The sequence below is a fragment of the Mordavella massiliensis genome (assembly GCF_016902415.1).
GTDB classification, from domain to species: domain Bacteria; phylum Bacillota; class Clostridia; order Lachnospirales; family Lachnospiraceae; genus Merdimonas; species Merdimonas faecigallinarum.
The window spans coordinates 57,672-146,894 of record NZ_JACJLV010000001.1 but is presented as its reverse complement, the minus strand read 5'-3'; the positions used below and the strand labels follow the sequence as shown (position 1 = coordinate 146,894).

Below are 89,223 nucleotides of genomic sequence, written 5' to 3'. Positions count from 1 at the left end.
ATATCTAGTTATGTGAGAACGGAGGACGCAATATGAGCTATGCAGATAAAGTATTTATTGATATGTGTACCGACATTATAGAAAACGGGACAGACACCAGAGGGGAAAAGGTGCGCCCGGTCTGGGAGGACGGGACACCGGCCTATACCATCAAGAAGTTCGGAGTGGTGAACCGGTATGACCTTTCCAAAGAATTTCCGGCGCTTACCTTAAGGCGGACAGCGATCAAAAGCTGTACGGACGAGCTTCTCTGGATCTGGCAGAAGAAATCCAACAACATTCATGATCTGAACAGCCATATCTGGGACAGCTGGGCGGACGAAGATGGTTCCATCGGCAAAGCCTATGGCTATCAGATGCAGGTGAAGCACCAGTATAAAGAGGGAATGTTTGACCAGGTGGACCGGGTGATCTATGATCTGAAGCACAATCCTTACAGCCGGCGGATCATGACCAACATTTATGTGCATCAGGATCTTCATGAGATGAATCTGTACCCCTGCGCCTACAGCATGACCTTTAACGTGACAAAACGTCCGGACAGTGAGAAACTGGTGCTGAACGGGATCCTGAACCAGCGGTCTAACGATGTGCTGGCCGCAAATAATTGGAATGTGTGCCAGTATTCCGTGCTCTTACACATGCTGGCCCAGGTGTGCGACATGCAGGTGGGCGAATTCGTCCATGTGATCGCAGACGCCCACATCTATGACCGGCACGTTCCGATGATCCGGGAACTGATCAGCAGAGAGCCGCTGCCTGCGCCCACATTCTGGCTGAATCCGGAAGTAAAAGATTTCTATGAATTTACGCCGGATGACGTAAAGCTTTTGGATTATCAGACGCATGAGCAGATCCGGAACATTCCGGTGGCGGTATAGGAGGAGACAGGTATGAAATTGATCGTTGCAGTCGATAAGAACTGGGCAATCGGAAAAAATAACAAGCTGATGTGGAGCATTCCGGCGGACATGAAGTTTTTTCGGGAGACGACCAAAGGAAATGTGGTGATCATGGGGAGAAAGACGCTGGAAAGTTTTCCACAGGGGCAGCCTTTAAAGGGGCGCGTAAATATTGTGATCACCAAAAATCCTGCCTATCAGGTGAAAGGAGCCGTGGTGGTCCACAGCGTAGAAGAAGCGGTGGAAGAAAGCAAAAAGTACGAAAGGGACGTGTTCGTTATCGGTGGCGAGAGCATTTACCGCGCCATGCTGGATCAGTGCGACACCGCTCTGGTGACGAAGATCGATCATGCCTATGACGCTGATACGTATTTTCCTAATCTGGACGAGGACGAGGACTGGCAGATGACAAAGATCAGCGAAGAGCAGACCTGCTTTGATCTGGAATATTATTTTACCGTGTACGAGAGGATTAAGAAATAGATGAAAATACTAAGCATTTCCGCGCAGAAGCCAGACAGTACCGGAAGCGGGATCTATCTGACGGAGCTGGTGAAGGCGTTTTCAAAAAAAGGGCATGAGCAGGCGGTCATGGCGGGGATCGGACCGGAGGACCAGGTGGAACTGCCGTCAGGCGTCTCTTTTTATCCGGTCCGCTTTGAGACGGACGCGCTGCCATTTCCTGTGGCGGGGATGTCGGATGAAATGCCATATAAAAGCACCAGGTATCAGGATCTGACGCCGGAGATGGTCCGGCAGTTTCAGGAGTCCTTTTTAGGAACACTGGACAGGATCCTGGCAGAATTTGATCCAGACGTGATCTTATGCCATCATCTGTATCTTCTGACTGCCTTTGTAAGACGGCATTGTCCGGACCGGAAGATATACGGATTCTGTCATAATACGGACCTCCGGCAGATGGAAAAGACTGATCTGGAGCGGGCGTTTATCGCAGAAGAGATCCGGAAGCTGGATGGGATCTTTACTTTGCAGGAAGCACAGACAGAGAGGATCCGACAGATTTACCATGTGGACCGGAGCCGGATCCAAGTGGTGGGGATTGGGTACAATGATAAGATTTTTACCCAGAAGCAGTTTGTCAGGACCGATGAAAGGGTAACGATGGTTTATGCAGGAAAGATTGCGGAAAAAAAGGGTGTAAAAAGCCTGATCCGTGCCCTCGGAAAGCTGTGTCTTGAAAAAGATCCTTCTGCCGCGCAGAACGTCCGGGTGTTTCTGGCCGGAGGAGCAGGGAATCAGACAGAGTATGAAGAGATCCGCCGGATGGCCGGGGAGTGTCCCTGCCGGATAGAATTTGCAGGGAAGCTTGGCCAGCAGAAACTGGCAGAATTATACAACGCATGCGATCTATTTGTCCTGCCCTCGTTCTACGAAGGACTGCCGCTTACCCCGGTGGAGGCGCTGGCCTGTGGCGACCGGGTGGTGATGACGGATCTGCCTGGGATCAGGGACTGGATGAAGACGTATGCTCCGGACGCCGGGATCCGGTTTGTAACGCCGCCAAAGATGAAGGCTGTCGATGAGCCGGAGGAGAGCGGGCTTGCGGTTTTTGAAGAACAACTTGCGGAGGCGCTTGACGAAACGGCGGCAGAAGTGAAGGCCGGCGGAAGAAACCGCAGAAAAGCCGCGGATCTTAGCCGGATCCGGTGGGAACAGGTGGCCGCAAGAGTAGAGGCTGTAATCTTGATTTGATGGATAATTTTTGCAATATTCAGATAAAAAGATTGACAATAACTGGGAATATGAATATAATAGGGATAATTATCAGAGAAATGCTATGACAAGGAGGAGTACATAATCTTCGGATGCCAAGAGAGAAGGCGGCTGGTGGAAGCCTTCGTGAAGGGATTATGGAAGTAGCCTTCGAGCAGTGGACCGAAAGAGACGAGAGGAGCGCACAGAGGATCTGTTAGTGATTCTTCCGCGGCGTCTTGAGTAGACTTCAACGCGAGTCCCCGGCGTTAATGGGGAGCGGTATCGGAGAGAATTCTATTTCCCGTACCGGCCGGAGAGCAGAGAGAAATCTCTGAATTTAGGTGGTAACACGGATGTTCATTCGCCCTAAGCATTTTGGCTTAGGGCGTTTTTTTAAGGAGGTATGTATATGAAAAAGATCAGCGGAAACAAATTGTTGGTGAAAGCTTTAAAAGAAGAAGGCGTGGACACCTTATTTGGTTATCCGGGAGCCTGCACCATTGATATCAGTGATGAGCTTTATAAACAGGATTATACAAAGGTGATCCTTCCCAGACAGGAAATCGCGCTGGTGCATGAGGCTGATGCATATGCCCGCTCTACCGGAAAGGTGGGCGTCTGTCTGGTAACCAGCGGTCCCGGAGCCACGAACCTTGTAACAGGACTTGCCACGGCTTATTATGACAGTGTTCCGCTGGTATGCTTTTCCGGACAGGTGGCAAGGCATCTGATCGGCAACGATGCCTTCCAGGAAGTGGATATAGTAGGGATCACAAGAAGTATCACCAAGTACGGCATCACCGTCCGAAACCGGGAGGATCTGGGACGGATCATCAAGGAAGCCTTTTACATCGCAAGAACTGGAAGGCCAGGTCCCGTGCTGGTGGATCTGCCCAAAGATGTGATGGGCGAACTGGGAGATCCGGAGTATCCTTCAGAGGTCAATATCCGGGGATATAAGCCCAACACCCATGTCCATATCGGACAGCTTAAAAGAGCGATCAAGATGCTTGCAAAGGCAAAACGCCCGCTGTTCCTGGTGGGAGGCGGTGTCAACATATCCCATGCCAGTCAGGAATTTACCGAGCTGGTGAATAAAACCAATGTACCGGTGGTGACCACGGTCATGGGACGAGGAGCGGTTCCAACCAATCATCCGCTTTATATCGGAAATGTGGGAATGCATGGTGCTTACGCCTGCAATATGGCGGTCAATGAGTGTGACCTTCTGTTCTCTATCGGAACCCGGTTCAATGACAGGATTACGGGAAAACTTCACTCCTTCGCGCCAAAGGCACAGATCGTACATATCGACATTGATACGGCTGCGATATCCAAAAATGTACAGGTAGACGTGCCGATCGTGGCTGACGCAAAAGAGGCCATCACCAAAATGCTGGAATATGTGGAAGATTATGAGAATCCGGACTGGATGGAGCAGATCCAGAGCTGGAAAGCACAGCATCCGCTGGTTATGAAGCCAAGACCGATCATGACGCCGCAGGATATCATTGAGACTATAAACCGGATATTTGACGAAGCGATCATCGTAACAGACGTAGGACAGCATCAGATGTTTGTGTCCCAGTTTGCCGAGATCACAGAGAAGAAGCGGCTTCTTATGTCCGGAGGACTGGGGACCATGGGATACGGACTTCCGGGCGCCATCGGGGCAAAGATCGGCAATCCGGACATTCCGGTGATCTCGATTTCCGGAGACGGCGGCATCCAGATGAATATCCAGGAGATGGCGACTGCGGTGCTGGAAGAACTTCCCACCATCAACTGCATTTTCAATAATTATAATCTGGGTATGGTCCGCCAGTGGCAGAAGCTGTTTTATGGAAAACGCTATTCCATGACCTGCTTAAGGTCCGGCAAGGCCAGCAGAGAGCGGGGCGAGAATGTAGAAGAGATGGCTTATGTACCGGATTTTGTAAAACTGGCGGAAAGCTATGGCGCAAAAGGCATCCGGGTAACGAAGAAGGAAGAGATCGAGCCGGCGTTCAGAGAAGCCATGAGCAGTAAGAAAACCCCGTATCTCATCGAATTCCTGATCGATCCGGAGGATCTGGTCTATCCGATGATCCAGCCGGGCGGAACTTTGGAAGATATGATCATGGACTGTTAGAAGGAGGAGAAGAGAATGAATGGAAATGGAATGAAAAAAAGATGGATTTCATTATATGTAGAAAATCAGGTGGGTGTTCTTTCCAAGATTTCGGGACTGTTCTCCGGTAAATCCTACAATCTGGACAGTCTTACAGTTGGAAAAACAGAAGACCCCACTGTTTCCAGAATGACGATCGCAACGGTCAGCGACGACGAGACCTTTGAGCAGATCAAAAAGCAGTTGAACCGGCTGGTGGAGGTCATTAAAGTTATCGACTTTACCGATATTTTTGTCAGGATGAAAGAGATCTTATATGTAAAGGTGCGGAAATGTACCCCGGAAGATAAAGTGGAGCTTTTCCAGATTGCCGAGACATTTAAGGCAAAAGTGATCGATTACGGGCATGACAGCCTTCTGCTGGAATTTGTGCAGACCACGGCCAAAAACGACGCGGTGGTGAAATTAATGAAAGAAGAATTCCAGAGTATTGAAGTGGTCCGCGGAGGCTGCGTGGCCATCGAATCTATCAGTATGATGGACCGCTGATCCTGAAAAACAGAGGGTGAAACCGGCATTTTAGAAAAAAACAGAGCGCACTCTTGAATTTAATGATGGAGAGTATTATAATCTATCAGAGAGAGAAAATAGAACGGAGGAGATTTCCATGGAAAAGAAAAATCTGGACTGGTCAAATTTGGGTTTCAGTTATGTAGAAACTGACAAAAGATACGTTTCCAACTATAAAAACGGAACGTGGGACGAAGGTGTATTAACCTCCGATGCAAATGTAGTGATCAATGAATGTGCAGGAGTCCTGCAGTACGCGCAGACCTGTTTTGAAGGCCTGAAGGCATATACCACAGAGGACGGACACATCGTTATGTTCCGCCCGGACCTGAACGCTGCAAGAATGGTCGATTCCGCAAAGCGGCTGAAGATGCCGCCGTTTCCGGAAGAGCGGTTCATAGAAGCGGTACATAAGACCGTAGAAGCCAACGCGGCATATGTTCCGCCGTACGGATCCGGCGCGACCCTGTATGTACGTCCTTACATGTTCGGCTCTAACGCAGTGATCGGCGTAAAGCCGTCCGAAGAATATCAGTTCCGCGTATTTACAACGCCGGTAGGACCATATTTCAAAGGCGGGGCAAAACCCATCACGATCCGCGTCTGTGATTATGACCGCGCGGCGCCCCACGGCACCGGACACGTAAAAGCGGGTCTGAATTACGCCATGAGCCTGTATGCGATCGTAGACGCCCACGAAAAAGGATTCGATGAAAACATGTATCTGGATGCGGCCACCAGAACCAAGGTAGAAGAGACGGGTGGTGCAAACTTCCTGTTTGTCACCAAAGACAATAAAGTCGTAACACCTAAGTCCGACACCATCCTGCCCTCCATTACCAGACGCTCCCTCGTATATGTCGCAGAACATTACCTGGGACTTGAGGTAGAAGAACGGCCGGTATACTTTGACGAGGTCAAAGACTTCGCAGAATGCGGACTGTGCGGCACCGCAGCCGTGATCTCCCCGGTAGGAAAGATCAACGACCATGGAAAAGAAATCTGCTTCCCAAGCGGAATGGAAGAGATGGGACCGGTAACAAAGAAGCTGTACGAAACACTGACAGGCATCCAGATGGGACACATTGAGGCCCCAGAAGGATGGATCCACAGAGTGTGCTAAATGTGAACAAAATGTGAAAAGGGACGTAGACCTTTTGCAAAGGTCTACGTCCCTTTTTGCATTTTGCCCTGTACCCGTATATAAACAGTATATAACAGTTGACAACAGTTATATACTGTTATATACTGTTTATAGCGAAGGAGGGATAGGATGAATTTGATTGTCAATCATTCTTCGATGTGGCCGATTTACGATCAGATCGCAGATCAGGTGAAGGATCAGATCATGCATGGAAAGCTTGCGGCCGGGGAAGCGCTCCCGTCCGTGCGTACATTGGCCAAGGAGCTCAAAGTCAGTGCACTGACTGTGAAGAAGGCATATGATACTCTGGAGGCGGAAGGGTTTATTCATACGGTCCATGGCAAAGGAAGTTTTGTGGCGTTTGCCGACCAGAGCCTGATGCTGGAAGAGAAGAAGAAGGAAGTAGAAGCTGATTTGGAAATGGCCATCCGAAAAGGCAGAAGCTGTGGAATGAGTGATGAGGAGATCGCTCAGTTATTTCAGATTGTTTTGGAGGATTAGCAGTATGATAGAGAGTGCTTTGCTGGATTTTGAGAATGTAAGAAAGGTGTACAAAGATTTTGAACTGCATGTGAACCTTAAGGTTGAGCCGGGATACATTACCGGACTGATCGGTCCCAACGGCGCGGGCAAGACGACAGCTTTTAAGTCGGCTCTTGGTCTGATCCATACGGATGGCGGCAGGTTGAAAGTGTTTGGGAAACCGGCGGAGGAACTGGCTCCTTCGGACCGGGAGAACATCGGCGTGGTGCTGGCGGATTCCGGGTTTAGTTCCGCCCTGAAGGTAAAGGAGCTTCTTCCGGTGCTTTCGCATCTGTACCCGGCTTTTTCCAGGCAGGAATTTATCCGGCAGTGCGACCGGTTCGAGATTCCCATGGAGAAAAAGATCGGCCAGTTTTCTACAGGCATGAAGCGCAAACTTCAGGTTCTGGCAGCGGTGTCCCATGGGGCCAGCCTTCTGATCCTGGATGAACCTACGGCAGGCATGGATGTGATCGCAAGAGACCAGCTCCTTTCGCTTCTTCGGGAGTATATGGAGACGGACGGAAGATCCATCCTGATCAGCTCTCACATTTCCTCGGATCTGGAAGGATTCTGCGACGACATTTACCTGATCCATGAGGGAAAGATCCTGCTCCACGAGGAGACCGACCGGCTTTTGAACCAGTACGGGCTTTTGAAGGTGACGAAGGAACAGTATGCAGCCCTGGATCAGAGGTATATCCTGAAGACCAGGAAAGAAGGATTCGGTTACAGCTGCCTGACCGATCAAAAACAGTTTTATATGGAAAATTATCCGCAGATCATCATCGAGCGGGGCAGCATCGATGAACTGATCCTGATGATGAACAGGAGGGATGCGTAATGACAGGATGTCTGATCAAAGATCTGATGCTTATCAAGAACCAGAAACAGTTTTTAGTGATCATAGGGGTCATCGGCCTTATGATGCTGATCATCTATGACAACCCGTCGTTTGTCTTCGGATACCTGACGGTGATGCTTTCTTTTCTGCCGATTACCACGCTGGCCTACGATGACGCGGAAAATGGAGCGGCTTATCTTTTTTCCCTGCCGGTCACCCGCAGAGGATATGTGGCGGAAAAATATCTCTTTTCCATAGGATTTACGCTTGTGACAGGAGCCGTGGTATATGGAGTAGTCTGGGGTGGGTGTCTGCTGAAAAGATATTCCATCCAGGCAGAGGAGATGGGAATGCTGCTGCTGGCTTCCCTGTCGATCTCGGTGCTGTTCCTAGCCACCGCCATTCCTGTCCAGATCCGGTTTGGTTCCGAAAGAAGCCGGATCGCGGGCGCCATCGTGATGTGCAGCCTGTTTGTGATCTGTTACGGAGGGGCCAGGCTTCTTGGGGCTCTGTCCATTGACGAAGAAACGCTGGAAAGAGCTGCGGCCTCTATTGGAACCGCAGGCATTGCGGGGCTTGCAATTACGGCGTGGATCGTAATTTACGGGATCTCCTGTCTGGTCTCTTTTAGGCTGATCGCAAAGAGAGAATTCTGATTCCAGGGAAATTCCCGGAAAAACAGAAGAAAGTGTTGTTTCAGAAATAGAAAAATTATGGTAGAATAGTAGCGTCGGCAGACAGCCGGCGCTATCTGTTTTTTGCAAAGGGGACGGGGCGAAGAGACGTTTGCCTTGCAAAAGACCGGAAAGGAAAGAATCGAAAGCAATATGGAATCATACACAAGCTTTGCAGAGGTCTACGACCAGTTTATGGATAATGTACCCTATGAAGCCTGGGCGGATTTTCTGCAGGAAATCCTGCAAAAAGAAGGGATCAGAGATGGCCTGGTGTTGGATCTGGGATGCGGCACCGGAAGCATGACGGAAGCCCTTGCAGCCAGAGGCTACGATATGATCGGGGTTGACAATTCTGAGGAAATGCTGGAAATCGCCATGGAAAAACGGGTGGAAACCGGCCACGATATCCTTTATCTTCAGCAGGACATGCAGGCGTTTGAACTCTATGGCACGGTAAGAGCCGTGATCAGTGTCTGTGACTGTGTCAATTATCTGACAGATCCGGAGGAACTGGAAGAAGTCTTCCGGCTGGTCAACAACTATCTGGACCCGGAAGGCATTTTCATTTTTGATTTTAATACGCCGTACAAGTACCGGGAACTTCTGGGTGATACGACCATTGCAGAGAACCGGGAGAACGCAAGCTTTATCTGGGATAATTATTATTACGAAGAAGAAAAGATCAACGAGTATGAACTGACCCTTTTCATCCGGGAAGAAGGAGAAGAATATTACCGGAGATATCAGGAGACACATTTTCAGAGGGCATATACCCTGGAAGAGATCCGGGAACTTTTGACGCGGGCGGGGCTTTGCTATCTTGCGGCCTTTGATAATTATACTGGAAATGCTCCCTCCAAAGACAGCGAGCGGATCTGCGTCGTTGCGCGGGAGCAGGGAAAGACCTGGAAACCGGAAAAAGAAGAGAAAGAAACGCAGAAAGGAACCAAGCGAAATGAGTAGTGAAACAGCAAATCATAAGAACGATTATATTGTAAGGGCCACGGCGGCAAACGGCCAGGTGCGGGCGTTTGCGGCCACCACCAGGAATCTTGTGGAGACGGCAAAAGAGCGTCACGGCACCAGTCCTGTGGCAACAGCGGCGCTGGGACGGCTTCTGACAGCCGGAGCCATCATGGGCAGCATGATGAAAAATGATACGGACATGCTGACGCTGATGATCCGGGGGGACGGTCCCTTGGGCGGCATTACCGTGACGGCAGATAGCCATGCCAATGTGAAAGGCTATGTGGGCAATCCGGATGTGATGCTGCCGCCAAAGAACGGCAAGCTGGACGTAGGCGGAGCCGTGGGGATCGGACTCTTGCAGGTGATCAAAGACATGGGGCTCAAAGAACCTTACTCCGGCCAGACCATGCTGGTGACCAGCGAGATCGCGGAAGACCTGACCTATTATTTCGCAAATTCCGAGCAGGTGCCTTCTTCGGTTGGCCTGGGCGTTCTGATGGAAAAGGACAATACCGTCCGCAGGGCCGGGGGATTTATCATCCAGATGATGCCCTTTGCCACAGAAGAGACCATCAGCCAGATCGAGGAGAACTTAAAACAGGTGACCTCTGTCACCGCGCTTCTGGATCAGGGAAAATCACCGGAAGAACTGCTTACGATCCTTCTGGGAAATGTGGGGCTGGAGATCACAGATACGATTGACACACAGTTCTATTGCAATTGCTCCAAAGAACGGGTGGAGCAGGCGGTAGTGAGCGTGGGAAGAAAAGAGATCCAGGAAATGATCAACGAGGGCGAGACGATTGAGGTAAAATGCCAGTTCTGTAATACGGCCTATCATTATACCATAGAAGATCTGAAGCGGATCATTCAGAGAAGCAGATAAAGGGGGCGATTGTTGTGAAACATGGATTTATCAAGACCGCAGCTGTGACGCCGGATATCCGGGTGGCAGACGTGGCATATAATACGGAGAGCATCATCAAAAATATAGACGAGGCAAAAGAGGCAGGCGCAAGGATCATTGTATTTCCGGAGCTTTGTATCACCGGATATACCTGCGGGGATCTGTTTACCCAGGAAATTCTGCTTACAGACGCCAGAAAAGCCCTTCACCGGATCGCCGCTCATACAAAAGAAATGGACGCCCTGGTGTTTGTGGGCGTACCGCTTGCCATAGAAGGGGAACTTTACAATGTGGCGGCAGCCCTTCACAGGGGAGAGATCCTGGGGCTTATCACCAAGACATTTCTGCCCAATTACGGGGAGTTCTACGAGATGCGCCAGTTCCGGCAGGGACCGGAACAGGCAAGATTTCTGATGTTTGACGGACAATGGCTGCCATTTGGCCCCCAGCTTCTTTTTGCAGAAGAGCATCTGGATGCGCTGGTGGTCTCTGCAGAAATCTGCGAGGACGTCTGGTCTCCGATCCCGCCCAGTATCCAGGCGGCCAGAGAGGGGGCGGTGATCATAGTCAACTGTTCCGCCAGCGACGAGACTATCGGAAAGGCGGCATACCGCAAGAGTCTGATCGAAGGCCAGTCTGCAAGACTGATCTGCGGATATGTATATGCCAATGCCGGAGAGGGAGAGTCCACCACGGATGTGGTGTTTGGCGGCCATAACATGATCGCGGAAAACGGGACTACCCTTGCGGAAGGAACCCGGTTCCATAACAGCATGATCTGCACAGAGATCGATGTCAAACGTCTGGATGGCGAGCGGAGAAAAAATACCACCTTCCAGCCGTCCAAGGAGCGGACGCTGATCAGGATCCCGTTCTCTCTTGACCAGGAAGAGACCGTGCTGACCAGAAGTTTTTCATCCAGGCCCTTTGTGCCGGGAGATGAAAAAGAGCGAAGAGAACGCTGTGAAGAGATCCTGACGATCCAGGCCATGGGATTAAAGAAACGGCTTGCCCATACCCATGCGACACATGCAGTGGTGGGAATTTCCGGCGGACTGGATTCCACGCTGGCCCTTCTGGTGACTGCAAAAGCCTTTGACGCCCTGTCCCTGGACCGGAAAGGTATTACGGCAGTGACCATGCCTTGTTTTGGGACGACAGACCGGACCTATCAGAACGCCTGCAAGATGTCGGGAAAACTGGGAGCGACGCTTCGGGAAGTACCGATCGCGGCATCGGTAAGCCGGCATTTTCAGGATATCGGCCACGATCCCGAGGACCACAGCGTGACCTATGAAAATGCCCAGGCCAGGGAGCGTACCCAGGTGTTGATGGATATTGCCAATGAAAACGGAGGTCTGGTGATTGGCACCGGCGATATGTCCGAGCTGGCGCTTGGATGGGCGACCTATAACGGGGACCACATGTCGATGTACGGCGTCAATGCGTCTGTACCTAAGACGCTGGTACGTCATCTGGTTTCCTATTACGCAGACACCTGTGAGGATGAAGAATTAAGCGAGGTATTAAGGGACGTGCTGGATACCCCCGTCAGCCCGGAGCTTCTCCCGCCAAAGGACGGAGAGATCGCCCAGAAGACCGAAGACCTGGTAGGTCCTTATGAACTGCATGACTTTTATCTCTATTATTTCCTGCGGTTTGGCTGTGAGCCGGCAAAAATCTACCGGCTGGCAAAAAAAGCGTTTGCAGGAGAATATGACGACGAGACGATCTACCGCTGGCTTTCCACCTTCTGCCGGAGATTCTTCAGCCAGCAGTTTAAGCGTTCCTGTCTGCCGGACGGCCCGAAAGTAGGAACTGTAGCGCTTTCCCCGAGAGGGGACTGGAGAATGCCAAGCGACGCCTGTGCGGCAGCCTGGCTTGCAGATCTGGAACAGGTAAAACCAGAGGGAAAACAGGAGGGATCATTACGATGAAAGCAACAAAAAAAGATGCGGCAGAGCGGTTTGAAAAGATGTATAACTGCTGTCAGGCAGTGGTCTGCGCCTATTGCGAAGAGCTGGGCGTAAAAGAAGAAGATGTCTTCCGGATGACGGAAGGCTTCGGACTTGGCATGGGAGGGTTAAAAGATACCTGCGGCGCGGTCACCGGCATGTTTCTGACGATCGGCCTGAAAAACAGTGCAGGAGATAGGAACGATCCCTATGCAACAAAGAAAGACACCTATGAAAAGATCCTGAAAGCTGCAGAAGTCTTCCGCCAGAGAATGGGGTCCATCTACTGCAGGGACCTGAAGACAGAAGAAGGACCGCAGCCCCTCCCCTGTTGTAAAAAATGTGTGGAAGAAGCCGCGGCCATTATCGACGAGATGGATCTTTAATTAACCCAGATATCCAGTCAGGAGATCATTTACCAGTTTTCCGTCTGCTTTGCCTTTTACCTTAGGCATCAGATTCTTCATGATCTTGCCTTTGTCCTTAGCCGTCGGGGCGTCAAGTCCCATCTCGGCAAGGAGAGCTTCGATGACGGAACGGATCTCGGCTTCGTCCATCATCTTCGGAGCGTACTTTTCAAGAACAGAGAGACGCTTTTCGCATTCTGCAATGATGTCGGTGCGCTCCGCAGGTGTCATATCCAGAGTTTCTTTGGTCTGCTTGATCTCCTTTAAGACAACCTGAACCTCTTCCTCTTCGGTCAGATCCGCGCGTTTGTCAATGGCTTTATTTTTCAGAGCTGCCAGCAGCATGGATAAGGTTTCTTTTGTTTCTTTGTCGCCGGCCTTCATGGCTGCGACCATTGCACTTCTTACTTCATCGATCTTGCTCATGATGATATGTCCTCCCTATACATTTGATTGTTATTATTTTAGCAGATGAGATCTGTTTTTTCAACAAAGACCCGGGCGATGTGCGCGGTGAGATAAGAAAACAAGCAAAACCCTTAAATCATCGCGTTTATGGACAGTGGGCAAACAGGTTACAAGTGAATAACCAAGCAAAAGGGACGTTAGGGCATTAACATAAGGACATTCAGGAACACCTCACGAACAGCACCTTGGTGGTTTTTAATGATGTCAACAAACGGAATGAAGTTGACTGTTTGCAGATACAGGTTTCTTTTCCATCTTTTAAAGAAAAACAAAAAGTAAATAAGAACTTTTATTTTGAGAACCTTGACTTTTTCTTGACTATTGTTTGATAATTTGAGTACATCCCTAAAAACACATAATCAAAATCCACACTACAAGGAGGACTTTCATAATGAAAAACGTCAATGATATTTGGGAGAAGGATGGCTACATCCTTAGACCTGCCAAAAAAGAAGATGCGGAAAATTACTACCAACAAAATTATAATCCGCTTGACCCAGAGGTGGCACGACTCACCGGCTGCAAACCCTTGTTTACCCATGATGAAGTGGTAAACTTTTTCCTTTCTTGTATCGACGATGAAGATCGCTATGATTTCCTGATTATTTCTCCCAACGGAAGTATCATCGGTGAGAGCGTTATCAATGAAATTGATTGGGAACTACGCAGTGCAAACTTCCGTATTGGTATTTTTCACAGCGATATCTGTGGCAAGGGAATTGGTTCTTGGGCTACCCGCATGACCTGTGGCTTTGCCTTTGAAAAGCTGCATTTACATCGCCTGGAACTGGATGTTTTTTCTTTTAATCCGAGGGCAGAAAAAGCATATCTTAAAGCTGGATTTAAGCGTGAGGGTGTTCTGAGAGATGCCGTAAAAGATGGGGATAACTATGCAGATGATATTCTGATGGCAATTTTAGAGGACGAATGGAAAGCAATGCAGCAGTAATTTTTATAAAAGTTAGAACAAAAGTGGCAAGCAATGCCGGTGTTAATACACTCGGCCCGCAGAGGGAAAAATCCTGCCGTGATTTTCCCCTCCGCATTTCTTCACGGGAGCGCCGGTACTCGGCGTAGGTTTTTTTCTTTTCCTCCAGCAGCTTGGCATACTCGGCTTGCAGGTCTTTGACCTTGGGCAGCTTCTTTACACCTATCTCGTCAAAGGCATTTTTGGCTGCCTGATGGAGCCTCCTTTCTCATAAGCAGAGAAGATATTTTCTTGATTTTTCATGGGGATTGACATATTTTCTAAAGTTGCATATAATAATAGTACAAGGTAGGCAACGGCGTGTGTCTACCAAAGCGTTGAAGCATAATAGCGTACCGGAATGCCTTGTTATGCAGAGCTTTCAGTAGGGGTTGTGCAGTAACCTCAAACCGGAGTAGGCTGCAAGCCGAAAGAAAATGCTCAAAGCCGCCTTGCATTGCAGGGCGGCTTTCTTTATGCGGACAGAGAGGTTTTATGGATAAATTACAAAAGTGTGCAAAAGCATTTGAAAATTTGTTGGAGATACAATATCGGATCATTATTGGCCGAAAGGGAAAAACCGTAGAGTTGGTGATTGGCTTCTCCAAACTGGACTTTCATCATTTGATGGGTCTTGGAAAACTGAAAGATTTGCGGATTGCAAAACAAAATCGTGGTTCTGTATTTGATAAAATCATAACCGGAATCACTACCTATGAGACTTTAACAAAAAGTCGTTACTTGGCTCAAATTGAGAACCGGTTTGAGCCATTGGCGTTGATTGAACAGCTCTTGGACGATAATCGTCTGGTGTTCCGGTACAATACAAAATTGAATCAATTCTCTTTAATAGAAGCGGACTATTTGCTTTCAACCCCCTTTGAAAACAGCGACATTTATATTTTTATTGCCGAACACAAAGATACCGGAAAATATTTCTGTCGTTCTTTTTTCCCGAAAGAGATGAAGGATTACACAGAGGGACAGCCACGCTACACCATGCTTTATAAAGAAAAGAGAAACATGGCTACTGGAGAAATTGCTGTCCAATATGACAGGCTCACTCCAAAAAATCAACCGTAATTTCTAAAAAGTGGGTGTTAATTATGCAGCCAATCTCCGTAGAAAAATTTGCTGATATGGTAATGAAGAACAACAAGGGGTATCATAAAAAAGAACTTGTAAAAACATTGAGAGAAACGCTTGCTGCCAAAAAAACGGTGCAAGATGTATGGTCTGCGGCGCATCGATTTGGGCAGCAGGAAGTGCGATTACCTGCAGTAACCTTTGCAGATGCGGGACAAACTTTGATGCAGGGATTGTCAGAAGAAAGGATGTCATTTATAATAGAGAGAAGAACGAACAGGCAAACGGAGGTAAATAAGATGTATATCAGCGAGATTTCCACAGGGGCTCCGGAAAATGTTGCAGAACGGGTGCCGCTGGAGCAGAAAGTATATAAAGTGTTTGCAAAGCTTGGGATTCCCTATGAACGGGTGGACAATGATCCGGCCTCTTCGATGGAAGAGTGCGAGGCGATCGGCGTAGCCCTTGGCGCTCCGGTACGAAAGGACGTCTTCCTCTGCAATCAGAAGAAGACCAGCTTTTTCCTGCTGATCATGCCGGATTACAAGGCCTTTGATACTGCATCCTTCAGCAAGAAGCTGGGAGTATCCCACATGTCTTTTGCATCGCCGGAACTGATGATGGAGCATATCGGCTGTACGCCGGGATCCGCCAGTGTGGTAGGCGTGATGAACGATGAGGATGATTATGTGCAGGTGATCATTGACAAGGATGTGGCAGAGCATGAGTGGTTTGTCTGCAACACCGGGATCAATACCACCCACCTTAAATTTAAGACTCAGGACCTCTTAAAGAAGTTCCTGCCTTATACGCATCACAGACCCAGGATCGTGGATCTGTAAACTGCAAAAAGAATAGAAAAGGCATGGCCGGATGAAGTTTTCCAGCCATGCCATTTTTTCGTTATGCACATTCTCTTACGCGCGCTGTTTTCCGTAATATACCAGCCCGACAACGCCCGGTCCTGCATGGGTTCCGATGCTGGGGCTGACGTCATTGATGAGGACATGGGTAAACCCAAGTTCTTTTACCAGATCAGCCACATACTTTGCATCCTCCAGGCAGTCCCCGTGGATGACCGCAGCCAGCCGGTCTTTCCCGTAGGCGGGAAGATCCAGGGAAGCTTCCATCCGGGTTACCAGAGTTTTCAGGGATTTTTTGCGTCCTCGGACCGTGCCGTCGGATTTTAATTCGCCGGATGCGGTTACAGATAGAACCGGTTTGATATTGACCAGACTTCCCACAACAGCGGTGGTCCTGGATACCCGTCCGCCGCGTTGCAGATGATACAGGTCGTCGACTGTGAAGGAGACGTTGATATGATCCCGTTCCTCCATCAGGATATCATAAACTTCTTCCATGGTTTTGCCCTCTTTCCAGAGTTCAACGGCCCGGTAGACGGAAACGCCTTCTCCAAGAGAAGCATTCAGAGAATCAAAGACCAGGATCCTGCGGTCCGGATAATCCTCCAGAAGTTCCTGCACTGTCATTACGATATTATTATAGCTGCCGCTCAAAGCGCTGGAAAAAGCAATATGGAGAATATTTTTCCCTTCCTTCAGGATCTGCTCAAATTTATCGCGGATCACAGCCGGATTATTGGCCATGGATTTGGGGAGTTCTCCCTTCCGCATGGTCTCATAAAATTCATGGGGCTCCATGTTTTGCTCGTCCCCGTAAACAGTGTCGCCAAAGGCATAATACTGGGGGATGATGGTCAGGTGGTTTTCCTTCACAAAATCCGCCGGCACGTCCGAGTTGGAATCTGTCGTAATTACATAGTTTGTCATGCGTTCCTCCTTACAGGTCGATCTTTCCATTGACTTCGTCGTTGATCACGTAGTATGCGGCAAATTCCTCCGGCTTCAGGTAGACATTTACGCTCCGGAGTTCTTCCGGGCTTCTTTTTAATTCCTTGGTCCAGATCTGCCGGATCTGCTTCATCACATCCGCTGTACTGAATTCCTTTCCCATGTACTGCAGGTAGATATGTGCTTTCAGTTCAGGAGTTTCATTTTTCAGTACGCCGGCTCTGGTCTCAATCGCCATTGTTTTATCTTTTGTCGTTCCGATTGTTTTTACAGATTCTGCCATGATATATTCCTCCTTCAAGTCATTTCAGATCTATATTTATCTTATCACTTGTGGGGAAAAAATCAAGCAACACAGGAAATCCGGGATCATAATAGAAAGCGCCTATAAAAATATTATAAAAATCAATTAGTTCTTTTATGTGGCCCATGATAAAATTATGGCGTTATCGAAGGAATGGAGGCTGTTATGAAAAAAATACTGTTACTTTCTCATTGCATTTTAAACAAAGCATCTAAAGTAGAACAAGATGAAAAAGAGCTTCAGGAAGAATATCTGATTCGTTCGGAATTAATGAAATTGATCAATGAACAGGATATTCAGATGATCCAACTTCCGTGCCCGGAATTTCTGATGTATGGAGCAGACCGCTGGGGACATGTCGCAGATCAGTTTGATCATCCGTTCTTCAGAAAAACGTGTGAAGAGATTTTTCAGCCGTATCTTTTGCAAATCAAGGGATACCTAAAGCATCCAGACCGTTTCTGCATTTTAGGAATTGTTTCTGTAGAGGGAAGTCCAAGCTGTGGATGGAATCTTACCTGTACAGGGGAGTGGAGAGGCGAACTGTCAGATATTGATGCGGTAAAAAAGAAGGTGGCAACCCTGGAAATGAAGCAAAAGCCGGGAGTTTTTATGGAAGAAATTTCTTCTATGCTTGAAAAGGAAGGTATAAAAGTCCCTATTTATTCGATGCAAGAAGCCATAGATATCATAAAAGAACATGGAGGAAAATGATATGGGTACAAACAAAAAAGTATATGTAACTGCATTTTGCGGGATTGCGATCGCGGTAAATATTGTACTTGGAATCGTAACAAGTGCGCTTGGTATACCGCTTTATCTGGATACGCTGGGAACAGTGCTGGTAGCAGTGCTTGTTGGTCCGTTTCCAGGCGCGATTGTAGGAGCTCTGACTAATATTATTACAGGATTGATGTACAGTGTGACCGATATTCCGTTTTGCCTGGTCAGTGTAGCAGTCGCTCTGATTGTAGGATTTGCAGTTAAGAAATTTAAACTTACATTAGCCAGTGCAGTGATCCTTGGATTGATTCTTAGTGTTGTATGTCCGGTAATCGGAACCCCGATCGGAATCTTTGTATACGGTGGATTAAACGGTACATTCTCCGATATTCTTGTAATGGGATTGCAGCAGAGCGGACAATCTATTTTTGCAGCATCTTTCCTGCGCAATATTGCATCAAATCTTATTGACAAGGTGGGAACCATGATTATTGCATGGGCGATTGTCAGATGGCTTCCAATGTCGATTATGCAGAATTTTAATTATAAGAAAGTCAGTGAATAAATGATCAGAATAGCAGATGTTGTACATACTTATCAAAGATATGGAAAATCTGAAGAAGACACAATAACAATACAGGCACTTGACCATGTTGATATGGAAGTAAAAGCAGGGCAGTTTATTGCAATTATCGGACATAACGGGTCGGGAAAATCTACGCTGGCCAAGCATCTGAACGCTTTGCTTCTTCCGTCTGAAGGTACAGTATGGATCGATGATATGGCGACAAATGTTACGGAAAACGTGGGCGAGATCCGTAAGAGAGTCTGTATGGTTTTCCAAAATCCGGACAACCAGATTATTGGCGCTACAGTAGAGGAAGATATTGCTTTCGGTCTGGAAAATATGAAGATTCCAACGGAAAGAATGCAGGAAAAAATTGACGCCAGTCTGGAAGCAATCCATATGACAGAAAAAAGATCCGCGAACCCTGGCAATTTATCCGGCGGACAAAAGCAAAAGACGGCAATCGCAGGTGCGATTGCCGTCGAACCAAAGTGTCTGGTACTGGATGAAGCAACGGCAATGCTGGATCCACAGGCCAGAAAAGAAGTAATTGAAATTGCAGAAGAACTGAACAGGACAAAAGGCATCACGATTATTCTGATTACTCACCATATGGATGAAGTAATACATGCGGATAAAATATTTGTCATGAATCAGGGTAAGGTGGCTGCAAGCGGAACGCCGCAGGAAATATTTTTACAAACCGATATGCTGGAAAAATATCATTTAGAAGTTCCAGCGATTACCCGCATGGCTGTAGAAATGGTCCGTCAGGGAATTGATTTAAAATTGCCGGTATTGACTGTGGAACAGTTGACAAATCAAATTTGCCGTTATGGAGGAAACAGTAGTGCTAATTGAGGTTGAAAAATTAAATTATACGTATGCTTCCTCTGAGAAAGAAAAAGTACATGCCTTAAAGGATGTGTCATTAAACATCAGGCAGGGTGAATTTGTTGCATTAGTGGGCAGTTCCGGTTCCGGGAAAAGTACATTTGTCAGACATTTAAATGGATTGATAAAGGCAGATTCCGGAGACATTCGTTTCCAGGGAGAGTCTATTTATCAAAAAAAGTATCCGATCAGTAAACTTCGGCAAAAGGTAGGGCTTGTGTTCCAGTATCCGGAGCATCAGCTGTTTTCCAGAAGTGTCTTGGCTGATGTTGCATTTGGTCCCCGCAACATGGGGGATAGCAAAGAAGAGGCGGAAAACAAGGCAAAGGCCGCACTGGAAAAAGTAGGGATCGGAGAAGAGTTGTTTGAAGGTTCTCCGTATGAACTGTCCGGCGGACAGATGCGACGTGTGGCAATTGCCGGTATATTGGCGATGGAGCCGGAAGTACTGGTATTAGATGAACCAACGGCAGGCCTTGATCCTTATGTGAGGAATCAGCTTCTGAATCTCTTAAAAAAGATGCAGAAATCAGGTGTTACCATTCTGCTGGTATCTCATTCAATGGAAGAAGTCGCAAACTATGCAGATAGAGTTGTAGTTTTCAATTCTGGAAGAATCTGTATGGATGGATCGCCGGAAGAAGTGTTTGCGGACAAAGAAAAAATACGCAAAGCGGGACTGGAGATGCCTCAGGTAATGGAAGCTCTTTGGCAACTAAAAGAACAGGGTATTCCGGTGCATGAGTTTACCTGTAATGAGAAAACTGCAATATGCCAGATTGTAGATATTATAAAAAAGAAAGAGGCATAGGACATGATGAGAGATATAACGATAGGAAAGTATTATAATCAGGATTCATTGGTCCATCAGCTGGATTGCAGGACAAAACTTGCAGGTACGCTACTTTTTATTATTGCGATCTTTTTGGTCAACAGACCAGTTGTTTATATCCCGTGTCTGTTATACATCTTGATTTTATACAAAGTGGCAAGAATTCCGTGGAGTTATGCGCTGAAAGGACTTAAAGGGTTTGCGCTTCTGTTGCTTTTTACGTTTATTTTCAGGAGTATTATCACGGATGGAAGAGAAATTCTTACTGTCTGGATTTTTACAGTAACATATGAAGGGGTATTAAAGGCGATCAGTCTCATGGCCAGAATTATGCTGATGGTACTTTCTGCTTCGCTTCTGGCATATACTACGACCCCGACGCAGATGGCTTCCGGACTGGAAAAGAGCCTGTTTTTCCTGGAAAAAGTACACGTTCCGATCAGGGAAATGTCAATGATGGTATCCATTGCTTTCCGTTTTATTCCGGTGTTTATAGAAGAAGTTAATATTATTATGGATGCCCAAGCTTCACGAGGTGTTGATTTCCACAGCGGGTCGATATTTCGAAGAATGGGAAAGGTAATGCCTCTGGTCATTCCTTTATTTGTATCTGCAATCCGCAGATCAGCAGATCTTGCAATGGCGATGGAGGCAAGAGGGTATAGCGAGGCATCGGAAAGAACGAAGTACCGTCCGCTTAGATATACTTCAAAAGACAGGATTGCATATGTAATTGCTATTGTAGTATTTGTATTGCTGATTCTTACCAGAATTATTTTATAGTCATTTTTGATGATTTGCCAGGTATTCAACAAGGAAAGAGAACAGGTATTGACAGCAACAGAACGGCAGCAGTATACTATACAACAGAAGTGAATAAATAATCTTCAGGGCAGGGGTCGTTTCCCTACCGGCGGTAAAGCCCGCGAGCCGATAAGGCAGGATTCGGTGAAATTCCGAGGCCGACAGTTAAAGTCTGGATGGAAGAAGATGACATGCAAAAGTGATATGTCAGGATGACTGTAAGCTCTGGGATCATAGATTCCGGAGCTTTTCGTTTTTGATCATCTGTGGACTGGCAGAAATATTTTTGGTGATATCATATATGCCCCGGAGATTCTCCGGGGCTTTTGTTATAGGAAGAGGAAGGTGAGAATGTGAAGGATGAAGGATTAGCAGAGGATCGTAAGTATATGCGCCGGGCCATAGAACTGGCGAAAAAGGGGGAAGGCTTTACCTCTCCCAATCCCATGGTGGGAGCGGTGATTGTAAAAGACGGCCGCATCATCGGCGAGGGGTATCACGAGCGGTACGGCGGACTTCATGCAGAGAGAAATGCACTGGCATCTGTGACGGAGTCCCCGAAGGGAGCTGTGATTTATGTCACGCTGGAGCCCTGCTGCCATTATGGAAAGCAGCCGCCCTGTGTGGATGCGATCCTGGAGGCTGGCATTGCAAGGGTTGTAACAGGATCGGATGATCCCAATCCTCTGGTGGCAGGGAAGGGATTTAAGAAGCTGATCGAACACGGAGTGGAAGTGACGACGCATGTGGAGAAAGAGGCCTGCGACGCATTGAATCCGGTGTTTTTTCATTACATACAGACCGGGCTTCCCTATGTGGCGATGAAGTATGCCATGACCATGGACGGGAAGATCGCAGCCTACACCGGACAATCCAAATGGATCACAGGAGAAGAGGCCAGAGCCTTTGTACAGAAACTCCGGCACAGGTATACCGGTATTATGGCCGGGGCGGGGACCGTGCTTGCGGACGATCCCAGGCTGACCTGCAGGATTCCGGGAGCCAGGCAGCCGGTACGTATCATCTGTGACACCAGGCTTCGCATTCCCTCTGATGCAAATGTGGTGGAAACAGCAAAGGAGATCCCGACGATCCTGGCTACCTGTCAGGCAGATCCGGATCGCATCCGTCCGTTTGAAGAAAAGGGGTGTCAGGTTCTGACTCTGCCGGAAGAAGACGGACACGTGGATCTGAGAGCGCTGATGAGAGAACTGGGAAAGAGGCAGATCGACAGTATTCTGCTGGAAGGCGGAGGGACCTTAAACTGGTCGGCCTTAAAGAGCGGTATCGTTCAGAAGGTATACTGCTTTACGGCGCCTAAACTGTTTGGCGGAGCAGATGCGGGGACTCCGGTGGAAGGCCGGGGCGTGGCATCGCCGGGGGAGGCTTTTCCTCTGACACATCTCAAGGTAACACAGGTGGGAGAAGACCTGCTGATCGAAGGGGAGGTGGATACGGATGTTTACAGGAATTGTTGAAGAACTGGGGCAGATCCGGAAGATACAAAAAGGACGGAGCTCCGCCGTCATGGAGATCGAGGCGCGCAAGGTGCTGGAAGGGACCAGGGTAGGCGACAGCATCTGTGTCAGCGGCGTCTGCCTGACAGTAACGTCCCTGGAAGGGGGAAGGTTTACGGCAGACGTGATGCATGAGACGCTGAACCGGTCGGCGCTTCAGAATGCCCGCCCGGGAAGCCTTGTGAATCTGGAACGGGCCATGGCGGCAGACGGGCGCTTTGGCGGCCATATCGTGGCAGGACACGTAGACGGCACCGGAAGGATCCGGGGCATAGAGAGAGACGACAATGCGGTCTGGTACACGATCGGAGCAGGCGATGAGATCCTCCGGTACGTGGTGGAGAAGGGGTCTATCGCCATTGACGGCATCAGCCTGACGGTGGCCAAGGTGGGAGAAGGATGGTTCTCCATATCAGCTATTCCCCATACCATCCGGGAGACCACGCTCCAGGTAAAACACCAGGGAGATCTGGTGAACCTGGAAAATGATGTGATCGGGAAATACGTAGAGAAGCTGCTGGGGCTTGCGCCTGCAGGGGGACAGACCGGAGAAAAGAGCCGGATCACAAGAGAATTTTTATCCAGATATGGATTCTAAATATCTGTTTTTGGAAAAAGCAATAATAGAAAGAAGGGATCAAATGTTTCAGTTTCATACGATTGAAGAGGCGCTGGAGGATTTAAGGCAGGGAAAGATCATTCTGGTGACAGACGACCCGGAGAGGGAAAATGAAGGAGACTTTATCTGTGCGGCGCAGTTTGCCACTACGGAGAATATTAACTTTATGGCCATGCATGGGAAGGGACTGATCTGTATGCCCATGTCCGCAGAGTATATCCGGAAGCTAAAGCTGCCGCAGATGGTGGCCGATAACACAGATAACCACGAGACTGCCTTTACAGTCTCCATTGACAGCGTGGAAACCACTACCGGGATCTCGGCTGCAGAGCGGTCCATTACAGCAATGCGGTGCGTGGCAGAAGACGCGAAGCCGGAAGATTTCCGCAGACCCGGCCACATGTTTCCCCTGCTGGCGAAAAGGAATGGCGTGCTGGAGCGGGAAGGGCATACCGAAGCTACGGTAGACCTGTGCCGGCTGGCGGGATTGAAAGAATGCGGCCTTTGCTGTGAGATCATGCGGGAAGACGGAACCATGATGCGGACTGCCGAGCTGATCGGGCTGGCAGAAAAATGGGGGATCACCTTTATCACCATTCAGGATCTGAAGGAATACCGGAAATGCCATGAAAAGCTGGTGGATCAGGTGACAAAGAACAAGATGCCGACGAAATACGGCAATTTTACGGCTTACGGGTATGTGAACCGGTTAAATGGGGAACATCATATTGCGCTGGTAAAGGGAGAGATCGGCGATGGAAAAGACGTGCTCTGCCGGGTCCATTCCGAGTGCCTGACCGGAGACACCTTCGGGTCTTTGCGCTGCGACTGCGGCCAGCAGCTGGCAGCAGCCATGACCCAGATTGAAAAAGAGGGACGGGGCATTCTTCTGTATATGCGTCAGGAAGGCAGGGGCATCGGACTGATCAACAAACTGCGGGCCTATGAGCTGCAGGAGCAGGGAATGGACACCCTGGAAGCCAATCTGGCGCTTGGATTTGAGGGGGATGAGAGAGAATATTATATCGGCGCGCAGATTTTGAAGGATCTTGGAGTCAAAAGCTTACGGCTTCTGACCAATAATCCGGATAAGATCTACCAGCTGGAAGAATTTGGCATGGAGATCACGGAGAGGGTGCCGATCCAGATGCAGGCCACCGAGCATGATCTGTTCTATCTGGAAACCAAGCAGAGGCGGATGGGACATCTTTTGAAGTATGAATAAAAAGAATTTATTTTAAGAAAAGGAAGGGAAAGATGATGAGAACATTAGAAGGAAAGTTAGTGGCAGAAGACATGAAGGTGGGCATTGTGGCCGCCAGATTCAATGAGTTTATCACCAATAAGCTGCTGGGCGGCGCTCTGGACGGGCTGACTCGCCATGACGTGAGAGAAGAGGATATTGAAGTGGCCTGGGTGCCGGGGGCATTTGAGATTCCTCTGATCGCAGCCAGAATGGCAAAAAGCGGGAAGTATGACGCGGTGATCTGTCTGGGTGCAGTGATCCGGGGAAGCACCAGCCATTATGACTATGTGTGCAATGAGGTTTCCAAAGGGATTGCGTCCGTTTCCCTGGAGACAGGGGTACCGGTGCTCTTTGGCATACTGACAACGGAAAATATCGAGCAGGCCATTGAGCGGGCCGGTACAAAAGCCGGAAATAAAGGCTATGACTGTGCGCTTAGCGCAGTGGAAATGGTAAATCTGATCCGGGAAATGGAGAAATAGCGGGAAGGGCCTAGATCCCGCTTGCCCCGTAGTTGGACAGGACTCTTGCGGAGGGGTCGTCTACATCGCAGCCCTCCCATTCCCTGTTTGGCATCCAGAAGTCTTTGACCATGGGCGCCTGTCCGGGGTAGAAGGAATCAAAAAGTTCCCGGTAGAGAAGGGATTCTTTGGTAAATGGAGCGGCATAGCGGTAGCGTGCCGCTTTTTCCTTGAATACTTCGTCGGTGTAACAGCTTTCAGCATACTCCTTCAGGTCATCCACCATGGAATGACCCACCGCGTCGGAAAAGGCTGCCTTCTCCCGCATCAGGATGGAACGGGGGAGAAGCCCGTCCGCTTCAAAGGCGTGGCGGAGCAGATATTTTCCCTTGTGGTAGGTGTTCATTTTTCTGGCCGGATCAATGGCCATAACATATGAGACAAAGTCCAGATCGCCAAAAGGCACCCGGGCTTCCATGGAGTGGACGCTGATACAGCGGTCCGCCCGCAGGACATCGTACATATGCAGTTCTTTGACCCGCTTTACGGATTCCTTCTGGAATTCCTCCGGGGAGGGGGCGAAGTCTGTGTATTTGTAACCGAACAGTTCGTCGGAGATCTCCCCGGTGAGAAGGACCCGCACGTCTGTGGTCTCATGGATGGCCTGGCAGAGAAGATACATGCCCATGGAGGCCCGGATGGTGGTGATGTCATAGGTGCCAAGGGCTTTGATCACTTCCGGCAGGGCGGCGATCACCTGATCCCGTGTGATCAGGATCTCTGTGTGCCTGCTTCCGATATACTCGGCTGCTTCCCGGGCGTATTTCAGGTCGATGGCGTCGGTCTCCATGCCGATGGCGAAGGTGCGGATGGGCTTATTAAGCCGGGAGGCGGCGATGGCGCATACCAGGGAGGAATCCAGTCCTCCGCTTAAGAGAAAGCCCATGGGAGCGTCGGCGTCCAGCCGTTTTTCCACCCCTTTTACCAGCTTATCGTGGATCTTGCGGCAGATCTCCTCCAGGTCATCCTGGCAGACTTTTTCCACTTTGGTGATGTCCCGGTAGCAGATAAATTGGCCGTCCTTATAATAATGGCCGGGCGGGAAAGGCCGGATCTCGTCTGTCAGTCCTTCCAGGTTCTTGGCCTCACTGGCGAAAAGGATGGCTCCTTCCCGGTCATACCCGTAGAATAAGGGGCGGATCCCGATGGGATCCCGGGCGGCGATCCAAGAGTTTCTGGCGGCGTCGTAGAGCACTAGGGCGAATTCTGCGTCCAGATGAGAGAACATCTCTGTGCCCAGTTCCTCATAGAGGGGCAACAGGATTTCACAGTCGCTGTCGCTTGCGAAGGCATAGCCCTTTCGGATCAGTTCTTCTTTCACCGGGCGGAAGCCGTAGATCTCGCCGTTGCACACCAGATAATTTCCGTGGAGCAAAAAGGGCTGCATGCCTTCCGGGGTCAGTCCCATGATGGAGAGCCGCTGGAAGCCCATCAGTCCGTTCCCGGTGTCCAGGATCCTTTCATCGTCCGGTCCCCGGGAGTGAGTCCTGGAAAGACCGCCTGCGAACCGGCTGTAATCTGCTTTTGGGGTACAATAACACATAATGGTACACATAACTTCGTTTCCTACTTTCTGTTGGTTTCTATGTCCATGGGATACCGGCCGTCAAAGCAGGCCCGGCACAGGGGAAGGTCCCCGGCCATGGAGGGGAGATCTTCGATATCCAGATATCCCAGGGAATCCGCCCCGATCATGGAGCAGATCTCCTCTGCGGAATGGGAGGAGGCGATCAGCTGCCGGTTGGAGGGGATGTCCGTGCCAAAATAACAGGGGTATAAGAAGGGCGGGGAGCTGATCCGTACATGGACGCTTAACGCGCCGGCGGCTTTTAACATATGGATCAGGTTGGCGATCGTGGTGCCCCGGACGATGGAGTCGTCCACCAGGACCAGACGCTTTCCCTTCACCACGGACGCCAGCACGCTGAGCTTCAGGCGGACGCTGTTTTCCCGCTCCTTCTGGGTGGGCTTGATAAAGGTCCTGCCCACATAGCTGTTTTTATAAAAGGCGATGCCAAAGGGGATCCCGGAGGCCTGTGAAAAGCCCTTGGCCGCCGGTACGCCGGAATCCGGCACGCCGCAGACCAGATCCGCCTGGGCGGGCCAGGCTTTTGCCAGGGCGGCTCCTGCCCGGAGGCGGGCATCATAGACGGAGATGCCGTCCAGGGTGCTGTCCAGCCTGGCAAAATAAATGTATTCAAAGATACAGTGGGCGCGGTGTTCCTGACAGAGGCTGCAGTCGGAAGAAAGTCCCTTGTCCGTGATAGTCAGGATCTCCCCGGGGCGTACGTCCCGGATAAATGTGGCTCCCACGCTTGCCAGGGCGCAGCTTTCCGAGGCAAGGACATAGGCCTGGTCCCGTTTCCCCAGGCACAGCGGCTTTAATCCCAGAGGGTCCCGCACGCCGATCAGCTTCCGGGGACTGGCGATGACCAGTCCGTAAGCGCCCCGGATCCGGGATGCGGTTTTCCGGATCGCTTCTTCCACCGTACTGCTGGTCATCCGTTCCCTGGCGATACAGCAGGCGATCACTTCCGAGTCGGTGGTGGTGTGGAAGAGGGTGCCGGTCCGCTCCAGTTCTTCCCGCAGAGCGCCGGCGTTGACAAGATTTCCATTGTGGGCCAGGGCCAGGGTTCCTTTGGCATAGTTTAAGACCAGGGGCTGGGCGTTAGTCAGGGTGGGGGCTCCGGTGGTGGAGTACCGAACATGGCCGATCCCCAGATTGCCGGAGAGATCCTGGAGGGTGTTCTCTTTAAAAACTTCGCTCACCAGCCCCATGCCTTTGTGGAAGGTGATATTTCCTCTGGGACCTGTGGTATCGCATACCGCGATACCACAGGATTCCTGGCCCCGGTGCTGGAGGGCCAGAAGGCCGTAATAGACGGAGGGTGCAGTATTTTCTCCGGAAAGGTCATAGATCCCGAAGACCCCGCAGGCCTCTTTGATTTGGTATTGTGGATCCAGTTCCATGAAAGCCGCCCTCCTTTATACGGAGAAGAGGAGCGCGTCATAGGTGGGGTAGGGAAGCTCCTCCTCCGGGATCTTTGCCTCAGCCTGGTCGGCAGCGCTGCGCAGTTCTTCCATGGTGGCAAGGATGGTCTTACGGCAGTAATTGGCGGCTTCCAGAAGGGAGGTCTTCTCATCAAGGGCAAGGATCTCCTGATCCAGCAGATCTAAAGCGCCGGCAATGGTCTCATAGGAAGCTCCCAGGAAGGACACCAGCTTCCTGGCAGAATCTGTGGAGAGATCCGGGACAAATGTCTTCATGGACAGGGCCTCACCAGAGACGGAGGAAGCATAGCGGCTAACTGCCGGAAGGAAGTCTTTGGCCAGCATTTCCCGCAGCGTCTTTGCCTCGATGGCCACGGTTTTTACATAATTCTCCAGGAAGATCTCATACCGGGAAGCCAATTCTTCCCGGGTGAAAATGTGATGTCTGGTGAAAAGCTCCACATTTTTCTCCGCCAGGATCTGGGGCAGGCAGTCCGGGGTGGAGGCCAGGTTGTAGAGCCCCCGTTTCTCGGCTTCTGCCACCCATTCCTCGGTGTAGCCGTTTCCGTTGAAGATCACTTTTTTATGTTTTTTGATGGCCCGCTTGATCAGTTCATGGACCGCTTGCTCCATGTCTTTTGGAGCGGTTCCGGACAGTTCCCGGGAGAACTGGGCCAGGGCTTCCGCCACGGCGGTGTTCAGGATGATGTTAGGCGTGGCTACGGAAGCCGAGGAGCCAAGCATGCGGAATTCGAATTTATTTCCGGTAAAGGCAAAGGGCGAAGTCCGGTTCCGGTCTGTATTGTCCTTGACAAAGTGGGGCAGCACATGGGCGCCGGTCTCCAGCTGGACTCTCTGGTGCTTTCCAAAATAAGTGTCGTCCTCGATGGATTTCAGGATGGCGGTCAGTTCATCCCCCAGAAAGATGGAGACGATGGCCGGCGGGGCTTCGTTTCCTCCCAGCCGGTGGTCGTTGCCGGCGCTGGCGGCGGAGATCCGCATCAGATCCGCGTACTCATCCACAGCCTTGATCACAGCCATGAGAAATACCAGGAACTGGATGTTCTTGGCCGGTGTTTTGCCGGGATCCAGAAGGTTCTCCCCGGTGTTGGTGGAGATGGACCAGTTGTTGTGCTTGCCGCTTCCGTTGATCCCCTCAAAGGGTTTCTCATGGAGCAGGCAGACCAGCCCGTGTTTGTCCGCTACTTTCTTCATTACTTCCATGGTAAGCTGGTTGTGGTCCACCGCCACGTTGGCCGTGTCAAAGATGGGCGCCAGTTCGTGTTGGGAGGGGGCCACTTCGTTGTGTTTGGTCTTGGCCGGGATCCCCAGCTTCCACAGTTCCTCGTCAAGGTCGTGCATATAGGCGGCCACTCTTGGCTTTAACGCGCCGAAATAATGATCTTCCATTTCCTGGCCTCTGGGAGCGGGAGCGCCCAGAAGGGTTCTGCCGGTGAACACCAGGTCCCGGCGCTGTTCATACAGATCCTTATCCACCAGGAAATATTCCTGCTCCGGCCCGATGGTGGTGGATACATGGGTGACCTCTGTATTTCCCAGGATATGAAGGAGATGGACCGCTTCCTGGCTGAGGGCCTCCATGGAACGAAGAAGGGGCGTCTTTTTGTCCAGGGCTTCTCCGCCGTAGGAGCAGAAAGCCGTGGGGATATACAGGGTGCCGTCCTTGATAAAAGCAGGAGAGGTGGGATCCCAGGCAGTGTAGCCTCTGGCCTCAAAGGTGGCCCGCAGTCCGCCGGAGGGGAAGCTGGAGGCGTCCGGTTCCCCTTTCACCAGTTCCTTGCCGGAAAAGTCCATGATCACTTCCCCGTTTTCTGTGGGAGTGATGAAGCTGTCATGTTTCTCGGCAGTAAATCCGGTCATGGGCTGGAACCAGTGGGTGAAATGGGTGGCGCCGTTTTCCACCGCCCACTCCTTCATGGCAACGGCCACGGAATTTGCCACCTCAAGCTCCAGGTGGGTGCCGTTCTCAATGGTCTTTTTCAAAGCCTTATAAACATCCTTGGGAAGTTTATTGCGCATGACCTTGTCATTGAACACCAGACTTCCATATAAAGCGGGGATTTCTTTTTTCATAGTGGTAAGCTCCTTTCTTTTGGCAATAGAAAAGGCGCCCCGAACCCTGTGGTCCAAAGCGCCTTTGCTTTATGCCCTGTAGTATATACCTGCCAAAAATGAATTGTCAATCCTTTTTTCAAAAAATAAATTTGGGGATTTACAAAATTGCAAAAACCGATTATAGTAGAAAACAAGTTCAAAATGAAACATATGACAAAGGCGTCAGGATTTCTTATGGGAGATTCTGGCGCCTTTTTTATTTCATTCACTGGAGCAGGACAAGGAGGAAAGAAACAATGGTAAAGTATGTATTTGTGACAGGAGGCGTGGTGTCTGGCCTGGGAAAAGGGATCACGGCAGCGTCCCTGGGAAGACTTCTGAAGGCAAGAGGGTATCAGGTGACCATGCAGAAATTTGATCCCTATATCAATATGGACCCCGGCACCATGAACCCCATCCAGCACGGGGAAGTTTTTGTGACCGACGACGGCACGGAAACAGACCTGGACCTTGGGCATTATGAACGGTTTATTGATGAAAATCTGGACAGACATTCCAATGTGACCACCGGCAAGATCTACTGGACGGTGCTTCAGAAAGAGCGCCACGGGGATTACGGCGGGGGAACGGTGCAGGTGATCCCTCACATCACCAACGAGATCAAGAGCCGGTTCTACCGGGGGAAGACGCCGGAGGAAGACCGGATCGCCATCATAGAAGTGGGCGGAACGGTGGGGGATATTGAGAGCCAGCCCTTCCTGGAGGCCATCCGCCAGTTCCAGCACGATGTGGGAAAGGAAAACGCCATCCTGCTCCATGTGACCCTGGTGCCTTATCTGAAGGCTTCCGGGGAACTGAAGACCAAGCCCACCCAGGCCAGCGTCAAGGAGCTGCAGGGACTGGGGCTCCGGCCGGACGTCCTGGTGTGCCGGTCGGAATATCCGCTGACCGTGGAACTGAAAGACAAGATCGCCCTGTTCTGTAATGTTCCTTCCGATCATGTGCTCCAGAATCTGGATGTGGAGTATCTCTATGAAGCGCCCCTTTCTATGGAGAAGGAACATCTGGCCCAGGTGGTGTGCGATTGTCTCCACATTCCCTGTCCCGAAGCCGATCTTACAGACTGGCGGACCATGGTGGACAACTTAAGACACCCTCAGTCGGAGACGGAGATCGCCATCGTGGGGAAATACATCCAGCTCCACGACGCCTACTTAAGTGTGGTGGAAGCCCTGAAGCACGGCGGGATTGCCGGCCGGGTCAACATCCATATCCGCTGGGTGGACTCAGAAGAGATCGAAAGACAGGGCTGCGAAGCCCTGCTGCAAGGCGTGGACGGGATCCTGATCCCGGGAGGCTTTGGCCTGCGGGGAACGGAAGGGAAGATCCAGGCGGCAGGGTACGCCAGAGAAAAGAAGATCCCCTTCCTTGGGATCTGTCTGGGCATGCAGATGGCCATCGTGGAATTTGCAAGAAATGTGGCGGGGCTTCTGGACGCCGCCAGCACGGAGCTGAATCCGGACACCCTGCACCCGGTGATCGATCTTATGCCGGAGCAGAGCGGAGTGGAAAATATCGGAGGGACGCTGCGGCTTGGCGCCTACCCCTGCGTTCTGAAGGAAGGGACCAAAGCATATGCCCTTTACGGAGAGAAAGAGATCTTTGAGCGCCACAGACACCGGTACGAGGTGAACAACGATTACCGGACGATCCTGGAGGAACAGGGGATGACCATGGCGGGCCTTTCCCCGGACGGCCACATTGTGGAGATGATCGAACTAAAGGATCACCCCTTCTTTGTGGGGACCCAGGGGCATCCGGAACTGAAATCCAGACCCAACCGCGCCCATCCGTTGTTCCGGGGCTTTGTGAAAGCGGCGGACACGTATGGGAAGGAGAAAAAAGCAAGGAGGGACCAGGTATGAGAGAACAGCAGAAGGGACTCTATAGTCCCGCATTTGAACATGACAACTGCGGGATCGGCGCCGTGGTGAACAGCCGGGGGATCAAAAGCCATCTGACGGTGGAGAGGGCACTCCACATTGTGGAGAACCTGGAGCACCGGGCGGGAAAAGACGCAGAAGGGAAAACCGGCGACGGCGTGGGGATCCTGCTTCAGATCTCCCATAAATTCTTTTCCAGGGTCTGCAAACAGGCAGACATCCAGCTGGGAGAAGAAGGGGAGTACGGGATCGCCCAGCTTTTCTTCCCCCAGGAGGAGCTGAAACGCAACCAGGCGAAAAAGATGTTTGAGATCATCGTGGAGAAAGAAGGAATGGAGCTTCTGGGATTCCGTAAGGTTCCGGTCCATCCGGAGATTCTGGGACACAAAGCCAGGGAATGCATGCCTGATATCCAGCAGGCTTTTATCAAAAAGCCGGAGCAGGTGGAGAAGGGACTGGATTTTGACCGGAAGCTTTATATTGCAAGACGGGTGTTCGAGCAGAGCAACGACAACACCTATGTGGTCTCCATGTCCAGCCGGACCATTGTGTACAAAGGCATGTTCCTGGTAGGACAGCTTCGCACCTTCTTCGGAGATCTTCAGGATCCGGACTATGAATCGGCCATTGCCACCGTCCATTCCCGGTTTAGCACCAACACCAACCCCAGCTGGGAGAGGGCGCACCCCAACCGGTTCATCGTCCACAACGGGGAGATCAATACCATCCGGGGAAATGCGGACAAAATGCAGGCCAGGGAAGAGACCATGGAGTCGCCCCACCTGAAGGAACAGCTCCACAAAGTGCTTCCGGTGGTAGACCGTAAGGGATCGGATTCTGCCATGCTGGACAACACCCTGGAATTCCTGGTGATGAGCGGCATGGAACTGCCTCTGGCTGTGATGATCACCATTCCGGAGCCCTGGTCCAACAACCAGACCCTGTCCCAGGAGATCCGGGATTTCTACCAGTATTATGCCACCATGATGGAGCCCTGGGACGGACCGGCTTCCATCGTATTTTCAGACGGGGAGCTTTTGGGAGCGGTGCTGGACCGCAACGGCCTGCGCCCATCCCGGTATTATGTGATGAAAAACGGAGATGTGATCCTTGCTTCCGAGGTGGGAGTCCTTCCTCTGCCGGAAGAAGAGATCCTGCAGAAAGAACGGCTCCACCCGGGGAAAATGCTTCTGGTGGATACCAGAAAGCAGCGGATCCTCTGTGATGAAGAGATCAAGGAGATCTACGCCAAGGCCAGACCCTACGGGGAGTGGCTGGACAGCAACCTGATCCGGTTAAAGGACTTAAAGATCCCCAACATGCAGGTGGAGGAAGTGACGCCGGAGCAGAGAAGAAGACTGCAGAAGGCCTTTGGCTACACCTATGAAGAATACCGCAAATCCATCTGTGAGATGGCCTTAAACGGAAGCGAGGGCATTGCCGCTATGGGGGTGGACACCCCGCTGGCGGTACTCTCCCAAAAGCCCCGTCCTCTGTTCGATTATTTTAAACAGCTGTTTGCCCAGGTGACCAATCCGCCCATTGACGCCATCCGGGAGGAGATCGTCACCAGCACCACGGTCTATGCAGGGAAAGACGGGAACCTGCTGGAGGAGACGCCGGACAACTGCCAGGTACTGAAGATTGAGAATCCGATCCTGACCAGCACGGACCTTCTGAAGATCAAAAACATGAAGGAGAAAGGATTTAAGGTGGCGACGGTGCCCATCACTTATTATAAGAGCACCCGGCTTGAGAGAGCCCTTGCTCGCCTTTTCGTGGAGGTGGATAAGGCTTACAAAGACGGCGCCAATATCCTGATCCTCTCTGACCGGGGTGTGGATGAAAACCATGTGGCCATTCCCTCTCTTCTGGCTGTGTCCGCGGTCCATCAGCACCTGGTGGACACTAAGAAGCAGACCTCCCTTTCCCTGATCCTGGAATCCGGAGAGCCCAGGGAGGTACATCATTTCGCAACCCTTCTGGGATACGGGGCCTGCGCGGTGAATCCCTATCTGGCGCTGGAATCCATCCGGGAACTGATCGAAGAAGGGCTTCTTGACAAGGATTATTATGCGGCGGTCAATGACTACTGCCTGGCAGTGCTCCACGGCATTGTGAAGATCGCCTCCAAGATGGGGATCTCCACCATCCAGTCCTACCAGGGGGCCAAGATCTTTGAGGCCATCGGGATCTCAGAAGAAGTGATCCACCGGTATTTTGCCGGCACAGTGAGCCGGGTAGGCGGGATCACCCTGGATGATCTTGCGGAAAATGTAGAAGCCCTTCACTCCAGGGCCTTTGATCCCCTGGGAAGGGCGGTGGATCTGACCCTGGACAGCCTGGGAAAACACAAGATGAGGAGCGGCGGCGAGGAACACCGGTACAATCCGGCCACCATCCATATGCTGCAGAAATCCACCCGCATGGGGGACTACCGTCTCTTCCAGGAATATACCCGGATGGTGGATGAGGAGCGAAGCGGCAATCTGCGGTCCCTGATGGACTTCCGGTTCCCCCAGGAAGGAGTTCCTCTGGAAGAAGTGGAAAGTGTGGAAGAGATCGTAAAGCGGTTTAAGACCGGCGCCATGTCCTACGGGTCCATTTCCCAGGAAGCCCATGAGACTCTGGCCATCGCCATGAATCTGCTCCACGGGAAATCCAACACCGGAGAAGGAGGAGAAAGCGAGGAGCGTCTGGATTCCGCCGGGACCAGGGACGACCGGTGCTCGGCCATCAAGCAGGTGGCAAGCGCAAGGTTCGGGGTCACCAGCCGGTATCTGGTCAGCGCCAAAGAGATCCAGATCAAGATGGCACAGGGGGCAAAGCCTGGCGAGGGCGGCCATCTTCCGGCCAGGAAGGTCTACCCCTGGATCGCGAAGACCCGGCACTCCACGCCCGGAGTCAGCCTGATCTCCCCGCCGCCTCACCACGATATCTACTCCATCGAGGATCTGGCTCAGCTGATCTATGACCTGAAAAATGCGAATAAATACGCCCGTATTTCCGTAAAGCTGGTCTCCGAGGCAGGAGTGGGCACGGTGGCTGCCGGCGTGGCAAAGGCCGGGGCCCAGGTGATCCTGATCTCCGGTTATGACGGCGGCACCGGGGCAGCGCCGGAAAGCTCCATCCACAACGCTGGGCTTCCCTGGGAGCTTGGTCTTGCCGAGACTCACCAGACCTTACTGAAAAACGGCTTGAGGAGCCGGGTGATGATCGAGACCGACGGCAAGCTGATGAGCGGAAGAGACGTGGCCATCGCGGCCCTTCTGGGGGCAGAGGAATTTGGCTTTGCCACGGCGCCTCTGGTAACCATGGGCTGTGTGATGATGCGGGTCTGCAACCTGGATACCTGTCCGGTGGGCGTGGCGACCCAGAATCCGGAACTTCGGAAAAGATTTGCCGGGAAACCGGAGTATGTGGTGAACTTTATGAGATTTATCGCCCAGGAACTGCGGGAATATATGGCGAAACTGGGTGTGAGGACCGTGGATGAGATGGTGGGAAGGACAGACCTTCTTATGCAGAAAAAGGCTCCGGAACATTCCGGGGCGGCTGCGCTGGATCTTGACGCCATCCTTAAGAACCCTTACGGGAAAGAAGGCGCCTGCGTAACCTTCCGCCAGGAGGACGTCTACGACTTCCAGCTGGAACAGACTCTGGACCAGCGGGTGCTTCTGAAGAAGTTTGCCCCTGCGCTGAAGAAAGGGGAACCGGCTTCCGTTTCCCTGAAGGTGAGCAATACAGACCGGACCTTCGGCACCATCCTGGGTGCGGAGATCACCAGAAAGTATCCCCACGGCCTGCCGGAAGACACCCTTACCGTCAATGGGCAGGGCGCCGGGGGACAGAGCTTCGGAGCCTTTATCCCCAGGGGGCTGACCCTTAAGCTGGAAGGAGATACCAACGATTATTTCGGCAAAGGACTGTCCGGCGGCAAGCTGATCCTGTATCCGCCCAGGAACCGGAAGTATTCCGCCCGTGACAACATGATCGCCGGAAATGTGGCCCTCTACGGCGCCACCGGCGGCAAAGCCTTTATCAGCGGGATCGCAGGGGAAAGGTTCGCTGTGCGAAATTCCGGCGCTTATGCGGTGGTGGAAGGCGTGGGAGAGCATGGCTGTGAATATATGACCGGAGGCCGCGTGGTGATCTTAGGCACTACGGGAAAGAACTTCGCCGCAGGTATGAGCGGCGGCATCGCCTACGTACTGGATGAACACAACACCCTTTATAAAAATCTGAACAAAGCTATGATCTCCATCGAACCGGTGGAGAGTAAGGCGGACGTCCATGAACTGAAAAGCCTGATTGAGGAGCATACGGCTTGCACCGGCTCCAGCCGGGGAAAAGAGATCCTTGAGGATTTCGAGAGCTATCTTCCCAAATTCAAGAAGATCATTCCCGATGATTACAAGAGAATGCTGTCTCTTAGCATGAAGCTGGAGGAACAGGGCATGACCTCGGAGCAGGCACAGATGGAAGCGTTTACAGAAGTATTTTCGGAGGTGTAGAGATGGGAAAGCCAACAGGATTTTTAGAATATGAGAGAATAGACGCGGCGCAGATCCCGCCCGCAGAGCGGATCCGCAATTTTCAGGAATTTAAAAAGCCATTGACTTTGGAGGAGCAATCCCTTCAGGGGGCCCGGTGCATGGAATGCGGCGTTCCCTTCTGCCAGGCGGGCCAGATGATCGCAGGGATGGCTTCCGGCTGCCCCTTGCACAACCTGGTGCCGGAGACCAACGACCTGGTATACCGGGGGAAATGGAAGCTGGCCTATGAGCGCCTCTCCAAGACCCACAGCTTCCCGGAGTTCACAAGCCATGTCTGTCCGGCCCTCTGCGAGGCTGCCTGTACCTGCGGGCTGAACGGAGATCCGGTGAGTACGAAAGACAATGAGAAAGCCATCATTGAGACTGCCTGGGAAAAGGGCTGGGTAACGCCAAAGATCCCCCCAGTTCGCACCGGCAAGAAGGTTGCGGTGGTGGGGAGCGGTCCTTCCGGGCTTGCGGCTGCGCAGGAACTGAACCGGAAAGGCCACCTGGTCACCGTATATGAGAGAAGGGACCGGGTGGGAGGACTTCTCCGCTACGGGATCCCCAATATGAAACTGGAGAAATCCCTGATCGACCGGAGAGTGGCGCTGATGGAAGCGGAAGGGGTTGTTTTCCAGACCTCTGTGGACGTGGGAAAAGACGTAAAAGCAAAGGATCTTCTGAAGGAATATGACCGGGTGGTCCTGGCCTGCGGGGCGTCCAACCCAAGGGATATCAAGGTGCCGGGAAGAGACGCGGGAAATATTGCCTTTGCCGTAGATTTCCTGACTTCCGTGACCAAAAGCCTGCTGGACTCGGATCTGAAGGACGGATCCTTCCTCCCGGTAAAGGGAAAGCATGTGCTGGTCATCGGCGGCGGAGACACGGGCAACGACTGTGTGGGAACGGCGATCCGCCTGGGTGCAAGATCGGTCACTCAGCTGGAAATGATGCCAAAGCCGCCGGAAGGAAGAGCTGCGGGCAATCCCTGGCCGGAATGGCCCAAAGTGCTGAAGACCGACTACGGGCAGGAAGAGGCCATCGCCGTCTTTGGAAAGGACCCCAGGATCTATCAGACCACGGTGACAGAATTTCTGAAGGATGAGAAAGGCAATGTGGCAAAAGCCCGGATCGTCAGCCTGGAACCAAAGAAAGACGAGAAGACCGGACGGATGAACATGGTGCCGGTAGAAGGGACCCAGAAGGTGGTAGAGGCCCAGCTGGTGCTGATCGCCGCCGGATTCCTGGGAAGTCAGCCCTATGTGACCGACGCCTTTCAGGTGGAGCTGGACCCAAGGACCAATGTGCGTACAGAGCCTGGGGCATACCAGACCAGCGTGCCGGGAGTGTTTACCTGCGGAGATATGCACCGGGGCCAGTCTCTGGTGGTGTGGGCCATCACGGAGGGAAGAAAGGCCGCGGAGGCGGTGGATCACGACCTGATGGGATATTAAGCCCCAGGAAACGAGTCCTGGGAAGGTTGACATTTCAAATCTGCACTGCTATAATAGCACCCATAAAGGACAACGGCGTTCTTATCCGGGGAACCCCCGGGTAAGTGCGCCCTTTTTATTAACCGGTGTACGGAGAAAGGACAGGTTGGTGATGATGGGGAAATACACCAGAGAGGATATCTTACGCATGGCAGAGGAGGAAGACGTGGAATTTATCCGTCTTCAGTTTACCGATATGTTTGGTACCATGAAGAATATCGCGATCCCGTTTGGCAAGCTGGAAAAAGCCATGGATAACGAATGTGTCATCGACGCTTCTTCCATGGAAAGCTTCTACAGAAATGAAGAGGAGGACATGTATCTCCATCCGGATCTTGATACCTTCTGCATTCTGCCCTGGCGGCCCCAGCAGGGGAAGGTGGCCAGATTTATCTGCGATATCTATAAGGCGGACGGCACGCCTTACAAAGAAAGCCCCAGGTATATCCTTCAGGAGGCGGTAAAGAAAGCAAAGGAGAAAGGATATACCTTTAAGGTCAATCCGGAGTGTGAGTTCTTCCTGTTCCATACCGACGACAACGGGGCGCCCACCACGCTGACTCATGAGCGGGCGGGCTTTATGGACTTAAGTCCGGTGGACCTGGGAGAAAACGCAAGGAGAGACATTGTGCTGACTCTGGAGGAGATGGGATATGAAGTGGCTTCTTCCCATCATGAGATTGCCCCGGGACAGCATGAGATTGATTTTACCATGTCGGATGTGATGGAGACGGCGGACAAGCTGATGACCTTCAAGGTGGCGGTGCGGACCATCGCCAAGCGCCACGGCCTTCACGCCACGTTTATGCCAAAGCCAAAGGCCGAGGTGAACGGTTCCGGCATGCACATCAATATGGCCCTGTATCAAGACGGAAAAAATGTATTCGAAGATCCGGCTGACCGGCTGGGACTCAGCCGTGAGGCCTATGGGTTCCTGGCAGGTATCATGGAGCATATCCGGGGCATGACGGCTGTGTTCAATCCTCTGGTGAATTCCTACAAGCGGCTGGTGCCGGGATTTGAGGCGCCTTCGGATGTAACCTGGTCCGCCACCCAGAGAACGGCTCTTGTCAAAGTGTGCCGGGGAATGAAAGAGGAGAAGACCATAGAACTGAGAAGCCCGGATCCGTCGGCCAATCCCTACCTGGTGTTCGCCCTGTGCCTGGAGGCAGGGATCCACGGGATGGAACAGGGGATGGAAGCCCCGGCGGAACTGGTGAAAAGTATCCGGGAACTCTCTGAGGAAGAGAAGAAGGAGCAGGGGATCCAGGCGCTTCCGGAGAATCTGAGCGTTGCGTTATTTGAGATGGAACAAGACCCCTGGGTGGAAGAGACCCTTGGAGCTTCTTTCCTGGAACATTATAAGAAGGGAAAGAGAAAAGAGTGGAAGAGTTATATGAAGCAGGTCTCCGAGTGGGAACTTGCCCAGTATTTGTACCAGATCTGACAGACTAAACTAAGAGAAAAGGCGGGAGGCAGTCTATGAGCATCATCATTGTGGCATTACCCAAGATGGAAGATGCAAAGCGGATACGGAAGATCCTGATGAGTCACGGATTTGAACATGTGGTATCCTGTACGACTGCCTCTGCAGCTTTAATCGAGGCAAACCAGCACCAGAGGGGGCTGTTCATCAGCAGCTGCCGGCTGCCGGATATGCATTATACCCAGCTTCTGGAATGCATGCCCCGGTATTTTGAGATGCTGCTGATCGGTTCCCCCAATGTGGTAAGCGCGGCAGGAGGCGGGATCATCGCCGTCACCATGCCGGTGAAGATCTATGACCTTGTCAATACCGTGGAGATGGTCCTTCATCAGGTGGAACGCCGGTATAAGAAGGACAAAAAAAGTCCAAAGAAGAGGAGCGAGCAGGAAGAAAACTATATCCGCAACGCCAAGTATCTTCTGATGGACCGGAATCACCTGACAGAGGAAGCCGCCTACCGGTATATTCAGAAATGCAGTATGGACAACGGGACCAATATGGTGGAGACGGCCCAGATGATCCTGCGGCTGATCTGTGATGAGATTGAGTGAATGTAGCTCTATATAAAGTTTTTGCATCCGGCGCAGATGAGACCTATTTATATCTGATACTGGATAATAAAGATGACTATACAAAAGTCGCAGGGAAACTGGATTCGATTCATTTTATTCTGTCAGGTATATTTTCCATCAGTATCGGGTATCTGTACGCGATAAACAAAAGGTATCCGTTTGTGATAAGTATTATAATCTGTACACTGGCGTTGCTAATGGCTGTTCGATTAGAAAATGTCAGGGAATATAAAAAAGATATTAAAACGGTGAAGGAATTGTCAGAAGAATTTTTTGCGAACCAGACTTTTCGATCAGAAGCCTGGTGTCAAAAGTACCGCAGGTGGTTTTATTACCTTTTGTGGGATATGTTATAGACGACAAAGGGTTGAGTTATTCACTGGTTATGATATTTATCTGCCTGTCTGTTGCGGGTGGAATCTTATTGGAAAGTTATTACAGAGGGAAAATCATGTAGATATAGAAAAACCGCGTAGTTAAAAATACGCGGTTTTTTAAAATATGGAGCATACGGGATTCGAACCCGTGGCCTCAACAATGCGAATGTTGCGCGCTCCCAACTGCGCTAATGCCCCATGTCTAAAAGTATAGCACAGAAGATGAAAAAATCAAGAACAGAATTTTTGCCCGGCATTCATATTTTTTTCAAAATGAGTGATACTAATAGCAAAATCATTCAGAAGGAGAAACTTATGAAAGCAACGGGAATAGTCAGGAGGATCGACTAACCAGTTATAATAAGGGCAACGGTTAGAAACCTTGAAAACAAAGGGTTTTCGCTGATTTTTGTCCAAGATTTCAGGTCAAAACCCCATTGATTTGATTAGGTTTCCGTAAACATGGTGAAACTAAGATTAAAAGAATGGAGGTTCAAAATGAAGCAAGGGGTTTTGGTTTATGACCAGAAAACGGATCGCATGGATGTTCGTTTTAATCTGGAGGAATACTACGGAGGTTTACACTGCGGCACCTGTATGGAGGTGTTCGTAAACAACCGCTGGAAGCCTACACGGATTGAATATGCCTGCGGAGACACTGGCTGGTATCTGGTTGGCATTCCGACTTCATCGCTTATCGGATTAAGAGTCCGGATGAGCTGAAAAGCTGGTATCTCTATTTACAGGATAGGCTTTCTGGAATAACTTGTCAAACATAATGTTACATTGAGCGTTTATTCATCCCCTATGGGGAAGGGTAAACGCTCTATTTTTTTACCCAAAATAAAAAAGGAAGGCAGGAGGAGCGATTGTGAGTAACAAAAAATATGCTGCGGAAAAGCCGGAAGATTGCTCGCTGTGCTTTTTCTGGAAAAATGCAAGGCAGGGATGCTCTCTCGGAAAAGAGAACTGCTATTTTATTATTTCTGAACCGGAAAAAGAAAAAAGCGATTGTGACGGATGCCCTTACGGACGAGTACATCCCTGTATCGGATGGTGTACAAAACAGATAATGCGTGAGATTGGCATCAAGGGTTAGTAGAGAGGTGAAAGAAGATGCAAAGGAGAAAAAAATATTCCCGCTATCAGTATCCGAAAGAATGTAAAAGGTGCGAATACTTTCAGCCACGCTGGCGGTATCGCTTTTGCTATTACACACGATGCCCGTATCAGATCAGGGACAGCACAATTCGTAAGACGCCGCTGAGGAAAGAAAATTTCCCGCCGAAAGAGGTGGTGAGTGTGAAAAATGTATGAGGAATTCTTTGGAATTGAGGAATCCGAACAATACGCTTTTTACCGGGTTCCCAAACTTCTGTTTACCAATGAACGGTATCGCAGCTTGTCAGCGGAATCAAAACTGCTGTATGGCTTATTTCTGGATCGGATGGGTATTTCCCGGAAAAACGGATGGATTGATAAAGACGGAAGAGTTTACATCATCTATACGGTTGAAGATATCATGGAAGCACTTGGCTGCGGGAATAAGAAAGCGATTCAGCTGCTTGCAGAACTTGAGAAAAAGGGGAATCTCATCTGGCGGAAGAAGCAGGGACTGGGGAAACCGAATCTGATTTATATGAAAAAATTTATTCTTCCACAGAGCGAACAGGAAGGACATTTCTTGAAGTGTGAAAATGACACTTCTGGAAATGGCAATCTGACATCTTTGGAAATGTCAAAAGGACACGGTAATAATACTAATAAAAATAATCTTAATGATAATAATATGAATCTTTCCTTTCCTTCCGGAGATTTCGGAATGGAACACGGAACGGATGGGGATTACTCATACTATCATGAATACTTTTTTGAGCATCTTGAGATTGAAATCCTCTACAAGAATTATCCGTATGATAAAGAACTGCTGGACTCTATTGTGGCTCTGATCGTGGAAACCATGTGCAGTAAAAGAAAACAGATTCGTATTGCAGGCGATGATAAACCAGTAGAGATTGTGAGAAGTCGTTTTATGAAACTTAATTCGGAGCATATTAAGTTTGTGATGGACTGCTTTAAGGAAAATACAACGAAGATTCGCAATATCAAACAGTATCTGCTTGCAGCGATATATAATTCTATCCTGACAATAGATGGATATTTTGACGCACTGGTGCGGCATGATCTGTCTGAAGGATGAAGGGAGGTGATGAAGATTGAACAAGTATGAAAAACGAAGGAGAGGTGGAAAAATTGTCGAAAGCAACGGTCATGGCTGTAGTGAATCAAAAAGGCGGGACGGGCAAGACCACAACCTGTGAGAATCTCGGCATTGGTCTTGCAATGAAGGGGAAGAAGGTGCTCCTGGTAGATACCGATCCACAGGCATCGCTGACCATTTGCCTGGGACATCCTGTTCCCGATCAGCTCTCTCCTACCCTGTCAGATGTGATGGGGAAAATCCTGCTTGAACAGCCGATTGCTCCAGGTGAAGGTATTCTGCATCACCCGGAAGGTGTTGACCTGATGCCAGCCAATATCGAATTATCCGGTTTGGAGGTATCTCTGGTGAATGCCATGAGCAGGGAAACCATTCTCAGGCAGTACCTCGATACTGTGAAACAGAACTATGATTTTATCCTTCTGGATTGTATGCCTTCTCTGGGGATGCTCACAGTCAATGCACTGGCTGCGGCTGACAATGTGCTGATTCCGGTGCAGGCAGCTTATCTTCCGGCAAAAGGTCTGGAACAGCTTTTACAGACGATCAATAAGGTACGCAGGCAAATCAATCCGAAGTTAAAAATTGAAGGTATCCTGCTGACGATGGTGGACAGCCGCACGAATTATTCAAAAGAAATCAGCAGCCTGATTCGGGAAAACTATGGTGGGAAGCTCAAAGTTTATAAGACAGATATTCCCCGTTCTGTCCGTGCAGAGGAAATCAGTGCGGAAGGAACCAGTATTTTTAAGCATGATCCCAAAGGCAAGGTGGCGGATGCCTATCGGGTACTGACAAAGGAGGTGCTTCGCAATGCTGAAAAAAAGCGGAAACATCAGCTTGAGCAGCTACGATGATATTTTCCAGACTGACCAGTCAAGGGAAGAATCCCAGCAGGAACGGGTACAGGAGATTCCTCTTTCTGAACTTCATCCATTTAAGGGACATCCGTTCAAGGTACTGGACGATGATGCCATGCAGAAAACTGTAGAGAGCATCGCACAGTTTGGCGTTATGACACCGGCGATTGCCCGTCCCCGTCCGGAAGGCGGTTATGAGCTGATTGCAGGACACCGCCGCCACCATGCATCCGAGCTTGCCGGAAAAGAAACCATGCCGGTAATTGTGCGGGATATGGACGATGATGCCGCCACGATTTTGATGGTGGATTCCAATTTGCAAAGGGAAACCCTTCTTCCCAGTGAGAGGGCTTTCGCTTATAAGATGAAATTGGAAGCGATGAAACATCAGGGAGCAAGGTCGGATTTAACTTCGACACAAGTTGTGTCGAAGTTGCGAGCTAATGAAGAATTGGGAGAATCTATGGGAGTTAGTAGAGAGTCGGTGCGACGATTTATCCGTCTGACAGAGCTGATTCCTGAACTGCTGGATATGGTAGACGAAAAGAAAATCGCTTTCAATCCGGCGGTGGAGCTGTCTTACCTGAAAAAAGAGGAACAGAAAGACTTTCTGGAAGCGATGGACTATGCTCAGGCGACTCCTTCCCTGTCGCAGGCACAGCGGCTGAAAAAATTCAGTCAGGAAGGAAAATGCAGCCTGGACGCCATGTGTGCCATTATGTCCGAAGAAAAGAAAAGTGAGCTGGATAAGGTCACCATCAAAAATGATGTGCTCCGGAAATATTTTCCGAAGTCCTATACGCCGAAGCAGATGGAGGACACCATCATTAAACTGCTGGAGCAGTGGCAGAAAAAACGAGAGAAATCTATGGAGCGATAGGAGGATATGGATGTTTACTGAAAAAGAAATGAGCGACGCTTTGAAATGGCTGTTTGATCTGTACCAGCCGGAGGATTATGAAGCGTATGACGAGGAGGAAGTCGGCAGTGTGGCTTTGTGCCTGCCGGAAATCTGTATGGCTCTGAGAGATAAGGCGGAAACTCCTTACGAGTACACGATAAGAACCAATATTGACCGGGGATTTGAGTATCGTGGTAAGGAATTATTCGTGCAGAGAGCCTGCCTGCTTTACACCGATATGGAAATCAGCGTCTTTGATATGGTGGATACTTCCTATAATCGGGAACTGTGGCTTCTGGAAGATATGAGTTTTGCAGTGGTACACAATGTCAGCATGGTTGTGAAATCTGAAGATTATTATTACACAACAGAATACCGTTCCATTGTGAAGCTGCTGAAAGAAAGAGATGACCTGTTCTTCACTCCTGAAAGCCTGATGGAAGAACTGGATGATATGTGTATTCCTCAATGGGAAAGCGAAGCGACTATTTATGAACTGTAAGGTTTGTAGATGGTCGCTTTTTCTATGTCGAACAGAAACGGAGGTCGAGAGTTGTGAAAGAATACGACATCAAAATCACGGAAACACTTGAAAAGACTGTGACGGTGGAAGCCGCTTCCCATGAAGAAGCCGAAGAACAGGTAAGACAGGCGTATTACGATTCGGAATATATTCTGGATTCTGAAAATTTCGCAGGGGTTACCTTTGATACGGAAGCGGAACGAGAGATCGTGCAGGATCAAAAGAATCTGATGGATGTTCTTCTGGTCAAACCGGGAATGTATCCACAGGCTGTTCAGATTGGCGGTGAACTGGAAGATTTGCAGAAAGCTGTGGGCGGTGATATTGAAGCGGTCTATCCGTTCAATGAAGAAGTTGCTCTCGTGGTGAATGAGGAGGGCAAGATAAATGGAAACGAGCTGAACCGGGCACTGCGGGATGATAACGGGCAGATTTATGATATTATCGCCGGTGATTTTCTGGTGGTTGGTCTTGGAGAAGAAGATTTCGCTTCCCTTTCCCCGGAACTGATGGAGCAATTTGAAAAGGAGTTTCACCAGCCGGAAATGTTTGTACGGATGGGACGCAGTGTTATGGCGCTCCCTTTGCCGGAGGACAAGGTGAAATCTGCTGATGTTCCCCGGAAAGCGGAAACCATGCCGCAGAAAATCAGTCCTGACAGGGATGTTCTTTAAGGGGGATACAGGATGGCAGGGAAAACGATTGGAGAATTGATGGAAGAAATGCGGCTCAAGGCTGGGGCAAAAGAATATCACGGACATTCTTATATGGGTCTGGAGCGATTTGCCGATGATACCCGTCATATGATTATTTTTGATGTTCTCACAAATGATTCCCCGGTTGGATGGAAAGGCGAAAGAACCCGGCTGTATCTGACACAGGCAGGATATGAGAAATGTCTGGAGAATCAGGAAAAAGGACATATCAAGATTGTCAGTCATGCCAAAGTATCCAGAGGAAATCTGTTCTACGATCAAAAAGATGTAGTTCGATAAAAAGGAAAGGAGAAAACAGTGGATGAAAATTTGAAAATTGTACCCTTTAAATGGGAACTGGGCGAAGAAAAAGTATCGCTGCATATTGGTGAATATCAATACGGCGATCGGCTTTATATTGGAATTACTTCTCATGGTGAAGACGGACCGGAACCATTTGCTGATATGACAGTAAATCTTCCGGCTTTTTCTTTGGAACCGAATGAAGCGTTCATCAACGGTGACATCAGCAAAGACCTGTTAGCGTTCATCAAAGAGAATAAACTGGGAAAAGTGCTGCCATATACCGTTAAACAGGGATTTGGAAAATATTCTGTGGTGGCGTTTGATTTGGAGAAATTAAAAGAATTTGATCCCAAAGGGATTGCAGAATTTAAGAAAACTCATGATATTCCTGACAAGCAGCCCAGGAAGCAGAAGCAAAAATCCAAAGGAATAGACCGTTGAGGTTTATTCTCTCTATCATGTGTGGAAGGAGGTAGATTGCTTTGCAGGAAGAAGTGGAAAACAGGACAGTCAATCTGGCAATCAGTACAACCAGGCTGACGGTAAGAAGCATTATTGCTGGTATTCGCAAATATATGCAGCATCGTGAGAAGGTAAAGGCAAGAAAAGGCAGAGATCCGGCGGTGCATGGAAAGCAGTCGGTAAAAAAACTGTTGGGGCAGAATCAGGGTGCTGCCAATGCGGAAATTGAAAAAGAAGGCATCAAAGACTTTGAGCGTCTTGCCAAAAAGTATGGTGTAGATTTTGCGGTACGGAAGGATAAGACGGTTGATCCGCCCCGCTATTTTGTTTTTGTCCGTGCAAAGGATGCCGATGCACTGGATTCCATCTGCAAGGAACATCAGGCAAGGTCAATGACGAAGGACAAGAAACCGAGTGTGCTGGCACAGCTCAGTAAGTTTAAAAATCTGGTAGCATCCGTGCCGAAGAAGATTCGGGAAAAGAAACAGGAGCGTGATCTGTGATGGACTCTAAAAAAATTAAAAAGCTTCTGATTCTGAATATCCCATATTTCATTGTGGGATTGATTGCAACGAATTTCGGAGAAGCATGGCGTATGGCTGAGGGTGCGGACAGTTCCGCTAAAATCCTCAGCCTTTTTTCTACCCTTCCGGCGGCGTTTGGAAACCCTTTGCCGAGCTTATACCCGTTTGATTTGCTTATTGGCATCGCCTGCGGAGCCGGTTTGCGGGTGGCAGTGTATTTGCGGGGAAAAAACGCAAAAAAATACCGTCACAATGTAGAGTATGGCTCTGCCCGATGGGGAACCGCCAAAGATATTGAACCGTTTATGGCTCCGAAATTTGAGGACAATATCATTCTCACAAAAACGGAGCGATTGATGATGAGCAACCGTCCGAAAAATCCTGCCAACGCCAGAAATAAAAATGTCCTGATTGTAGGTGGTTCCGGTTCCGGTAAAACCCGCTTTTGGCTGAAGCCTAACTTGCTTCAGATGCACTCAAGCTACGTTGTCACTGATCCGAAGGGAAGTATTGTCATTGAGTGCGGCAATGCACTTTTGAAGAACAATTACAACATCAAGATTTTCAACACCATCAACTTTAAAAAGTCGATGCACTATAACCCGATGGCATATATCCATTCCGAAAAAGACATTCTGAAGCTGGTGACAACGCTGATAGCAAACACAAAGGGAGATGGAAAAGCCGGTGACGAGTTCTGGACGAAAGCGGAAACACTCCTCTACTGTGCTTTGATTGGGTATATCCATTATGAAGCGCCACTGGAGGAGCAGAATTTTTCTACTCTGATTGAATTTCTGAATGCGATGGAAGTGCGTGAGGATGACGAAGAATTTCAGAATCCGGTTGATATGATGTTTGAAGCCCTTGAAAAGAAAAAGCCAGATCATTTTGCTGTCCGCCAATATAAAAAGTATAAACTGGCGGCAGGCAAAACAGCGAAAAGTATTCTTATTTCCTGCGGTGCTCGGCTGGCTCCCTTTGACATTCAGGAGGTGCGGGATATTACCGCCTACGATGAGTTACAGCTGGATACGCTTGGAGATAAGAAAACTGCTTTGTTCCTTATCATGTCGGACACGGACAGCACCTTTAATTTCCTGATTTCCATGATATACACGCAGCTTTTTAATCTGCTGTGTGAGAAAGCAGATGATGTGTACGGCGGCAGACTTCCGGTTCATGTGAGATGTTTGATCGATGAAGCTGCCAATATTGGACAGATTCCGAATCTCGAAAAACTGGTGGCAACGATTCGTTCCAGAGAGATTTCCGCCTGTCTGGTATTGCAGGCACAATCTCAGCTGAAGGCAATTTACAAGGACAATGCCGACACGATCATTGGTAACATGGACTCCCGTATCTTTCTTGGTGGTTCTGAGCCGACCACTCTGAAAGAACTGAATCAGGCACTTGGGAAAGAAACCATTGATATGTACAACACATCAAATACCAGAGGTAACAGCCCGTCTTACGGCATGAATTATCAAAAATTGGGGAAAGACCTTGCTTCCGTGGATGAACTTGCCGTACTGGATGGCAGTAAATGTATCTTACAGCTGCGTGGAGTCAGACCGTTTTTATCGGATAAATATGATCTTACGCAGCATCCAAACTTTAAACTGACCGCAGACTATGACAAGAAAAATGAGTTCAAAATCGAAGAATTTCTCAGCCATCGTCTGCGGCTGAAAGCGAACGATGAATTTGTTGTGGTGGATGCGGATTAATGGAAAGGAGCGATTTCGATGCATGATTTGAAAGCAGTATCTTCGCTGGTGAAGCAGATTTTGGAGGAAAATGCTTCTGCAAGGAACAGCGACAATGTTCTGTATCTGGAAATTTTGCGATACTATTCCTCAGCAAAAGGCGTTAACCTGTATCAGCTGACTGTACCTGATTTTCTGATGAAGCTGGAGCAGAAAGGCTTTCCGGCGTTTGAAACGGTCAGACGCAGCAGACAGAAAGTGCAGGCAACTTACCCTGAACTGGCAGCGACAGGCACTGTGGGTGCATTTCGGGCAAGAAATGAAAAGGTGTATCGGGAGTTTGCCAAAAGTGAGGTGTAGTTCTGGTGTATCTCATCTTTTGGATGAAAGAATCGAAAGGTGGTGGTGATATATATGACTGCATAAAAAAGAGGGTGAACATGAAAACAAAATATGAGAACGAATAGCAGCCTTCCGACCGAAACAACGGTATAGCGGAAGGCTTTTTTTGTACCCAAAGTTCATGATTTCAGATTCAGGAGGATTACAATATGGAATTTTTCACTTCCGCAGTAGATGTTTTGAAGATTTTGGTTATTGCTCTCGGTGCTGGTCTTGGCATCTGGGGTGCAATTAACTTGCTTGAGGGCTACGGCAATGACAATCCCGGGGCTAAATCCCAGGGCATGAAACAGTTGATGGCAGGCGGCGGTGTGGCTCTGATCGGAACCACACTTGTTCCTCTGCTTGCGGGTCTGTTTTCCTGATTACCGGAGAGTAAATCCCTGGGCAGGCGGTGAAAGCCGCCTGTTACATATCAAATATTATTCGAGAAAGGAAACGAAAAATGGGAAGAAGAAAAAGATTGTATCCTGCGAATCTGCTGACAGAATTATCGCTGAATGAGGAAATGGGAACAAACATTGATTATGAAAATTTGAGTGCGGATCAGCTTGAAGGGCTGAACTATGTTCTCTCCTACCTGACAGAACGAAATCAGATTCTTATCCGTGAATATTATGAGAATTACAAAAGCCGGCGGCAGGTAGCTGAACAATACCATCTGACTGAGAACAGAGTGCGCCAGTGTATTTCCCGTGCACTGGGGGATTTGAATGGAAACAGGCGGATGTTTGCCTATATCACGAAAGGTTATTGTGCCAATGTTGAGTATCTTACCCATCAGTTGGCTGAAGAAGAAACAATCTATAGACAGAGAAGAGGAATTTGCGGCAGTGAGCATCTTTTTTATCAGGATATTTATGAACTGTCATTTCCAACGAGAATATATCGTGCACTGAAAATAAATCAGATTCATACGGTTCGGGAACTGCTGATTCGGACTTGTGCCGGATGCCGTATTAGAAATCTGGGAGATATTTCAAAGGCACAAATACTGGAAAAGCTGACAATGGAAAATTTATTGCCGGTTCATTTTGAGATTGAACCATTGCCAGCTTCCCTGCCGCAACTGAACAGAGAAGCAGAAATATTCAGGAAACTCAATTCCTGTGACATATAAATCGCAGGCGGCGTTCTGCTGCCTTTACATAGTCAGGTAACTGTTATCGGTTATCTGGCTATTTTTATATCCGCATCCTTTCGGCAGGTGCACATGGCGAAAGTGCGGAATCAACCATCAATCTATTTTTTATCACAGGAGGAAAACGTATGGAATTTTTCAACTCGGCAGTAACGGTTCTTCAGACTTTGGTAGTGGCTCTCGGTGCAGGTCTTGGTATCTGGGGTGCAATTAACTTGCTTGAGGGCTACGGCAATGACAATCCCGGAGCTAAATCCCAGGGCATGAAACAGTTGATGGCAGGCGGCGGTGTTGCCCTGATTGGTATCACGCTGGTTCCGCTTCTCTCCGGTCTGTTCGGTTAAGAGATTCGGGGTTCGGGTGTCAGGAGGAGATGGTCGATGGAACAGTCTGTATTTGAAGTGGTAAAACAGTCTGTTACTACAAAAGCTGCCGCAGAACATTACGGGATTGAGGTTAAGCGGGGTGGAATGGCAAAATGTCCATTCCACTCCGATCAATCTCCCAGCCTGAAACTGAACGATGATTATTATTATTGCTTTGGATGTGGTGCGACAGGTGATGTGATCGATTTTGTTGCCTGCTTATTTCAAATCGGCAATAAAGAAGCGGCAGAAAGAATTGCCGCAGATTTCGGGCTTCAATATGACACTCATGTTCCGTATGTTTTACCGAAACGAACAGCTACAGCAGTTCAGATTGCAAAACAGCGGGAACGTTACACCTATGGGGTGCTGACCCGCTATCACAGTCAACTGCAAGAATGGTTGGCAAGGTATGCCCCGGAAAATCCGGATGATGAGATTGATTCCAGGTATTTAGAAGCAATTCATCAAAAAGATTATGTGGAGTATTTGATGGACACGTTTCTCAGCAGCAGTCTGGAAGAAAGGGCTTTGATCTGCTCAGAACGGAATCCGGACATACGAAGAATCGCCCACCGTCTTGTACAGCTGACTAATGAAAACAGGCAAATTTCAACGGAATTTCTATCACGATAAGGAGGAAACCATATGAGTTTTTTTAATGAAGCAGTAACCGTTCTTCAGACTTTGGTAGTGGCTCTCGGCGCCGGTCTTGGTATCTGGGGTGCAATTAACTTGCTTGAGGGCTACGGCAATGACAATCCCGGGGCTAAATCCCAGGGCATGAAACAGTTGATGGCAGGCGGCGGTGTTGCCCTGATTGGTATCACACTGGTTCCGCTGCTTTCCGGATTATTTGGTTAATTCGCAAAAGGAGGTAATCGCCTTTGGACAGCATACTCCAACAGATCACAGACTGGCTGAAAGAAATGCTCATCGGAGCTATTATGGGAAATCTGTCGGGGATGTTTGAGTCCGTCAACAACCAGGTTGGCGAGATAGCAACCTCCGTGGGCAGAACGCCGGAGAGCTTTTCTCCGGAAATTTTTGCTATGGTTCGAAACATCTCCGAATCAGTGATTATTCCCATAGCAGGCTTGATTTTAACCTTCATTGCCTGCTATGAGCTGATTCAGCTGATTATTGACCACAACAATCTGGCAAATTTTGAAACCTGGATTTTCTTCAAATGGATTTTCAAAACTTTCGTTGCGGTCATGTTAATCACGAACACATTCAATATTACAATGGCAGTTTTCGATGTGGCACAACACGTGATAAACGCCAGCGGCGGCATCATAGCCGGTGACACAGCCATAGATGCTTCCGGCTTGGAAGCACTGGAGGAAACACTTCAGGGAATGGATTTGGGTCCGCTGATCGGTTTATTACTGCAATCTTTTGTTGTGCAGATCACGATGTATGCCCTTTCTATCATCATTTTCATTATCGTCTACGGAAGAATGATTGAAATTTATTTAATGGTGAGCCTTGCTCCGATTCCGTTTGCCACCTTTGCGAACCGGGAACAGAATCAGCTTGGACAGAATTATCTCCGTTCACTGCTGGCTCTCGGCTTCCAGGGATTTCTGATTCTGGTCTGCGTCGCTATTTATGCGGTGTTGGTACAGAGCGTAGCATTTTCGGACGATATTATCGCAGATATTTGGGGTGTTATGGGTTACACCGTACTGCTTTGCTTCACTTTGTTTAAAACAGGTACGCTTGCCAAAAGCGTATTCAATGCTCATTAAGGAGGTCGGTATGAAAAAATACAAAATAATTTATGCAGATCCTCCGTGGAGATATGATCAGAAACGTTTACAGGGGGCAGCTGAAAAGCACTATGCAACAATGAACATCAATGATATTTGTGCTTTACCGGTGACAGATTTGGCAGATAAAGATTGTGCTTTATTCTTATGGGCTACCTTTCCAATGTTACCGGAAGCATTAAAGCTCATTAAAGCATGGGGATTTGAGTACAAGACAGTAGCGTTTGTGTGGCTGAAACAGAATAAGAAAAGCCCTTCATGGTTTTACGGACTGGGATTCTGGACAAGAGGAAATGCAGAAGTATGTCTGCTGGCAAAGAGGGGAAAGCCAAAACGCAGTTCTGCATCAGTACACCAGTTTATCATTTCTCCGATTGAACAGCATAGTAAAAAACCTGATATAACCAGGGAAAAGATTGTAGAACTGATGGGAAATGTTCCACGTATTGAACTGTTTGCACGACAAAAAACAGAAGGTTGGGATGTTTGGGGAAATGAAGCTCCAGACAGTGTGCAACTGCCGGAAATGGAGGTGGTATAGTTGGCAGCATATATCCCCGTTCCTCGTGACCTGACGAGGGTGAAATCTAAGGTGTTTTTTAATCTGACAAAACGACAGCTTATTTGTTTTGGGACAGCGGCGCTCATTGGAGTGCCGTTTTTCTTTCTGCTCAAATCTGCCGGTAATGTCAGTCTGGCGGCGCTGGGCATGATCATCATCATGCTCCCGTTGTTTTTCCTTGCCATGTACGAAAAGGATGGTCAGCCGCTTGAGGTTATTGCACGTCATTTTATTCAGGCGAAATTTGTTCGTCCCAAAATCCGACCGTACAAGACGGATAACTATTATGAAGTGCTGATCCGTCAGTATCAGCTCGAAAAGGAGGTAGAACGAATTGTTTTTAAGAAAGAAAACAAAGGAAAGAGAAATAAAAATGCCCACTCATCTCAGCAGAAAACAGCAGAGAGAAATTAAAGCTGTGATTGAACGGGCGAAAAAGGATAACGGGATTCCGCAGACAGCCCAGCAGTCTATCCCGTTTCAGCGGATGTTTCCGGATGGGATTTGCCGTGTGACAGACAGCTACTACACCAAAACCATTCAGTTTCAGGACATCAACTATCAGCTGGCACAGCAGGAAGATAAAACAGCCATCTTCGATGAATGGTGCAGTTTTCTCAACTTTTTTGACAGCTCCATCCATTTTGAATTGTCCTTCATGAATATGAGTACCGATGCGGAGAGCTTTGAAAAAAGCGTCCGTATCCCATTCAAAAAAGATGACTTTAATTCCGTGCGGGCAGAATACAGCCAGATGCTGAAAAAGCAGCTTTCTCAGGGTAATAATGGTCTGACAAAAACAAAATATCTGACTTTCGGTATCGAAGCAGAGTCCATGCGTCAGGCAAAGCCGAGACTTACTCATATTGAGAATGATTTGCTCAACAATTTCCGCCGGTTGGGAGTCATTGCCAATGCACTGGACGGAAAGGAACGTCTGCGGCTCATGCATTCTATGTTCCACATGGGGGACGACGATAAGTTCTTTTTTGACTGGAAGTGGCTGGTGGAATCCGGGCTTTCCGTCAAGGATTTTATTGCTCCCACTGCTTTTGTATTTAAAAATAACCGCACGTTTCAGATGGGCAGTCTGTACGGCTCCATGTCCTTTCTTTCCATTACGGCATCCGATCTCAGCGACCGGATGCTGGCAGACTTTTTGGATATGGAGTCCAGCCAGATTGTAACCATGCACATCCAGTCGGTAGATCAGACCGCCGCTATTAAAAGTATCAAGCGGACAATCACAGAGCTTGACCGCAGTAAAATTGAGGAACAGAAGAAGGCGGTTCGTGCCGGATATGATATGGATATTCTTCCGAGCGACCTTGCAACTTATGGGAAGGATGCGAAAGCACTCCTAAAAGAGCTGCAAAGCCAGAATGAGCGTATGTTCATGGTGACGTTCCTTGTTATGAATACCGGACGCACTGAGCAGGAACTGGAAAACAATGTGTTTCAGGCTCAGAGCATTGCTCAGAAGCACAACTGCAATCTGCGGCGGCTGGACTTTCAGCAGGAACAGGGAGTGATGAGCAGTCTGCCCCTTGCCCATAACCTGATTGAGATTCGCCGGGGGCTGACTACCAGTTCCGCAGCAATCTTCGTTCCGTTCACCACGCAGGAACTGTTCCAGAGCGACGGCGAAACGCTCTACTATGGTTTGAACGCACTGTCTAACAACCTGATTATGGTGGACAGGAAAAAGCTGAAGAATCCGAATGGATTGATTCTGGGTACTCCTGGTTCCGGTAAGTCCTTCAGTGCAAAGCGTGAAATCACCAATGCCTTTCTGGTAACAGATGATGACGTTATCATCTGCGATCCGGAAGCAGAATATACCGCACTGGTTCAGAAATTCCGGGGACAGGTGGTAAAAATCAGCTCTTCCAGCACCAACTATATCAATCCGATGGATATTAACCTCAATTATTCAGAGGACGATAATCCGGTGGCACTGAAAGCTGATTTTATTCTGTCGCTCTGTGAGCTGATTGTGGGCAGTAAGGACGGTTTACAGCCGGTGGAAAAGACAGTTATTGACCGCTGTGTGCATCAGATTTACCAGCGGTATTTTGATGACCCGAAACCGGAAAATATGCCGATTTTGGAGGATTTGTACAATGCCCTGCTGAAACAGGATGAAAAGGAAGCCCGTCATGTTGCGACTGCACTTGAAATCTATGTCAAAGGCTCCCTTAATGTGTTCAACCACCGGACTAATGTGGATATTCAGAACCGCCTGGTATGCTATGACATCAAAGAATTGGGCAATCAGCTGAAAAAGATTGGTATGCTTGTCGTACAGGATCAGGTCTGGGGACGTGTCACTCAGAACCGCAATGCCGGAAAATCCACCCGGTATTATATTGACGAGTTCCATTTGCTCCTGAAAGAAGAGCAGACTGCGACCTATTCCATTGAAATCTGGAAGAGATTCAGAAAGTGGGGTGGCATTCCTACAGGCATTACCCAGAACGTAAAAGACTTGCTTCGCAGTCCGGAAATCGCCAACATTCTGGAAAACTCAGATTTCATCTATATGCTCAATCAGGCAAGCGAGGACAGAGCTATTCTGGCACAGCGTTTGAATATCTCTCCGCATCAGCTTTCTTATGTCACAAACTCCGGTGAAGGAGAAGGGCTTCTGTTTTACGGTAATGTGATTCTGCCGTTTGTTGACCACTTCCCGAAGGATATTGAACTGTACCGTATCATGACCACAAAATTGTCCGAGGTTTCCAAAGAGAAGGAGGGGTAATTTATGGTGAAACGACCTACCCGCCTTCAATTTACCGAAGATGATCTGTCCAGTGATGCCGTGAAAAAAGCTGCCGGGAAGGCGGATAAAGCCGCAACAAAGGCAGAAAAGGCGGTGGACAGGCTCACTCCGAAGAAGCACCGGAAACTGCGGCAGGAATCGGATATATCTGCTGACCGGACGAAAAAACTGCGATTTGACAAGGCAAAATCAGAAGAAATTCCGCCGAAGCCTTCCAGTATCAAACGGGTTGCAACTCGTGCTCCGGTAGATACGCTGTCTGCTACCGCCCACAAATCCATCTCCAAATATGAAGATGATAATGTGGGCGTTCAGGCAGCCCACCAGACGGAATTGGGGGCAGAAACTGCTTATCATGTTGCCAGCCATGCTGCATACAGCCATAAGCTGAAAGCCTATGACAAGGCGGAAAAACTGGTCGGAAAATCTGATAAGGCAAATGTCAACGCTCTGTTTGAAAAGTTCAAAAAAGAGAATCCGGACGCTTCCTCGAATCCCGTTTTCCGCTGGCGGCAAAAGCACAATATCAAAAAGGAATATGCCGCCGCACGAGCCGGGAAAGGCGGAAAAGCCACTGCAAAAGGTGCAGAAAAGACTGCAAAGGGGACAAAAACGGTAACGCAGAAGATCACAGATTTTTGTGTATCCCATAAAACGGTGCTTCTTTGGGTACTGGCACTGGCTCTGCTGTTTATGGTGGTGTCCGGAATGTTCTCTGCCTGTTCTACCATGTTCCAGGGCGGCACTCAGGTTGTTCTTGGTACTTCCTTTACTGCGGAAGACGAGGACATTCTGGGCGTAGATGAAGATTATACGGCTTTGGAAAATGATTTGCGGAGTCAGGTGGATAATATTGAATCCACCCATCCGGGATATGACGAGTATCGTTACTCTCTGGATGAAATCGGGCACAACCCTTATGAGCTTGCTTCATATCTGACGGTCATATTTGAGGATTATACCCGTGAAGAAGTGCAGGCAACGTTGCAAAGTCTGTTTGAGCAGCAATATGAACTGATATTGGAGGAAGAAATTGAAATCCGCACACGGACAGAAACCAGAACCGGCACACGAACCCACACTGACCCGGAAACCGGTGAAACATGGGAAGAAGAATATGAGTACGAGGTAGAAGTCGAATACGAGTATTATATTCTCAATGTCACCTTGCGGAATTATGGACTGGGCAATGTGATTCGTTCCGCTGGCTTAACCGAAGATCAGATGGAACGATATGAGCTGTTGCTGGAAACGCTGGGAAATCGCTCCTACCTGTTTGGCGATGACATTTCTTCAGCACCTGGTGGTGGCGGAGAATATACGGATTATGATATTCCAGGGGAAGCTCTGACCGATACCGCATTTGCCAATATGATACGGGAAGCAGAAAAGTATCTGGGCTATCCGTATGTTTGGGGCGGTTCTTCCCCATCCACCAGTTTTGACTGTTCTGGCTTTGTGAGTTGGGTCATCAATAATTGCGGCAATGGCTGGAGCGTCGGCAGACAAACTGCCAACGGACTCAAAAATCTCTGTGACATTATCCCGCCGTCTGAAGCGAAACCTGGTGATCTGGTTTTCTTCCAGGGAACCTACAATACGTCCGGAGCTTCTCATGTCGGCATTTATGTCGGCGATGGAATGATGATTCACTGTGGCGATCCGATTTCCTACGCTTCAATCGAAACGAATTATTGGCAGCAACACTTTTACTGCTTTGGCAGAATCCCGTAAGCTGCCGGAAAGGAGAAGTTATGGGAGCAAAATTAGAAAAGCTTGGTGCGGAGCTTGCAAAAGCACGAAAAAAGAAAGCGGAATGGGATTCCAGGGTAAAGGATTTGGAACGCCGGTATCGTGAAGAGGAGAACTCCGAAATTCATGAGATGGTACACGCCGCCAATCTGACACCTGACCAGCTTTCAGAACTGCTTCGTATGTTTGCAGAAAATGCCGTACCGAAGCCTGAAACCATTCAATCTGTAACAGAGGAGGAAAATGCACATGAAAATTAAATATTTGGGTACTGCCTGTATGGCACTGCTTTTGAGCATTGGGATGTTTTCTACAACAGCATTTGCCTATTCAGATGCTCCTGCCGAAACTACACAGGAGCAGACGGAGGAAGCAGCAGCCGAGGAAGAAAGTGAGCCGATGGAACCGCTTACGCCTGACGGGAATATGACACTGGTGGATGATGAGGGTGAACACCCTTCTGCGGGGAAACAGTTCATTACTGTTGTGACGAAAACCGGTAATTATTTCTATCTCATTATCGACCGTGATGATGAAGGCAAGGAAACTGTCCACTTCCTGAATCAGGTGGATGAAGCCGATTTGATGAAGCTGATGGATGAGAAGGAGCTGGAACAGGTACAGCCTGTTGAGGAAACAACGCCGACTCCTGAACCGGAATCTCAGCCTGAGCCGGAACCGGAAGTGCCGGAAAAAGAGCCTGAGCCGGAAAAAGAGCTTGAGCCGGAAAAAGAGCCGAACCTTCTTCCGGCTATTTTGACTATTGTTCTTCTTGCTGCTGGCGGCGGATTCTTTGCGTTCAAAAAGCTCAAGGGTAAAAAAGCGGAAAAAGCACAGGAAAAGCCTGATCCGGATGCCGATTATGTGGATGAGGAAGATTATGGGGATGTCGAGGAAGATGATGGCGACTTCGTTTACGACAGCGAAGACAACGAACCCGTGTAATTGAAGTAAGGCATTGAACCTGGGGCAATCTTCGGATTGCCCTTTACATACCCACTTTCAAAAAATAAAAAATTTTACGTTTTAGAAAGCGGCATCTTGCATATACTATTTTGAAACTGTATAATAAGAGTAGCTGTTTGGTTTCAAAACTCAAAAAAATATCAACTTTTGAAAGTGGGTGGATATATGAAAACAATTGTGCGAAAAAAATACCTCGATAGAATCATCGAGTTGAATGGTACGCCGGATATCAAAATCATTACTGGTATCCGACGTTCTGGCAAGTCCAAGCTGATGCAGGCATACATTGAACACCTGAAAGAAAATTGCGAGAATATCAATATCATCTTCATTGACTTCATGGATTTGGAATTTGAAGAAATCAAAGAATATCACGCTCTCCATTCTTATGTGGAGCAGCATTATGTAGCAGGTAAAACCAATTACCTCTTTGTTGACGAAGTTCAAATGTGTCCGAAGTTTGAGTTGGCTATTAACAGTCTTTATTCCAAAGGCAAGTACGATATTTATGTAACTGGTTCCAATGCCTTCCTGTTGAGTGCTGACTTGGCAACCCTCTTTACCGGGCGATATATTCAAATCCATGTGTTCCCGTTCAGCTTTAAAGAATATTGCGAATACTACGATGATGTCACTGATAAGGATAAGCTCTTTGATGAATACTCTTTCAAAGGTGGTTTGGCTGGCTCCTATGTCTATCCAAATGACAGGGACAGAAGCGCCTATATCAAGGAAGTCTATGAGACCATTGTTACAAGAGATCTGGTGCAGAAATACGCTTTACCGGATACAACTGTTTTGCAAAGACTGAGCGAGTTCTTGATGGATAATATCAGCAATCTGACTTCTCCGAATAAGGTCAGTCAGCTTTTAAATGCGAATAATGTAACTACAAATCATGTAACAGTGGGCAAATATATTAAATATCTGTGTAATGCCTTTGTTTTCTATGATATTAAGCGATATGATATTCGTGGCAAGAAGTATCTGGAAAGCTCCGAGAAGTTTTATCTGTGTGATACGGGTATTCGTTATGCAATCTTGGGCAGCAGAAACATGGATTACGGCAGAGTTTATGAAAATATGGTCTGCATTGAGCTTCTGCGCCGTGGTTACGATGTTTATGTTGGAAAGCTGTATCAGAAAGAGATTGACTTTGTAGCCCAGAAAGGCAGCGAGAAAATCTATATTCAGGTCAGCGACAATATCTCCGGGCAGGAAACTTTTGAAAGAGAATATTCTCCGTTGTTGCAAATTCGAGATGCGTATCCGAAAATGATTATCGCACGAACCAGACATCCAGAGTACAGCTATGAAGGCATTGAAATTCATGATATTGCAGAGTGGCTGTTACAGGAATAGTAATTCAGCTATCTCCGTCATTCGAAGCGAAAATGACGGAGATATTTTATAAATGAGGCAGATACCTCTGTTACATAGCAGTCGTACATTTCGGTGTATGGCTGCTTTTATTTTGCCAGGAAAGGAGCAGATGCAAATGAAATTAGTATTGGCTGAGAAGCCATCTGTGGCACAGAGCATTGCGAAAGTGCTGGGAGCAACAAAGCGTGAGGATGGATACCTGGAGGGACATGGCTACGTTGTCAGCTGGTGCGTCGGGCATCTGGTAGAATTATCGCAGCCGGAAGCTTATGACGAGAAATACAGCAAGTGGACGTATGCGGATTTACCGATCTTCCCTGAGCAGTGGAAGTACCAGGTATCTGCCAGTACCAAAAAGCAGTTTGGGATTCTCAAAAAACTGATGGCAAGAAAAGACGTGGAAAGCCTTGTCTGTGCAACGGATGCCGGACGGGAAGGCGAGCTGATTTTCCGTCTGGTGTATCATCAGTGCGGCTGTAAAAAGCCCTTTGAACGGCTCTGGATTTCTTCTATGGAAGATTCCGCTATCAGAGAAGGATTCGAGCAGTTGAAACCATCAACAGAATATGATGCTTTGTACGAAGCGGCATTATGCCGGGAGCGAGCTGACTGGTTGGTCGGAATTAACGCTACCCGGCTTTTTTCAACCCTTTACGGGCAGACGCTGAATGTAGGGCGTGTCATGACGCCGACTCTGGCAATGGTTGTGATGCGTGAAGCGGCAATCTCTGCTTTTAAGCCGGAACCTTTTTATACTGTGGAACTGACCTTGCAGGATTTTACGGCATCCAGTCAGCGTATAAAGGAGAAAGATCAGGCAAATGAAGTCTGCCGGAATTGTGTCGGAGCTGTGCTGACTGTCACAAAGGCAGAAAATAAGGAAAAATCAGAAAAACCGCCTGCTCTGTATGATCTGACTTCTTTGCAGAGAGATGCAAACCGTGTTCTGGGATTCACAGCACAGCAGACGCTGGACTATGCCCAGGGGCTGTACGAGAAAAAACTGGTCACTTATCCTCGTACTGACAGCCGGTATCTGACAAGCGATATGGAAGATATGCTTCCGGAATTGATAAAGTCGCTTTTCAACATTTTCCCAGTGGAGGATGTGAAAAACGTTCGGGTTCATGCAGCGCAGGTGATCAACGATAAGAAAGTTTCTGACCACCACGCAATTATCCCCACCAAAGAAACCCTGAAATACAGTCTGGAGGAACTTCCTAAAGGCGAACAGGCTATTCTTCGACTGATTGCCACCCGCCTGTTTTGTGCGGTCGGTGAACCGTTCCGGTACAACGAAAGCGTGATCGAGCTTTCCGATGGAAATTATATCTTTTCTGCAAAGGGCAAAACCATCGTGCAGGAAGGGTGGAAAAAGTTCTCTGGAAAAGGCGGTGATGAGGAAAAGGAGAATCGAAAGCAGCTCCCATCCTTTACGGTTGGCGAGGGATTGAGCGTTCATTCCGCAGAAGTCAGGGAAGGAAAAACCTCTCCGCCCAAACATTTTACGGAAGATACGCTTCTTCAGAGTATGGAAGCCGCCGGTGCGGAGGAAATGCCGGAAGATGCAGAGCGTAAAGGGCTGGGGACACCAGCTACCCGTGCTGCCACAATCGAAAAACTGGTACGGATTGGTTTTCTGGAACGTAAGGGCGATAAGAAAACCAAGCACCTGATTCCCACTCATAAAGGAACTGCCTTGGTGACAGTGATGCCGGAACAGATTCAATCTCCGTCCATGACAGCCGACTGGGAAGAAAAGCTGCTTCTGATTGAGCGTAGGAAATACGAAAGCGAAGCGTTTCTGAATGAAATTCAGGAGATGATTTCCGCACTGGTGCAGACCTATGAAAAGGTACAGGGTTCCGAAGTGCTGATGGCAAAGGAAGTCCGGACGGTCGGCGTTTGTCCGGTCTGTGGCAGTTCTGTAGAGGAACGGCAAAAGGGATTCTTCTGCTCAAACAGGCAGTGCCGGTTCGCATTATGGAAAAATAACCGCTATTTTGAGAGCATCGGCAAGAACCTGACAGCCACAGTGGCACAAAAACTCCTGTCGGACAGGAAAATCAGGCTGAAAGGCTGTAAATCCGCCAAAACCGGCAGGATGTTTGACGCAACAGTTGTCATGAATGTCACAGCGGAAGGGAAAGCGCAGTACAGCATGGAATTTGAAAATGGAGGAAAAACAAAATGATCAATGAGTTTAATCCGGAAGGAAAAGATATTCGTTTTATCGACAGTCATTATAAGGATTTGTTTCATATCCCGGATGGCGGAACCATTCAGGTACACTACTCCGATGATTCGGTAGTCATCAAACCCTGCAAGTTCATTGATGAGTACCATACGCAGATTGGAAATAATGTTTTTCATATCTGCCAGTTTGCAGAACTCCTGGAGCGTAACGGAAGCTATTGTCAGGCGGAACCGGAAATCATGGGGGACGAAGAAGCATGGCAGGTTGGGCGTGACCGGTATCTGGTACTCCAGACCTGTGAGGACGGTTACGACTATACCCTGTTTGACAGGGATTTTCGGGAAATTGATGGCGGTCAGCTGGATAATCCGGAATTTTCCATGCTGGAAGCAAGGACTGAGATTTTGGAGGACTTCGGGCTTCAGATGCGGGAGCTGCGGGCTGAGGTATATGAAGACATTATGGAAAAGGCAGAAGCTGCGGAGCTTCTTGATTCTGCGGAGAAATTATCTGTGATCGCTCAGTTGAAGCAGATTTCAGGACAGCCAGCACCGTCCAAAATGCTGCACAGTTGCGAAGAACCGGAAAGATAAGGGGGATGTTTATGTCACAGGATAAAATTGAACGTTGGAATGAAGTGGACGGCAATCTGGATAATTCGGAAAAAATGCAGGCGTTTTTGGACAGTACCACTGATGCGTATGCAATCTTACAGCTCAGGCACATTGATGAAACGGTATATGAACGCTTTGAATCTTATGATTCTCTGAAACGCCAGGGAAAAGAGCCGGATATTGACCACTATGATGTGGTATATATGGCTCCTCTTTCCTCTTATACGGACCAGACTGCTATGCTGGAGGGGCTGTACACGAAATTCAATGTGGATCAGCCGGAGGATTTTCGGGGACACAGCCTGTCTGTCAGCGACATCGTGGCGTTGAAAACAGATGATGTGGTATCCTTTCACTATGTGGACTCGATTGGGTTCAGGGAACTTCAGGGATTTATGAAACCGGAAAATTATCTGAAGAATGCAGAGATGGCTGTGGAGGACGATTATGGGATGCTGGATGGCATTGTCAATAACGGGAAGGCTCCTGTTACAGAAGAACGCTCTTCTGTGTTGGCACAGTTAAAAGAGCGATCCGCTTTGGATGCCCCATATAAGCCTGCGAAATCCCATCCGGAAAGGGAGATGGAGTAATGGATTTGACCAGTGATGAAAAAATGTTGATTATGTTGTACAGCCCAGGGACAAGAATGGGACTGTGCGGAGTATTGAAAGAGATGAAGGAGCAGCTTCAGGATGACGAAACGGAGCTTTTGTCTTTGACAGATTCGGTGCTGAAAAAATTATCCGATATGGATGATGAAGCCTTTGAGAATCTGAACCTTTCTCTTGATTTTTGAAGATTGGAGGGAAACAATGAACGCTAAAGCGAGGTTTTATTCCGGTGTGGCAAGGGAAACCATCAACAGAATTACAGCCAGTCGGGAAAACTGGACTTCTTTTCTGACCACAATGGCTCGGAATTATGAGTTCACCTATCCGGAACAGGTTATGATTTATGCCCAGCGTCCCGATGCTACACTCTGCAAGCCTTATGAGGAATGGAACACTGAGCAGTATCGACGTTATGTGAAAAGAGGTTCCAAAGGGATAGCTCTTTTTGTGATGAATCAGGATAAGCCGTATCTGAGATATGTCTTTGATGTGTCAGATACCGGTGTGCGCCGTTCTTCTCCGGCACTGAGCACATGGAAAGTGACCAATGAGAACCGTCCGTATATTATGGAGGAGATGGAACGTATTTTTCAGGTTCCGGCAGAAGGAATGCTGGAAAATCAGCTTGAAAATATCGCAATGAAACAGGCTTCGGAATATTGGACTGATTTCAGAAAACCAATCCTCGACATCGTTGCGAACAGCTTCCTGGAGGAGTATGATGAATATAACATCGAAGTAGCTTTTAAGACCGCAGTGGCAAACAGTGTATCCTATGCAATGTACAGCCGTCTTGCCGGAAATCCGGACGACTACTTCGAGCATGAAGATTTTGTCAATGTATTTGAGTTCAACACACGGCAGACTGTCAACGCACTTGGCACAGCGGTCAATGCAGTCAGCTCCAGAATGTTTGCTGAACTGGAAAAAGCAATCGAAGCCTATGAAAAAACGAAAACCATCGAAAGGAGCCATGATTATGAGCGAAATGACTTACAGACAAGCCGGGGATTATCAGATTCCGGACATCGAACTGAAGAACAGCGAAGAGAAGCCCCTGGGCAAGTACGGCAGGATGCGGAGAGCGTATCTGGAAGAGAACAATCCGATGCTGCTGAACGACCTGATTCTCAGCGAGGAGCTGTTTCCGCACCTTCAGGAGATCGACGAAACAGCACACCGCAGAGTCGAGCAGCTGATGAGCGAGCTGCTGGAGAAGAATCCGGCACCGGACAAAGCGACGCAGCAGATGGCATGGGTACAGCACATGAACAGCCTGAAAGCACAGGCGGAGGAAATCGTGACAGCGGAACTTATCAACAGTTAAGCCTGAACCTTTTCCTTTCTGAAGCGGAACAAATTAACTTTATTGATGAAGCAGAGAGCAAAACGCCCTCTGCTTTTTCTTTCGCTCAAAACGAAATTGACCAGGTGCTTGTCACTGGCGGTAACGAATCCAATCTCAGAATGACGGTGGCGCTGGAATATATGAAGGGAAAATCCACCGAGGAGATAGCAAAGCGTTTGCCGGAACTGTATCGTGGTAGCAATGGGTTCAAACTGGATGGGGTTGAGGTCAGCGTGTGGTTCGACGACCAGTGTATTCATCTTGCCAGAGGAAAAACTGCCCGTTTTGCTCCGTTCCGGCAGGTGGTATCCTGGCAGGAAGCAGCTGAGCGTATCGGAAAGCTTCTGGACAGCGGTGAGTATGCCACCAATGTGGAACTGGAAGAAGCTCCCGGCTACGAACGAACAAAGGTTGCAGAATCTTTCTGGTATCTTTACCATGACCTTTCCGATGAAGCCAAAGAACAGGGTTTTCTGACTTCTTTGCAGGAGATTCGTGGTAATGGATTTCCGAAGGAAACGGCTGCACTGGCTGACAAACTGGCAGACAGGCAGTTCAGAGCCACTTTGAGAGCTGAATATCAGAATTTTTTACAGGCACACAGCGAAGATTCTTCCCTGTTAAGATTCCATTATCACAAGCTGGAACACATGGCACAGCGACTGGATGAGCTTGATCTGCCACTCAGAGAATATCAGAGCACTATGACAATGCCGCCAGTTGTGCGTCAGTTTATCACCGATGATGAAATCAATGCGTCCCTTTCCGGCGGCAGTGGTGTTTCCGGTGGAAAAGCCCGCATCTATGAATACTGGCAGGAAGGACATTCGGCAAAAGAAAAAGCTGACTTTTTGAAAAACGAGTATGGTACGGGCGGTCACTCTCATGCTCTTTCCGGTGCTTCCGGCAGCGCTGAAGATCACGATGCAAAAGGGATTCGCTACACGAAAGACGGTTGTGATAAAGTACAGCTTTCCTGGACACAGGTTGCTTCCCGTATTGATTCTTTGATTTCGCAGGATCGTTATATGGCTCCGGAGGAGATTAAACCGGAACAGCAGGCGGATATTCCGGAAGAACCAGAAGACAGCCCGTTTGTCGAACAGGTAATGCGGGATGCGGAAACGATTGCTGCCGCAGAGGAACCGTATGAAAGATTTTTTGTCATTGATGTTGACCGTGGTTCCAAAATTGCGTATGCAATCTGGGATGACCAGACCAACGATTATTATGTGGACGAAGAAGGCGTTACCGAAGAATTTGACAGCGAATGGCAGGCAAACGACTATTTGCAGGAAGTAAAAAAGGCTGTTACTGCCAGAGAAGCTACGGAATGGGAATATATCGAGCACGCCAAATTTGAAGCAGTGTCTGAGCCGTCTTATCAGGTAGGTGATACCGTCTACCTGGAGGGAGAACCGTACAACATTACCAGAATCGGAACATTCAATGTGGAATTGCTGCCACCGGGCATGGTCTACCCCATTTATCGGGCGGAAAGCAAGGAGAATTTTGAACGCCTTCTGGGACAGGATGAGCGGAATGTCAGATTTCTTTCAGGTGCAGAGCAGGTAAAAGCAGATGTCTCATCCGAATCTGACCATTTTATCGACCATTACTATGTTGTGGAAGATTTGCAGGTTCAGGGGGCGCTTCAGCTCAGAGAGTACGGCACGTTTGAAGAAGCAATGAGGGCATACCAGTTCCTTCCTGCTGACCGGATGAAAGCCCTGGGTGTGCAGAACACAAGAACTCCTCTCCCTGGCAGCCTGGATTTGATTCAGTGCAAAGATGGCGAAGATACAATCGTTCAGGACTATATGAAGGTAGACGGCTGGCAGAATCCTGAGATTCTGAGTTTGGTACAGAATATTGAAACCACAATTCAGACAAAGGAAATCCTGGATGTTCCGGCGGTCAACTTTCATATCACAGACGACCGTCTTGGCGAAGGCGGGGCGAAGGCAAAGTTCCGAGCCAATATGGATGCGATACAGGTGCTCAGGGAACTGGAATCTGAAGACAGGAATGCTGCACCGGAAGAGCAGGAAATCCTTTCCCGGTATGTCGGCTGGGGCGGACTTGCGGACGCTTTCGATGAAAACAAGGCAAATTGGGCAGGTGAGTTCCGGGAACTTCGTGCAGCTCTTTCTCAGGAGGAATATGCGGCGGCAAGAGCCAGTACCCTGAACGCTCATTACACCAGTCCTACCGTTATCCGTGCCATTTATGATGCTGTTGAACAAATGGGATTTGAAAGCGGGAATATTCTGGAGCCTGCAATGGGAATCGGAAACTTTTTCGGAATGCTGCCGGATACCATGCGAAACAGCAATCTGTACGGTGTGGAGCTGGATTCCGTCAGCGGGCGTATCGCTCAGAAACTTTATCCCAATGCGGAAATTAGGGTGGCAGGATTTGAAACTACCGACCGTCGTGATTTTTATGATTTGGCAGTTGGCAATGTTCCCTTTGGAAACTACAAGGTTGCGGATAAGCCCTATGACAAGCTGGGATTTTCGATTCACAACTATTTTTTCGCCAAAGCCTTAGACCAGGTGCGTCCGGGCGGTGTAGTTGCCTTTGTGACCAGCCGTTTTACGATGGATTCCAAAAACTCCGATGCTCGCCGGTATATTGCACAGAGAGCAGAACTGCTGGGAGCAATCCGTCTGCCTAATAATGCGTTCAAGGCAAATGCCGGTACAGAAGTGGTATCTGATATTATCTTTCTTCAGAAGCGTGACCACCCGGTGGATATTGTACCGGACTGGGTTCATCTGAACACTACACCGGATGGATACACCATGAACAGCTATTTTGTGGAGCATCCGGAAATGATTCTTGGTGAGCTTTCGGCGGAGAGCACACAATACGGCAAGGATGAGCTTACAGTGCATCCCCGTGAAGGTGCGGAGCTGGCGGAACTGCTTCATAAAGCTGTAGCTCAGATCGGGGGCACTTATACGCCAGTGGAGCTTACCGAGGAAGCTGGCAGTCAGAAAAAAGAGCAGCTTACGATTCCAGCTAGACCGGACGTGAAAAATTTCTCTTACGCTGTGGTGGATGGTGACGTATATTTCCGAGAAAATTCCGTAATGCGTCTGGTAGAGCTGAATGAAAAAGCCAAAGAGCGTGTCTGCGGTATGGTAGAGCTTCGCCGGATTGTCAACGAGCTGATTGAATATCAGCTGGAAGATTATCCAGATGAGATGATCCGGAAAAAACAGGAAGAGTTAAACGCTGCCTATGATGCTTTTACCGACAAAAACGGGCTGATCAATAACCGTGCCAATGGTCAGGTCTTTGCGGATGATTCTTCTTACTATCTTCTGTGTTCACTGGAAAACATTGATGAAGACGGCAATCTGAAAAGCAAGGCGGATATGTTCACCAGGCGGACGATCAAACCGGAACGCCGGATAAGCGGCGTTGATACTCCGTCGGAAGCACTGGCGGTTTCCATTGGTGAGCGTGGCAAGGTGGATCTGCCTTATATGGCGGAACTTCTGGGGACTCCAGGCGAATATGATTCCATCAAAGCAGAGCTGAAAGGAGTTATCTTCAAAGACCCGATGGCTCCGGACGATGCGGTTTCCGGCTGGCAGACCGCCGATGAATACCTTTCCGGCGATGTACGAAACAAGCTGCGTATTGCTCAGATAGCGGCACAAAACGATGCTTCTTTTGAAATCAATGTACAGGCATTGCAGAAAGCACAGCCGAAAGACCTGGATGCTTCCGAGATTGACGTGCGGCTGGGGGCGACCTGGGTTTCTCCTGATTATATCCAGCAGTTCATGCAGGAAACCTTTGAAACTCCATTCTATCTTCGGAAAAATATTGAAGTAAAGTATTCCGAATTTACTGCGGAATGGAGAATCACCGGAAAAAGTTCTCCGGGCTATAACGATGTGGCGGCATATATGACCTATGGAACCGAAAGAGCCAATGCGTATCGTATCCTGGAAGAAACGCTGAATCTGAAAGATATTCGTGTCTATGATACTGTCGAGAGTGCAGACGGAAAACAGAAACGTGTCCTCAACAAAAAGGAAACAACTCTGGCACAGCAGAAACAACAGGCAATCAAAGATGCGTTTCGTGACTGGGTGTGGAAAGACCCGCAACGCCGGGAAGATTTAACTCGAACCTATAATGAGCTGTTTAATTCGACCCGTCCCCGTGAATATGATGGAAGTCATATCCGCTTCGGTGGCATGAATCCCGATATTACCCTTCGGGAGCACCAGAGGAATGCGATTGCTCATGTACTTTACGGTGGCAATACACTTCTGGCGCACGAAGTAGGCGCAGGAAAAACCTTTGAAATGGCGGCTTCCGCTATGGAAAGCAAGCGTCTGGGACTGAGTCAGAAAGCGTTGTTTGTCGTGCCGAATCATCTGACTTTACAGTGGGCAAATGAGTTTCTGCGGCTGTATCCCAGTGCAAAACTTCTGGTAGCGACAAAAAAGGACTTTGAAACGGCAAACCGCAAAAAATTTTGTGCGAGGATTTCGACCGGTGATTACGATGCGGTGATTATCGGGCACAGCCAGTTTGAAAAAATCCCGCTTTCTCCGGAACGGCAGGAACGACAGCTCCGGGAACAGATTGACGAGATCGAAAATGCGATTGCAGAGCTGAAATATCAGCGTGGCGAAAATTTCACGATCAAGCAGATGGAAAAAACACGGAAATCCCTGGAAACAAGGCTGGAGAAACTTCTTGCCACTGACCGCAAAGATGATGTGGTAACCTTTGAACAGCTGGGGGTTGACCGCCTGTATGTGGATGAGAGTCATGCGTTCAAAAACCTCTTTTTGTACACAAAAATGAGGAATGTGGCAGGTCTGTCCACTTCGGAAGCCCAGAAATCTTCGGATATGTTCATGAAATGCCGCTATATGGATGAACTGACCGGCGGGCGTGGCGTGGTCTTTGCGACTGGCACTCCCGTGTCCAATTCCATGACCGTGCGCCCGTAAGGGGCTGTAATAATCTTACCTTGAGCAAGTAATAGGGCAAGGTATCAAAGCGGAATAATCCGCACCCTATCGTCACCCGACTTATCCAAAAGGGGAAACCCGATGGGGAGTGTAGCATGTCGGAGGGCACGAAACACGGAAACTTCCAAAGTGTTTGCGTGGTAGTGGCGAAAAGTTATGAATAAGGATGAAAGCTAAACTGCCTGAATGACAGTCGGAGATTGGGCAAAATGTTGCTCCATGCGTAAGGAAGTTATACTCGCATGTACTCTGGTGGATATGAGTCGGCCATGCGTATCCACAAGATACCCAGAGTAAATCAGCCATAGGATAATGGAAAACGACGAACGTCACATCCGAAATCATAACAGGCTTATGTTATTACAGTTCTAAACGGGGATTGCCTAAGGTAAAATGCCGAAAATCGGCTATGAGTGCTATGAGAAAAGTGACTCTGAATATTTACTATGGCAACAGAGTCTCCGTAGTAGTCCGAGGACGGGAAAGCCGTCCACATGGCGAAGGGAGACAGTCTTTCTTCAATACAAATAATAAGGAAAGGTGCGTGAGGCATTATGAGAAGTCCCGAAAATGTATTGAAAAGTTTAAGTGAAAAAGCAAAAAACAAAGAGTACAGGTACGAGAAATTATACCGTAACCTGTACAACCCAGAGTTCTATCTGCTTGCATACCAGAATATTGCGACCTCTCAGGGGAGCATGACGGCAGGTGCAGACGGATTCACTCTTGACGGTATGAGCATGGAGCGCATTGAAAAGCTCATTCAGAAGCTGAGAGACCACTCATACCAGCCGAACCCTGCAAGGCGTGTTTATATTGCGAAGAAAAACAGCAGTAAAAAGCGCCCATTGGGGATTCCGTCAACGGACGATAAACTGTTACAGGAAGTTGTCCGTATGATACTTGAAGCAATCTATGAGCCGACATTCTCTGATAATTCACATGGTTTCAGACCGAAAAGAAGTTGCCACACAGCGTTAAAAGAAATCGTAACGCTGTTCACTGGTGCAAAGTGGATAATCGAAGGAGACATTAAGGCTTGTTTTGACAGCTTCGACCACCATATCACAATACAGCTTTTGAGAAAGCGCATAAAAGATGAAGCGTTCATATCGCTGATGTGGAAGTTTCTAAGGGCAGGATATATGGAACAGTGGACATACCATGAAACGTACTCCGGCAGTCCACAAGGCTCCGGTGTCAGTCCGATACTTGCCAACATCTATCTGAATGAACTTGATGAGTTCATGGCAAGGATGAAAAAGAGTTTTGACAAAGGCGATACAAGAAGCCGTAAAGTCCACAAAGACCATGATAAGGTACGCTGGGCTTATCGGAAAGCGCAGAAAAATCTGGAAATAGAGCGCACAGAAGCAAACCTAGCAGCATTTAAAGAAGCAAGGAAAGTGATGTTGTCCACACCACATTTAGACGAGATGGATGAGAATTACAAAAGACTTCAATACAACCGTTACGCTGACGATTTCCTGATTTCAATAACAGGTTCAAAGCAGGATGCTGAAAATATCAAGGAACAGGTAAAGATATTTCTAAAAGACAAGCTAAATCTCACAATGTCGGAGGAGAAAACTCACGTTACCCATTCCTCTGAAAAGGTGCGGTATCTTGGATACGACATAAGAATATCAAGAAGTCAGGACACAAAGCGGACGAAAAAAGGTCTGCAACGGGTGTGGTATGGAAAAGTGCAGTTATATATGCCGAAAGAAAAATGGATTGCGAAACTGCACGAATACGGTGCGTTTAAAATCAAAAAAGACGAAAACGGCAAAGAGATTTGGAAGCCACTCCACAGAGGGGCGCTTATGCCATTAGACGATGTGGCAATCATCAGTAAATATAATTCTGAAATCAGAGGATTGTACAATTATTACAGGTTAGCAATCAATGTATGCAATCTGGGGAAATTTCATTCTATCATGCGTGGAAGCTGTTTAAAGACGTTGGCGGCAAAATATAATTCTTCTGTTATGAAGATGTATAAGAAATACCGTAGCGTAAAGGGCGACTTTGGCGCAGATTACAAAACCAAGAGTGGAACAAAGCGGTGTGAGTTTTACAATGAAGGATTTAGGCGTAATAACAATATCGCACCTGAATTTGTAGACATTATGCCGAAATACAGAGGGCAGATAAAACCGAATAGTCTTGCAGGACGTTTAAAAAGCGGACAATGCGAGATGTGCGGAGCAAACCCCGTGAAAGTGTATATGCACCATGTAAAGCGCTTAAAAGATTTGAACGCTGATAATGAATTTGATGAACTGATGTTACTGAAAAGGCGGAAGTCATTGGCTCTCTGCCCGAAATGCTACGAAGAAGCAAAGACAAAATCACTTAAACTATGAAAGATGGCGAGCCGTGTACATCGAGAGGTGTAAGCACGGTTCTGGAGGGGGTTACGCCAAGACCACGGACGAAAGGAAGTATGGCGTGGCGTTTCCTACCTTATGAGCTTTACACGGTAATGCGTTACCTTCAATATGATACACTCCAGAAGAAGAACCTGACGCATTTTGATTGCTGGGCATCTATTTTCGGTGAAACAACCACTGCCATCGAACTGGCTCCTGAAGGTACGGGATACCGTGCCAGAACCAGGTTTGCGAAGTTTTTTAATCTGCCTGAGCTGATGAATATGTTCCGGGAAGTGGCAGATATAAAAACCTCCGACCAGCTCAATCTTCCTGTTCCGGAAGCAAAGTTTGAAACCGTTGTTGTTCAGCCGTCCGACTATCAAAGAGACATGGTAGCAGAACTTTCCGAGCGTGCGGCGGCGGTACACTCCGGCATGGTAGACCCATCGGAAGATAATATGCTCAAGATAACGTCAGATGGAAGAAAGCTGGGGCTGGATCAGCGTCTGATGAATCCGCTTCTTCCCGATGACCCAAACAGCAAACTCAACGCCTGCGTCCGGAATGTGCTCCGTATCTGGGAAGAAGGGAAAGAGGGCAGGCTGACACAGCTGCTGTTCTGTGACCTATCCACTCCGAAAAACGATGGGAATTTCAACGTTTATGATGACATCAAAGCAAAACTGATTGCGGGAGGTGTTCCGGAAAATGAGATAGCATTTATTCATGATGCCGATTCGGAAGCGAAGAAGAAGGAACTGTTTGCGAAAGTTCGTACCGGTCAGGTGCGTGTACTGCTTGGCAGTACGCAGAAAATGGGAGCCGGGACAAACTGCCAGGATTGCCTGATTGCACTCCACCATTTGGATGTGGGCTGGCGTCCTTCTGATATGACACAACGAAATGGGCGTATTATCCGTCAGGGAAATCAAAATAAGGAAGTACAAATTTACCAGTACGTCACGGAAGGAACCTTCGATGCGTATCTTTACCAAACTCTGGAAAACAAACAGAAGTTTATCTCGCAGATTATGACATCGAAATCACCCGTCCGTTCCTGTGATGATGTGGATGAACAGGCATTGTCCTATGCGGAGATCAAGGCTCTGTGTGCCGGAAATCCGCTGATTAAGGAAAAGATGGACTTGGATATTGATGTGGCAAGGCTGAAGGTTTTGAAAGCTGATTATCAGAGCCAGCAGTACCGGATGGAGGATAAGCTCCTGAAATATTTCCCGGCAGAGATTGAAAAGCAGACAGGTTATGTTCATGGGTTTGAAGCAGACAACAAAACAGCGGAATCTCATCCGCAGATTACTGATGGATTCTGTGGCATGGAGATTTTGGGAAAACACTATTCAGAAAAAGCGGATGCCGGTGAGATGATTCTTGCCGCCTGCAAAGAGATGAAAGGGACTGAGCCAATCTCTCTTGGAAATTATCGTGGCTTTCAGATGGAGCTTTCATTTGACAGTTTTCAGTATGAGTTTGATATTGTCCTGAAAGGCGCTGTAAGCCATCGAGTACCGCTTGGAACTGATGCTAGGGGAAATATCATTCGACTGGATAATGCTCTTTCCGGTATTCCGGAGAAGATGGAAAATGCCAGAGACAGGCTGATAAATCTCTATAATCAGCAGGAAGCAACAAAAGCAGAATTGGGTAAACCATTCCCACAGGAAGCGGAACTTGCTCAAAAGAGTGCTCGTCTGGCGGAACTGGATGCGGCTCTGAACATGGAAGATACGTTGCCTGAACATGAGGAAGTGGAGTATTCGGAAAAGCCGTCTGTTCTGGCAGACTTGAAATCCAGATCAGAGCACGTTCTTCCGTATCGTGTATCTGCGGGGCGTGAGGAGGTGCTGTAATGGGCAGACGGGATCAGGACGTTCATTTTCTGGCATCCAAAGAAGAAGTACAGAGAATCCATGAAAAAATGGATGAGCTGGGTATTCGGAGCATGGGAGCCTACCTTCGGAAAATGGCATTGGACGGATACTGCATCAATCTGGATTTGCAGGACGTGAAAGCACTGGTTTCCCTTCTGAGAAGATGCAGTAACAACCTGAATCAATATGCCAGGAGAGCCAATGAAACAGGCAGCATTTATGAATCTGATATCAGAGATTTGCAGGAACGGCTGGAGGAAATCTGGGACGACATGAAGGAGGTGCTGGTTCGTCTGTCCAGTATTCAGTAATCAAACATGGGCTGCGGCATGAAAATGCAGCAGCTGTACATATTGACATCGTTGTGTTTCGTTTTTCAAAACAGTATAATAAGAGTAAGAAAGAAAGGGGTGTGCTTCTATGAGATTCCTGAAATTTTTATTGAAAATCATTTTAAAGCTGATTGTACTGCCGGTATTGTTTGTTCTGAGTCTGATTTGTTTTCTGGCAAAGCTTGCTCTGGATGTTTCATCTTTTGCCATAGGAGCACTGATCCTGTACATCATCGGATGTTGCATCTACTGCGTTTTTCAGTCCCTGTGGTTGCAGCTTGCTCTGCTTGTGGGAATTGGGCTTGCAGTATATGCGGCATTGTTTCTGTTTGTTTTGTTTCAGGAAATCGGGGAACGAATCAAAGAGAACCTGCACGATTTTATTTTTTCATAAAGCTATCGGTAAGGCTGCCTGCGGGCAGTCTTATTTTTTGAGAGGATGGTGAGAAGATGGCGGCAACAAGACTGATTGCCCTTCATGTAAACAAAGGAAAAACGGTGGCACAGTGTCTGGCAGACCGTACAGATTATTCCCAGAACGCAGCAAAAACGGATGACGGAAAGTATATCAGTTCCTATGAATGTGACCCGAAAACAGCTGATGAGGAGTTTCTTCTGACGAAGCGGCAGTACCAGCATATCACAGGCAGGCAACAGAAAAATGACATCATTGCGTACCAGATACGACAGTCTTTTAAACCTGGGGAGATTACACCGGAAGAAGCGAACCGTGTTGGTTATGAAACAGCAATGCGATGGACAAAAGGAAAACATGCCTTTATCGTGGCGACGCATATTGATCGGTCGCATATCCATAACCATATCATTTATAATTCAACTTCCCTGGATTGTACTCGCAAGTTTAAGAACTTTTTCCTTTCCGGACTTGCGGTTCAGCGATTAAGTGACATGGTTTGTATTGAGCATGGATTGTCGGTTATTGAGCCGAAGCCATATCGGGAACGGGTAAAAAGGACAGTCTTCCCCAAAAAGCGTTCCAAACGAGATGAGCTTTGTGCGACGATTGACCAGGTGCTGAAAAAGAAGCCAAAAGATTTTTCTGAATTTGTTCTTCAGCTTTCGGAGTTGGGATATGAATTTAAGGATGGGAAGAACCCGGCTTTCCGGCACAGCGGAGAAAAGAGCTTTCTTCGTTTACGCTCTCTTAGAGACGGATACAGCCTGGAGGATATAACCGCAATACTGTCAGGAAAGTCCGTTCAGAAAACTCCGAGAGCCAGCAAACAGGTTCACACGCAAAGAGAATTTAACCTTCTGATTGATATTCAGGCAAAGCTGGCTGAAGGAAAATCGGCGGGCTATGAACGCTGGGCGAAAAAATATAACCGCAAAGAAGCTGCCCGTACCGTTTGCCTTCTGAAGGAAAAAGGAATTGGCAACTATGAAGAACTGTCTGCATTGGCGGAACGTCTGAGTCAGCGATTTGGAGAATTGTCCGAAATCATTAAAGCTGATGAAAAGAGAATGGTTGAGATCGGAGCGTTGCAGACGCACATCAATAACTATTCAAAGACTCGACCAATATATGAAGCCTACCGTAAATCCGGATACAGCAAAAAGTTTTTTGAAGAACACCGGGAAGAGATTCAGATTCATAAAGTCGCAAAGCAGGCGTTCGATCAGCTGCCTGGGAAAAAGGTTCCGTCCAGACAATCACTGCATGAGGAGTACAATCGTCTTTTGACAGAAAAGAAAAAAGCCTACGCTGAATACCGGCAGGTACGAAAGGATATGCAGGAATATCTGACTGCGAAACAAACGGTGGAGCATATCCTTGGAATGGATCGGAAAAAGAAAGAGGAACAACAGCGGAAAGAACGCTAAAATAAAGAATGCCACAGATCGCATTTCAGTTTCGTATGCGGTCTGTGGCTGCTTTTTTCGTGGAAAATTGTATGCGGTTCCAAAAAGAAATCAGATAAACTCCTCATCGTCATCCAGGTTCAAATGTTCCAAATACTGCGGAGAATAAATCTGCGCTGCCAGTTCTTTGATCTCATCAGAGTAATCAGCAACTTTTATTTTGTCATACAGATGGAACAGGAATGTGATTTTCAGAAGCCCATCGACGGTATCAATCGAAACCTCATGGGCTTTATCCATCATGACAGCAAGGCAGGTACGGTTTCCGGCAAGAGAGTCTATGATAAGACCATGACCGTAGTAAATCAGGGAACCAGTTAGATTTTCTTCGTTAATCTCAAGGGTAACACGTCCCCCCTGTATGCGAGCGGTATCGCACATAATGGAGTAAAAAGTGTTTGTCCATAAGTCCCAGAGTTTTTCGTTTTTACGTTTCTGGTACTGTGACTGTTTTAATTCCACAAGCTCAATGCCGAGCTTCATTTTCTGATACTGCTCTTCTGTTGGCGGACACGGATTTGCTTTTTCGCTATTTAACTCGGCTTCTTCCTTTTCAAATTCTGCGATGAAATCAACCTCTTTTTTCATTCTGCCTCCTTGGTTGTGATAACACCGCTGACGTTACATTGCTGAATTATCAATCTTAAAGGTGGGTTAGCGGTAGAATCATAAATATATTTTGATATTAGTGATTATACTACTAATACGGAGATGAATAAAGCGAAATTTCATTTTTACAGTACCAACGTCAGCTCCCGATTCATAATAAAATAGTCAGTGAAGGGAGGACGTGAAATGGCTGATACACAACAGTATGATGAGTTTATTCGTTCTCGAATTACAGAGTTACGAATGTCCAAAGCTGTTTCAGAGCATCGCATGAGCCTGGATTTGGGAAAAAGCGGTTCATATATTCGTGGAATAACAAGCGGAGCCGCCCTGCCGTCACTCAAAGAATTGTTTAATATCATTGCGTACTTTGATATGACACCAGCGGATTTTTTCGCTCCATTACAAGAGGACGAATCTCTTTATCACAAACTCTGCGAGCAGCTGAAAAGTTTAAGTGACGATGATTTGAAGAAGGTCGCCACTTTTATAAATTGGATCGCAAAATAGTTCGGTATGTAATTAACCTGAATGGCTTCGGCTGTTCAGGTTTTTTCTTTTTCTTCAAGTCCAAATGAAACCTGTGACCTGAATACAGGTTATGAAACGGTCAGAATGACCGTGCAGCCGACATCGGAGATGGCGTTCAAAGGGGATTGGGGACGTTGCCCCAACAAGCAATTTTTGAAAATTGAGCCAGAGGCGAAATTGAAAAAATGAGTGAACCTGTACAGGTTTACACTGCTTGCCAATTTGTCATCTCACTTTATTTTAGCAAGTCTCTTGATTTCGTTTAAACGAATTGACACTTCGCTTATAGCACAGTATAATGTAAAGTGGTGTCATTATATGATAATTGTATAGTAGTAGGAGGAATGATTCTATGAACGGTTATATGACAACGAAAGAAGCTGCTGAAAAGTGGAATATCACAGTAAGGCAAGTACAGAACCATTGTAAAAGTGGTCGCATAACCGGTGTAATGAAAGTCGGAACGAACTGGTTAATTCCTGAAGGTACACAGAGACCCAAATATACTTTTGTGTGTGAATGTGACAATAAAGATGCTACTAAATAGAAAGTAGTTATATTATTAGATTATTTTGAGAGACTATAGCTGGAAGTAAATTGGGTGGCACTACGAATTCCGTGGGACAAACAGGAAACAGCATTGCTTATTGATGCGTATCTAAGAGTGAAAGGTAAAGAGTTGTCTCAACAGGAAGCAATAAAAGAAGTATCAACACTTCTTAGGTGTCGAGCGATTCTTTCTGGCATTGAGATAGATGAAGTATTCCGTAATGAAAACGGAATTTCTATGCAGATGAAAATTGTCGGTGGTTTGGTTGATGAAAAACCTTCCGGTTTACATAATGCAACAAAGATGTTTGCAGAAATGGTCGCCTTATATAAAAACAGGCGATCGGAATTTGATGAGATACTAATTCAAGCGAAAGGAGAATGTACCGTGCAAGTCAATATCCAGGAGAATTTCTTTGCGTGGCTTTCTTCAAGAGTCTCCTCGGCGCAACTTTCTGAATTTTATATTGTTTGCAAGGACTTAGAAGCCTTTTGCCTAAACAAGCACATTTTGGCTGTGCCATTATTTGAAACAACAGATTTTGAAACATTACAGTACGTTAAAAATACGATCCAAACAAATAAGATGTTTCAATTTAAGTACTTCCGTCAGATTGGAAAAATGAAAAAAGTCATGGAGTATTACTTGGCATTTCTCCGTGAGAATCCTGTTCAAAAAGCAGTGCCGATTAATGCCACTAAAGAAGATGCTGAAGCTATCAGCACTAAGCCTACGGAGGATGCTGATACAAATCATATAGTTTCAACTATAGAAGAAGTTATAACTATAGGAAATGAAAATGCGATTTCTGAATCGAACAATATTATTTCTACCAATGTAGCTGAGAATAAAACCAATACTCTCATTTGGAATTTTGCAAATGAGAGAATAGACTTTACTTTTACTATTCCTATTGAAGTTTCTTATTTTGATGAAAAAAGAAAATGTCATGGATGGCAAAATGTGTTCGTATGTATCATTGAGTTTTTACAGGAGGACTATCCTGCCATTATTCGAGGAATGGTTGGATATTATTTTGCTGGAGTCGGTAAAGTTATTTTTACTGGTAGAGCTGGTATTGATAGACTTAGTAAAGCTGAAAAAATAAATGATGGTCTGTATCTCGAAACAGATTGTACACCTGATGAAATTGTTACTATATTGCACTTACTCATGAGCAAATGCAATATGGATTACGATAACATCGAAATCATTTATGAAAAAAAACAGGGTAAGCATTTATCGGTTGGGACAGATGATTCATTAGAATTACCTATTATCGAGGAACGCACCCAAAACAGACATATTGAAACAGAAAATAGAGTGATTATTACCTCCGTGTATGAGGGAAAGTCAGCTTTTGAGAATTGGCTTATATCAGGTGCAGGTCTTGCAGAACGTTCGGCTCAGAGCTATAGCTCTGCTGTAAATGTTGCAGGACAGTATTCTGTAAGATTAGGATTTTCTGAAAAAGAACTGTATTTCATTTTGGATGCAGAACAAGTATATCAGATTAACATGAAACTTTTGGCTAATCCTGAGTTTGCACAGTTGAATGAAAGTCAGCATAATCGCTATCGTGCTGCTTTGTCAAAATACTGGGATTACTGTAATGCTCTTGCTGGAGGAATAACTATAAAAGCTCCAGTCAAATCTGCACCAGAGCAAAAAGATGAAGTTACGAAAACTCGCATTGCTTTTATTGCTTGGGCACAGGAACAACAAATGCAGAAAGCAGCTATTTTGGCATACCTGTCCGATATTAATAAATGCAGTGAATTTGCAAAGGAACATGATTACATAAAAGAAGAACATTTTCTTCTTATAGAAGATGCAAATGTTCTTGAGCGTATATTTTGGGAAATGCGAAAGGACAGCAGATTTGTTGAGTTTATCAACGAGCGACAGAAGCGACCTATTTCCGCAATGAATAAACTTATTGCCTTCCGCAGAGCAACTGGAAATAATGCAATAGTTTCTCCTGTTTCAACATTGCAAATAGAGCCAGTAGAAAAAACGGAACAGCGACCGATTGCATCTGAAATAGAAGTTGCTGTTAATCCACAGGTTAAAGAACGATATACCGCAATATTGGCAGAAAATTTTGTGGATGGTTTTAGACCTGGAAAAGCAATCGATCGCAATCGCTTTAGAATGTATTATTTTGATATGTTCGGACAGGAACTGACCGAAGAAGACGAGCAGCTGGTTCATACGTTGATAAGGATTGGTAGCCTTCGTGATGAGCGTATTTATGTAAAAGATGACATGGAACAAAAAGATCTCATCGAAGAAATCAATGAGACAATCATGGAAACCTTTAAGGAGGGGGCTTCGTGTATTTACTTGGATTGCTTGTTTGAGAAGTTCCAAGAAGAACTAGCAGAAATACTTCATGTTTATAATGTTAACTCTTTGGAAAGTATTCTGTTTAGTTCCCAAAAGAGAAACTATTTCAAACGATACAACTATCTGTTTGGATATAACAAAGAACCTGCCCCTGCCAAAGATGTTATTGAGTATATGAAAAAATCTCATTTACCAGTAATTTATTCTGAAATAGAAAGTAGTCTTTGGTACATACCATTGGATAAAATTAAACACACATTAGTTACGACGCCAGGAATAGTGAATGTTGCACCTGAAGCATATTTATATGCCCCAAACCTGCCTGTTAGTGGAAATGAATTACAAAAGATTGCAGAGTTAATAAGCCATGCTTTGTTACAAAGAAGCTACATTTCTGATGTGGAACTTATGCAGCTAATTGAGGAGCATTGTCCGTCCGTTCTTATGAACACACCGGATTATCCAATGTGGGGACTTCGCAATGCACTTGCATATCTTCTTCGAGAAAGGTTTTCATTCAGAGGTGCAATCATCAGCGATAAGGATGAGGAAATCAGTATGGCAGAAGTCTTCTCAGACTTCTGCCAGCAATCTGAACATATTACAGTCGAAGAACTTAAAAAATTTGCAAATGAGTTGAATACTGTAATTTATTGGGATTCTGTGTATGGCGAAATGGTTCGAATAAACCAAAATGAGTTTATTCGTCGGGATCAAATCCATTTTAATGTTGAACAGACGGATGCTGTTTTAGATAGTCTTGTTCGGAGTGAATATACGCCTATTAAAAACATCAATCTGTTTCTACATTTTCCGACAATAGATGTTCCTTGGAACAATTTTGTTTTGGAAAGCTATGTTGCAAACTATAGCAAAAAATTCAGATTGCTCCATGCAAGCTATGCTGCTACTGATTGCTGCGGCGCCATGGTTCGACAAGAATCAGGTATTTCTGATTATAGAACACTAATTGTTGATGTCCTTTCAAAGAATACTGGTTGGAAAACTAAAAAAGATGCCCTTCAGCTATTAGTTGATTTGGGTTATCAGCAACGAAGAAGTTATAGCGATATTGAAAAAGTAATGCAGGAAGCAAAAATTCGCATGAGCGTGCAAAAAAAATAAGAGAATCGGAGGAACTGGTTATGGGCAAGAAAATCATGATGTTATCAAAAATCAGTCCATGGCATTTACATCTCATCAGTCCCATTGTTTCTACCATAAGAAAGAAAAGATGATAATAAACAGGGAAGATTCGTGAATTTAGTACGTTTTTATGGGAATATATTTGATTTGTTTGACGAGGTAGTTTCTCTTGAAGGAAACTTGATAATAGCAGCTCGAAAAGAGTAACAAAAATATAGAAAAGAGGACACCATCATGTACCAATATATATGGGATGCGGAGACCGGTGGACTACTACTTACAACTGAAATCTCTAGATTTAGTAAGGAACCCCGTCCCGTCTATTATAAAGAACTAGATATCCTTGGTTTTGACCGGTATTGGAATTATCCAAAGGATGATAGCGCACCACTAATGTGGGCAGAAGCCAATAATTACATATACAAAGGACGCACTGTAGCAAGAACAAAGGGCGGTTCCGTTTATACAGCACCAGAGCTTGTTATTCTGGATTCCCCTGAACCTGATAATGGAGTGTTGGAGTTTGTTGATATCGAGGCAATGGTTCAAAAGAATCAAAATCTTTTAGAAACATTGACCCAGGAAACGATTCAAAAAATATATAATGTTTACCGTGAATATAAAAATAAAGTTGACATATTTTACGTTGCGTTTAGCGGTGGAAAGGATAGTGTTGTAGCACTTGATTTGGTTCAAAGGTCACTACCACATGACGATTTCCTTGTTTTATTTGGGGATACACGAATGGAGTTCCCTGATACATATAAAGTCATTAAACAGATTGAGCAGTATTGTCAGAAGCAAGGAATAAAGTTTTACAGGGCACAATCCAAATTGGTTCCTTCTCAAACATGGAAGATATTTGGACCACCGTCTACTACGAGCAGATGGTGTTGCAGTGTTCATAAAACCTCTCCGCAGATCAATTTGCTGAGAAAGATAACAGGAAAGCATGACTTTACAGGGATGGCATTTACAGGTATTCGTGCAGAAGAAAGTTTGACTCGAAGTGAATACGATTCTGTGAATGATGGAAAGAAGCATAGTGGTCAGCTAAGCTGTCATGGTATTCTGGAGTGGAGTTCTGCGGAACTGTTTCTTTATATTTTCGCAAGAGGACTTATCATAAACGAAGCATATAAGAAAGGTAATTCTCGTGCAGGGTGCCTTGTGTGTCCGAACTCGTCTGGACGACATGAATACATCAAGAGAACGTGTTATCCGACAGAAACCGACAGTTATTTAGAAATGATTGTTTCTACAAGCGGTAAAACAAACTATAGCTCTGAGGAAATGAAAATGTTCATCGATTCTGGTTACTGGAGAACCAGAAAATCTGGTAGAGAACTCAATTTCGGGCATGACTGCTTTGAAGTAAAGTCTGACGCAACTCCTCCGACGATCACAGTTTACAAAACTCAGTTTCGTTGGGAAATGTGGGCAAAAACAGTTGGCGAGTTTTATCAAGCGGAACCTGATTTGTATATTATCAAATATTTGGATAAACTGTACCAAATCAAACTTGAAAGAACTGACATAAGCATTTCTTTCTTGCTGTTGAATTGTACAAAGAGCAAGGATGATGTCAGGTTCTTCTCACTATTCAGAAGCGTTATTGTAAAGACGCTATATTGCATTGGCTGTGGTGTATGTGAAGCAGAGTGTAAGAGCCATTGTATTGATATGTCAAATGGCATAAAAATCGGTGATAATTGTACTCACTGTCACAAGTGCCATGATATACATGAACATTGTTTAAGATACAATTCAATTAGAAATAAGATTTCGGAGGGGAGAAAGATGACTGGATTAGATAGGTACTTTAGCTTTGGTGCTCGTGCTGAATGGATGAATATTTTCTGCAACTATGATTGCGGTGCGGAATTTTGGATGTCTGATGGTGATGGACTGGTAGCGAATAAAAAGAAGGACGCATTTAAAAATTTCGTTCAGGATGCCGGTCTTGTTGTGTATGATAAAAAAGCAGAAGGAGACAAATATTGTAAGTGTGTTCCTACCGCAGTAGCAGAAGCTGTATGCAAAATTGGTGCAACAGAAGATGCTGCATGGGCTTTGATTTTGTGTAATCTTGTTTATACTCCAGCATATAACTGGTTTGTTAATAATCTGAAGCTGGGCGTTTCTTATACTCCGGACTCCATTAAGATGATGCTCTCCGATGTCATGGAGAATGACTTGAAGGGGCTTGGTAAAAGAAATGTTGTGGATGCTTTCAAAATTGTCATGGACAAAACACCTCTCGGTACCTCTCGCATTTTTGCTGAATGTGATGTGGAGGAAAAGATTAGTGCATCTGGTAAGGAAACCATCACCTTAAACTCTTTGGTGAGATGTGGATGGGATTCTCCGGATGCCAGAGTAATTCTGTATAGCTTGTACAAATTTGCTGAAGCCTGTGGTGACTACTACCAGTTTACACTCGAAACATTGCTTGATGATTCTATTGAGCGTGATGGAGTAAGTCCTACTCGTATTTTCGGGTTGGATAGAGAATGTATGATTCGCATTCTGAATGGACTTACAGTAAACTATCCTGAGTTTATTTCTGCATCCTTCACTCTTGACCTGGACACTATTACTCTACGTCCTACTGGTTCTGAGTTAACTTCTGAAGATGTATTGCGACTGTTCTAAATAAGGGGGTATGACGCATGGCGGGCAAAAAACTTTATAGGGACTATTTTAATATAGACCCCAAGTATTATGCGGCAGTAACCGCAGATTTGATTGAAAGTGGCATGGTAAGCTGGAAAAGTTTTTATCCTCACGATACTTTTGTGAAGCTGCTTGAAAAAACTCATACGGTATTGTCCGGTAAAGACCCTCGCTCTCTTTGGGTTGAAGGGGCATATGGCACTGGTAAGTCACATGCTGCACTTACTGTAAAATCTTTGCTGGACGCTACAGATGAAGAAGTAAAAGACTATTTTAATGACTACGGTTTAAGCCAAGATCTCTGTCAAAAGATTATCGCAGATAAGAATGATGGTCTGCTTATTACCATCCATAGAATAGGTTCGGGTTCTATTCGCTCCGATCAGGATTTGATTCTTGCAGTTCAGGACAGTATTATGTCTGCCTTGGAGAAGAATGGTATCACTAACCGTGGCGAAGCATCTCTGCGTGTTGCGGCACTCAAATGGTTAGAGAAAAAAGCAAATCGTGACTATTTCAATACTTTGATTGCAGAGGAACAGTATGCATGGACTTTTGGCGGTAATGATGTAGACGCTGTTATTGATCGCCTGCAAAATGGCACACCGGCACAAATTGCCAAGACAATGAGAGACATTATTACCGTTGCAGAAGACAATGGTATTACTGCTTTACGTCTAGATATTCAAGGTATGGCAAACTGGATTAAGAATATTATTTCTGAGAACCAGATTAAGGCTATCCTGTTTGTTTGGGATGAATTTACCGAGTTCTTCCAGAACAATCCAAACTCCCTTACTGGTTTCCAGACTTTGGCTGAAATCAGCCTTTCCCATCCTTTTTATTTTATGATTGTGTCTCACGAAAGTAGAAGCCTATTCTTGAATGCTGAAACAGCAAAGAAGATTCTTGACCGTTTCGTACCTCCTGTAAAAATCGAATTGCCTGAAAACATGGCATTCCGTTTGATGGCACAGGCGATGAAAACTACTCAGGATGTAATGCTTAAGAGTGAATGGGAAGAATATAAAGGCGAATTAACTGATGATTTGGCTAGCGTATGTAGCTACATTACCTCCAGCATAAAAAGCACGTCTACTCTTGGGCAAAAGACAGTGCTGTCCGAACAGGAATTGAAAGCCATCGTGCCGATTCATCCTTATGCTGCTTTGTTGTTGAAGCACCTATCTGTTGCTTTTAGCTCTAACCAAAGAAGTATGTTTGACTTCATTATCAGCAATGATATGACAGACGCAAAAGCATTCAAATGGTTTATCAACAATTACGGTCCTCTAGATAGACCAAATCTGTTGACGATTGATATGCTATGGGACTTCTTCTATGGAAAGGGACAGAATGGATTGAATGACGATGTCCGTGTCATTTTGGACTCTTATAGTTTGCTGCGTTCTGATAAGATGACACCTGATGAACAACAGGTACTGAAAACCGTACTGCTTTTGCAGGCAATTTCTCTCCGCATTAGCGATGTAGAACTTCTGAAACCTAACGAACAGAATGTTGACCTTGCTTTCTCCGGTACAGGTTGGTCAAAAGGTAAGGCACGTTCTATTGCTGAAAAGCTCGTTCGTGATGGAATACTCTTTAAGCGTACTGTCGGTGGTGGTAAGTCTGAATACACCATTGCCAATAGCACAGGTGATGCAGCAACAATTAAAAAGCTGAAAGATACCGTAATTAGAGAAACCAAAACCCAGGATCTGATTACCAATGCGGATTTAATTGATGCAATTACACTGCCTCCTGCAATCAGCGGTAGATACATTCTTAATGGTGCTGCTTATGGTAATTTCACACCGGCTGTAGCTAAACTTACCGCAACATCTCATTCAAATCGTTTCTCTGTTCTTGTGACTTTTGCTCTGAATGACGATGAAGCAGCACAAGTAAAGAGCCAAATTATTAGTGGAATCAAGGCGGGAAAGCATGACATTATCTATGTCGATGCAAGTCTTTCTCCTATGGGCAAAGACCTGTTTGAGCAGTATGTGGAAAGTATGGCGTATAGCCGTTATTATGCACAGAATGATAAGCATCGTGCTGGTGAGTTCCAAAAGCAGGCAGTAAATTGCCTAGCTGATTGGAAAAATAAGATTGCCAGCGGCGCATTTATGTTGTACAGCACAGATTATCCAAGTGGAAAGCGATTAGCAAATATCACCGCTTTGCAGGATGAGTTTAGCCTGATTAATCATCAGAAATATTATTATGGTCTTGAGAATTATGATGTAAAGCGTGATCTGTTTGTTGGTAGCGCACTTGCCCAGGGGGCAGAGTGTGGTGCGACGCAAACCTTAAAACAAACTTTCAAAGAGCCAAAATTGGAAACTGCTCTTGCTGGTGCATGGGGTGTGGAAAACTATTGGGAAGATCCAACTAAGCGTAGCTTGACTATTGTTCAGATTAAGATAAAGGTCGAGGAGTTAATTAGGAAGGGCTTCGATTCGCCTTCTGGTCGTGTCTGCATTTCAGATATCTACGGTGAACTGGAGCAAGCACCTTTTGGATTTAGGGCTACTAACCTTACAGCCTTTGTGATGGGATTTGTTCTAAAAGAATATGCAACTGCGGACTATTTCTGGAGCAATGGTTCCACCAGCGAAAGTATGTCTGTTGACAAGATGAAGATGGCGATTGCTAACGCCATGAAACAGACAGTGTCCCCTAGCAGGAACTATAAGCCGGAATACATTGTTGAAATGAGTGCAGAACAGCGTTCCTTCTTGAAATGTACTTCTGAAGTATTTCGTATTCCTATGACTCAGTGCGGTTCAATCGAGAGTGCGAGAGATCAGGTGCGAATTAGTATGAAAAAGCTCTCGTTTCCGATTTGGTCTGTAAAGTCCATTCTAGAAACTGTAGAGACTCGTACGCCTACGACAATAATCGCTACAGTAATTGATGATTATTGTGGTATTGCTAATACCGCAAACAGCTCCAAGGCTTCTGAAAGTGATCTTGCTGATTCAATCGGTCGCTTGGTTATCCAAAACACTTTTATTACCGAAGATCTTACTCGTTTGCTTACAAACGATATGTGTAGAAAGGGTATGTTGGCATACATTGATGCATACCAGAACGGTGTTTTGAAAATTCTTGCAGCTCAGATTGGTGATGGTGGGGAATATCTCGATCAGGTAAAACAAAAGTTCAATGCAGATGCTGCAAACTGGGTTTGGAATACCGAGACGGCAAACGATAAGATTAATGATGTAATTTTAGACTATCGTATTATCGCTGAAAGCGCAAAAAGTATTCCTGCTTGTTCTAGTATTAGAGATGTTGTTAGTGGTTGGAATAATCGTACAAATAACATTAAAATCGCCTTTGAAGCACTTAAAAAATATACTGGCGATTTGACTCTTTTCCTCGAAGAGCTGTATCGTATGAAGAAGACAAATTCTTTGTCTGATCAGAACAAAGAGCATTTTTACTCTCTCTTGGTTTCACAGAGAGATGCATTTGATGAGTTTTACAGTGATCAAATTCCTTATTTCAGAACTGTCGCTGAGATTTTTGTTGATGGAATGGACACCGATGACATTCTCAAACTGTATCAGGACATTCCTGCGGGACAGTTTACAAAGTCCTCTACCGAGTACATGACTTATATTGAGAGCGCTGTTAAGGAATTTCTTCAGAATCAGGCTAAAAAGCGCTTGAAAGATTTATGGTTGGAAAAAACTGGAACAAAAAATCCTCGTGATTGGTCTGCAAGATATGACACTCCTATTCTCTGTATGCTTGATGATGAGGAGCGTCCTGAAGGCAAGGAAATCTTTGCAATTATGATGGAGAACTCTCCTTCTGAGGTATCCATTAACCGTGCTATTGCATATTTGAATCGTGTAACCTATTTTGACAAACTTTCTAATAGCGAACTCAGAGATAAATGCTTTATGAGTCGGGTTGTTGGTGATTATGCTCTGATGCTGGATGATGCTCAAACAGTCCGTGAATATCTTGTTGCCCATGTAACTGTACACCAGTATGACTGGATGGACAACTCTACCGTGCAAAACCAGATTAGAATGCTTGCAGAAAAGAAATATAAGACTGGTGGTAGCGAAAAGGTTTGGTCTGTTGTCGAAAAAATGGATGCAACAGAACTTCGTCGCTATTTGAAAGACTTGATTACTGACAATGTTAAGGTAGGTATCGAAATACTTAAAAATAAGTAAGGAGGGCGTTGATGTACTGCAAGACTGTAAATGAATGCTTTCAAGAAATAAATGCATATTGTGCTGGCGAATCTTGGGGACAACCTTTATTAGTTAATACGGAAAACTTTAATGATTTTCAGACCGTTCTTCAACGCTTGGAAGCTGATGCCAATAAACAGTGCGTATTTGTTTCTCAGTTTACACAGAAAAATGGCTTACCGATAATTGATGATGCTATTGCAAAGATAGTCGGAAAGGATACCTTTGTATTGGTGGGGACATCTCAAGCAGTTATGCTCAGAAATGAAACAGCTGTAGATGCACTTGTTGATGAATTACTCGGGTTAAGTATCTCCGGTCATGCGATTGTTTTGTTGAGCCATTGTAAAAAGTTCATTGATCGATATTTGCAGAGAGATCTTCGTTATGACCGTCGAGTTATTCTCGTGGCGGGGAGTCCATCTCCTCTTCCTCAGATAAAACTGACTGACAACGAAGCGGTGTGTGTGGGTTTCAAGCCTCTGAATGGAATCCAGGGATTATTAAAATACATGGAGAAAATGGATGATAATAGGCTTCAGGCTCATCCAACCCTGACGGTGCTGACTAATTTCAAGACCACACTTTTCAGACAGTCCTTATACTCTGTCTCTGAAAGTACAGGGATCTATGATGCTATCTGTCAAAAGTATCCGGACTTAACTCTTACTAAAAACAATTATGGAACACAGGAACAATGGAGTTGGCTGCTAGAAGTAATGAAAGATGTCGATACTTTCTCTGCATTTGTATGTTCTCACTTTGGAGCAACGACTAACTTAATTGCCCATCTGGATAGCGTACTTGAAAGTGACGACAAAAATATGCTTTGGCTTTTATGGCTTGCTATGCAAGTGTTTGGTGTTGGTACAAATAAGTATGTTGCTCGTATTATTTCTCATGCTGACTCTGTAGATGTGTTTGAGCGTTCTTTATATAATGAACTTCTTGATATTAAATATGACGATCCATTGTTTGATATATAT

76 protein-coding genes, 1 tRNA gene, 4 pseudogenes, 1 riboswitch and 1 other annotated feature (1 of these 83 cut by a window edge) are annotated in these 89,223 nt (G+C 47.2%); of the genes and pseudogenes, 72 read left to right on the top strand and 9 right to left on the bottom strand.

Annotation, left to right across the window (positions count from 1 at the left end):
- Nucleotides 1-32: 32 nt before the first annotated feature.
- The 13 genes and pseudogenes from thyA (at nt 33) to H6A13_RS00595 (ending at nt 12,702) form a co-directional block, all read left to right on the top strand.
- Nucleotides 33-881, top strand: coding sequence for a thymidylate synthase (gene thyA / locus H6A13_RS00655; RefSeq protein WP_204907683.1), 849 nt, complete (start codon nt 33-35; stop codon nt 879-881).
- 12 nt (nt 882-893) lie between these two features.
- On the top strand, nt 894-1,385 hold the full coding sequence (locus tag H6A13_RS00650) for a dihydrofolate reductase (protein ID WP_204907682.1): 492 nt from the start codon (nt 894-896) through the stop codon (nt 1,383-1,385).
- A complete protein-coding gene (locus H6A13_RS00645) occupies nt 1,386-2,615 on the top strand; it encodes a glycosyltransferase family 4 protein (RefSeq protein ID WP_204907681.1) in 1,230 nt (409 codons plus the stop codon).
- A gap of 76 nt (nt 2,616-2,691) precedes the next feature.
- Nucleotides 2,692-2,990: a binding site (T-box leader), on the top strand.
- A gap of 37 nt (nt 2,991-3,027) precedes the next feature.
- Nucleotides 3,028-4,749, top strand: a complete 1,722-nt coding sequence (ilvB, locus tag H6A13_RS00640) for a biosynthetic-type acetolactate synthase large subunit (protein ID WP_204907680.1) — start codon at nt 3,028-3,030, stop codon at nt 4,747-4,749.
- Nucleotides 4,750-4,764: 15 nt separating this feature from the next.
- Complete coding sequence (gene ilvN, locus H6A13_RS00635) at nt 4,765-5,277, top strand: acetolactate synthase small subunit (protein ID WP_204907679.1); 513 nt, start codon at nt 4,765-4,767, stop codon at nt 5,275-5,277.
- A gap of 106 nt (nt 5,278-5,383) precedes the next feature.
- Nucleotides 5,384-6,421 (top strand): annotated as a pseudogene (locus tag H6A13_RS00630) (branched-chain amino acid aminotransferase); the annotation flags it as partial.
- Nucleotides 6,422-6,571: 150 nt separating this feature from the next.
- On the top strand, nt 6,572-6,943 hold the full coding sequence (locus H6A13_RS00625) for a GntR family transcriptional regulator (RefSeq protein ID WP_204907677.1): 372 nt from the start codon (nt 6,572-6,574) through the stop codon (nt 6,941-6,943).
- Between the two features lie 4 nt (nt 6,944-6,947).
- Nucleotides 6,948-7,808, top strand: a complete 861-nt coding sequence (locus tag H6A13_RS00620) for an ATP-binding cassette domain-containing protein (protein ID WP_338042971.1) — start codon at nt 6,948-6,950, stop codon at nt 7,806-7,808.
- Nucleotides 7,808-8,464 carry an ABC-2 transporter permease gene (locus tag H6A13_RS00615; RefSeq protein WP_204907676.1) on the top strand — a complete coding sequence of 219 codons (657 nt, stop codon included), beginning with the start codon at nt 7,808-7,810 and terminating at the stop codon, nt 8,462-8,464. Before H6A13_RS00620 ends, H6A13_RS00615 begins: the two co-directional genes overlap by 1 nt.
- A 171-nt stretch (nt 8,465-8,635) precedes the next feature.
- Entirely contained in the window at nt 8,636-9,448 is an 813-nt protein-coding gene (locus H6A13_RS00610; protein WP_204907675.1) for a class I SAM-dependent DNA methyltransferase, read from the top strand.
- Nucleotides 9,441-10,340, top strand: a complete 900-nt coding sequence (gene hslO, locus H6A13_RS00605) for an Hsp33 family molecular chaperone HslO (RefSeq protein WP_204907674.1) — start codon at nt 9,441-9,443, stop codon at nt 10,338-10,340. The genes H6A13_RS00610 and hslO overlap by 8 nt, the downstream gene beginning before the upstream one ends.
- A gap of 14 nt (nt 10,341-10,354) precedes the next feature.
- On the top strand, nt 10,355-12,298 hold the full coding sequence (locus H6A13_RS00600) for an NAD(+) synthase (RefSeq protein WP_204907673.1): 1,944 nt from the start codon (nt 10,355-10,357) through the stop codon (nt 12,296-12,298).
- Entirely contained in the window at nt 12,295-12,702 is a 408-nt protein-coding gene (locus H6A13_RS00595; protein ID WP_204907672.1) for a C-GCAxxG-C-C family protein, read from the top strand. The genes H6A13_RS00600 and H6A13_RS00595 overlap by 4 nt, the downstream gene beginning before the upstream one ends.
- Here H6A13_RS00595 and H6A13_RS00590 read toward each other — a convergent pair whose 3' ends face one another.
- Nucleotides 12,703-13,149: a GatB/YqeY domain-containing protein gene (locus H6A13_RS00590; protein ID WP_204907671.1), complete on the bottom strand. Its 447-nt coding sequence runs from the start codon at nt 13,147-13,149 to the stop codon at nt 12,703-12,705.
- Between the two features lie 433 nt (nt 13,150-13,582).
- On the opposite strand from H6A13_RS00590, the gene H6A13_RS00585 reads away from it, so the two are divergent.
- Nucleotides 13,583-14,140, top strand: a complete 558-nt coding sequence (locus tag H6A13_RS00585; RefSeq protein WP_204907670.1) for a GNAT family N-acetyltransferase — start codon at nt 13,583-13,585, stop codon at nt 14,138-14,140.
- 91 nt (nt 14,141-14,231) lie between these two features.
- Here the strand turns inward: H6A13_RS00585 and H6A13_RS00580 are convergent.
- Nucleotides 14,232-14,378: pseudogene (locus H6A13_RS00580) on the bottom strand (relaxase/mobilization nuclease domain-containing protein); the annotation flags it as partial.
- A gap of 275 nt (nt 14,379-14,653) precedes the next feature.
- Between H6A13_RS00580 and H6A13_RS00575 the strand changes: the two are divergent.
- The gene (locus H6A13_RS00575; protein WP_204907669.1) at nt 14,654-15,241 is read left to right on the top strand and encodes a PBECR4 domain-containing protein; all 588 of its coding nucleotides are present in this window, start codon (nt 14,654-14,656) and stop codon (nt 15,239-15,241) included.
- 302 nt (nt 15,242-15,543) lie between these two features.
- On the top strand, nt 15,544-16,086 hold the full coding sequence (locus H6A13_RS00570) for a prolyl-tRNA synthetase associated domain-containing protein (protein WP_204907668.1): 543 nt from the start codon (nt 15,544-15,546) through the stop codon (nt 16,084-16,086).
- A 75-nt stretch (nt 16,087-16,161) separates the two neighbouring features.
- Here the strand turns inward: H6A13_RS00570 and H6A13_RS00565 are convergent, their stop codons facing one another.
- Together H6A13_RS00565 and H6A13_RS00560 are read right to left on the bottom strand one after the other, a co-directional pair.
- Nucleotides 16,162-17,034: a DegV family protein gene (locus tag H6A13_RS00565; RefSeq protein ID WP_204907667.1), complete on the bottom strand. Its 873-nt coding sequence runs from the start codon at nt 17,032-17,034 to the stop codon at nt 16,162-16,164.
- A gap of 10 nt (nt 17,035-17,044) precedes the next feature.
- The gene (locus H6A13_RS00560; protein WP_204907666.1) at nt 17,045-17,338 is read right to left on the bottom strand and encodes a DUF6465 family protein; all 294 of its coding nucleotides are present in this window, start codon (nt 17,336-17,338) and stop codon (nt 17,045-17,047) included.
- A 186-nt stretch (nt 17,339-17,524) separates the two neighbouring features.
- On the opposite strand from H6A13_RS00560, the gene H6A13_RS00555 reads away from it, so the two are divergent.
- The 9 genes from H6A13_RS00555 (at nt 17,525) to ribH (ending at nt 25,044) form a co-directional block, all read left to right on the top strand.
- Nucleotides 17,525-18,073: a CD3072 family TudS-related putative desulfidase gene (locus H6A13_RS00555; protein ID WP_204907665.1), complete on the top strand. Its 549-nt coding sequence runs from the start codon at nt 17,525-17,527 to the stop codon at nt 18,071-18,073.
- Nucleotide 18,074: 1 nt separating this feature from the next.
- Complete coding sequence (locus H6A13_RS00550) at nt 18,075-18,647, top strand: CD3073 family putative ECF transporter S component (RefSeq protein WP_204907664.1); 573 nt, start codon at nt 18,075-18,077, stop codon at nt 18,645-18,647.
- A complete protein-coding gene (locus H6A13_RS00545; protein WP_204907663.1) occupies nt 18,648-19,511 on the top strand; it encodes an energy-coupling factor transporter ATPase in 864 nt (287 codons plus the stop codon).
- Nucleotides 19,501-20,355, top strand: a complete 855-nt coding sequence (locus H6A13_RS00540) for an energy-coupling factor transporter ATPase (protein ID WP_338042970.1) — start codon at nt 19,501-19,503, stop codon at nt 20,353-20,355. Before H6A13_RS00545 ends, H6A13_RS00540 begins: the two co-directional genes overlap by 11 nt.
- A gap of 3 nt (nt 20,356-20,358) precedes the next feature.
- Entirely contained in the window at nt 20,359-21,159 is an 801-nt protein-coding gene (locus H6A13_RS00535; protein WP_204907661.1) for an energy-coupling factor transporter transmembrane component T family protein, read from the top strand.
- Between the two features lie 96 nt (nt 21,160-21,255).
- Nucleotides 21,256-21,372, top strand: a riboswitch (FMN riboswitch).
- Between the two features lie 197 nt (nt 21,373-21,569).
- Nucleotides 21,570-22,658, top strand: coding sequence for a bifunctional diaminohydroxyphosphoribosylaminopyrimidine deaminase/5-amino-6-(5-phosphoribosylamino)uracil reductase RibD (gene ribD, locus H6A13_RS00530; protein WP_204907690.1), 1,089 nt, complete (start codon nt 21,570-21,572; stop codon nt 22,656-22,658).
- The gene (locus tag H6A13_RS00525) at nt 22,639-23,295 is read left to right on the top strand and encodes a riboflavin synthase (RefSeq protein WP_204907660.1); all 657 of its coding nucleotides are present in this window, start codon (nt 22,639-22,641) and stop codon (nt 23,293-23,295) included. Before ribD ends, H6A13_RS00525 begins: the two co-directional genes overlap by 20 nt.
- A gap of 43 nt (nt 23,296-23,338) precedes the next feature.
- A complete protein-coding gene (locus H6A13_RS00520; RefSeq protein WP_204907659.1) occupies nt 23,339-24,541 on the top strand; it encodes a bifunctional 3,4-dihydroxy-2-butanone-4-phosphate synthase/GTP cyclohydrolase II in 1,203 nt (400 codons plus the stop codon).
- Between the two features lie 35 nt (nt 24,542-24,576).
- Entirely contained in the window at nt 24,577-25,044 is a 468-nt protein-coding gene (ribH, locus tag H6A13_RS00515) for a 6,7-dimethyl-8-ribityllumazine synthase (RefSeq protein WP_204907689.1), read from the top strand.
- Between the two features lie 10 nt (nt 25,045-25,054).
- Here the strand turns inward: ribH and asnB are convergent, their stop codons facing one another.
- The 3 genes from asnB to H6A13_RS00500 are packed head-to-tail and all read right to left on the bottom strand — an operon-like array spanning nt 25,055 to nt 30,168.
- Nucleotides 25,055-26,638, bottom strand: coding sequence for an asparagine synthase B (asnB, locus tag H6A13_RS00510; protein WP_204907658.1), 1,584 nt, complete (start codon nt 26,636-26,638; stop codon nt 25,055-25,057).
- 11 nt (nt 26,639-26,649) lie between these two features.
- The gene (gene purF / locus H6A13_RS00505) at nt 26,650-28,053 is read right to left on the bottom strand and encodes an amidophosphoribosyltransferase (RefSeq protein WP_204907657.1); all 1,404 of its coding nucleotides are present in this window, start codon (nt 28,051-28,053) and stop codon (nt 26,650-26,652) included.
- A gap of 15 nt (nt 28,054-28,068) precedes the next feature.
- Nucleotides 28,069-30,168 (bottom strand): glutamine synthetase III family protein, encoded by a 2,100-nt coding sequence (locus H6A13_RS00500; RefSeq protein ID WP_204907656.1) that lies wholly within the window; start codon nt 30,166-30,168, stop codon nt 28,069-28,071.
- Nucleotides 30,169-30,446: 278 nt separating this feature from the next.
- Between H6A13_RS00500 and H6A13_RS00495 the strand changes: the two genes are divergently transcribed.
- The 5 genes from H6A13_RS00495 to H6A13_RS00475 all read left to right on the top strand — a co-directional run bounded on the left by H6A13_RS00495 (nt 30,447) and on the right by H6A13_RS00475 (nt 40,161).
- On the top strand, nt 30,447-32,075 hold the full coding sequence (locus H6A13_RS00495) for a CTP synthase (protein ID WP_204907655.1): 1,629 nt from the start codon (nt 30,447-30,449) through the stop codon (nt 32,073-32,075).
- Entirely contained in the window at nt 32,072-36,607 is a 4,536-nt protein-coding gene (gltB, locus tag H6A13_RS00490; protein WP_204907654.1) for a glutamate synthase large subunit, read from the top strand. Before H6A13_RS00495 ends, gltB begins: the two co-directional genes overlap by 4 nt.
- Before the next feature lie 2 nt (nt 36,608-36,609).
- Entirely contained in the window at nt 36,610-38,085 is a 1,476-nt protein-coding gene (locus tag H6A13_RS00485) for a glutamate synthase subunit beta (protein WP_204907653.1), read from the top strand.
- A 154-nt stretch (nt 38,086-38,239) separates the two neighbouring features.
- Entirely contained in the window at nt 38,240-39,571 is a 1,332-nt protein-coding gene (gene glnA, locus H6A13_RS00480) for a type I glutamate--ammonia ligase (protein ID WP_204907688.1), read from the top strand.
- A 35-nt stretch (nt 39,572-39,606) separates the two neighbouring features.
- The gene (locus H6A13_RS00475; protein WP_204907652.1) at nt 39,607-40,161 is read left to right on the top strand and encodes an ANTAR domain-containing response regulator; all 555 of its coding nucleotides are present in this window, start codon (nt 39,607-39,609) and stop codon (nt 40,159-40,161) included.
- A 523-nt stretch (nt 40,162-40,684) separates the two neighbouring features.
- On the opposite strand, the gene H6A13_RS00470 is transcribed toward H6A13_RS00475, so the two are convergent.
- Nucleotides 40,685-40,757 (bottom strand) — tRNA-Ala (locus tag H6A13_RS00470).
- Nucleotides 40,758-41,057: 300 nt separating this feature from the next.
- Between H6A13_RS00470 and H6A13_RS00465 the strand changes: the two genes are divergently transcribed.
- From H6A13_RS00465 to H6A13_RS00295, 36 genes and pseudogenes are all read left to right on the top strand, one after another.
- Nucleotides 41,058-41,282: a DUF5348 domain-containing protein gene (locus H6A13_RS00465; protein ID WP_204907651.1), complete on the top strand. Its 225-nt coding sequence runs from the start codon at nt 41,058-41,060 to the stop codon at nt 41,280-41,282.
- A gap of 148 nt (nt 41,283-41,430) precedes the next feature.
- Nucleotides 41,431-41,658 (top strand): hypothetical protein, encoded by a 228-nt coding sequence (locus tag H6A13_RS00460; protein ID WP_204907650.1) that lies wholly within the window; start codon nt 41,431-41,433, stop codon nt 41,656-41,658.
- A 210-nt stretch (nt 41,659-41,868) separates the two neighbouring features.
- Complete coding sequence (locus tag H6A13_RS00455; protein WP_204907649.1) at nt 41,869-42,759, top strand: DUF6017 domain-containing protein; 891 nt, start codon at nt 41,869-41,871, stop codon at nt 42,757-42,759.
- Between the two features lie 26 nt (nt 42,760-42,785).
- The gene (locus H6A13_RS00450) at nt 42,786-43,637 is read left to right on the top strand and encodes a ParA family protein (protein ID WP_204907648.1); all 852 of its coding nucleotides are present in this window, start codon (nt 42,786-42,788) and stop codon (nt 43,635-43,637) included.
- A complete protein-coding gene (locus tag H6A13_RS00445; protein ID WP_204907647.1) occupies nt 43,594-44,520 on the top strand; it encodes a ParB/RepB/Spo0J family partition protein in 927 nt (308 codons plus the stop codon). Before H6A13_RS00450 ends, H6A13_RS00445 begins: the two co-directional genes overlap by 44 nt.
- Nucleotides 44,521-44,530: 10 nt before the next feature.
- Nucleotides 44,531-45,043 carry a hypothetical protein gene (locus H6A13_RS00440; protein ID WP_204907646.1) on the top strand — a complete coding sequence of 171 codons (513 nt, stop codon included), beginning with the start codon at nt 44,531-44,533 and terminating at the stop codon, nt 45,041-45,043.
- Between the two features lie 53 nt (nt 45,044-45,096).
- Nucleotides 45,097-45,738: a DUF3846 domain-containing protein gene (locus tag H6A13_RS13205; protein ID WP_204907645.1), complete on the top strand. Its 642-nt coding sequence runs from the start codon at nt 45,097-45,099 to the stop codon at nt 45,736-45,738.
- Nucleotides 45,739-45,750: 12 nt separating this feature from the next.
- The gene (locus tag H6A13_RS00430; protein ID WP_204907644.1) at nt 45,751-46,059 is read left to right on the top strand and encodes a DUF5720 family protein; all 309 of its coding nucleotides are present in this window, start codon (nt 45,751-45,753) and stop codon (nt 46,057-46,059) included.
- 18 nt (nt 46,060-46,077) lie between these two features.
- Entirely contained in the window at nt 46,078-46,506 is a 429-nt protein-coding gene (locus H6A13_RS00425; protein WP_204907643.1) for a DUF4313 domain-containing protein, read from the top strand.
- Between the two features lie 41 nt (nt 46,507-46,547).
- Nucleotides 46,548-47,030 (top strand): PcfB family protein, encoded by a 483-nt coding sequence (locus H6A13_RS00420; RefSeq protein WP_204907642.1) that lies wholly within the window; start codon nt 46,548-46,550, stop codon nt 47,028-47,030.
- Nucleotides 47,030-48,781 carry a VirD4-like conjugal transfer protein, CD1115 family gene (locus H6A13_RS00415; RefSeq protein ID WP_204907641.1) on the top strand — a complete coding sequence of 584 codons (1,752 nt, stop codon included), beginning with the start codon at nt 47,030-47,032 and terminating at the stop codon, nt 48,779-48,781. Before H6A13_RS00420 ends, H6A13_RS00415 begins: the two co-directional genes overlap by 1 nt.
- Nucleotides 48,782-48,799: 18 nt before the next feature.
- The gene (locus tag H6A13_RS00410; protein WP_204907640.1) at nt 48,800-49,120 is read left to right on the top strand and encodes a hypothetical protein; all 321 of its coding nucleotides are present in this window, start codon (nt 48,800-48,802) and stop codon (nt 49,118-49,120) included.
- Between the two features lie 191 nt (nt 49,121-49,311).
- Nucleotides 49,312-49,527, top strand: a complete 216-nt coding sequence (locus H6A13_RS00405; protein ID WP_002585508.1) for a Maff2 family mobile element protein — start codon at nt 49,312-49,314, stop codon at nt 49,525-49,527.
- 80 nt (nt 49,528-49,607) lie between these two features.
- Nucleotides 49,608-50,282, top strand: coding sequence for a DNA-directed RNA polymerase subunit alpha C-terminal domain-containing protein (locus H6A13_RS00400; protein WP_204907639.1), 675 nt, complete (start codon nt 49,608-49,610; stop codon nt 50,280-50,282).
- Nucleotides 50,283-50,431: 149 nt separating this feature from the next.
- Nucleotides 50,432-50,647, top strand: coding sequence for a Maff2 family mobile element protein (locus H6A13_RS00395; RefSeq protein WP_002585510.1), 216 nt, complete (start codon nt 50,432-50,434; stop codon nt 50,645-50,647).
- Nucleotides 50,648-50,683: 36 nt separating this feature from the next.
- Nucleotides 50,684-51,304, top strand: a complete 621-nt coding sequence (locus H6A13_RS00390) for a CHC2 zinc finger domain-containing protein (RefSeq protein WP_204907638.1) — start codon at nt 50,684-50,686, stop codon at nt 51,302-51,304.
- 12 nt (nt 51,305-51,316) lie between these two features.
- On the top strand, nt 51,317-51,532 hold the full coding sequence (locus H6A13_RS00385; RefSeq protein ID WP_204907637.1) for a Maff2 family mobile element protein: 216 nt from the start codon (nt 51,317-51,319) through the stop codon (nt 51,530-51,532).
- Between the two features lie 23 nt (nt 51,533-51,555).
- Nucleotides 51,556-52,422, top strand: coding sequence for a VirB6/TrbL-like conjugal transfer protein, CD1112 family (locus H6A13_RS00380; protein WP_204907636.1), 867 nt, complete (start codon nt 51,556-51,558; stop codon nt 52,420-52,422).
- A complete protein-coding gene (locus tag H6A13_RS00375; RefSeq protein ID WP_476703423.1) occupies nt 52,412-52,984 on the top strand; it encodes an MT-A70 family methyltransferase in 573 nt (190 codons plus the stop codon). Before H6A13_RS00380 ends, H6A13_RS00375 begins: the two co-directional genes overlap by 11 nt.
- Complete coding sequence (locus H6A13_RS00370) at nt 52,985-53,419, top strand: PrgI family protein (protein ID WP_204907634.1); 435 nt, start codon at nt 52,985-52,987, stop codon at nt 53,417-53,419. It begins immediately after the preceding gene.
- Nucleotides 53,379-55,766 (top strand): VirB4-like conjugal transfer ATPase, CD1110 family, encoded by a 2,388-nt coding sequence (locus H6A13_RS00365; protein WP_204907687.1) that lies wholly within the window; start codon nt 53,379-53,381, stop codon nt 55,764-55,766. Before H6A13_RS00370 ends, H6A13_RS00365 begins: the two co-directional genes overlap by 41 nt.
- Before the next feature lie 3 nt (nt 55,767-55,769).
- Nucleotides 55,770-57,521, top strand: a complete 1,752-nt coding sequence (locus tag H6A13_RS00360) for a C40 family peptidase (RefSeq protein WP_204907633.1) — start codon at nt 55,770-55,772, stop codon at nt 57,519-57,521.
- 20 nt (nt 57,522-57,541) lie between these two features.
- Nucleotides 57,542-57,799, top strand: a complete 258-nt coding sequence (locus H6A13_RS00355) for a DUF4315 family protein (RefSeq protein ID WP_204907632.1) — start codon at nt 57,542-57,544, stop codon at nt 57,797-57,799.
- Nucleotides 57,789-58,484, top strand: a complete 696-nt coding sequence (locus tag H6A13_RS00350) for a DUF4366 domain-containing protein (protein WP_204907631.1) — start codon at nt 57,789-57,791, stop codon at nt 58,482-58,484. Before H6A13_RS00355 ends, H6A13_RS00350 begins: the two co-directional genes overlap by 11 nt.
- A 186-nt stretch (nt 58,485-58,670) precedes the next feature.
- Nucleotides 58,671-59,867 (top strand): ATP-binding protein, encoded by a 1,197-nt coding sequence (locus H6A13_RS00345; RefSeq protein WP_204907630.1) that lies wholly within the window; start codon nt 58,671-58,673, stop codon nt 59,865-59,867.
- Nucleotides 59,868-60,003: 136 nt separating this feature from the next.
- Nucleotides 60,004-62,082 carry a type IA DNA topoisomerase gene (locus H6A13_RS00340; RefSeq protein WP_204907629.1) on the top strand — a complete coding sequence of 693 codons (2,079 nt, stop codon included), beginning with the start codon at nt 60,004-60,006 and terminating at the stop codon, nt 62,080-62,082.
- Nucleotides 62,079-62,678 (top strand): LPD16 domain-containing protein, encoded by a 600-nt coding sequence (locus tag H6A13_RS00335; protein WP_204907628.1) that lies wholly within the window; start codon nt 62,079-62,081, stop codon nt 62,676-62,678. Before H6A13_RS00340 ends, H6A13_RS00335 begins: the two co-directional genes overlap by 4 nt.
- An 11-nt stretch (nt 62,679-62,689) precedes the next feature.
- A complete protein-coding gene (locus H6A13_RS00330) occupies nt 62,690-63,292 on the top strand; it encodes a YodL domain-containing protein (RefSeq protein WP_204907627.1) in 603 nt (200 codons plus the stop codon).
- Nucleotides 63,292-63,498: a transposon-transfer assisting family protein gene (locus H6A13_RS00325; protein ID WP_204907626.1), complete on the top strand. Its 207-nt coding sequence runs from the start codon at nt 63,292-63,294 to the stop codon at nt 63,496-63,498. The genes H6A13_RS00330 and H6A13_RS00325 overlap by 1 nt, the downstream gene beginning before the upstream one ends.
- Nucleotides 63,499-64,088: 590 nt before the next feature.
- On the top strand, nt 64,089-64,640 hold the full coding sequence (locus H6A13_RS13615; protein WP_476703422.1) for a TnpV protein: 552 nt from the start codon (nt 64,089-64,091) through the stop codon (nt 64,638-64,640).
- A gap of 1,472 nt (nt 64,641-66,112) precedes the next feature.
- Nucleotides 66,113-69,637 (top strand): annotated as a pseudogene (locus tag H6A13_RS00320) (DEAD/DEAH box helicase family protein); the annotation flags it as partial.
- Between the two features lie 587 nt (nt 69,638-70,224).
- On the top strand, nt 70,225-72,039 hold the full coding sequence (locus H6A13_RS00315) for a reverse transcriptase/maturase family protein (RefSeq protein ID WP_204907624.1): 1,815 nt from the start codon (nt 70,225-70,227) through the stop codon (nt 72,037-72,039).
- Nucleotides 72,040-72,143: 104 nt separating this feature from the next.
- Nucleotides 72,144-73,916: pseudogene (locus H6A13_RS00310) on the top strand (helicase); the annotation flags it as partial.
- Nucleotides 73,916-74,248: a plasmid mobilization protein gene (locus H6A13_RS00305; RefSeq protein ID WP_204907622.1), complete on the top strand. Its 333-nt coding sequence runs from the start codon at nt 73,916-73,918 to the stop codon at nt 74,246-74,248. The pseudogene H6A13_RS00310 and the gene H6A13_RS00305, both read left to right, overlap by 1 nt.
- Before the next feature lie 109 nt (nt 74,249-74,357).
- Nucleotides 74,358-74,663 (top strand): hypothetical protein, encoded by a 306-nt coding sequence (locus H6A13_RS00300; RefSeq protein ID WP_204907621.1) that lies wholly within the window; start codon nt 74,358-74,360, stop codon nt 74,661-74,663.
- Nucleotides 74,664-74,719: 56 nt separating this feature from the next.
- On the top strand, nt 74,720-76,114 hold the full coding sequence (locus H6A13_RS00295; protein ID WP_204907620.1) for a relaxase/mobilization nuclease domain-containing protein: 1,395 nt from the start codon (nt 74,720-74,722) through the stop codon (nt 76,112-76,114).
- Nucleotides 76,115-76,204: 90 nt separating this feature from the next.
- On the opposite strand, the gene H6A13_RS00290 is transcribed toward H6A13_RS00295, so the two are convergent.
- On the bottom strand, nt 76,205-76,741 hold the full coding sequence (locus tag H6A13_RS00290) for a hypothetical protein (RefSeq protein ID WP_204907619.1): 537 nt from the start codon (nt 76,739-76,741) through the stop codon (nt 76,205-76,207).
- A 207-nt stretch (nt 76,742-76,948) separates the two neighbouring features.
- Between H6A13_RS00290 and H6A13_RS00285 the strand changes: the two genes are divergently transcribed.
- The 6 genes from H6A13_RS00285 to pglZ form a co-directional block, all read left to right on the top strand.
- Entirely contained in the window at nt 76,949-77,272 is a 324-nt protein-coding gene (locus H6A13_RS00285; RefSeq protein ID WP_204907618.1) for a helix-turn-helix domain-containing protein, read from the top strand.
- 373 nt (nt 77,273-77,645) lie between these two features.
- Entirely contained in the window at nt 77,646-77,840 is a 195-nt protein-coding gene (locus H6A13_RS00280; protein ID WP_204907617.1) for a helix-turn-helix domain-containing protein, read from the top strand.
- 54 nt (nt 77,841-77,894) lie between these two features.
- Nucleotides 77,895-81,317 (top strand): hypothetical protein, encoded by a 3,423-nt coding sequence (locus H6A13_RS00275; protein WP_204907616.1) that lies wholly within the window; start codon nt 77,895-77,897, stop codon nt 81,315-81,317.
- Between the two features lie 255 nt (nt 81,318-81,572).
- Nucleotides 81,573-83,993, top strand: a complete 2,421-nt coding sequence (locus tag H6A13_RS00270) for a phosphoadenosine phosphosulfate reductase domain-containing protein (protein WP_204907615.1) — start codon at nt 81,573-81,575, stop codon at nt 83,991-83,993.
- A gap of 17 nt (nt 83,994-84,010) precedes the next feature.
- Nucleotides 84,011-88,216, top strand: coding sequence for a hypothetical protein (locus H6A13_RS00265; protein WP_204907614.1), 4,206 nt, complete (start codon nt 84,011-84,013; stop codon nt 88,214-88,216).
- An 11-nt stretch (nt 88,217-88,227) separates the two neighbouring features.
- Nucleotides 88,228-89,223, top strand: partial view of a BREX-4 system phosphatase PglZ gene (gene pglZ / locus H6A13_RS00260; protein ID WP_204907613.1) — the 5' end (the start) only. It continues 1,338 nt past the right edge of the window; 996 of the gene's 2,334 nt are visible here — the first part of the coding sequence; the start codon lies at nt 88,228-88,230; its stop codon lies beyond the right edge, outside the window.

What these genes read in the sequence shown, in the direction of transcription:
- thyA (WP_204907683.1), top strand. Translation starts at nt 33, where the DNA reads ATGAGCTATGCAGATAAAGTATTTATTGATATGTGTACCGACATTATA.
- H6A13_RS00650 (WP_204907682.1), top strand. Translation starts at nt 894, where the DNA reads ATGAAATTGATCGTTGCAGTCGATAAGAACTGGGCAATCGGAAAAAAT.
- H6A13_RS00645 (WP_204907681.1), top strand. Translation starts at nt 1,386, where the DNA reads ATGAAAATACTAAGCATTTCCGCGCAGAAGCCAGACAGTACCGGAAGC.
- ilvB (WP_204907680.1), top strand. Translation starts at nt 3,028, where the DNA reads ATGAAAAAGATCAGCGGAAACAAATTGTTGGTGAAAGCTTTAAAAGAA.
- ilvN (WP_204907679.1), top strand. Translation starts at nt 4,765, where the DNA reads ATGAATGGAAATGGAATGAAAAAAAGATGGATTTCATTATATGTAGAA.
- H6A13_RS00625 (WP_204907677.1), top strand. Translation starts at nt 6,572, where the DNA reads ATGAATTTGATTGTCAATCATTCTTCGATGTGGCCGATTTACGATCAG.
- H6A13_RS00620 (WP_338042971.1), top strand. Translation starts at nt 6,948, where the DNA reads ATGATAGAGAGTGCTTTGCTGGATTTTGAGAATGTAAGAAAGGTGTAC.
- H6A13_RS00615 (WP_204907676.1), top strand. Translation starts at nt 7,808, where the DNA reads ATGACAGGATGTCTGATCAAAGATCTGATGCTTATCAAGAACCAGAAA.
- H6A13_RS00610 (WP_204907675.1), top strand. Translation starts at nt 8,636, where the DNA reads ATGGAATCATACACAAGCTTTGCAGAGGTCTACGACCAGTTTATGGAT.
- hslO (WP_204907674.1), top strand. Translation starts at nt 9,441, where the DNA reads ATGAGTAGTGAAACAGCAAATCATAAGAACGATTATATTGTAAGGGCC.
- H6A13_RS00595 (WP_204907672.1), top strand. Translation starts at nt 12,295, where the DNA reads ATGAAAGCAACAAAAAAAGATGCGGCAGAGCGGTTTGAAAAGATGTAT.
- H6A13_RS00590 (WP_204907671.1), bottom strand. Translation starts at nt 13,149, where the DNA reads ATGAGCAAGATCGATGAAGTAAGAAGTGCAATGGTCGCAGCCATGAAG.
- H6A13_RS00585 (WP_204907670.1), top strand. Translation starts at nt 13,583, where the DNA reads ATGAAAAACGTCAATGATATTTGGGAGAAGGATGGCTACATCCTTAGA.
- H6A13_RS00575 (WP_204907669.1), top strand. Translation starts at nt 14,654, where the DNA reads ATGGATAAATTACAAAAGTGTGCAAAAGCATTTGAAAATTTGTTGGAG.
- H6A13_RS00570 (WP_204907668.1), top strand. Translation starts at nt 15,544, where the DNA reads ATGTATATCAGCGAGATTTCCACAGGGGCTCCGGAAAATGTTGCAGAA.
- H6A13_RS00565 (WP_204907667.1), bottom strand. Translation starts at nt 17,034, where the DNA reads ATGACAAACTATGTAATTACGACAGATTCCAACTCGGACGTGCCGGCG.
- H6A13_RS00560 (WP_204907666.1), bottom strand. Translation starts at nt 17,338, where the DNA reads ATGGCAGAATCTGTAAAAACAATCGGAACGACAAAAGATAAAACAATG.
- H6A13_RS00555 (WP_204907665.1), top strand. Translation starts at nt 17,525, where the DNA reads ATGAAAAAAATACTGTTACTTTCTCATTGCATTTTAAACAAAGCATCT.
- H6A13_RS00550 (WP_204907664.1), top strand. Translation starts at nt 18,075, where the DNA reads ATGGGTACAAACAAAAAAGTATATGTAACTGCATTTTGCGGGATTGCG.
- H6A13_RS00545 (WP_204907663.1), top strand. Translation starts at nt 18,648, where the DNA reads ATGATCAGAATAGCAGATGTTGTACATACTTATCAAAGATATGGAAAA.
- H6A13_RS00535 (WP_204907661.1), top strand. Translation starts at nt 20,359, where the DNA reads ATGATGAGAGATATAACGATAGGAAAGTATTATAATCAGGATTCATTG.
- ribD (WP_204907690.1), top strand. Translation starts at nt 21,570, where the DNA reads ATGCGCCGGGCCATAGAACTGGCGAAAAAGGGGGAAGGCTTTACCTCT.
- H6A13_RS00525 (WP_204907660.1), top strand. Translation starts at nt 22,639, where the DNA reads ATGTTTACAGGAATTGTTGAAGAACTGGGGCAGATCCGGAAGATACAA.
- H6A13_RS00520 (WP_204907659.1), top strand. Translation starts at nt 23,339, where the DNA reads ATGTTTCAGTTTCATACGATTGAAGAGGCGCTGGAGGATTTAAGGCAG.
- ribH (WP_204907689.1), top strand. Translation starts at nt 24,577, where the DNA reads ATGAGAACATTAGAAGGAAAGTTAGTGGCAGAAGACATGAAGGTGGGC.
- asnB (WP_204907658.1), bottom strand. Translation starts at nt 26,638, where the DNA reads ATGTGTACCATTATGTGTTATTGTACCCCAAAAGCAGATTACAGCCGG.
- purF (WP_204907657.1), bottom strand. Translation starts at nt 28,053, where the DNA reads ATGGAACTGGATCCACAATACCAAATCAAAGAGGCCTGCGGGGTCTTC.
- H6A13_RS00500 (WP_204907656.1), bottom strand. Translation starts at nt 30,168, where the DNA reads ATGAAAAAAGAAATCCCCGCTTTATATGGAAGTCTGGTGTTCAATGAC.
- H6A13_RS00495 (WP_204907655.1), top strand. Translation starts at nt 30,447, where the DNA reads ATGGTAAAGTATGTATTTGTGACAGGAGGCGTGGTGTCTGGCCTGGGA.
- gltB (WP_204907654.1), top strand. Translation starts at nt 32,072, where the DNA reads ATGAGAGAACAGCAGAAGGGACTCTATAGTCCCGCATTTGAACATGAC.
- H6A13_RS00485 (WP_204907653.1), top strand. Translation starts at nt 36,610, where the DNA reads ATGGGAAAGCCAACAGGATTTTTAGAATATGAGAGAATAGACGCGGCG.
- glnA (WP_204907688.1), top strand. Translation starts at nt 38,240, where the DNA reads ATGGGGAAATACACCAGAGAGGATATCTTACGCATGGCAGAGGAGGAA.
- H6A13_RS00475 (WP_204907652.1), top strand. Translation starts at nt 39,607, where the DNA reads ATGAGCATCATCATTGTGGCATTACCCAAGATGGAAGATGCAAAGCGG.
- H6A13_RS00465 (WP_204907651.1), top strand. Translation starts at nt 41,058, where the DNA reads ATGAAGCAAGGGGTTTTGGTTTATGACCAGAAAACGGATCGCATGGAT.
- H6A13_RS00455 (WP_204907649.1), top strand. Translation starts at nt 41,869, where the DNA reads ATGTATGAGGAATTCTTTGGAATTGAGGAATCCGAACAATACGCTTTT.
- H6A13_RS00450 (WP_204907648.1), top strand. Translation starts at nt 42,786, where the DNA reads ATGAAAAACGAAGGAGAGGTGGAAAAATTGTCGAAAGCAACGGTCATG.
- H6A13_RS00445 (WP_204907647.1), top strand. Translation starts at nt 43,594, where the DNA reads ATGCTGAAAAAAAGCGGAAACATCAGCTTGAGCAGCTACGATGATATT.
- H6A13_RS00440 (WP_204907646.1), top strand. Translation starts at nt 44,531, where the DNA reads ATGTTTACTGAAAAAGAAATGAGCGACGCTTTGAAATGGCTGTTTGAT.
- H6A13_RS00430 (WP_204907644.1), top strand. Translation starts at nt 45,751, where the DNA reads ATGGCAGGGAAAACGATTGGAGAATTGATGGAAGAAATGCGGCTCAAG.
- H6A13_RS00415 (WP_204907641.1), top strand. Translation starts at nt 47,030, where the DNA reads ATGGACTCTAAAAAAATTAAAAAGCTTCTGATTCTGAATATCCCATAT.
- H6A13_RS00410 (WP_204907640.1), top strand. Translation starts at nt 48,800, where the DNA reads ATGCATGATTTGAAAGCAGTATCTTCGCTGGTGAAGCAGATTTTGGAG.
- H6A13_RS00405 (WP_002585508.1), top strand. Translation starts at nt 49,312, where the DNA reads ATGGAATTTTTCACTTCCGCAGTAGATGTTTTGAAGATTTTGGTTATT.
- H6A13_RS00400 (WP_204907639.1), top strand. Translation starts at nt 49,608, where the DNA reads ATGGGAAGAAGAAAAAGATTGTATCCTGCGAATCTGCTGACAGAATTA.
- H6A13_RS00395 (WP_002585510.1), top strand. Translation starts at nt 50,432, where the DNA reads ATGGAATTTTTCAACTCGGCAGTAACGGTTCTTCAGACTTTGGTAGTG.
- H6A13_RS00390 (WP_204907638.1), top strand. Translation starts at nt 50,684, where the DNA reads ATGGAACAGTCTGTATTTGAAGTGGTAAAACAGTCTGTTACTACAAAA.
- H6A13_RS00385 (WP_204907637.1), top strand. Translation starts at nt 51,317, where the DNA reads ATGAGTTTTTTTAATGAAGCAGTAACCGTTCTTCAGACTTTGGTAGTG.
- H6A13_RS00375 (WP_476703423.1), top strand. Translation starts at nt 52,412, where the DNA reads ATGCTCATTAAGGAGGTCGGTATGAAAAAATACAAAATAATTTATGCA.
- H6A13_RS00365 (WP_204907687.1), top strand. Translation starts at nt 53,379, where the DNA reads ATGCCCACTCATCTCAGCAGAAAACAGCAGAGAGAAATTAAAGCTGTG.
- H6A13_RS00360 (WP_204907633.1), top strand. Translation starts at nt 55,770, where the DNA reads ATGGTGAAACGACCTACCCGCCTTCAATTTACCGAAGATGATCTGTCC.
- H6A13_RS00355 (WP_204907632.1), top strand. Translation starts at nt 57,542, where the DNA reads ATGGGAGCAAAATTAGAAAAGCTTGGTGCGGAGCTTGCAAAAGCACGA.
- H6A13_RS00350 (WP_204907631.1), top strand. Translation starts at nt 57,789, where the DNA reads ATGAAAATTAAATATTTGGGTACTGCCTGTATGGCACTGCTTTTGAGC.
- H6A13_RS00345 (WP_204907630.1), top strand. Translation starts at nt 58,671, where the DNA reads ATGAAAACAATTGTGCGAAAAAAATACCTCGATAGAATCATCGAGTTG.
- H6A13_RS00340 (WP_204907629.1), top strand. Translation starts at nt 60,004, where the DNA reads ATGAAATTAGTATTGGCTGAGAAGCCATCTGTGGCACAGAGCATTGCG.
- H6A13_RS00335 (WP_204907628.1), top strand. Translation starts at nt 62,079, where the DNA reads ATGATCAATGAGTTTAATCCGGAAGGAAAAGATATTCGTTTTATCGAC.
- H6A13_RS00330 (WP_204907627.1), top strand. Translation starts at nt 62,690, where the DNA reads ATGTCACAGGATAAAATTGAACGTTGGAATGAAGTGGACGGCAATCTG.
- H6A13_RS00325 (WP_204907626.1), top strand. Translation starts at nt 63,292, where the DNA reads ATGGATTTGACCAGTGATGAAAAAATGTTGATTATGTTGTACAGCCCA.
- H6A13_RS13615 (WP_476703422.1), top strand. Translation starts at nt 64,089, where the DNA reads ATGCAATGTACAGCCGTCTTGCCGGAAATCCGGACGACTACTTCGAGC.
- H6A13_RS00315 (WP_204907624.1), top strand. Translation starts at nt 70,225, where the DNA reads ATGAGAAGTCCCGAAAATGTATTGAAAAGTTTAAGTGAAAAAGCAAAA.
- H6A13_RS00305 (WP_204907622.1), top strand. Translation starts at nt 73,916, where the DNA reads ATGGGCAGACGGGATCAGGACGTTCATTTTCTGGCATCCAAAGAAGAA.
- H6A13_RS00300 (WP_204907621.1), top strand. Translation starts at nt 74,358, where the DNA reads ATGAGATTCCTGAAATTTTTATTGAAAATCATTTTAAAGCTGATTGTA.
- H6A13_RS00295 (WP_204907620.1), top strand. Translation starts at nt 74,720, where the DNA reads ATGGCGGCAACAAGACTGATTGCCCTTCATGTAAACAAAGGAAAAACG.
- H6A13_RS00290 (WP_204907619.1), bottom strand. Translation starts at nt 76,741, where the DNA reads ATGAAAAAAGAGGTTGATTTCATCGCAGAATTTGAAAAGGAAGAAGCC.
- H6A13_RS00285 (WP_204907618.1), top strand. Translation starts at nt 76,949, where the DNA reads ATGGCTGATACACAACAGTATGATGAGTTTATTCGTTCTCGAATTACA.
- H6A13_RS00280 (WP_204907617.1), top strand. Translation starts at nt 77,646, where the DNA reads ATGAACGGTTATATGACAACGAAAGAAGCTGCTGAAAAGTGGAATATC.
- H6A13_RS00270 (WP_204907615.1), top strand. Translation starts at nt 81,573, where the DNA reads ATGTACCAATATATATGGGATGCGGAGACCGGTGGACTACTACTTACA.
- H6A13_RS00265 (WP_204907614.1), top strand. Translation starts at nt 84,011, where the DNA reads ATGGCGGGCAAAAAACTTTATAGGGACTATTTTAATATAGACCCCAAG.